This is a genomic window from Sphingomonas sp. NFX23, from assembly GCF_049887795.1.
GTDB lineage: Bacteria > Pseudomonadota > Alphaproteobacteria > Sphingomonadales > Sphingomonadaceae > Sphingomonas.
In genome coordinates, this window is record NZ_JAGEKH010000002.1 from 227,404 (window position 1) to 338,775 (window position 111,372).

The 111,372-nt window shown below is 64.8% G+C and carries 121 protein-coding genes and 3 tRNA genes (2 of these 124 cut by a window edge); 71 read left to right on the forward strand and 53 right to left on the reverse strand.

Annotated features, from left to right (window positions below; translation table 11 throughout):
* Positions 1–1,796 carry the 5' portion of a 1-deoxy-D-xylulose-5-phosphate synthase gene (gene dxs, locus J4O76_RS04900; RefSeq protein WP_426280605.1) on the reverse strand. It extends 127 nt beyond the left edge of the window, so only the first 1,796 of its 1,923 coding nucleotides appear in the window; its start codon is at positions 1,794–1,796; its stop codon lies beyond the left edge, outside the window.
* A 149-nt stretch (positions 1,797–1,945) separates the two neighbouring features.
* On the opposite strand from dxs, the gene J4O76_RS04905 reads away from it, so the two are divergent.
* Positions 1,946–2,419, forward strand: a complete 474-nt coding sequence (locus J4O76_RS04905) for a GNAT family N-acetyltransferase (protein WP_426280606.1) — start codon at positions 1,946–1,948, stop codon at positions 2,417–2,419.
* 144 nt (positions 2,420–2,563) lie between these two features.
* Here J4O76_RS04905 and J4O76_RS04910 read toward each other — a convergent pair whose 3' ends face one another.
* Positions 2,564–3,031, reverse strand: coding sequence for a Fur family transcriptional regulator (locus J4O76_RS04910; RefSeq protein WP_426280607.1), 468 nt, complete (start codon positions 3,029–3,031; stop codon positions 2,564–2,566).
* Between the two features lie 41 nt (positions 3,032–3,072).
* A complete protein-coding gene (locus J4O76_RS04915; RefSeq protein ID WP_056047781.1) occupies positions 3,073–3,456 on the reverse strand; it encodes a MerC domain-containing protein in 384 nt (127 codons plus the stop codon).
* Positions 3,457–3,756: 300 nt separating this feature from the next.
* On the opposite strand from J4O76_RS04915, the gene J4O76_RS04920 reads away from it, so the two are divergent.
* The 3 genes from J4O76_RS04920 to rpsI all read left to right on the forward strand — a co-directional run bounded on the left by J4O76_RS04920 (position 3,757) and on the right by rpsI (position 5,970).
* Positions 3,757–4,809, forward strand: coding sequence for a COX15/CtaA family protein (locus J4O76_RS04920; RefSeq protein WP_426280608.1), 1,053 nt, complete (start codon positions 3,757–3,759; stop codon positions 4,807–4,809).
* Positions 4,810–4,933: 124 nt separating this feature from the next.
* A complete protein-coding gene (gene rplM / locus J4O76_RS04925) occupies positions 4,934–5,413 on the forward strand; it encodes a 50S ribosomal protein L13 (RefSeq protein WP_060524218.1) in 480 nt (159 codons plus the stop codon).
* On the forward strand, positions 5,413–5,970 hold the full coding sequence (gene rpsI, locus J4O76_RS04930) for a 30S ribosomal protein S9 (protein WP_082441435.1): 558 nt from the start codon (positions 5,413–5,415) through the stop codon (positions 5,968–5,970). The genes rplM and rpsI overlap by 1 nt, the downstream gene beginning before the upstream one ends.
* A 330-nt stretch (positions 5,971–6,300) precedes the next feature.
* On the opposite strand, the gene J4O76_RS04935 is transcribed toward rpsI, so the two are convergent.
* Together J4O76_RS04935 and J4O76_RS04940 are read right to left on the reverse strand one after the other, a co-directional pair.
* Positions 6,301–7,284 (reverse strand): polysaccharide deacetylase family protein, encoded by a 984-nt coding sequence (locus J4O76_RS04935; protein ID WP_426280609.1) that lies wholly within the window; start codon positions 7,282–7,284, stop codon positions 6,301–6,303.
* Complete coding sequence (locus J4O76_RS04940; RefSeq protein ID WP_426280610.1) at positions 7,281–9,170, reverse strand: sensor histidine kinase; 1,890 nt, start codon at positions 9,168–9,170, stop codon at positions 7,281–7,283. The genes J4O76_RS04935 and J4O76_RS04940 overlap by 4 nt, the downstream gene beginning before the upstream one ends.
* Positions 9,171–9,337: 167 nt before the next feature.
* On the opposite strand from J4O76_RS04940, the gene J4O76_RS04945 reads away from it, so the two are divergent.
* Positions 9,338–9,805 (forward strand): Lrp/AsnC family transcriptional regulator, encoded by a 468-nt coding sequence (locus J4O76_RS04945; protein ID WP_055880606.1) that lies wholly within the window; start codon positions 9,338–9,340, stop codon positions 9,803–9,805.
* Positions 9,806–10,018: 213 nt separating this feature from the next.
* On the opposite strand, the gene J4O76_RS04950 is transcribed toward J4O76_RS04945, so the two are convergent.
* Complete coding sequence (locus J4O76_RS04950) at positions 10,019–11,311, reverse strand: hypothetical protein (RefSeq protein ID WP_426280611.1); 1,293 nt, start codon at positions 11,309–11,311, stop codon at positions 10,019–10,021.
* Positions 11,312–11,474: 163 nt separating this feature from the next.
* Here J4O76_RS04950 and yaaA point away from each other — a divergent pair, with 163 nt between their 5' ends.
* The 5 genes from yaaA (at position 11,475) to J4O76_RS04975 (ending at position 16,630) form a co-directional block, all read left to right on the forward strand.
* A complete protein-coding gene (yaaA, locus tag J4O76_RS04955; RefSeq protein WP_426280612.1) occupies positions 11,475–12,224 on the forward strand; it encodes a peroxide stress protein YaaA in 750 nt (249 codons plus the stop codon).
* On the forward strand, positions 12,221–12,907 hold the full coding sequence (locus tag J4O76_RS04960; RefSeq protein ID WP_426280613.1) for an SDR family NAD(P)-dependent oxidoreductase: 687 nt from the start codon (positions 12,221–12,223) through the stop codon (positions 12,905–12,907). The genes yaaA and J4O76_RS04960 overlap by 4 nt, the downstream gene beginning before the upstream one ends.
* A 207-nt stretch (positions 12,908–13,114) precedes the next feature.
* Complete coding sequence (locus J4O76_RS04965; RefSeq protein ID WP_426280615.1) at positions 13,115–13,396, forward strand: hypothetical protein; 282 nt, start codon at positions 13,115–13,117, stop codon at positions 13,394–13,396.
* 121 nt (positions 13,397–13,517) lie between these two features.
* Positions 13,518–16,283 carry a DNA gyrase subunit A gene (gyrA, locus tag J4O76_RS04970; protein WP_426280616.1) on the forward strand — a complete coding sequence of 922 codons (2,766 nt, stop codon included), beginning with the start codon at positions 13,518–13,520 and terminating at the stop codon, positions 16,281–16,283.
* A complete protein-coding gene (locus tag J4O76_RS04975) occupies positions 16,280–16,630 on the forward strand; it encodes a DUF952 domain-containing protein (RefSeq protein ID WP_426280617.1) in 351 nt (116 codons plus the stop codon). The genes gyrA and J4O76_RS04975 overlap by 4 nt, the downstream gene beginning before the upstream one ends.
* A gap of 323 nt (positions 16,631–16,953) precedes the next feature.
* On the opposite strand, the gene J4O76_RS04980 is transcribed toward J4O76_RS04975, so the two are convergent.
* Positions 16,954–17,907, reverse strand: a complete 954-nt coding sequence (locus tag J4O76_RS04980) for an alpha/beta fold hydrolase (RefSeq protein ID WP_426280618.1) — start codon at positions 17,905–17,907, stop codon at positions 16,954–16,956.
* A 72-nt stretch (positions 17,908–17,979) separates the two neighbouring features.
* Between J4O76_RS04980 and J4O76_RS04985 the strand changes: the two genes are divergently transcribed.
* The gene (locus tag J4O76_RS04985) at positions 17,980–18,948 is read left to right on the forward strand and encodes an alpha/beta hydrolase (protein ID WP_426280619.1); all 969 of its coding nucleotides are present in this window, start codon (positions 17,980–17,982) and stop codon (positions 18,946–18,948) included.
* Between the two features lie 9 nt (positions 18,949–18,957).
* Here J4O76_RS04985 and J4O76_RS04990 read toward each other — a convergent pair.
* Together J4O76_RS04990 and J4O76_RS04995 are read right to left on the reverse strand one after the other, a co-directional pair.
* Positions 18,958–19,034: transfer RNA gene (locus tag J4O76_RS04990), tRNA-Arg, on the reverse strand.
* 50 nt (positions 19,035–19,084) lie between these two features.
* Positions 19,085–19,161, reverse strand: a tRNA-Arg gene (locus J4O76_RS04995).
* A 94-nt stretch (positions 19,162–19,255) separates the two neighbouring features.
* Here J4O76_RS04995 and J4O76_RS05000 point away from each other — a divergent pair.
* On the forward strand, positions 19,256–19,765 hold the full coding sequence (locus J4O76_RS05000; protein WP_426280620.1) for a hypothetical protein: 510 nt from the start codon (positions 19,256–19,258) through the stop codon (positions 19,763–19,765).
* 40 nt (positions 19,766–19,805) lie between these two features.
* Here the strand turns inward: J4O76_RS05000 and J4O76_RS05005 are convergent, their stop codons facing one another.
* From J4O76_RS05005 to hemB, 3 genes are read right to left on the reverse strand one after another with little or no spacing between them, the layout of a single operon-like run.
* Positions 19,806–22,046, reverse strand: a complete 2,241-nt coding sequence (locus J4O76_RS05005) for a spermidine synthase (RefSeq protein ID WP_426280622.1) — start codon at positions 22,044–22,046, stop codon at positions 19,806–19,808.
* Positions 22,039–22,578: a GNAT family N-acetyltransferase gene (locus J4O76_RS05010; RefSeq protein ID WP_426280624.1), complete on the reverse strand. Its 540-nt coding sequence runs from the start codon at positions 22,576–22,578 to the stop codon at positions 22,039–22,041. Before J4O76_RS05010 ends, J4O76_RS05005 begins: the two co-directional genes overlap by 8 nt.
* On the reverse strand, positions 22,575–23,567 hold the full coding sequence (hemB, locus tag J4O76_RS05015) for a porphobilinogen synthase (RefSeq protein WP_426280625.1): 993 nt from the start codon (positions 23,565–23,567) through the stop codon (positions 22,575–22,577). The genes J4O76_RS05010 and hemB overlap by 4 nt, the downstream gene beginning before the upstream one ends.
* 92 nt (positions 23,568–23,659) lie before the next feature.
* Here hemB and J4O76_RS05020 point away from each other — a divergent pair, with 92 nt between their 5' ends.
* Positions 23,660–24,544, forward strand: coding sequence for a diacylglycerol/lipid kinase family protein (locus tag J4O76_RS05020; protein WP_056062698.1), 885 nt, complete (start codon positions 23,660–23,662; stop codon positions 24,542–24,544).
* Between the two features lie 263 nt (positions 24,545–24,807).
* On the opposite strand, the gene J4O76_RS05025 is transcribed toward J4O76_RS05020, so the two are convergent.
* Positions 24,808–25,428 (reverse strand): peptidylprolyl isomerase, encoded by a 621-nt coding sequence (locus J4O76_RS05025; RefSeq protein WP_426280626.1) that lies wholly within the window; start codon positions 25,426–25,428, stop codon positions 24,808–24,810.
* A 114-nt stretch (positions 25,429–25,542) separates the two neighbouring features.
* Between J4O76_RS05025 and J4O76_RS05030 the strand changes: the two genes are divergently transcribed.
* The 6 genes from J4O76_RS05030 to J4O76_RS05055 are packed head-to-tail and all read left to right on the forward strand — an operon-like array spanning position 25,543 to position 30,679.
* Complete coding sequence (locus J4O76_RS05030; protein ID WP_426280627.1) at positions 25,543–26,448, forward strand: ATP-grasp domain-containing protein; 906 nt, start codon at positions 25,543–25,545, stop codon at positions 26,446–26,448.
* On the forward strand, positions 26,448–27,464 hold the full coding sequence (locus J4O76_RS05035) for an LLM class flavin-dependent oxidoreductase (protein WP_426280628.1): 1,017 nt from the start codon (positions 26,448–26,450) through the stop codon (positions 27,462–27,464). The genes J4O76_RS05030 and J4O76_RS05035 overlap by 1 nt, the downstream gene beginning before the upstream one ends.
* Positions 27,461–28,195: a methionine ABC transporter ATP-binding protein gene (locus tag J4O76_RS05040; protein ID WP_426280629.1), complete on the forward strand. Its 735-nt coding sequence runs from the start codon at positions 27,461–27,463 to the stop codon at positions 28,193–28,195. Before J4O76_RS05035 ends, J4O76_RS05040 begins: the two co-directional genes overlap by 4 nt.
* A complete protein-coding gene (locus J4O76_RS05045; RefSeq protein ID WP_426280630.1) occupies positions 28,192–28,854 on the forward strand; it encodes a methionine ABC transporter permease in 663 nt (220 codons plus the stop codon). Before J4O76_RS05040 ends, J4O76_RS05045 begins: the two co-directional genes overlap by 4 nt.
* 22 nt (positions 28,855–28,876) lie before the next feature.
* A complete protein-coding gene (locus J4O76_RS05050) occupies positions 28,877–29,671 on the forward strand; it encodes a MetQ/NlpA family ABC transporter substrate-binding protein (RefSeq protein WP_426280631.1) in 795 nt (264 codons plus the stop codon).
* 39 nt (positions 29,672–29,710) lie between these two features.
* On the forward strand, positions 29,711–30,679 hold the full coding sequence (locus tag J4O76_RS05055; protein WP_426280632.1) for a magnesium and cobalt transport protein CorA: 969 nt from the start codon (positions 29,711–29,713) through the stop codon (positions 30,677–30,679).
* Positions 30,680–30,957: 278 nt separating this feature from the next.
* Here the strand turns inward: J4O76_RS05055 and J4O76_RS05060 are convergent, their stop codons facing one another.
* Complete coding sequence (locus tag J4O76_RS05060; protein WP_426280633.1) at positions 30,958–31,947, reverse strand: NADP-dependent oxidoreductase; 990 nt, start codon at positions 31,945–31,947, stop codon at positions 30,958–30,960.
* A gap of 141 nt (positions 31,948–32,088) precedes the next feature.
* On the reverse strand, positions 32,089–33,474 hold the full coding sequence (locus J4O76_RS05065; RefSeq protein ID WP_426280634.1) for a DUF2171 domain-containing protein: 1,386 nt from the start codon (positions 33,472–33,474) through the stop codon (positions 32,089–32,091).
* A 236-nt stretch (positions 33,475–33,710) separates the two neighbouring features.
* Here J4O76_RS05065 and J4O76_RS05070 point away from each other — a divergent pair.
* Positions 33,711–33,786, forward strand: a tRNA-Ala gene (locus J4O76_RS05070).
* A gap of 27 nt (positions 33,787–33,813) precedes the next feature.
* On the opposite strand, the gene J4O76_RS05075 is transcribed toward J4O76_RS05070, so the two are convergent.
* The 13 genes from J4O76_RS05075 to J4O76_RS05135 form a co-directional block, all read right to left on the reverse strand.
* The gene (locus J4O76_RS05075) at positions 33,814–35,211 is read right to left on the reverse strand and encodes a hypothetical protein (RefSeq protein WP_426280635.1); all 1,398 of its coding nucleotides are present in this window, start codon (positions 35,209–35,211) and stop codon (positions 33,814–33,816) included.
* 161 nt (positions 35,212–35,372) lie between these two features.
* Entirely contained in the window at positions 35,373–35,912 is a 540-nt protein-coding gene (locus J4O76_RS05080) for a hypothetical protein (protein WP_426280636.1), read from the reverse strand.
* Positions 35,909–36,274 (reverse strand): hypothetical protein, encoded by a 366-nt coding sequence (locus tag J4O76_RS05085; RefSeq protein ID WP_426280637.1) that lies wholly within the window; start codon positions 36,272–36,274, stop codon positions 35,909–35,911. Before J4O76_RS05085 ends, J4O76_RS05080 begins: the two co-directional genes overlap by 4 nt.
* The gene (locus J4O76_RS05090; RefSeq protein WP_426280638.1) at positions 36,274–36,801 is read right to left on the reverse strand and encodes a hypothetical protein; all 528 of its coding nucleotides are present in this window, start codon (positions 36,799–36,801) and stop codon (positions 36,274–36,276) included. The genes J4O76_RS05085 and J4O76_RS05090 overlap by 1 nt, the downstream gene beginning before the upstream one ends.
* Positions 36,801–37,079 carry a hypothetical protein gene (locus J4O76_RS05095; protein ID WP_426280639.1) on the reverse strand — a complete coding sequence of 93 codons (279 nt, stop codon included), beginning with the start codon at positions 37,077–37,079 and terminating at the stop codon, positions 36,801–36,803. The genes J4O76_RS05090 and J4O76_RS05095 overlap by 1 nt, the downstream gene beginning before the upstream one ends.
* On the reverse strand, positions 37,079–37,510 hold the full coding sequence (locus J4O76_RS05100; RefSeq protein ID WP_426280640.1) for an ASCH domain-containing protein: 432 nt from the start codon (positions 37,508–37,510) through the stop codon (positions 37,079–37,081). The genes J4O76_RS05095 and J4O76_RS05100 overlap by 1 nt, the downstream gene beginning before the upstream one ends.
* Positions 37,510–37,677 (reverse strand): hypothetical protein, encoded by a 168-nt coding sequence (locus J4O76_RS05105; protein WP_426280641.1) that lies wholly within the window; start codon positions 37,675–37,677, stop codon positions 37,510–37,512. Before J4O76_RS05105 ends, J4O76_RS05100 begins: the two co-directional genes overlap by 1 nt.
* Positions 37,674–38,144 carry a hypothetical protein gene (locus tag J4O76_RS05110; RefSeq protein WP_426280643.1) on the reverse strand — a complete coding sequence of 157 codons (471 nt, stop codon included), beginning with the start codon at positions 38,142–38,144 and terminating at the stop codon, positions 37,674–37,676. The genes J4O76_RS05105 and J4O76_RS05110 overlap by 4 nt, the downstream gene beginning before the upstream one ends.
* Before the next feature lie 38 nt (positions 38,145–38,182).
* Complete coding sequence (locus J4O76_RS05115) at positions 38,183–38,539, reverse strand: hypothetical protein (RefSeq protein ID WP_426280644.1); 357 nt, start codon at positions 38,537–38,539, stop codon at positions 38,183–38,185.
* On the reverse strand, positions 38,539–38,937 hold the full coding sequence (locus J4O76_RS05120; RefSeq protein ID WP_426280645.1) for a hypothetical protein: 399 nt from the start codon (positions 38,935–38,937) through the stop codon (positions 38,539–38,541). Before J4O76_RS05120 ends, J4O76_RS05115 begins: the two co-directional genes overlap by 1 nt.
* Positions 38,937–39,341: a hypothetical protein gene (locus J4O76_RS05125; RefSeq protein WP_426280647.1), complete on the reverse strand. Its 405-nt coding sequence runs from the start codon at positions 39,339–39,341 to the stop codon at positions 38,937–38,939. Before J4O76_RS05125 ends, J4O76_RS05120 begins: the two co-directional genes overlap by 1 nt.
* The gene (locus tag J4O76_RS05130) at positions 39,341–39,721 is read right to left on the reverse strand and encodes a hypothetical protein (protein ID WP_426280648.1); all 381 of its coding nucleotides are present in this window, start codon (positions 39,719–39,721) and stop codon (positions 39,341–39,343) included. Before J4O76_RS05130 ends, J4O76_RS05125 begins: the two co-directional genes overlap by 1 nt.
* A gap of 322 nt (positions 39,722–40,043) precedes the next feature.
* Positions 40,044–40,883: a LexA family protein gene (locus J4O76_RS05135; protein WP_426280650.1), complete on the reverse strand. Its 840-nt coding sequence runs from the start codon at positions 40,881–40,883 to the stop codon at positions 40,044–40,046.
* Between the two features lie 89 nt (positions 40,884–40,972).
* Between J4O76_RS05135 and J4O76_RS05140 the strand changes: the two genes are divergently transcribed.
* Complete coding sequence (locus J4O76_RS05140; protein WP_426280652.1) at positions 40,973–41,299, forward strand: hypothetical protein; 327 nt, start codon at positions 40,973–40,975, stop codon at positions 41,297–41,299.
* Here the strand turns inward: J4O76_RS05140 and J4O76_RS05145 are convergent.
* Positions 41,286–41,501 (reverse strand): hypothetical protein, encoded by a 216-nt coding sequence (locus J4O76_RS05145; RefSeq protein ID WP_426280653.1) that lies wholly within the window; start codon positions 41,499–41,501, stop codon positions 41,286–41,288. The two genes, J4O76_RS05140 and J4O76_RS05145, sit on opposite strands and share 14 nt — an antisense overlap.
* Positions 41,502–41,582: 81 nt before the next feature.
* Between J4O76_RS05145 and J4O76_RS05150 the strand changes: the two genes are divergently transcribed.
* From J4O76_RS05150 to J4O76_RS05305, 32 genes are all read left to right on the forward strand, one after another.
* Positions 41,583–42,053, forward strand: coding sequence for a phage regulatory CII family protein (locus tag J4O76_RS05150; protein WP_426280654.1), 471 nt, complete (start codon positions 41,583–41,585; stop codon positions 42,051–42,053).
* The gene (locus tag J4O76_RS05155; protein WP_426280655.1) at positions 42,050–42,352 is read left to right on the forward strand and encodes a hypothetical protein; all 303 of its coding nucleotides are present in this window, start codon (positions 42,050–42,052) and stop codon (positions 42,350–42,352) included. Before J4O76_RS05150 ends, J4O76_RS05155 begins: the two co-directional genes overlap by 4 nt.
* Positions 42,349–42,921 (forward strand): hypothetical protein, encoded by a 573-nt coding sequence (locus J4O76_RS05160; protein WP_426280657.1) that lies wholly within the window; start codon positions 42,349–42,351, stop codon positions 42,919–42,921. Before J4O76_RS05155 ends, J4O76_RS05160 begins: the two co-directional genes overlap by 4 nt.
* Positions 42,918–43,148, forward strand: coding sequence for a hypothetical protein (locus J4O76_RS05165; RefSeq protein WP_426280658.1), 231 nt, complete (start codon positions 42,918–42,920; stop codon positions 43,146–43,148). The genes J4O76_RS05160 and J4O76_RS05165 overlap by 4 nt, the downstream gene beginning before the upstream one ends.
* Positions 43,145–44,287, forward strand: a complete 1,143-nt coding sequence (dnaN, locus tag J4O76_RS05170; protein WP_426280660.1) for a DNA polymerase III subunit beta — start codon at positions 43,145–43,147, stop codon at positions 44,285–44,287. Before J4O76_RS05165 ends, dnaN begins: the two co-directional genes overlap by 4 nt.
* 4 nt (positions 44,288–44,291) lie before the next feature.
* Entirely contained in the window at positions 44,292–44,462 is a 171-nt protein-coding gene (locus J4O76_RS05175) for a hypothetical protein (protein ID WP_426280661.1), read from the forward strand.
* On the forward strand, positions 44,462–45,184 hold the full coding sequence (locus J4O76_RS05180) for a hypothetical protein (RefSeq protein ID WP_426280662.1): 723 nt from the start codon (positions 44,462–44,464) through the stop codon (positions 45,182–45,184). The genes J4O76_RS05175 and J4O76_RS05180 overlap by 1 nt, the downstream gene beginning before the upstream one ends.
* A gap of 41 nt (positions 45,185–45,225) precedes the next feature.
* Positions 45,226–48,039, forward strand: coding sequence for a phage/plasmid primase, P4 family (locus J4O76_RS05185; protein ID WP_426280663.1), 2,814 nt, complete (start codon positions 45,226–45,228; stop codon positions 48,037–48,039).
* Between the two features lie 280 nt (positions 48,040–48,319).
* Positions 48,320–48,757, forward strand: a complete 438-nt coding sequence (locus J4O76_RS05190; protein WP_426280664.1) for a DUF6362 family protein — start codon at positions 48,320–48,322, stop codon at positions 48,755–48,757.
* A 315-nt stretch (positions 48,758–49,072) separates the two neighbouring features.
* On the forward strand, positions 49,073–49,681 hold the full coding sequence (locus J4O76_RS05195) for a hypothetical protein (protein WP_426280665.1): 609 nt from the start codon (positions 49,073–49,075) through the stop codon (positions 49,679–49,681).
* Positions 49,681–51,810: a phage terminase large subunit family protein gene (locus J4O76_RS05200; RefSeq protein WP_426280666.1), complete on the forward strand. Its 2,130-nt coding sequence runs from the start codon at positions 49,681–49,683 to the stop codon at positions 51,808–51,810. Before J4O76_RS05195 ends, J4O76_RS05200 begins: the two co-directional genes overlap by 1 nt.
* Entirely contained in the window at positions 51,810–52,022 is a 213-nt protein-coding gene (locus J4O76_RS05205) for a phage head-tail joining protein (protein ID WP_426280667.1), read from the forward strand. Before J4O76_RS05200 ends, J4O76_RS05205 begins: the two co-directional genes overlap by 1 nt.
* Positions 52,023–52,027: 5 nt before the next feature.
* On the forward strand, positions 52,028–53,527 hold the full coding sequence (locus J4O76_RS05210) for a phage portal protein (RefSeq protein WP_426280668.1): 1,500 nt from the start codon (positions 52,028–52,030) through the stop codon (positions 53,525–53,527).
* Positions 53,528–53,534: 7 nt separating this feature from the next.
* A complete protein-coding gene (locus tag J4O76_RS05215) occupies positions 53,535–55,589 on the forward strand; it encodes a prohead protease/major capsid protein fusion protein (RefSeq protein ID WP_426280669.1) in 2,055 nt (684 codons plus the stop codon).
* Positions 55,590–55,663: 74 nt separating this feature from the next.
* Positions 55,664–55,996, forward strand: a complete 333-nt coding sequence (locus tag J4O76_RS05220) for a DUF2190 family protein (protein ID WP_426280670.1) — start codon at positions 55,664–55,666, stop codon at positions 55,994–55,996.
* A 1-nt stretch (position 55,997) separates the two neighbouring features.
* Positions 55,998–56,309 (forward strand): head-tail joining protein, encoded by a 312-nt coding sequence (locus tag J4O76_RS05225; protein WP_426280671.1) that lies wholly within the window; start codon positions 55,998–56,000, stop codon positions 56,307–56,309.
* The gene (locus J4O76_RS05230; RefSeq protein WP_426280672.1) at positions 56,306–56,725 is read left to right on the forward strand and encodes an HK97-gp10 family putative phage morphogenesis protein; all 420 of its coding nucleotides are present in this window, start codon (positions 56,306–56,308) and stop codon (positions 56,723–56,725) included. The genes J4O76_RS05225 and J4O76_RS05230 overlap by 4 nt, the downstream gene beginning before the upstream one ends.
* On the forward strand, positions 56,722–57,132 hold the full coding sequence (locus tag J4O76_RS05235; protein ID WP_426280673.1) for a hypothetical protein: 411 nt from the start codon (positions 56,722–56,724) through the stop codon (positions 57,130–57,132). The genes J4O76_RS05230 and J4O76_RS05235 overlap by 4 nt, the downstream gene beginning before the upstream one ends.
* Positions 57,133–57,142: 10 nt before the next feature.
* The gene (locus J4O76_RS05240) at positions 57,143–57,610 is read left to right on the forward strand and encodes a phage tail tube protein (protein WP_426280674.1); all 468 of its coding nucleotides are present in this window, start codon (positions 57,143–57,145) and stop codon (positions 57,608–57,610) included.
* On the forward strand, positions 57,610–58,071 hold the full coding sequence (locus tag J4O76_RS05245; RefSeq protein WP_426280675.1) for a hypothetical protein: 462 nt from the start codon (positions 57,610–57,612) through the stop codon (positions 58,069–58,071). The genes J4O76_RS05240 and J4O76_RS05245 overlap by 1 nt, the downstream gene beginning before the upstream one ends.
* Positions 58,072–58,443: 372 nt before the next feature.
* On the forward strand, positions 58,444–58,797 hold the full coding sequence (locus J4O76_RS05250; protein ID WP_426280677.1) for a hypothetical protein: 354 nt from the start codon (positions 58,444–58,446) through the stop codon (positions 58,795–58,797).
* Positions 58,798–58,879: 82 nt separating this feature from the next.
* Entirely contained in the window at positions 58,880–62,095 is a 3,216-nt protein-coding gene (locus tag J4O76_RS05255; protein ID WP_426280678.1) for a phage tail tape measure protein, read from the forward strand.
* Entirely contained in the window at positions 62,095–62,691 is a 597-nt protein-coding gene (locus tag J4O76_RS05260; RefSeq protein WP_426280679.1) for a hypothetical protein, read from the forward strand. Before J4O76_RS05255 ends, J4O76_RS05260 begins: the two co-directional genes overlap by 1 nt.
* Positions 62,691–63,260, forward strand: coding sequence for a hypothetical protein (locus J4O76_RS05265; RefSeq protein WP_426280681.1), 570 nt, complete (start codon positions 62,691–62,693; stop codon positions 63,258–63,260). The genes J4O76_RS05260 and J4O76_RS05265 overlap by 1 nt, the downstream gene beginning before the upstream one ends.
* Positions 63,253–63,675 carry a DUF6950 family protein gene (locus J4O76_RS05270; protein WP_426280683.1) on the forward strand — a complete coding sequence of 141 codons (423 nt, stop codon included), beginning with the start codon at positions 63,253–63,255 and terminating at the stop codon, positions 63,673–63,675. The genes J4O76_RS05265 and J4O76_RS05270 overlap by 8 nt, the downstream gene beginning before the upstream one ends.
* Positions 63,663–65,459: a hypothetical protein gene (locus tag J4O76_RS05275; RefSeq protein ID WP_426280684.1), complete on the forward strand. Its 1,797-nt coding sequence runs from the start codon at positions 63,663–63,665 to the stop codon at positions 65,457–65,459. The genes J4O76_RS05270 and J4O76_RS05275 overlap by 13 nt, the downstream gene beginning before the upstream one ends.
* Positions 65,460–65,490: 31 nt before the next feature.
* Complete coding sequence (locus J4O76_RS05280) at positions 65,491–67,860, forward strand: SGNH/GDSL hydrolase family protein (RefSeq protein ID WP_426280685.1); 2,370 nt, start codon at positions 65,491–65,493, stop codon at positions 67,858–67,860.
* Positions 67,857–69,554: a hypothetical protein gene (locus J4O76_RS05285; protein WP_426280687.1), complete on the forward strand. Its 1,698-nt coding sequence runs from the start codon at positions 67,857–67,859 to the stop codon at positions 69,552–69,554. Before J4O76_RS05280 ends, J4O76_RS05285 begins: the two co-directional genes overlap by 4 nt.
* The gene (locus tag J4O76_RS05290; protein ID WP_426280688.1) at positions 69,551–70,375 is read left to right on the forward strand and encodes a hypothetical protein; all 825 of its coding nucleotides are present in this window, start codon (positions 69,551–69,553) and stop codon (positions 70,373–70,375) included. The genes J4O76_RS05285 and J4O76_RS05290 overlap by 4 nt, the downstream gene beginning before the upstream one ends.
* Positions 70,376–70,706: 331 nt before the next feature.
* On the forward strand, positions 70,707–71,246 hold the full coding sequence (locus J4O76_RS05295; protein WP_426280689.1) for a hypothetical protein: 540 nt from the start codon (positions 70,707–70,709) through the stop codon (positions 71,244–71,246).
* Between the two features lie 86 nt (positions 71,247–71,332).
* Complete coding sequence (locus J4O76_RS05300; protein WP_426280690.1) at positions 71,333–71,656, forward strand: hypothetical protein; 324 nt, start codon at positions 71,333–71,335, stop codon at positions 71,654–71,656.
* A 529-nt stretch (positions 71,657–72,185) separates the two neighbouring features.
* Positions 72,186–72,806 carry a hypothetical protein gene (locus tag J4O76_RS05305; protein WP_426280691.1) on the forward strand — a complete coding sequence of 207 codons (621 nt, stop codon included), beginning with the start codon at positions 72,186–72,188 and terminating at the stop codon, positions 72,804–72,806.
* Here the strand turns inward: J4O76_RS05305 and J4O76_RS05310 are convergent.
* From J4O76_RS05310 to J4O76_RS05320, 3 genes are all read right to left on the reverse strand, one after another.
* Positions 72,803–73,039, reverse strand: coding sequence for a helix-turn-helix domain-containing protein (locus J4O76_RS05310; RefSeq protein WP_426280692.1), 237 nt, complete (start codon positions 73,037–73,039; stop codon positions 72,803–72,805). The genes J4O76_RS05305 and J4O76_RS05310 overlap by 4 nt on opposite strands.
* Before the next feature lie 85 nt (positions 73,040–73,124).
* Positions 73,125–73,304 (reverse strand): hypothetical protein, encoded by a 180-nt coding sequence (locus J4O76_RS05315; RefSeq protein WP_426280693.1) that lies wholly within the window; start codon positions 73,302–73,304, stop codon positions 73,125–73,127.
* Positions 73,305–73,586: 282 nt separating this feature from the next.
* The gene (locus tag J4O76_RS05320; protein WP_426280694.1) at positions 73,587–74,579 is read right to left on the reverse strand and encodes a DUF4238 domain-containing protein; all 993 of its coding nucleotides are present in this window, start codon (positions 74,577–74,579) and stop codon (positions 73,587–73,589) included.
* Positions 74,580–74,948: 369 nt separating this feature from the next.
* On the opposite strand from J4O76_RS05320, the gene J4O76_RS05325 reads away from it, so the two are divergent.
* A complete protein-coding gene (locus J4O76_RS05325) occupies positions 74,949–75,365 on the forward strand; it encodes an HIRAN domain-containing protein (RefSeq protein ID WP_426280695.1) in 417 nt (138 codons plus the stop codon).
* A 22-nt stretch (positions 75,366–75,387) separates the two neighbouring features.
* On the opposite strand, the gene J4O76_RS05330 is transcribed toward J4O76_RS05325, so the two are convergent.
* Positions 75,388–76,146 (reverse strand): competence/damage-inducible protein A, encoded by a 759-nt coding sequence (locus J4O76_RS05330; RefSeq protein ID WP_426280696.1) that lies wholly within the window; start codon positions 76,144–76,146, stop codon positions 75,388–75,390.
* Between the two features lie 51 nt (positions 76,147–76,197).
* Here J4O76_RS05330 and map point away from each other — a divergent pair, with 51 nt between their 5' ends.
* A complete protein-coding gene (gene map, locus J4O76_RS05335) occupies positions 76,198–77,025 on the forward strand; it encodes a type I methionyl aminopeptidase (protein WP_136189713.1) in 828 nt (275 codons plus the stop codon).
* A 2-nt stretch (positions 77,026–77,027) separates the two neighbouring features.
* Here map and J4O76_RS05340 read toward each other — a convergent pair whose 3' ends face one another.
* On the reverse strand, positions 77,028–77,426 hold the full coding sequence (locus J4O76_RS05340) for a DUF1842 domain-containing protein (protein ID WP_426280697.1): 399 nt from the start codon (positions 77,424–77,426) through the stop codon (positions 77,028–77,030).
* A gap of 200 nt (positions 77,427–77,626) precedes the next feature.
* On the opposite strand from J4O76_RS05340, the gene purL reads away from it, so the two are divergent.
* The 4 genes from purL (at position 77,627) to bfr (ending at position 82,945) form a co-directional block, all read left to right on the forward strand.
* Positions 77,627–79,855, forward strand: a complete 2,229-nt coding sequence (gene purL / locus J4O76_RS05345; RefSeq protein ID WP_426280699.1) for a phosphoribosylformylglycinamidine synthase subunit PurL — start codon at positions 77,627–77,629, stop codon at positions 79,853–79,855.
* Positions 79,856–80,823: 968 nt separating this feature from the next.
* Complete coding sequence (locus J4O76_RS05350) at positions 80,824–82,074, forward strand: DUF418 domain-containing protein (protein ID WP_426280700.1); 1,251 nt, start codon at positions 80,824–80,826, stop codon at positions 82,072–82,074.
* 81 nt (positions 82,075–82,155) lie between these two features.
* Positions 82,156–82,326, forward strand: coding sequence for a (2Fe-2S)-binding protein (locus J4O76_RS05355; RefSeq protein ID WP_426280701.1), 171 nt, complete (start codon positions 82,156–82,158; stop codon positions 82,324–82,326).
* A gap of 103 nt (positions 82,327–82,429) precedes the next feature.
* Positions 82,430–82,945, forward strand: coding sequence for a bacterioferritin (gene bfr / locus J4O76_RS05360; RefSeq protein ID WP_426280702.1), 516 nt, complete (start codon positions 82,430–82,432; stop codon positions 82,943–82,945).
* 69 nt (positions 82,946–83,014) lie between these two features.
* On the opposite strand, the gene J4O76_RS05365 is transcribed toward bfr, so the two are convergent.
* From J4O76_RS05365 to secG, 10 genes are all read right to left on the reverse strand, one after another.
* Positions 83,015–83,455, reverse strand: coding sequence for an Hpt domain-containing protein (locus J4O76_RS05365; protein WP_426280703.1), 441 nt, complete (start codon positions 83,453–83,455; stop codon positions 83,015–83,017).
* Positions 83,456–83,539: 84 nt separating this feature from the next.
* Positions 83,540–83,761: a sulfurtransferase TusA family protein gene (locus J4O76_RS05370; protein ID WP_426280704.1), complete on the reverse strand. Its 222-nt coding sequence runs from the start codon at positions 83,759–83,761 to the stop codon at positions 83,540–83,542.
* Between the two features lie 2 nt (positions 83,762–83,763).
* Positions 83,764–85,149, reverse strand: coding sequence for a ribosome biogenesis GTPase Der (gene der / locus J4O76_RS05375; RefSeq protein WP_426280705.1), 1,386 nt, complete (start codon positions 85,147–85,149; stop codon positions 83,764–83,766).
* A 194-nt stretch (positions 85,150–85,343) separates the two neighbouring features.
* The gene (locus J4O76_RS05380; RefSeq protein WP_426280706.1) at positions 85,344–86,669 is read right to left on the reverse strand and encodes a PQQ-binding-like beta-propeller repeat protein; all 1,326 of its coding nucleotides are present in this window, start codon (positions 86,667–86,669) and stop codon (positions 85,344–85,346) included.
* The gene (locus tag J4O76_RS05385; protein WP_426280708.1) at positions 86,666–87,406 is read right to left on the reverse strand and encodes a tetratricopeptide repeat protein; all 741 of its coding nucleotides are present in this window, start codon (positions 87,404–87,406) and stop codon (positions 86,666–86,668) included. Before J4O76_RS05385 ends, J4O76_RS05380 begins: the two co-directional genes overlap by 4 nt.
* A gap of 72 nt (positions 87,407–87,478) precedes the next feature.
* Positions 87,479–88,339: a 3-methyl-2-oxobutanoate hydroxymethyltransferase gene (gene panB, locus J4O76_RS05390; RefSeq protein WP_426280710.1), complete on the reverse strand. Its 861-nt coding sequence runs from the start codon at positions 88,337–88,339 to the stop codon at positions 87,479–87,481.
* 48 nt (positions 88,340–88,387) lie between these two features.
* Positions 88,388–88,822, reverse strand: coding sequence for a hypothetical protein (locus J4O76_RS05395; protein WP_426280711.1), 435 nt, complete (start codon positions 88,820–88,822; stop codon positions 88,388–88,390).
* Positions 88,823–89,021: 199 nt separating this feature from the next.
* Positions 89,022–91,463 (reverse strand): TonB-dependent receptor, encoded by a 2,442-nt coding sequence (locus J4O76_RS05400; protein ID WP_426280712.1) that lies wholly within the window; start codon positions 91,461–91,463, stop codon positions 89,022–89,024.
* A 122-nt stretch (positions 91,464–91,585) separates the two neighbouring features.
* A complete protein-coding gene (locus tag J4O76_RS05405; RefSeq protein ID WP_060526950.1) occupies positions 91,586–93,220 on the reverse strand; it encodes a CTP synthase in 1,635 nt (544 codons plus the stop codon).
* A gap of 85 nt (positions 93,221–93,305) precedes the next feature.
* Positions 93,306–93,701 carry a preprotein translocase subunit SecG gene (gene secG, locus J4O76_RS05410; RefSeq protein WP_056050855.1) on the reverse strand — a complete coding sequence of 132 codons (396 nt, stop codon included), beginning with the start codon at positions 93,699–93,701 and terminating at the stop codon, positions 93,306–93,308.
* Between the two features lie 246 nt (positions 93,702–93,947).
* Between secG and J4O76_RS05415 the strand changes: the two genes are divergently transcribed.
* The 8 genes from J4O76_RS05415 to eda all read left to right on the forward strand — a co-directional run bounded on the left by J4O76_RS05415 (position 93,948) and on the right by eda (position 101,316).
* Positions 93,948–94,280 (forward strand): MarR family transcriptional regulator, encoded by a 333-nt coding sequence (locus J4O76_RS05415; RefSeq protein ID WP_136191419.1) that lies wholly within the window; start codon positions 93,948–93,950, stop codon positions 94,278–94,280.
* On the forward strand, positions 94,255–94,626 hold the full coding sequence (locus J4O76_RS05420) for an SH3 domain-containing protein (protein ID WP_426280713.1): 372 nt from the start codon (positions 94,255–94,257) through the stop codon (positions 94,624–94,626). Before J4O76_RS05415 ends, J4O76_RS05420 begins: the two co-directional genes overlap by 26 nt.
* Positions 94,623–95,546, forward strand: a complete 924-nt coding sequence (gene argC, locus J4O76_RS05425) for an N-acetyl-gamma-glutamyl-phosphate reductase (RefSeq protein ID WP_426280714.1) — start codon at positions 94,623–94,625, stop codon at positions 95,544–95,546. Before J4O76_RS05420 ends, argC begins: the two co-directional genes overlap by 4 nt.
* Positions 95,547–95,591: 45 nt before the next feature.
* Complete coding sequence (gene zwf / locus J4O76_RS05430) at positions 95,592–97,055, forward strand: glucose-6-phosphate dehydrogenase (RefSeq protein WP_426280715.1); 1,464 nt, start codon at positions 95,592–95,594, stop codon at positions 97,053–97,055.
* 48 nt (positions 97,056–97,103) lie between these two features.
* Complete coding sequence (gene pgl / locus J4O76_RS05435) at positions 97,104–97,808, forward strand: 6-phosphogluconolactonase (RefSeq protein WP_426280716.1); 705 nt, start codon at positions 97,104–97,106, stop codon at positions 97,806–97,808.
* Between the two features lie 2 nt (positions 97,809–97,810).
* Entirely contained in the window at positions 97,811–99,625 is a 1,815-nt protein-coding gene (edd, locus tag J4O76_RS05440) for a phosphogluconate dehydratase (protein WP_426280718.1), read from the forward strand.
* A 117-nt stretch (positions 99,626–99,742) separates the two neighbouring features.
* Positions 99,743–100,711 (forward strand): glucokinase, encoded by a 969-nt coding sequence (gene glk, locus J4O76_RS05445; protein WP_056486103.1) that lies wholly within the window; start codon positions 99,743–99,745, stop codon positions 100,709–100,711.
* A complete protein-coding gene (eda, locus tag J4O76_RS05450) occupies positions 100,708–101,316 on the forward strand; it encodes a bifunctional 4-hydroxy-2-oxoglutarate aldolase/2-dehydro-3-deoxy-phosphogluconate aldolase (RefSeq protein ID WP_426280719.1) in 609 nt (202 codons plus the stop codon). The genes glk and eda overlap by 4 nt, the downstream gene beginning before the upstream one ends.
* Positions 101,317–101,475: 159 nt before the next feature.
* On the opposite strand, the gene mltG is transcribed toward eda, so the two are convergent.
* The 6 genes from mltG to fabD all read right to left on the reverse strand — a co-directional run bounded on the left by mltG (position 101,476) and on the right by fabD (position 106,376).
* Positions 101,476–102,444, reverse strand: coding sequence for an endolytic transglycosylase MltG (gene mltG / locus J4O76_RS05455; protein ID WP_426280720.1), 969 nt, complete (start codon positions 102,442–102,444; stop codon positions 101,476–101,478).
* Positions 102,445–102,515: 71 nt separating this feature from the next.
* Positions 102,516–103,778 carry a beta-ketoacyl-ACP synthase II gene (gene fabF, locus J4O76_RS05460; protein ID WP_333921841.1) on the reverse strand — a complete coding sequence of 421 codons (1,263 nt, stop codon included), beginning with the start codon at positions 103,776–103,778 and terminating at the stop codon, positions 102,516–102,518.
* A 121-nt stretch (positions 103,779–103,899) separates the two neighbouring features.
* Entirely contained in the window at positions 103,900–104,136 is a 237-nt protein-coding gene (locus J4O76_RS05465; RefSeq protein WP_031393971.1) for an acyl carrier protein, read from the reverse strand.
* A 77-nt stretch (positions 104,137–104,213) separates the two neighbouring features.
* Entirely contained in the window at positions 104,214–104,951 is a 738-nt protein-coding gene (gene fabG / locus J4O76_RS05470) for a 3-oxoacyl-[acyl-carrier-protein] reductase (RefSeq protein ID WP_426280721.1), read from the reverse strand.
* 3 nt (positions 104,952–104,954) lie between these two features.
* The gene (locus tag J4O76_RS05475; RefSeq protein WP_426280723.1) at positions 104,955–105,383 is read right to left on the reverse strand and encodes a GxxExxY protein; all 429 of its coding nucleotides are present in this window, start codon (positions 105,381–105,383) and stop codon (positions 104,955–104,957) included.
* 33 nt (positions 105,384–105,416) lie between these two features.
* A complete protein-coding gene (gene fabD, locus J4O76_RS05480) occupies positions 105,417–106,376 on the reverse strand; it encodes an ACP S-malonyltransferase (RefSeq protein ID WP_426280724.1) in 960 nt (319 codons plus the stop codon).
* 200 nt (positions 106,377–106,576) lie between these two features.
* On the opposite strand from fabD, the gene J4O76_RS05485 reads away from it, so the two are divergent.
* The 4 genes from J4O76_RS05485 to rplI all read left to right on the forward strand — a co-directional run bounded on the left by J4O76_RS05485 (position 106,577) and on the right by rplI (position 108,366).
* Positions 106,577–106,936: an RcnB family protein gene (locus J4O76_RS05485; RefSeq protein WP_426280725.1), complete on the forward strand. Its 360-nt coding sequence runs from the start codon at positions 106,577–106,579 to the stop codon at positions 106,934–106,936.
* Positions 106,937–107,096: 160 nt separating this feature from the next.
* Entirely contained in the window at positions 107,097–107,531 is a 435-nt protein-coding gene (gene rpsF, locus J4O76_RS05490; RefSeq protein ID WP_056050884.1) for a 30S ribosomal protein S6, read from the forward strand.
* Positions 107,532–107,533: 2 nt separating this feature from the next.
* On the forward strand, positions 107,534–107,758 hold the full coding sequence (gene rpsR / locus J4O76_RS05495) for a 30S ribosomal protein S18 (protein ID WP_031393978.1): 225 nt from the start codon (positions 107,534–107,536) through the stop codon (positions 107,756–107,758).
* Positions 107,759–107,769: 11 nt separating this feature from the next.
* The gene (rplI, locus tag J4O76_RS05500; protein WP_056050886.1) at positions 107,770–108,366 is read left to right on the forward strand and encodes a 50S ribosomal protein L9; all 597 of its coding nucleotides are present in this window, start codon (positions 107,770–107,772) and stop codon (positions 108,364–108,366) included.
* 397 nt (positions 108,367–108,763) lie between these two features.
* Here the strand turns inward: rplI and rmuC are convergent, their stop codons facing one another.
* The 3 genes from rmuC to recR form a co-directional block, all read right to left on the reverse strand.
* Complete coding sequence (gene rmuC / locus J4O76_RS05505) at positions 108,764–110,215, reverse strand: DNA recombination protein RmuC (RefSeq protein ID WP_107962929.1); 1,452 nt, start codon at positions 110,213–110,215, stop codon at positions 108,764–108,766.
* A gap of 449 nt (positions 110,216–110,664) precedes the next feature.
* Positions 110,665–111,189: a peptide deformylase gene (def, locus tag J4O76_RS05510; RefSeq protein ID WP_426280727.1), complete on the reverse strand. Its 525-nt coding sequence runs from the start codon at positions 111,187–111,189 to the stop codon at positions 110,665–110,667.
* A 46-nt stretch (positions 111,190–111,235) separates the two neighbouring features.
* Positions 111,236–111,372 carry the 3' end of a recombination mediator RecR gene (recR, locus tag J4O76_RS05515; RefSeq protein WP_056052820.1) on the reverse strand. It continues 460 nt past the right edge of the window, so 137 of the gene's 597 nt are visible here — the last part of the coding sequence; its start codon lies beyond the right edge, outside the window; it ends in the stop codon at positions 111,236–111,238.

Below are 111,372 nucleotides of genomic sequence, written 5' to 3' on the forward strand. Positions count from 1 at the left end.
ACGTCGGGCAGGCGCAGCGTGCGCAGCTTAAGCCCACCGTCGATCAGCCCCTCATCCGAAGCCATCGTCAGTACGTGCGCGCCGAAGCCACCGACCGAATTCTCCTCGATCGTCACCGCGACTTCGTGCGTCGTGAGCAGCTTGCGGATCAGGTCGACGTCGAGCGGCTTGGCGAAACGGAGATCCGCTACCGTCGTGCTCAGCCCCTTGGCTTCGAGAACCTCGGCAGCCTTGAGCGCTTCCTCGAGACGCGTGCCGAGCGACAGGATCGCGATCTTCTTGCCCTCGCGCACAACACGCCCCTTGCCGATCTCCAGCAGTTGCGGAGTCTCGGGCAGCGCGACGCCGGTGCCGTTGCCGCGCGGATAGCGCACAGCGATCGGGCCGGTGTCGTACTGCGCCGCGGTGTGCGTCATGTGGACGAGTTCAGCCTCGTCAGCCGCCGCCATCACGACGAAGTTCGGCAGCGTCGCGAGGTAGGTAACATCGAACGACCCAGCGTGAGTCGCCCCATCCGCACCGACCAGCCCAGCGCGGTCGATCGCGAAACGGACCGGCAGGTTCTGGATCGCGACGTCGTGCACGACCTGATCGTACGCACGCTGAAGGAACGTCGAGTAGATCGCGCAGAACGGGCGCATCCCCTGCGCGGCAAGGCCGGCGGCGAAAGTGACGCCGTGCTGCTCGGCGATACCGACGTCGAAGAACCGGTCGGGATACGCCTTGGCGAACGCGTCGAGCCCGGTGCCCGACGGCATCGCCGCGGTGATCGCGCAGATCCGCGGGTCGTTCGCAGCCTCGGCGACGAGCTGCGCGCCGAACACGTTCTGGTACTGCGGCGGGCCCGGTGGCGCCTTGGTCTGCACGCCCGAGATCACGTCGAATTTCTGGACGCCGTGATACTTGTCCGCGGCAGCCTCGGCGGGGCCGTAGCCCTTGCCCTTCTTGGTGACGACGTGGACGAGGATCGGGCCCTCCTCGGCATCGCGGACATTCTCGAGCACCGGGATCAAGTGTTCGAGATTGTGCCCGTCGATCGGGCCGACATAATAGAAGCCGAGTTCCTCGAACAGCGTCCCGCCCATCGTCATGCCGCGCGCGAATTCGTCGGTCTTGCGCATGCCGCTGGCGATCGGCCGTGGCAGACGCTTGGCGAGCTTCCGGGCAAGATCGCGGAAGCCAAGGAACTCGCGACTCGACACGATGCGGCTGAGATATGCCGACAATCCACCGACCGGCGGCGCGATCGACATGTCGTTGTCGTTGAGGATCACGACGAGGCGGTTGCCCGCCTGAGCGGCGTTGTTCATCGCCTCGTAAGCCATGCCCGCCGACATCGCGCCGTCGCCGATCACCGCGATGCCCTTGCCGGGCGTCCCCGCGATCTTGTTGGCGATCGCAAAGCCCAGCGCCGCCGAGATCGAGGTCGATGAATGCGCCGCGCCGAACGGGTCGTATTCGCTCTCGCTACGCTTGGTGAAGCCGCTGAGGCCGCCGCCCTGGCGCAGCGTGCGGATCCGATCGCGGCGTCCGGTGAGGATCTTGTGCGGATAACATTGGTGACCGACGTCCCAGACGAGGCGGTCGCGCGGGGTGTCGAAGACATAGTGGATCGCGGTCGTCAGCTCGACCACGCCGAGGCCCGAGCCGAGATGCCCGCCGGTGGTGCCGACCGCGGAAATCGTCTCGGTACGCAGTTCGTCGGCGAGTTGGCGGAGCTGGTCCGGGCGCAGCTTGCGGAGGTCGTCGGGCGTCGAAACGGTGTCGAGCAGCGGTGTCGAGGGAAGGTCGGCCATCGGACGGGCTTAATGCAGCGCGCGTATCGTGTCGATTGTTACCGTGTCTTGACGTAGCATTCGCGCTGGAATCGCTCGGAAAGTGCACAATTATGAACTTTACGCACCGTGTTGCCGTGGCTGCAGATATTCCGGCGATTTCCGCGCTGATGGCCCGCGCAATCGGCGCGTTGCAGGGGGACTTCCTCACGCCAGCACAAGTCGAGGCAAGCCGCGCGGTGATGGGGCTCGATACGCAGCTGATCGCGGACGGGACGTATCTGCTAGTCGAGGCGGGGGGTCGGCTGGCCGGATGTGGCGGCTGGAGTCGGCGCGCGACGCTCTATGGGGGCGATCACAGCACGGCGTTGCGCGATGCGGCGTTGCTCGATCCGGTGCGCGACGCGGCACGGATTCGCGCGATGTACACCGATCCGGATTTTACGCGGCGGGGTGTCGGGCGGCTGGTGTTATCGGTCTGCGAGGCGGCAGCGCGAGAGGCCGGGTTTGCGCGGGCGGAGATGATGGCGACGCTAGCGGGGGAACCGCTGTACCGGGCCTGCGGGTATCTACCGATCGAGCGGATCGAGACGCCGGGCGAGGTCCCGGTGCCGATGATCCGGATGGGGAAGGATTTGACCTAAATCCGATCCTCCCCCGCCAGGGGGAGGTGGCGCCGTAGGCGACGGAGGGGGAGGACACGGAACAGAGTTTGCCCTTCCCTCCCCCTCCGTCTGGCTAGCGCCAGCCACCTCCCCCTGACGGGGGAGGATCAAGCGGTGCCGAAGCTACTTCGCCTCGCACTCCGCGCAGCGCCCGCGGACTTCGATCACCGGGCGGACCGGGGAGAAGCCCGCTGCCTGCGCCGCGTTCCGCACACCCTTGGTGATCGTGTCGTTATCGAGATGCGTCGTCTGGCCGCACGAGTCGCAGACCAGGAAGATACAATCGTGCAGACAATCGGGATGCGCATTGGCGACATAGGCATTCGCGCTCTCTACCCGCCGAGCGAGGTTCGCGCCGACGAAAAGGTCGAGGATGCGGTACACGCTGTTCGCGGCGACCCGGCGACCTTCGGCTTTCGAGACCGCCTCGGCGATATCGTACGCCGACGCCGGCTTCTCGAAGCTGGCAAGTGCGGCAAACACGCTGGCACGCATCGTCGTCCATTGCTCGCCAGCCTTTTCGAGCGTCGTCTGTGCTGCGACGGTGAGATCGGCGCCCTGCGGTTCGGTGTGGGTGTGAGCGTGCGCCATGCTGGATGAAGTAGGATGCCGGAACAGTTCCAGCAACCCGCTCAGCTTTCCGCGCGACGGTTGAGATCGTGGCCGAATGCGAGCAGCCCGACGCCGACGATCGTCCACAACGTCTCGCCGCCACCGCTGTCGTGCGGCAACGTCATCGCGCCCGCCATGATGCCGAGCCCGAGCGCGCCCATCGCGGCGGGCATCATATAGCCGTGATTGAGCACGCCGCGGCCGAGCGCGAGTGCGCCGAGGCCGATCGCGATCGTCAAGCCGACCTCGTGGAAGATCGGGTCGAGCAGGAACCCGCCGGCCGTCGACATCAGCGCGACCAGCACAGAGGTCGCGAGGCAATGCACCATGCACAGGCCCGAGAGTCCGATCGCATAGCGATCGAGCCCGGCGAAGCGGTGGGTATGCGTGGCCGAGGGCGTCATCGTCAGTCGGATATAGATGGGCCGCTGAAAGGATACAACATTACATTGCAGATTTTCTTGGGTGATGGGGTGGTTTTTCGTCGCCGTGCCGCAAGACCCTGACCATGCAACGTCGCGCCATCCTCACTTGTTTCCCCGCGAAGGCGGGGACCCAGCCTGGGCTCCCGCCTTCGCGGGAGAACAATGAAGCAGAGCGCTGTGGCTACTGGGGTATTGGCCCTCGATCGCCCCCAGCAACATGAAGCAACGGCGCACCACGAACCGATGGCGCCCCGCCGCGCAAACCACTATCTCCTCATCATGCTTCAACCCAGCGTCGCCTTCCTCAGCAAAGCCCGTCCTCGTTCCGTCGCCCTGTGGCTGTTCACGGTCGCCGGTCTGATCGTCGCGATGGTCGTCATCGGCGGGATCACGCGGCTGACCGAGTCGGGGCTGTCGATCACGCAGTGGAAGCCGATCAGCGGAATCATCCCGCCACTCAACGACGCGCAGTGGCAGGCCGAGTTCGACGCCTACAAGCGCATCCCCGAATACGCCGCGTTCAACGCCGACATGACGGTCGGCGGGTTCAAGGCGATCTTCTTCTGGGAATACCTCCACCGGCTATGGGGCCGCGTGATCGGGCTCGTGTTCGCGGTGCCGCTGATCTGGTTCGCGGTGCGCAAGCGTATCCCGGTCGGCTATGGCTGGCGGCTGTCGGCGCTGCTGGCGCTCGGTGCGTTCCAGGGCGCGATCGGCTGGTGGATGGTCGCCTCAGGTCTGTCGGTGCGAACCGATGTGAGCCACATTCGACTTGCGGTCCACCTGTTGACCGCACTGACGATCCTCGCCGGGATCGTGTGGACGGCGCTCGACCTGATGGCGCTGCACCGCAATCCGCTCGCCGCCCCTGCACGCCTCGCGCCGGTAGCGATCCTCGCGCTGGCGCTGCTGTTCGTGCAATTGGTCTATGGCGCGTTCACCGCCGGGCTCGATGCGGGCTATGCGTTTGCGAGCTGGCCGCTGATGGGCGACGGGCTGTTCCCCGCCGACGTGCCGATGGTCAATCCCGCCTGGAGCAACGCGGTCGACAACCCGATCGTCGTGCAGTTCATCCACCGCTGGTTCGCGTTCGCCGCCGCCGCCGGGCTGATCTGGCTGGCGATCAAGGCGACCAAGACGGGCAGCAGCGCGGGGTTCTTCGTCGTCGGCCTCGTCACGCTCCAGATCATGCTCGGCATCGCCACGCTGATGACCGGCGTGCAGATCGATGTCGCGGTCGCGCACCAGGGCAACGCCGCGCTCCTCCTGATCGCCGCGATGTTCGCCGCCCACGCAGTCGGCACGGCACCTCGCGTAAAGCAGCGGGTATGATAATACCCGTCAGGAAACCGGCGGAAAGCTTGACTTGAAGCCCCCCTTTCAGCATTAGGCCGGCATTCGCGCTGTGGGGCCTCCCCTTGGTGCGCTTGCATTCAATCTGGAAGGTCTAACGCCCATGAAGGCGCTCATGAAGACCACCAAGTCGGCAAAGCCGGCTGAGGTGGAGAAGCAGTGGCATATCGTCGACGCGGAAGGTCTCGTTGTCGGCCGTGCCGCATCGATCATCGCCAACGTCCTGCGCGGCAAGCACAAGGTGTCGTTCACCCCGCATGTCGATTGCGGTGACAACGTCGTAGTGATCAACGCCGACAAGATCCGCTTCACCGGCAACAAGGCCGCGAAGAAGATCTATTACAAGCACACCGGTTACGCCGGCGGCATCAAGGGCATCACTGCCGCCAAGGTCCTCGACGGCCGCTTCCCGGAGCGCGTTCTCGAAAAGGCTGTCGAGCGCATGATCCCGCGCGGCCCGCTGGGTCGTGAGCAGATGCGCAACCTGCGTATCTTCAAGGGTACCGAGCATCCGCACGAGGCACAGAACCCTGCCGTGCTCGACATCGGCAGCATGAACCGCAAGAACAAGGTGGGCGCATAATGTCCGACAACCGCCAGTCGCTCGCCGATCTCGCGAGCCTGACCAACCAGCCCGCGCCGGCTGCCCCCGCCGAGCAGGCTCTGCCGACCAGCGAAGGCGATATCGCAGCGCCGGTCTCGAACGAGCCCGTCCGCGAGCCTATGCCGCTGCGCGAGCAGATCCTCGACAAGCAGGGCCGCGCCTACGCGACCGGCCGTCGCAAGGACGCCGTCGCACGCGTCTGGGTCAAGCCCGGCACTGGCAAGATCACGATCAACGGTCGTGACCAGGAAGTGTATTTCGCACGTCCGACGCTGCGTCTCGTCATCAACCAGGTGTTCGGCATCACCGAGCGCGAAGGTCAGTACGACGTCGTCTGCACCGTCAAGGGTGGTGGTCTTTCGGGCCAGGCCGGCGCGGTCAAGCACGGCATCAGCCAGGCGCTGACCCGTTTCGAGCCGGTGCTGCGCGCATCGGTGAAGGCAGCAGGCTTCCTGACCCGCGACAGCCGCGTCGTCGAGCGCAAGAAGTACGGCAAGGCGAAGGCTCGTCGTAGCTTCCAGTTCTCGAAGCGCTAATCTCGCTTTCAGTATCTGCGTATCAGAAGGGCGGTCCGGCAACGGGCCGCCCTTTCTGGTTTGGGGGTACAGCGTGATGACGCCAGGGTGAGAGCTGCAACGTAGCCCAAACCCCAACGATCTCCCCTCCCTTCCAGGGAGGGGAGCCTGTTGGAGTTGGCGCGCAGCGTGCCTATTGCAGATGCCACGGCGGTCGAACTTGTCGAACGTTGATGGTCCCGCCAGATACGAAAGCGCGCCAAAGCCGCAGCGGCGCGGCCGTTTCTTGTTCTCCCGCGAAGGCGGGAGCCCAGTCTGGGTCCCCGCCTTCGCGGGGAAACAATCGACGCCTTACCCCAACGCCGAAATGATCTCGTCAAGCGAGGCATTGTGAATCCCACGCCGCTCGAACTCGTCGAGCATCGCGGTCCACCAGTCGTGGAAACGCTTCAAATCCGCCGCGTCGCGAACATAAGGCGTGTGACCCGGGACCAAGGACGGCGAGTGGAAGGACAGGTTGAGCAACCGCAGCCCTTCGCCATCCGCCACCGCGACGGCCTCCAGAGCGTCAGCGATCGGCATGTCCTCGGGCGTCAGCGCGATCCGGGACAACAGGTGCGCGCGCGCGAAGAGGCCCCTGCCCTTCGGAATTCGCCCGAGCGCCCGGTACAGCTGCGCGCCGCCCCGTCGCGCACCGCCCGTGAAGACAGTGGTCAGCGGCAACGCGACGATGCCCTCCGCGCGATAGGCGCCGGCGTCGGCCATCGAGAAATCTGGACCTCCGTCAGCACTGTAATCATAGCCGGGACGAACCGAGCTATCGATCCGGTAACCGAGCCTAGCGAGCAGCGCGAAACTGTTTGGACCGATACCGTAGCGGCCGGCCCGATAGGCACGCGGGGCGCGGCCGAACGCATTCGTGATGGCCCGCGTCAGCGTTTCGAGCTTGGCGGCTTCCGATGCACGCGGCAGGTTGCCGGCGTAACTCGATCCCGGCGGCGCGCTGTCCGGGAACGGCGGATTGACCCAGGCATGAAGCTGCGTGCCGATCTCCGACCGTCCATCTTCGAGGACACGTCCGAGTATCGCGACGGCCACCGGATCGGTGGCGACTGGGTAATCGACCATGCAGGCCAGCGCGACGCCCCGTTCAGCGAACCGGCGATGCGCGTCAGGAAAGGCCACCATCGCGGTCGTCGCGCGGTTGCGGCGATTCAGCGGGGCGTTCCAGTCGAATTCCTCTTCGACGTCCGCGAAGACGGTGAAGCGCGTGCCGAATGCCTCGGGCCATACCACGCGTTGTGCGTCGGTCGGGCGCGGGGGGCGATACGTCACCGCTGTTCGTCGGCGGTCCGCTCCGCATCGACAGTATCAGCAGCCGGAAGCTGAAGGGTCAGGCGGTCGGCGCCGATCGTCAGCACGCCGCCCAGTTCGACCGCGAGGTTCTGCGCCAGCCGCAACGCGAAACCAGTCCCGAGCAAGGGCGCGCCATCGCCGTCGCTCTCATGTTCGGCATCGATGCTCAGCAGGACATCGGTGGCATGCGCGGCGAGCGCAGCGGGTCGGTCGAACTCGATCATCACGGTATCGGCGACCGGCCGCACGACCACGCCGAGCTGCTCGCCCTTCCGCCCCGCCGAAACCAGCGCGGCGAGCAACCGGCCGATCAGCCGCTCGACCGCACGATCGTCGCCGAGGATGTCACAGTCGCCCGCCAGCATCGCCACGACCAGGCTCGTACCACGCAGCGTCGCGAGCGGCTGAAGATCCCGCACGACCCGGTCGAGTAACGGACGAACCGGCACCGTCGTCGGGCGCAGGTCGAGCGCACGCCCTTCGATCCGTGCGGCAGTATCGAGATCGTCGATCGCCGCGAGCAGGTCGCCCGCCTGCGTGCGGATCGTGGTCGCACGGTCGCGGTAGGTCGGCGAGACCGGACCCAGCAACTGCGTCTCGATCAGCTCCGCGAACCCGGCGATCGCATTGGTGGGCGTGCGCAGTTCGTGAACAAGCTGGCGGAGCGAATCGGACACTGGCGACGAGACGCGAACCGGCTCGGCCGTCTCGTCGCGACGCGGGCGACGCCCCGTTCCGCGGAAACCGATAAATCGGCCCGACGCGTGCTCGAACGCCGGCACGCCCGAAAGCCGCCACGATCCGAACGCATCGGACAGGCCGCCTACTTCGAGCCGCGCATCGCTGAACCGCGAGCGGCGGCGGAACGCGCCCGCCGCGACTCCGTCGAGATGCGCCTCGCCCTGTTGCGCGGCATAGGCGAGCGACACGCCGACCAGTGCCGAGCGCGCGACGCCGTCGACCATCCGAATGATCCCTTGCGCATCGGTCTCGAAACGGAAGCCCTCGATCTCGGCCGCTACGGGCGCTGGCGTAGCAGCATCGACGGTGCGGTCGCGATTGAACGCTTCGATACGCGCGACGAGGTCGGAAATTTCGAACCGATCCGCCGGGGCTGCATCCTCGGGTGCCGGAACGGGCGGTTCGGTTTCGGCTAGCTTGGCGTGGCGAAACGCCTCGGCGACGAACGGCAGCCCGCGTGCGACCGCGCCGAGCGCCATGAACGGGGTTTCGCTGAGCGGCGCTGCGTAGAGGGACAGCTCGGGAATGTCGGCGGGAGCCGGTTCGGAAAGCTTCGCGATCTGTTCATCGCGGACTGGCGCCTTTTTGCTCAGCGCCGGCTCGAGGGCGATGGGCTCGGGCGCAACCGGTTCCGCCTCGGCCACCTCGATCTCGACTGGCGCTTCGGGTTGCGGCAACACGAAGTCGGTCGGACCGAAGCTCTGCAACCCACGCTGGACCTCGCCGGGCAGGTCACGACGATGGCGCAGCACGGATCGGCTCGGCGGGGTCAGTCGCGGAAGAAGCGCGAGCCAATCGTCCGGCTCCAGCGTCGCCGTCCGCAACACCGGCGCGGCGATCGCCAGCACGTCTTCCGCGAAGAACCCGACGAGCCGAGCATCGGGCTTGGCAAACGCCAGCGCCCGCGCACTCGCAGCCCGGACCTCGACCGGCACCGCCTGCCGCAACAGCCGCAACCGCGCGATCGCCGGCTCGTCGACGACCGCACGACCGCGTCCCATCAGGTCGACCAACTGCCGCCACGCCGATTGCGCACCGAAATCGGTGGCCATGTCGGCGGCAAGGATCGTCTTCAGGCTATCGTCGAACCGCACATCGTTCCCCGGCTTCAGCGGGCTTAGCACGCTCTCCGTACCGATTCCTTAACGCGCGCGGCGATGCGAAGGAACAACCCATTTCGGTAGGCAATGGCCTTCGTCGCATTGTGGGACAATTGCGTTTCGCCGCAACAATCTTATCGCTATGAGGAATGAATCGCTTGGTTTGCGATGCCCATCAGGAGTTGCGTGTAATGAGTTTTGACCGGATCGATCGGCAGATCCTGTCGCTGTTGCAGGCCGACGGTCGGATGACCAATGTCGATCTGGCCGACCAGGTGGGGCTCACCGCGCCGCCGTGCCTCCGCCGCGTCCGCGCACTTGAGGAAGCGGGTGCCATTCGTGGCTATCACGCCGATCTCGATGCCAGCCGCCTGGGCTTCCCGATCACCGTGTTCGCGATGGTGTCGCTACGCAGCCAGGCCGAGCACGACCTCGCCGCGTTCGAACATCACATCGCCGACATTCCCGAAATCCGCGAATGCCACATGCTCAACGGCGAGATCGACTTCATCCTGAAGATCGTCGCCGCCGACCTGAAGAGCTTCCAGGAAATCCTGACGACGCACCTGACGCCTGCGCCCAACGTGGCCAGCGTGAAGACGTCGCTGACGATCCGGACGGCGAAGGCGCTGTCGGGGATCCCGGTGGTGGTCGACTAGCATCTAGTCTTCGCCCCTCCCTGGAAGGGAGGGGTTGGGGGTGGGTCGGGCTCCGCTTGGTTCGGACCTTCGTAACACAAGCAGGCCAACCCACCCCCTGCCCCCCCCCTTTCAAGGAGGGGAGTTTGGACTTTGTGATGGGCCGGCCATACCCACAAACGAAAACGGGGTGGCATTGCTGCCACCCCGCTTCCTTGTTCAAGACGCCTTAGCTTAGGCAGCCGGTGCGCCGAGCCAGGTCGTCCACAGGCCAGCAACGTCCGCCTTCGGCGAAGCCTTGACCGCCGAGAACGCCGTCGCAGCACCCGCCTTGTCACCCGACCGCGCGAGCGCGATGCCCATATGCAGGTTGACGTCGTCGGCATCGACGCCGCCCTTGGTCAGCGCCAGGCGGTACAACTCGATCGACTTGGCGTAGTTGTTCTGGCCGAGATAGGCATCGGCCGTACCCGCGGCGAGCTTGCCGTTGGGCGCCGCCGCAGCGCGCTTCTCGAGGCCCGACAACGGACCATCGTTGGCGATGTTCTTGCTCGCATCCGCCAGCAGGCCCTTGGCCATCGTGTTCGACGCCGGGATCTTGCCCGACGCAAGACCTTCCTTGATCACCGCCTGCGCTTCGCTCGGCAAGCCGCGACGGTTTACGCTGTCGGCATACTGGAGATAGTCGGTCTGATCGGCGAGCGAATTGGTCGCACGCATCAGGCGGAACACGTCGACCTTCTGTGCCTCGTCGAGCGGGATCAGCGCGTTTGCCTGGATGCCAGACAGGATCAGCACGTCGCGCCAGTTCTTCGCCGACGGGTATGCCGTGATCCACTTCTTCAGCCACGCCATCGTATCGGCGTTGCGCTTGGCAGCGTAGGACTTGGCGATCGCGTACCGGTAATATTCCTCCGGCGCCTTCTGGCCCGATGCCGTCATCTGCGCGATGCTGGCCTCCAGATCGGCGGTCGCACCGGCGACGTCGCCGCTGTCCATCTTCGCCTTGATGACCTGCAGCGGCAGGTTCGGATCGGTGTAGCCGAGCTCCTTCGCCTTGGCGAAATACTGGAGCGCGATCGGGTACTGCTTGCCGTTGAACGCGAGTGCACCGCGGCGATAGGCATAGCGACCGCGGTCGGCGGCCGGCGTCGCCGGGTTGGCGATCAGCGCGTCGAGCGGCTTTGCCAGCGTCGTCTCGTTCATCGGCGCGTTCGGGTTGGCGGTCTGCGCGGCGACCAGCTTCTCGTTCTCGAGCTGATAGCGGAGCGCGGCGCCGATATACTTCTCGTAGTCGGTCTTGGCGGCGGCATCGACCTGGTCGATCGCGGTCTGCGCGCCGGCGTAATCCTTGGCGGTCAGCGCGGTCTGCGCGGCAATGCCGGGCTTCTGGACTTCGGGGCTCAGCTTCATGGCCGGTGCCTCTTCGGCCTTCTTGTCCTTGGCGAACGCAGGCGCCGACAGCGCGAGGCCGCTCGTGCCGGTGGCAAACGCCGCAATCAGTGCAAGCTTGGAAATGGTCTTCATGCGGAAACTCTCCCTCTGCGTCGGCCCGCTTACGTAAGTGGCGCGCGACGACGCTATATGATCCGCCATGCATACGTTCAAGCGAGCGGCTTGGATCCCGCGGATGTAAGATTGCGCGTGAACGTCGATTGAACGCGCCCCCGGCCGTCGCTAGATCGCGGCCATGATCGCTGTCCTATCGCCCGCCAAGACGCTCGATTACGAGAGCGCGCTGCCCAAGCTCGACCCGACCGCACCGCGCTTCGCCGATGAGGCGAAGACGCTGGCGCATGCCGCCGCGCATCTGACGCCGAAGAAGCTGTCGGAACTGATGCATATCTCACCCGCACTGGCGAAGCTGAACGCGGACCGATTCCGCGATTTCGACACGCTGCCCGAGCGGCCGGCGATGTTCGCGTTCGCGGGCGACGTCTATACCGGGCTGGAGGCGAAGACCCTCGACGAGGCGGCGGTGGACTACGCGCAGGACCACGTGCGCATGCTGTCTGGGCTGTACGGGTTGCTGCGGCCGCTCGACCTGATGCGACCCTACCGGTTGGAGATGGGCACGCGCTGGGCGCCCCGGAAGACGAAGCTGACCGACTGGTGGGGAGACAGGATCGCCAAGCTGCTCGCGGACGACGTCGAGGCGGAGGGATCGCAGACGATCCTCAACCTCGCGAGCCAGGAATATTGGGCGGCGGCGGATGGGAAATTACCTTCGTCCATACGCGTCGTAGCGATCGATTTCCGCGAAGGCGAGGCACAGAAGTTCGTCAGCTTCCATGCGAAGAAGGCGCGCGGCATGGTCGCGCGGTGGCTGGTCGAGCACCGCGTCGACACGGTCGAGGGGATCAAGGGGTTCGACAGCGACGGCTATGCGTATGACGCGGCGGGCAGCAGCGACGCGCAGTTCCGGTTCGTGCGCAAGTGAGCAGCGCGGTCGTCATCGGCGTGTCGGGTGGCATCGGCAAGGCGCTTGAGGAGGCGCTGATCGAGGAAGGGGCTTTCGATAAGGTCTACGGGTTCGCGCGATCGGATAGCGGCGATCGGCATCTCGATTTGGAAGACGAGGCTAGCATTGCGGCGGCGGCCTTGCGGGTCGGGTCCCCGACGCTGGTGATCGTCGCGACGGGCTTGCTGCACGACGGTGACAAGGGTCCCGAGAAGACGATGCGCGAGCTCGATCCGGTGTGGATGGCGCGCAACTTCGCGATCAACGCGATCGGCCCGGCGCTGGTGGCGAAGTACTTTTTGCCGACGATGCCCAAAGCGGGGCGGATCGTGTTCGCTGTGCTCTCGGCGCGCGTGGGGAGCATCGGCGATAACAAGCTCGGTGGCTGGTATGGCTATCGCGCGTCGAAGGCAGCGCTGAACCAACTGGTGAAGACGATCTCGATCGAGGACAAACGGCGAAACTCCAGCGGGATCGTCGTGGGTCTGCATCCGGGCACGGTCGACACCGGTCTGTCGAAGCCGTTCCAGGGCAACGTCACCCCCGGCAATTTGTTCAAGCCTGACCGCGCGGCGGTGCAGTTGCTCGACGTCATCGACGGCCTGCGCGCGCCGGACAGCGGCAAGCTGTTCGCCTGGGACGGCGCCGAGGTCACGCCTTAGTCGCTGTTCTCCTGCGCACGCAGGAGCCCAGGATACCAAACGATACCGCCCGTAACCCTGGGCTCCTGCTTGCGCAGGAGAACCGAATTCGCACCCCACCTCGCCCCGCTCATGACGCAGATTTCACCTATCTGCCACACTCCGTTCAGGTCCCTCGGCGCAGTCTCTCCGCATCGTCCACCAAGGCCGAAACGAGAGGATACCCGCATGAAGAAGTCTCTCCCCCTCGCGATCCTCGCCGCCGCTACGCTGCTGTCCGGCACCGCAGCCGTCGCCGCGACCCAGGCTCAGACCAGCGTCAAGCCGAAGACCGTCGCGACGCACACCACCACGACCAAGACGACCACGCCGATGGGCAACACCAAGGTCGCCAAGCACACCACGACCGTCGCCAAGGGCCGCATGGTCACCGCCAAACTCGCGAACGGCAAGACCGTCACGTACAATTGCTCGCTCGCCGGCAACAAGACCAAGACCGCGTGCAAATAAGCCTCAAATTAACGATGAAACCCTTCTCCCTCGCGTGCGTACGCGTGCGCGGGGGTAGTAAGGTGCCCCCCCCTCGGCTAAGGTGTGTCACAACACCGCAACAAGCCGAAAGCGTTCAGATTTGACCGACGAGACCATACTCGCCGAACCACAGGGCGGCGAGCCCGCCGGCATCGCCACGATCTCGATCGTCGACGAGATGAAGTCGAGCTATCTCGACTATGCGATGAGCGTCATCGTCGCGCGCGCGCTGCCCGACGTCCGCGACGGCCTGAAGCCCGTCCACCGCCGCATCCTGTACGGCGCGCACGAAAGCGGCTTCGTCGCCGGCAAGCCGTACCGCAAGTCCGCGCGCGTCGTCGGTGACGTGATGGGTAAATACCATCCGCACGGCGACAGCTCGATCTACGACGCCTTGGCCCGCATGACCCAGGACTGGTCGATGCGCGTGCCGCTGATCGACGGCCAGGGCAACTTCGGCTCGATGGATCCCGATCCGCCCGCGGCGATGCGCTACACCGAGGCACGCCTGGGCAAGGTCGCGAACGCGCTGCTCGGCGATCTTGACAAGGACACGGTCGACTTCACGCCCAACTATGACGGCTCGGAGCGCGAGCCTTCGGTGTTGCCGGCGCGCTTCCCGAACCTGCTGGTCAACGGCGCGGGCGGCATCGCGGTCGGCATGGCGACCAACATCCCGCCGCACAATCTCGGCGAAGTCATCGCCGCGTGCCTCGCGTACATGGACAATGGCGCGATCACGACCGAGGAACTGTTCGAGATCGTACCCGGTCCCGACTTCCCGACCGGCGCGATCATCCTCGGCCGCGCGGGCGCCAAGTCCGCCTACGAAACCGGCCGCGGCTCGATCATCGTCCGCTCGCGCCATATCGTCGAGGAGGGCAAGGGCGACCGTCGCTCCATCGTGCTCACCGAAATCCCGTTCCAGACCGGCAAGAACGGCCTGGTCGAGAAGATCGCCGAAGCCGCCAAGGACAAGCGGATCGAAGGCGTCAGCGACATCCGCGACGAATCGAGCCGCATGGGCGTCCGCATCGTCATCGACCTGAAGCGCGACGCGACCGTCGACGTGGTGCTCAACCAGCTCTGGCGCCACACGCCCGCGCAGTCGAGCTTCCCCGCCAACATGCTGGCGATCCGCGGCGGCCGTCCCGAACTGCTCAACCTGCGCGACATCATCGGCGCGTTCATCACGTTCCGCGAGCAGGTCATCACCCGCCGCTCGAAATTCGAACTGGCGAAGGCCCGCGAGCGCGCGCATCTGTTGCTCGGCCTCGTCATCGCGGTCACCAACCTCGACGAAGTCGTCAAGATCATCCGCGGCTCGTCGAGCCCCGCCGAAGCGCGCGGCAAGCTGCTCGCCCGCGAATGGCCGGTCGAGGAGATCGCGCCGTACATCGCGCTGGTCGAGGCGGTCGAGGACAAGCAGGCCGACGGCATCTACAAGCTGTCCGAGCCGCAGGTCCGCGCGATCCTCGATCTCCGCCTGCACCGCCTCACGCTGCTGGGCCGAGACGAGATCGGCGACGAGCTGAAGGCGCTGGCCGCGACGATCGGCGAGTTGCTCCACATCCTCGGCGACCGTGCGAAGCTGTACGAAGTGATGCGCGGCGAGCTGATCGCGATCCGCGACGAATTCGCCACGCCGCGCCGCTCCGAGATCGCCGCCGCCGCCAACGGCATCGACGACGAGGACCTGATCGAGCGCGAGGACATGGTCGTCACGGTGACCATGCAGGGCTATATCAAGCGCACCAGCCTCGACACGTTCCGCGCGCAGGCCCGCGGCGGCAAGGGTCGCGCGGGCATGTCGACGAAGGACGAGGACGTCGTCACCGAGCTGTTCGTCACCTCGACGCACACCCCGGTGCTGTTCTTCTCGAACCTCGGCAAGGTCTATCGCTACAAGGTCTGGCGCCTGCCCGAGGGTGGTCCCGCGACGCGTGGTCGGCCGATGATCAACCTGCTGCCGCTGGCGCCGGGCGAGACGATCTCGACCGTGCTCCCGCTGCCGGAGGATCTGAGCGAGTGGAGCCGTCTGCACGTGATGTTCGCGACGCAGCGCGGACTCGTGCGCCGCAACGCGATGGATGCGTTCACCAACGTGCCGTCGAACGGCAAGATCGCGATGCGCTTCGAAGAAGGGTCCGAGGACAAGCTGATCGGCGTCGCGCTGCTCAGCGAGCATGACGACGTGCTGCTCGCGACCAAGCTCGGCAAGGCGATCCGCTTTGCCGGCGACGACGTCCGCGAGTTCCAGAGCCGGACGTCGACCGGCGTACGCGGCGTCACGCTGAAGGGCGACGACGAGGTCATCTCGCTGTCGGTCCTCCACCGTGTCGGCGCGACGCCCGAGGAGCGCGAGACGTATCTCAAGTTCGCCCCGTGGAAGGGCGAACGCGAGGGCGATCACGGCATGGGCGCCGACCGTTACAACGACCTCAAGGACCGCGAGCAGTTCATCCTGACGGTCTGCGAGAACGGCTATGGCAAGCTGTCGAGCGCCTATGACTACCGCCGCACCGGCCGCGGTGGCCAGGGCATCACCAACATCGACAACATCGCGCGCAACGGCCCCGTCGTCGCGAGCTTCGCCGCGGCGAAGGGCCATCAGCTGATGCTGGTGACCAACCAGGCGAAACTGATCCGCACGACGCTCGCGTCGCTCCGCGTCATCAGCCGCAACTCGGCCGGCGTGAAGCTGTTCGACGTGGCGAAGGGCGAACACGTCGTCTCCGCCGCACGGATCGAGGAAACCGAGGAAGACGCCGAGATCAACCTGGCGGACGCCGTGCCCGAGGTCGCGCCTGATACCGGCGCGACGATCGGCGAGGACGACGCAGCAGGTCCGGAGGACGGCGAATGAGCCGCGATCCGATCGCGTACAAGGTGCTGACGGGGGAGCAGCTGGCGACCCTGGAAAGCGGGAGCTTTGCAGGCGCGCCGGTGGATGTAGCCGATGGCTATATCCACCTCTCGACCGCCGAGCAGCTGACGGAGACGGTGGACAAGCACTTCGCTGGCCAGTCGGACCTGCATGTGGCTGCGATCGATCTCGAAGCGCTCGACGACGACGTGAAGTGGGAAGAGTCGCGCGGCGGACAACTGTTCCCGCATATCTATGGCGGGCCGCTGCTGCTCGAGGTCGTACTGTCCTACGGTCCGTTGGAACGAGACGACAAGGGCAAGGTAAAACTCCCCGTCGCCGGCTGACCGGTACTCAAACGCAAGCTTGTTCTCCCGCGAAGGCGGGAGCCCAGACTGGGCTCCCGCCTTCGCGGGAGAACAAGAAGCGGGAGATGGCGTTCGTTGCCGTCTCTCGGACAGCTATCGGCATTGCATCAACACGAGCATCGGCAACTTCCAACGCCGCGAGTGCTTGTTGTCGAGAACGCGCTCCCTACCAAAGCACCACCCCGGCGAAGGCCGGGGCCCAATTGGGGAAGCTAGCTAACGGAGCGCAAACCTCAGTTACGTCGACCTTTCCAATTGGACCCCGGCCTGCGCCGGGGTGGACAAACTACTAGGGTAAACCCTCACCCAGCCGCAAACGCAGCCCTCACAAACCGCGCACAAGCCTCAGGCGCCGTAATCGGGATCATGTGCCCGCCCTCGATCGTGTCGATCTTCGCTCCCGGAATAACCGCAGCAGTCCGGTGACCATTCCAGGCCGGATCAAGAATAGCATCCTGCCGCCCGAACAAGATCCGCACCGGCAAACCGATCTCCGCATACCGCCCGACCATCGCCGTCACATCGTCGTTCGCCCCGGCAAGATCCGCCGCCGCCGCCGCGATCGCGATCGGCCGTGCCGACAGCGCACCACCGCCCCGCGTTATGAAATCCTCCGGCACAGCCTCGGGCGCAAACACGCCTTCCAGTGTCTTCTTCGCGGTCAACCGGCTGAGCGGCGTCCCCAACACCTGCGCGAACGCCAGACGCGCACCCGACGGAATCCGGGCGAGCCCGCGGAAGCTCTCGGGCACCTGCTCCAACGGCTGCGTCAGCGGCGCGATCAACGCCAGCGCGCGGACCAGATGCGGATGGTCGAGCCCGACCGCGAGGCTCAGCGCACCGCCCAACGAATGCCCGACCAGCAAAGGCCGATCGAGCCCGAGCTTCTGGATGAAGTCGGCGATGATCGCGCCCTGCCCGATGATCCCCGGCATCGCCCCCGTCGCGGTCGAATAGCCCGACCCCGGCCGATCGACGACGATCACGCGGTAGTCGTCCTTCAGCAGGTCGACGAGCGCATAGCTGAAGTTGCGCAACTGCCCGGCGAGCCCGTGGACCATGACGATCGTCGGCCCGCTGCCGACATCGATATAATGCAGCCGAGCACCCGCGACGTCGAGAAAACGCCCTTCCGCCGGCACCAAATCCTCGGCAAGCCGCGCGACGCGGCTCGAATAGAGCGACAGCCCGATCCCCGATACCGCCGCCAGCAGCGCCCCGCCGATCAATCGCTTGCCCGTCCGCTTCATAGCCATCTCCTCAAATCCTTAGTGCGCTGAACGCCCGGCCTTGTCCAAAGTCGCAGCTGCCCGCGCAGGGAACTCGTCGTGGCCACCAAACGTCCGACCCGCGAAGGAGATGCGCCGGTGGATCCACAGGCTCGAACGATACTCGACACGGTAAAGACACTCGCCCCGGGCGCCGATCCGCACGCCGACGATGCGCAGTGGCTCGCCGACTTCCGCTACCAGACGGCGCTGCTGAAGACCTTCTCCAGCGATCCGGAACCGGTCCATGCGATCACGCACCTCATGCTGCCGTCCGAGTCCGGCCCGCTGACCGTGCGGCTATATCGCCCGAAACCCGGTCCGTTGCCGCTGCTGCTGCACATCCACGGCGGCGGCGCGATCGCTGGGTCGATCGACGGCCATGATCCTGCATTGCGCGCGCTGGCGAACCGGACCGGCTGGCTGGTCGCCGCCCCCGCCTATCGCCTAGCGCCCGAACACCGCTTCCCCGCGCAACTCGACGATAGCTGGACGGCGCTGCAACGCCTCATCGCGCAAGCCGACGCGCTGGACATCGACCGATCGCGCATCGTCATATCCGGGGACAGCATAGGCGGTACGCTCGCGACCGCGCTCGCCTCCCGCGCAGCATCCGAAGGCGGACCAGCGCTACAGGGCCAGATCCTGCTCTACCCGAACACCGACCTGCGCCGCGACACCGCCTACCCATCGCGGCAAAGCGAAGACGGCAACATCATCGATGCGAAGTCGCTGGAGCGGCAGATCGACCTGTACCTAGCCTCGGACGCAGACCGCACCGACCCCCACGCGTCGCCCATCCTGGCAGATGACCTCGCCACCCTGCCCCAGACGCTGCTGATAACCTGCGAGAACGACCCGCTACGCGACGAAGGCGAAGCCTATGGCCAGCGCCTGCGCGACGCAGGCGTCACGGTCGACCACGACCGGTTCGACGGCATGATCCACGCCTTCCTGCAAATGGGCGGAAAGCTGGACGCGACCGACAGGCTGCTCGATCGCATCGCCCGCTGGCTCGACGCCCGATGATAGGAAAAATGGTGCACCCAGAGCGATTCGAACGCCCGACCCTCAGATTCGTAGTCTGATGCTCTATCCAGCTGAGCTATGGGTGCATCGCCGTCCGGTGACCGGTTCGACAAGCCCGCCGTGAAGCGGAAAATCCTGGTGCACCCAGAGCGATTCGAACGCCCGACCCTCAGATTCGTAGTCTGATGCTCTATCCAGCTGAGCTATGGGTGCACTGGAGGGGCGCTGATAGCAGGCATTTTCGGGGGCGCAAGGGTTTGCCGCGATAAAGTTGTGTCGGGAGGCGCGGACGCATAGAGCGGCGGGCATGAAACTCGCCGCTCCGCTCCGTTCGCTGTCGCTACTCGCCCTGCTCGCGGCGTCCGCGTGCAGCAAGGATACCACCGCCTATCCGTCGCTCGGCCTGCGCCCGGTCGAGAAGCTCGGATTCGCCGAGCCCGAGGTGAAGTCCGCGGTAGCCGCCCCCGATCCGGCGCTCGATGCGGATATCCAAACGATCTCGGCCAAGCTCGATGCGATCGCCACCGGCTTCACGCGCGATGCGGCCAAGACCGAGGCCCTCGCACGGACCGCACGCGGCGGCGCGGTTGGCAGCGACGCGTGGCTCGCCGCGCAGACCGCTCTCGCCGGACTCGACGACTGGCGCGCGCAATCGTCGGCGCTGGTGACCGACATAGAACAACGCGCCACCGACCGCGCCGCCAAGCTGCAGCCCGACTATCCGGCACTGGCCGCGATCCGCGACAAGGCACAGGCAGAGAACGATCGCCAGGGCGCCACGATCACCCGCATCCAGGCTAGCCTCCCCGCCGCCTGATCCGCTGCTGATCCTCGCCCGACAGGGGAGGATCAGACGGCTAGAACCCCTTCAGCAACGGCAGGATCGTCGAATAATCGTCCGTCCATGCCGTGAAGCCCTTGCGCGGCACCAGCGGTGCCCACTCCGGATCACCCGACTGCAACGCAGCGATCGCACGCGGATCGCGCGACAAAGCCACCCAGTCCGACGCCGACGCCCGATCGACCAGCACGCTCGACGGACGGTATTTCAGCTCGACCGCAGTCCACCCGCCCTCGCGCGCCGCCGCCGCGATCACCGGCTCCAGATCGATGAACCGGTTGGAAATATGCACCAGCAACAGGCCGCCCTGCGACAGCACCCGGCCATAGGTCGCGAACGCCTCGCGCGTCATCAGGTGCATCGGCACCGAATCCGAAGAGAACGCATCGAGCGCGAGCAGGTCGAGACTATCCGCCGCATCATGCGACAGCGCGATCCGCGCATCGCCCATCCGGATCTCGGACTTGGGCAGGCACCGGGACAGATAGGTGAACTGCCCGGTATCGCGCGCGATCCGCACCACCGCCGGGTCGATCTCGTAGAACCGCCAGCGCTGCCCCGGCCGCGCATAGCAGGAGAGCGTCCCCGTCCCCAGCCCGACCACACCGATCCGCGCCTGCGGGCCGTATAGCGCGGGCGCGGCTTGCATCGCCTGCCCGACGCCCGATCCTGCCGCGTAATAGGTCGTCGGCGTCCGCTCGCGCTCAGGGGAACCGCGCAACTGGATGCCATGCACCGTCGTCCCATGATCGAGCTCGCGCGTGCCGCCGTTCGGCCCCGGCTCATCTCGCACGGTATAGACGCCGAAATAACTCCGCACCCGCGCGCCCGGATCGAGCGAGAACTCGAGCGACCGATACCCGCCGAACAGCACCAGCGCCCCCGCCAGCACGACCATGTACGGCCGCCGCGCGCCGATCGCGACGAATCCGATCGCGGCTATCACCAGGAACACGAGGCCCTGGCGCCCCTCGCCGAACACGCCATCGGGATTGCCGATTCGCAATGCGGTAAGGATGACCAACGCGCAGACGATCGCGAGCAACGCGACGTGTTTCGCTGGCCCCTTGCCCATCCACAGCGCGCGGAACCGTCCGAACAGATAAATCTGCGGCACAAGCGCGCCCGCCGCAAGGATCAGCAGTGGATACTCATACGTCCAGTCGAACACCACGGGCGCCACCAGCGCAGCGAACACCCCGCCGAGCGCCCCGCCTGCCGACATCGCGAGATAGAATCCGGTCAATCGATCCGGCGCCGGCCGCTTGCGGTACAGCGTCGTGTGCAACGCAACCGAGATCATGAACAGCAACACCAGCGCGATCCCCGCGCTGAAGAACGGCCGCTCGTTGACCCCGCCCATGATGATCCCGCCGAACAACAAAATCGTGATCGGCGCGATCCGCGTCAGCAGGTCGGCAAGCCAGCGATCGTTTGCAAACGCCACGCTGAAACTCAGCAGGTACAGCCCGAGCGGGATCACCCACAGCAGCGGCATCGCGACGATATCGGTGGTAATATAGGTCGACGTCGCCAGCATCATCCCCGACGGCACGAGCGCCAGCGCAATCCAATGCGCGATCCGCCGCGCGCCCGGCGGCGCGCTGGTTGCGGCAACATGATCGACTGCTGCGGTCTTCGGCAGACGCGTGGCGCAGGCGAGCACCAGCACGATCAGCAGCAGATACCCGCCGCTCCACAACAGGCTCTGGCCGTGCACCGCCATCAGCGGCTCGACCAGCAACGGGTACGCGATCAGCCCCGCAAAACTGCCGAGATTGGACGCGGCATACAGCGCATAGGGATCGCCGCCGCCACTCGCCGCGCTGAACCAGCGCTGGATCAGCGGTGCCTGCGCGGATACCGCAAAGAACAACGGCCCGATCGACAGCCCGAGCAGCCACGGCACCCAAAGCGCAGGCAACGCGTCCGCCGGAAGGTCCATCGCGATCAACCCGATCGGCAACCACAACGCCGCGACGATCAGCACGCCCAAATGGATCGCCGCCTGCGCCCGCGGCCTCACCCGCCCAAGCCAATGCGCATACGCATAGCCCGCGAGCAGCAGCGCCTGGTACACGAGCATCGCCGAGTTCCACACCGCCGGCGCGCCACCCAGCCGCGGCAACGCCATCCGCGCGACCATCGGCTGGACGAGGAACAGCAGGAAAGATCCGGTCAGGATCGTCGCCACGAACATCGTCCGGCACCAGCGCGCCATCAGCGGCTGGTCTTCGATCGATACGGTCTCAGACATAAGCGGGGCGGTCGATCCGGTAGAGAATATGGCGGCGAAGCGGGTCGCCAGCGGTGAGCTTCGGATGATCGAAATCGCCATCGACCACGCGGGTCATTCCGAGCCGCTCCATGAGCGCGCGGCTGGCCGTGTTTGCCGGGACGGTGATCGCCCAGACCGTCGGCAAGTCCATCTCACGCCAACCCCAGGCGAGGGAAGCCTCCGCTGCCTCCCGTGCATAGCCCTGCCCCCATTCGCTCTGGACGAGACTCCAGCCAATCTCGGGTTTCCCCTCGATCGGCGTACCGACCGGGCCCGGCTTGATCCCGCACCAGCCGATGAACGCGCCGGTATCCCGTCGTTCGAGCGCCCAGAAGCACGCGCCATAGTCGGCGAACATCGCCTTCTGGCGTGCCACCACCGCGACGGAGTCGGCCAGCGTCGGCGCCGGCCCGAGATACGCCATCACCGCCGGGTCGGCGCACATTGCATGATGCAAGGCGGCATCGTCATCACGCCAGCCGCGCAAGATCAGCCGTTCGGTCTGGATCATCCGCCGAGCAATTTTGCCGCATGCGCCGCGTGATAGGTCAGCACGCCCGAGCAGCCTGCGCGCTTGAACGACATCAGCGTCTCCAGCACCATCACGTCGCGCTCCGCCGCACCCGCCGCGACGGCGTGCTCGATCATCGCGTATTCGCCCGACACCTGGTACGCGAACACCGGTACCTCGAACGCCTGTCGCACGCGGACGATGATGTCGAGATACGGCAGGCCGGGCTTGACCATCACCGTGTCGGCGCCCTCCGCCAGGTCCATCGCGACCTCTCGCAAGGCCTCTTCGGCGTTGGCGTTGTCCATCTGGTACGTCTTCTTGTCGCCCTTCAGCAGACCGCGCGAGCCGACCGCATCGCGGAATGGACCGTAGAACGCGCTGGCGTACTTGGCGGCGTAGGACATGATCTGGACGTTGTGGTGCGACTCCCCCTCCAGCGCGCTGCGGATCATGCCGATCCGGCCGTCCATCATGTCCGACGGCGCGATGATGTCCGCGCCCGCGTTCGCCTGGTTGAGCGCCTGCGCGACGAGCATCTCGGCAGTCGTGTCGTTGACGACATAGCCCGCCGCGTCGACCAGCCCGTCATGGCCGTGGCTGGTGTACGGATCGAGCGCGACGTCGGTCAGCACGCCGACCTCGGGCACCGCGTCCTTCAGCGCGCGGATCGCCTGGCACATCAGATTGTCGGGGTTGAGCGCTTCGCGACCGTCCTCGGTCCGGCGATCGACCTGCGTGTACGGGAACAGCGCGATGCACGGGATGCCGAGGTCGCGCGCCTCGCGGCCGCGCGCGACGATCCCGTCGACCGACCAGCGCGACACGCCCGGCAGGCTGGCGATCGGTTGCTCGACGCCGGCTCCTTCGGTGACGAACAGCGGCCAGATCAGGTCGGCGGGAGTCAACACGGTCTCGGCATGGAGGCGGCGGCTCCAGGCGGAGGCGCGGGTGCGACGGAGGCGAAGCGCGGGATAGCTTGCGGTCATGCGGCGGGCTTTGCGGGATGCGCGACGACGGATCAAGTTTTACGGGCAAAGCGTTACGGGTGCGAAACCGCATGCCGTGCGTTGGGGGCCTTATGTCGAACGATACGATCACGTCCGCCGCGCTCGTCGTCAACGCCAAGTCGCGCAAGGGCCAGAAGCTGTTCAAGCGCGCATGTGCGGCGATGTCGGGGCTGCCCTATGAGGTCGACGCGCATGCGGTCGAGGACCCCAAGGACCTCGAGGCGACGGTGCTAAGGGCGCTCGCGAAGAAGCCGGACTTGCTGATCCTCGGCGGCGGCGATGGCACGGTCAGCGGGCTGGTCGACCTGATGGTCGGGCACGACGTGATCCTGGGCGTCCTGCCGCTCGGCACCGCCAACAGCTTTGCGCGCACGCTTGGCATTCCGCTGAATATCGAGGGCGCGGTGGAGGTGATCCGGACCGGCAAGCCACGTCGCATCGATCTCGGCATGATCGACGGCGATTATTTCGCAAACTGCGCCGCGATGGGCATCAGCCCGAAGATCGCCGAGACGGTCCCGCACGGCCTCAAGAAGGTCTTCGGCAAGGTCGGCTATCTGGCGTGGGCGACGTATCAATACATGCGCTTCCGCCCGTTCACGCTGATCGTCGGCGAAGGCCCGACCGCGGTGAAGATCCGCGTGGTTGAGGTGCGGATCTCGAATGGGCCATATCATGGCGGCACCGAACTGGTCGACGCAGCCGCAGTCGATTCGGGCGAGATCGTGGTGCAGGCGGTGATGGGGCACGTGAAGCGGCGGCTGGTGCAGAACTGGTATGCCAGCGTGTTCCGGCTCGAGTCGCGCCACGAGAAGGTGCGGGACTTTCGGGGCAAGAGCCTGAAGATCAACACGATCCCCCCGCTGCCGATCTCGATCGACGGCGAAGTGCTGGCGAAGACCCCGGTGACGGCGAAAGTCGCGGCCGGAATCATCCGGGTTATGGCACCGGCCTGAAGGCGCGCACGACTAGCCGCACCGCCCGGTTACTTGTTCTCCCGCGAAGGCGGGAGCCCAGTCTGGGTCCCCGCCTTCGCGGGGAAACAACATTGGGTCGCGATAAGCCGCCTCACCAGCCACCACCCCGGCGAAGGCCGGGGCCCAGTTGGAAAGGTCGCAGTAACGACGCGCAGCGCTCAGTTGGCGACGTCCCCCAACTGGGCCCCGGCCTCCGCCGGGGTGGTCGATGAGAAGCGTGATTGCACTCTATCCGACGCCCGTTACTTCACCCGCCGCACGGTCAAAATCTTAACCGGCGCAGCGATCATCTGCCCCTTCATCACCCCCACCCCGGCAGTCGGCGAGGTCGGCGCAGCAAGAATCCGCTTCACAACGTCCATCCCCTCCACCACATGCCCGAACGCCGCAAACCCCGCCGTATCCCCACTCCCCGCCGGATTAGCATCGAGCGACAACACCGGCCCGACGGTAATGAAGAAGTCCGCCGTCGCACTCCCCGGCGCAAACCTTGCCATCGAGATCGTCGCGTCGACATGCGACAACCCGGTCTGGCTAGTCGGCTCGTGCTTCACCGGCGGCAACAGACGCTTCACCTCGCCCTGCGGCCCGCCCTGGATCAACCCGCCATCCGCCCCGAGCTTCATCGCGCGGTAGAACGTCACCCCGTCGAGCCGCTTCTGGTCGACATAGCGCAGGAAGTTCGCGGTCGTCAGCGGCGCGCGCTCCTTCTCCAGCGCCAGCGTGATCGGCCCCTCGCTCGTCGTCATCACGATCGAGACCGTCGCCGGGACGACAGGCGAAGGCGCCGGCGGAGCCTCCTGTGCCGAGACGGAAACGGCGCCGAGAACGGCAAGAGCGAGCGTGACGAATCTGGAGATCATCCGCCACGCTACCGCGTCCTCCCCTCGCTGTCAGCGGCCCCGCGACGCGATATTGCGCGCGGCAAAGTTTTGCTTGGGTTTGCACGCCCGCACGCAATGCGTATCCGGTGAGCGATGACCGATCTCGCCATTCTCTACGAGCACCCGCTCTGGTTCGAACCGCTGTTCGCCGCCCTCGACCGCCGGGGCGTCGCGTTCACCCGCGCGACACCCGACGGCTTCTGGAACCCCGCCGACCAGAGCGCCCCCGCCCCCGCCGTCTTCAACCGCATCGCGATGTCGAGCTTCCTGCGCAACGACGAGCATCCGATCTTCGACACGATGGCGATGCTCGATCACTGGCACCGCACGGGTGCGCGCGTGGTAAACGGCACCGACGTTCTCGCGATCGACGCCTCCAAGGCGCGGCAATTGTCGCTGATCGCCTCGCTCGGCCTCGCGATCCCCGAGACGCGCGTCGTCCACCGCGCCGCCGACGTCGTCCCCGCCGCGCAGACGCTCCGCTTCCCGCTGGTCGTGAAGGCGAACATCGGCGGATCGGGCGCGGGCATCATCCGCTTCGACAGCCTCGAAGAATTGCGCACCGCAGTCGCTGACAGCGGCCTCCCAAACAGCGTCGACGGCGTCCTGCTGGTCCAGGAATACGTCCCCGTCCGCGACGGTGCGATCACCCGGATCGAGACGCTAGACCGCAAGTTCCTCTACGCGATCGATGTCGCGGGCGGCGGCGCGTTCGATCTCTGCCCGGCGGATGCGTGCGTCGTCCCCGGCTCGGGCATCAGGATGGCCGCGGTCGAGCCCTCGCAGACCTTGAAGGACGCCGCCGAAGCGATCGCCCGCGCGGTCGATCTCGACGTCGGCGGAGTCGAGGTCATGATCGACGACCGCGACGGCGTGGCACGCTTCTACGACATAAACGCGCTGTCGAACTTCGTCGCCAAGCCCCTCGAAATGCTCGGCTGGGATCCGCACGACCGCCTCGTCGATTACCTGATCGAACAGATCGAGAAGGCCCGCTGATGCGCTATGGTTACTGGACTCCCGTCTTCGGCGGCTGGCTTCGCAACGTCCCCGACGAGGGGATGGAGGCGAGTTGGGCGTACACCAAGGCGCTCACGCAGAACGCCGAGCGCTGGGGCTATGACCTGACGCTGATCGCCGAGCTGAACCTCAACGATATCAAGGGCATCGAACAGCCCGCGCTCGATGCGTGGTCGACCGCGGCCGCGCTCGCGGCGGTGACCGACAGCATCGAGCTGATGGTCGCGGTCCGCCCGAACTTTCACCACCCCGCATTGTTCGCCAAGGCCGCGGCGAACATCGACCGGATTTCGGGCGGGCGGCTCGCGCTCAATGTCGTGTCGTCCTGGTGGGCGGACGAAGCGAAGCAATACGGCCTCCAGTTCGACCAGCACGACGATCGCTACGCGCGGACCGCCGAGTGGCTGACCGTCGTCGATGGGTTGTGGACGCAGGAGCGCTTCGACTTCGCGGGCCAGTTCTACACCACCGAACAGGCGATCTGCTCGCCCAAGCCCGTCAAGCGCCCAACCGTCTATGCCGGCGGCGAAAGCGAGAAGGCAAAGGCGATGATCGCCGCGCAGTGCGATGCGTACGTCATGCACGGCGACCCCGCCGACGCGATCGCGCCGAAGATCGCCGACATGGCGGCGCGACGCGAAGCCGCTGGCGGCGCGCCGATGCAGTACGGGATGGCCGCCTACGCAATCGTCCGCGACAGCGAGGCGGAGGCCAAGCGCGAGCTCGACCGCATCACCAGCGTCACCGAACTCCCCGCCGGCTATGCGAATTTCGACCAGTGGTTGTCGGGCACGCAGCTCGAACGCGAATTGAAGATCCAGGAATATTCCGTCTCCAACCGCGGCCTGCGCCCCAATCTGGTCGGCACGCCCGAGCAGTTGAAGGAGCGCGTCGCCGAGTATGAAGCGGCCGGTCTCGATCTGCTGCTGCTCCAGATGAGCCCGCAGGCCGAGGAAATGGAGCGGTTCGCCGCGCAGGTCATGGGCACCGCATGATCCGCCTAACTGACGTCGTTAAAACCTACCCGGCAAGCGACGCGGCTGCCCTCGACGGCGTGTCGATGGAGATCCCGGCGCGCGGCGTGTTCGGGGTCATCGGCCAGTCCGGCGCAGGCAAGTCGACGCTGATCCGCCTGATCAACGCGCTAGAACGCCCGACTTCGGGTCGGGTAGAGGTCGATGGCGTCGACGTAGCCGCGTTGTCCGCGGCGGACCTGCGCGCGCTGCGCCGCCGGATCGGCATGATCTTCCAGAACTTCGGCCTGCTGTCGTCGCGCACGGTCGCGGCAAACGTCGCGTTCCCGCTCGTGCTCGCGGGTGTATCCAAAGCTGAGCGCGAGACGAAAGTCGCCGCACTGCTCGACCGCGTAGGCCTCGCCGATCACGCCACCAAATACCCCGCCCAACTCTCCGGCGGCCAGAAACAGCGCGTCGGCATCGCCCGCGCGCTCGCCACCGACCCCGACATCCTGCTCTGCGACGAAGCCACCAGCGCGCTGGATCCCGAAACCACCCGCTCGGTCCTGACCCTCCTCCGCAACCTCAACCGAGACCTAGGCCTGACGATCGTCCTGATCACGCACGAAATGGACGTCGTTCGCTACGTCTGCGACCGCGTCGCCGTGCTCGAGCGCGGCCGCATCGTCGAGACCGGCGAGGTCACCGATATCTTCGCCAACGCCGCCCACCCGGCAACGCAGCGCATGCTGGCGGCGCTGGCGGCATGAGCTTCTTCGCGAACATCGACTGGTCCGACATCGGCCAGGCGTGCCTCGACACGCTGATCATGCTCGGCGGATCGCTGATCCTCACGATCGCATTCGGCCTGCCGCTCGGCGTCCTGCTCTACCTCACCGGGCAGGGCCGCCTGTCGCAGAACCGCGTCGCCAACGCTGTGCTCGGGATCATCGTCAACATCCTCCGCTCGGTGCCGTTCATCATTTTGCTGATCGTGATGATCCCGCTCACCGTGATGCTCGTCGGCACCTCGCTAGGCGTTGCCGGCGCGATCCCCCCGCTCGTCGTTGGTGCTGCGCCGTTCTACGCGCGCCTCGTCGAGGGATCGCTCAAGGAAGTCGACCGCACCACGATCGAGGCCGTGCAGGCGATGGGCGCCACCACCCGCCAGATCGTCACCGGCGCGCTGATCCCCGAGGCGCTCCCCGGACTGATCGCCGGCGCCACCGTGACCGCGGTCGCGCTCGTCTCGTTCACCGCGATGGCGGGCGTGGTTGGCGCAGGCGGGCTCGGCGATCTCGCGATCCGCTTCGGCTATCAGCGCTTCCAGACCGACGTCATGGTCGTCACCGTCGTGCTGCTGGTCGTGCTCGTCCAGATCATCCAATATGCCGGCGACGCGCTCGCCCGCCACTTCACCCGCCGCTGATCTAACGCCGCTAGGAACCGCCATGAACCGCCGCATTTTGCTCGCCTCGTTCTCGCTGCTCGCGCTCGCCGCCTGCGGTGGCACCAAGACCAACGACGGCAAGACGCTGACCGTCGCCGCGACGGCGGTCCCGCATGCCGAAATCCTGGAATCGATCAAGCCGACGCTCGCCAAGGAAGGCGTCGACCTCCAGATCCGCGTCTTCAACGACTACGTCCAGCCTAACCTCCAGGTCGAGCAGAAGCAGATCGACGTCAGCTATTTCGAGACCAAGCCGTATCTCGACGAGTTCAACGCCTCGCGCGGCACGCATCTGGTGACCTATGCTGGCGTCCACGTCGAACCGCTCGGCGCCTATTCGCGCAAGTGGAAGTCGATCGCGGAGATCCCCAACGGCGCTACCGTCGCGATCCCGAACGAGCCGAGCAACGGCGGCCGCGCGCTGCTGCTGCTGCAAAAGGCCGGGCTGATCACGCTCAAGAATCCGACCAACCCGCTTGCGAGCCTCAACGACATCGCCACCAACCCCAAGAACCTGCAGTTCAAGGAACTGGAGGGCGCCACCCTGCCGCGCACGCTCGGCGAGGTCGATCTTGCGCTGATCAACACCAACTACGCGCTCGACGCGAAGCTCAACCCGGTCCGCGATGCGCTCGCGATCGAGGACAAGAACAGCCCCTACGTCAATTTCGTCGTCGGCCTGCCCGGCGGCGAGAAGGATCCGCGCGTCGTGAAGCTGATCGCCGCGTTGCGCAGCCCGGCGACCAAGACCTTCATCGAGCAGCATTATCGGGGTGCGGTGCTCCCGGCGTTCTGATACCGGCGCGAGCCCAGTAAGCGTAATCCTCGAGGCTCCATGACGGTCGTCGCCGCGTATCTCTATCGCCATGGCAAGCGCGTCCGCGCGGTCTCGATCGACGAAAAGGTCGATTGTCCCGCGGATCGCTCCGAGTTCGTCTGGATCGGCATCTGCGACCCGACCGACGCCGAGATGCGGACGCTGAAGGAGCAGTATAACCTGCACCCACTGGCGGTGGAGGATGCGATCAAGGCGGACCAGTTGCCCAAAGTCGACGTCTATGGCGACCAGTTGTTCGTCGTCGCCCGCACCGCACAGCTGGAGCAGGACAAGATCGCATACGGCGAAACCGCGATCTTCGTCGGGCACAGCCACATCATCAGCGTCCGCCACGGCTCGGCACGCTCGCACAAGGCGTTGCGCGAACAGCTCGAAGCCGCGCCCACCTTGCTGATCAACGGCGTCGATTACGTCCTCCACGCGATCCTCGATTACGTCGTCGACGGCTATCTCCCGATCGTCGAGAGCATCGAGGACGAGGTGCTGGCGATGGAGCAACGCACGATCGACGCATTCCTGGGCCGCGACGAGATCGTCCGCATCTTCGGGCTCCGACGCGAGATGATCCGCTTCCAGCGTATCTTGGGGCCGATGGGCGAGGTCGCAGGCAAGATCGTCCGCCTCGACCTGCCGTGCATCGACGCCGAGGCGAAACCGTATTTCAGCGACGTGCTCGACCACGTCCGCCGCGTGCAGACGATGGTCGAGGGCCTGCGCGAAGTCCTGACGTCGGTGTTCGAATTCAGCAACCTGCTCGAACAGCAACGCACCGGCGCGATCACCCGCCAGCTCGCCGCCTGGGCCGCGATCCTCGCCGTGCCTACCGCGATCGCCGGGATCTACGGCATGAACTTCGAGAACATGCCCGAGTTGAAGACGGAGTACGGGTATTTCGTCGTGCTGGGCGTGATCGCGGTCGTCTGCGCCGCGCTGTACGTGAAGTTCAAGCAGGCCAAGTGGTTGTAGCGGAACCGATCACCCACTCCGTCATGCCGGGCTCGTTCCGGCATCCACCGATCCGCATACTCGCCAGCCGTCGATACGCGGCACGGTGGCCCCCCGGAACTAGTCCGGGGTGACGCGGGAATGCAGCCGTCCCTCTACTGCATCCTCCCCCGCCAGGGGGAGGTGGCTGGCCCTTGCCAGACGGAGGGGGAGGTAAGGGATAACTGTGGTTGCGCGTTCCTCCCCCTCCGTCACCTTCGGTGCCACCTCCCCCTGGCGGGGGAGGATCGAAGAGCAGCTCAAACCTTGACGAGCATCTTCCCCGTATTCCCACCCGAGAACAGCCCCAGGAACGCATCCGGCATCGTCTCGAGCCCCTCGTGCACCGTCTCCTGCCGCTTCAGCGTCCCCGCCGCCAGCATCCCGCCCATGTCCTTGTAGAACTCCTCGGCGCGATTCATGTAGTCGCTGACGATGAACCCGCGGATCTGCACGCGGTTACCGATCAGTCGCGCGAGGTACTTCAACTGCGTCGCCGCGCCGCTGTTGTACACGTCGATCATCCCGCAAACCGCGAACCGCGCATGCATCCGCGCATGCGCCAGCGCCGCGTCGAGATGCTCGCCGCCGACGTTGTCGAAATACACGTCGATACCCTTCGGAGCAGCCTCGCCGAGCGCCTTCACCACCGGCACGTCGCTCTTGTAGTCGATCACCGCATCCGCACCGAGCGACTTCACCCACGCGCATTTCTCCGCGCCGCCGGCCGAACCGATCACCGTCATGCCCTTGGCCTTGGCGACCTGCACCACGGTCGATCCGACCGCACCCGCCGCCGCCGATACGAACACCGTGTCGCCAGTCTTGGCTTCGGCAACCTGGAGTAGCCCGAAATACCCGGTCATCCCCGGCATACCGAGCTGACCCAGAAACGCCTGCGGAGGCACGTCGAGCGCGGGCAGCTTCTGCACCTGCGCGGCCGGCACCACCGCCTCGTCGCGCCAGCCCGCCATATGCAGCACCATGTCGCCGACCTTGATGCCGTCGTCGTTGCTCTCGACCACTTCGCCGACCGCACCGCCCTGCATCGCCTCGCCCAGCGCGAACGGCGGGACATAGCTCTTCACGTCGTTCATCCGCCCGCGCATGTACGGGTCGACCGACAGCCAGCGATTGGCGATCCGCACCTCGCCGGCGCCGAGCGTCGACTGGTCGAGATCGATCATGGCGAAGTCGGTATGCTTCGGCATGCCTTGCGGACGTGCCTTCAGGCTCCATGCACGGGCCATAAACTTGCTCCTGTCTTGATTATTCGTGTTGCGGGTATGGCGAAACGCACACCCAACGCAACCTGCAAAAAGGCCCGGACGTTTCCGCCCGGGCCCCTTTCCGGCTGACATCATGCGACGCCAGCCAACGCTTTCAACCAGTTAGTACGTGGTCGAACCCGACTTGCCGAGCGTGTCCGACGTCGTACCAGTGGTGGTGCCGCCGGTCGTCGTGCCCGTGGTCGATGCCGTGCCAGTACCCGATGCCGTGCCGGTCGCCGTGCTGCCCGTCTGCGAGCTCGAAGCATAACCGCTGGTGCCAGCATCCTTCTTGTCGCCGCCGGTGCGATCACCGTACTCGAACATCGCCGAGTTGCGCTCTTCTTCCTTCCACGCCGCCTTGGCTTCGTCGGCCGACTTCGACAGCGTCACCTTGCCGTCGACGGTCTTGATCCAGCGCGACGGGATCGAGTGGTGCACGCCGCCTGCATCGCGGTCGTTCTTGGTCAGCAGGATCCGGTCGCCCTTCACCTTGTCGACCGTGCCGACATGGCTGCCGTCAGACCCGACGACTTCCATATGCTCGGTGACCTGCGACAGCGAACTGCGCTGGCCCTGGCGCTCATTGCGCCACGACGAGAACTCGGTCTCGAACTTCGAGCGGTTCTCGTTCCGATACTCGTCATAGTCACGGTCGAGCGCCGCGATCTGCGAGCTCCGCCAGCCATGATAATGGTCGTCATGCGTGTTCGACGAGCGATTGCCGAACGCACGATTGTCCGAGTTGCCATAGGACCGCTCGTCATAGCGTGCATCGGCTTCGCGGCGACGCTCCGCCTCGTCGTCACCGAACCACGAGCGAACTTCGTCGCCTGCGCGCGCGATGAAACCGCGATCGTCATAATCATAGCCCTGTGGCTGACGACCATAGTCACGCCCCTCGTTCCGGCTGCCGCCACGCGAAGAGTTGCGGTTGTCGTCATCGGCATCGCGGTTGCGACCGACGTCCTCGAAGCGACGGCCATCCGATGCATAGCTGCCATGATATTCGGTATCGCCCGAACCCTGGCTGCGCTGGCCGTAGGACTGCTGGCCATAGCCCTGTCCAGACCGTTGCTGGCCGTAACCCTGCTGACCGTAACCCTGCTGGCCGTTACCCTGCTGGCCGTTACCCTGCTGGCCGTTACCCTGCTGGCCATAACCCTGCTGGCCATAACCCTGGCCCGATCCCTGGGCGTAGCGCGACTGGCCGTAGCGATCGCCGCCCGATGGCTGCGAGCGGTCATTGTGGCCGCCATAATAATCACGACCGCCCTGCTCGCGACCATATTGGTCGCCGCGTCCCTGGTCGTCACGCCCCTGATATCCCTGGCCGCGGCCGCTGCGGTTATCGTCGCGGTCATATTCGCCGGCGGCTTCATATTCGCGCGCGCTGGAACGACCATAGCCGCCACCGTCCGCGCGGAAATCGCGACCATAATCGTTCGAGTTCGGCCGACCGTAATAGTCGCCCGACTGGCGATCTCGGGTGTTGCGTTCGTAGACCATAGGAACCTCCTAATTGCTGTCCTGCGGTTGCCGGGTTCGTCGATAGCAAGCCCGTACATTCCGAAGTCTACAAGCGCCAAACTGGCGGAATGTTCCTGCGATCGCGGCGACTTGACGGCGACCCGACGCTCCGTTGCGACGACGCGCCGGAGGGAAGTTCGAGCCGTCTCACCAACCCGGTTGCAAGGCCCAAATCGAGCCGCTAGATCACCATCTTGGCCTATGGCCAACCGCGCGGGGCCGTAGCTCAGATGGGAGAGCGCTGCAATCGCACTGCAGAGGTCAGGGGTTCGATTCCCCTCGGCTCCACCACGCGCAAGCCGTTATAAACATTCGGTATTATGCAGTGCGCCGAACCCGCGCTCCGGTCAGTGCAACCACGTTGGTATCGCGCTGGTATCGCAAATGGGTATCGGTGAACTCGCCCACGGCTTGCCAGAACGCCTCGGTCGAGGCGGTAAATTCGCGCAGGTACTCGGGGCGCAGGTGGGTATAGCTCGCGCCTGTCCCCTGCTCGCTGTGGCCGGCGGCCGCATCGATCTGAGCTTCGGGCACGCCCTGGCGCTTATGCCATGTGTGGATCGTATGGCGCAGCGTGTTAGGCGTACCGATGCCGACCATCTTCGGCCGGCGCTTGGTCTCGCCCAGCTTCTTGCGCGGCTCCAGCCAAACCGGTTTGCCGTCGGAGTCGGTCGCTTGCTGCGCCAGTCCGAGATCCGGTCGCGCGGCGTGGGCGGCGAGTAGCACGCCCTCGAAACCATTCGCGATGTTCGCGGTTGGACGTTCGAACCAATCGGCCCCGCCCCCTGCCCGCGTCTTCGCGGACGTCGGCGTGCGATACCGGATGACCTTGCCGGTCACACCGTCGAGCCACGGCGCGAGCGTGGGGCAGATCGGCACGATCGCGCGACGCTTGCGGGTCTGCTCCTCGTCGGGACGCAGAAAGTAGATTAGGCCCTGGCGGATCTGCGTATCGGCATCCAGTTCGAGGATCGCCTCCGTCCGTCCGTGCGTCGACAGATTGATCATCGCGAACAGATGAATGTGGCGACGCTGCTCGTCCGCCGCGGCCGCGTCGAGGATCGCGGCGACCTGCTCCGGGCTCCATTCGAGCTCCTTCCGCTTCTTCCGGCCCTTGACCTCCTTGATGCGCGGCGCGGCCGTCAAATGGTTGTTTTTCATTCCCCAGTTGATCGGACCGCGAAGCGCCGCGATGTCGCGCGAAATTGTCGGCGCCGAGACGCCTTGCTCAGACCTCCACGCGATGAAGGCGTCGATCAAACCGTTGGTGATAGAAAGGACCGTCAGCGGATCGGGTAGAAGGCGCTTCGCGCGCATGTGCGCCCAGAACGTCTCAAGCACTTCGACGGAATCGAGATAACGGCTGGGCGCTTCAAGGTTGGCAACGTGTTGCTGAATCCACATCGCTGTCAGTTCGGCGATCAGGACGTCGCCGGGTGCCAGCGGACCGACTGGCTGGATCGTTTTCGCGTTCGCGCGCCATGCCGTCCAGTGATCGGCTAAGCTCTCTTTTGCATCTTCCGGCGGAGCTCCGCCGCCACCTCCGATACCCGTCGATGTGCGGCGGGTTGTACGTCCATCAAGCCAGCAGATGTTCCAGTCGTCCCGATCGGCCCGGTACCAGAGCCAGAAAGGCCCGAGTTCGAACCGGCCATCAGCTGCGGCGGTACCGCGCTTGGCTCGCTTTCCGGTGCGGGTAGCGGGACGGGACGGCATTGCAATCGGAACTCCTTGGCTTCGCGTGCGGACAGAACCGCATAGATATCGTCGTCTAGCAAGGCCGCGACGTGTTCCGGGTCTAGATGCAGCCGCGTGCCGTTCTTCGCCGCACGACGTAGGCGGCTCAGCATCTCACCAAATACCGGTTCCGCGCCCATCTACGCCACCTGCCGTTCGTGTGGGTAGTAACCCATCTGCCGCAGCTGGATGTTTGCGAAGGTGATCGCCCGGCGATTGCAGTCCGGCGCGCGTTGCTGCCACCAGAGCATCGCCTCCAGGGCGGCCATGTAGCTTTCCCAGTGCAGGTAAGGCCGGACGCGCGCCGTCGTCGGGTCGTGCGCGTCGACAAGCGCCCATAGCTGAGCCAGCGATCGGACGAAGAACCGTTCACCGTACTCGTTGACGATCGCCTGGCGGGCATGATCATGGCGCTTGATCGCACCCGTCAGCACTGCCTTCAGATCAGCGACCTTCTCCGCGTTGGTCGCGCCCTTGACCGGCGGAAGCTCGATACGCGCATAGTGCGCCCAGTCGACGGCGATGGCAGTTGAGATCCGCAGGCGGTTGGCGGCGTCCTCGGCGGACAGCTTCCCGGCTGCGACCAGCGGCGGATCACCTTGCTCGCGGTTCTTGCGAATGTCCTCGGCGACGAGCGCCATCTCGGCATCGGCGTAGAGGAAGCGGGGGCGCTCGATCATGCGGCCACCTTCGCCGCGATCTCGTCGGCATCGTCTAGTAGCGCGTCTACGAGGTCCTCATCGGCGAGCGTGGCCAGCAGCTGCCGCGCTAGGGCGGTGACCGTCACCTGTCTGCGGATGGCATGGGGCCGGAGCGCGCGCAGGACGTCGTTGTCGATCGCGACCGTGTTCCACGACGGAAGCTCGACCTCTCGACGTTGCGTTCGGCTCTGTCGATTGGCACTGGCCTCCAAGGCCGTGACGGTATTCGGCTCGATGCCGATCCGTGCGGCTATGATCGAAGTTGAGAGACCTTCCTGCCGCATCGCGAGAACGGCTGCCGTACGCGACGGATAGCCGAGACAAAACTTCGGGGCGCCCATTACACTTCCCCCCGCATCTCGGCACGTTGCGCGGCCGTTAGATTGCAGAGATCGAGACCGGCGCGGGCGAGCGCCTTAGCGTCTGCGGGCTTGGCAAGAATGGCCGTGAAGCAGGTTCGCGCGTAATCGATGCGCGCTGCCAGACTGTCGACATCGTCCTGCGCAGTATCCTCTGCTGAGAGCCAATGCGTCACGTACTGGAAGCCGCAACCCGCTTTTACGAACTCGCCGACGGCAAGGTCGAACTGCGCGACATCGTACGGACAGTAGCTGTTTGGATTGCTCCTCGTGAAAAACCACGTCCCGTCACGGGGCGCGGTCGCGATAGGCCGCCATCCCTGGGCATGCTCAATGCGATGGCGCGCAAGCATCTGGAGGGCCCCATCCGTGTCGGGCAAGCTGGCGACGTTTTCGGTGGCCATCGCCACGGACCAACCGCCCGTCGATAAAAGGCCCCGCCGCATCTGGTCGCGGTCGGCTTCGATAACCGCGACCGGTGCCTCTATGTTCGGCATGATAGGACGCATCAGGCCCATCCTTCTATGAAACGGCTGATGGCACCGAGCAGCTGCCCAAGTACCTCGCGGCGTTCCGGGTTGAGATCGTCGGCTTCGAGTTCGATGGAACAGACCGACTGGAGCGCGTCCGCCAAGTTCTCGGCGACCTCGCGGCCACCCAGATTTGTGGCGAGGTCCATCGTCCCACGGCTTGCCTCGACGAGATCGGTTACGGCCGCGCTGGCGGACGCCGCTGCTGCGATGATCAGGCCGGACGGCTCGGTTATGCCGGTAAGAAGTTCGCCCATTATGACAGCCCTCCCTTGCCGGCCTGCGCGAGCAGATCATCGGGTACGTCGAACAAGCCCTGCATGCCGCGGAACGGCACCGGCTCATCGAGCATGACGATGTCGTCGAGTATCCAGCCAAAGCGACCGGGCCCGTAGTTCCCGAACGCCTCTTCCATTTCGCCGATGCCGCGGCGGAGGATGTCCTCGCTCCGATCGCAGCGGACCAGGCGAGCCGTCGCGACGATCGCGCCGAGCGGCGGGGCCGCAAGCCGGAGATCGTAAAGGCCAGCGAACATCGCCGCGGTCTCGCGCTCGTCGCCGGTCCAACGCTTCGCAGCGTGGATCGCGAGCTTACCGGTGTAGTTGGTCGACCAGTGGCGCGTTTCGATGCGCTTCAGGCCCAGTGCTACGGCAGATGCCCATGGCTGCCAGAGGGATATGCAGCGCATCAGACTTTTCCTCCCGCCCGGACGCGCTGGTTCGCAAAGCCGGCCGCCTCGGCGACGCGAGTCTTCGCCTTCTTCGCGATACGGTCGGCAACGCGCTCGACGATTAATTCGGCCGTGCGCGTTGCAGCCCAGCCGATGATCTTCATGGTGGGTTCGGCGATCATCATTCGACGGTCGCAACATCGTTGCGCTCCAGCCACTGGTCACGGTTGTCGCCGAGACGGCGGTCCAGCTGTTCCTCGGTCTCCGGCCAAAGGTGCATATCGTGCACCAGGCGCTTGTACGTGCCCCACCAAAAGTGTCGGATGTCCAGATCGGGATGCTTGTAGCCAATGATTTCGACGGCATGGAGAAGGTGAAGTTGGAAGTGATGCGGGATGGCATCGAGTTCGCGGAGATAGGCGCCGACGATCTCTTCCATTGGCTCATGCCAGTCGCTGCCGAACAAGGCAGCGAAGCTGGGCCCGGTGAAGGACCCGCCGCCATGCTCGTAGGGCGTTGCCAGGACTGCCTGATCCATTGCCGACAGCAGGACGCAGCGACGATACCAACGCAGAAGCATTTTGGTCGGGCCGTACTTCGGAATACCATCGGGGCCGCGAACGGCGGTGAGCAGCACGGTCTGCTGCATCATGGTTAGATCGGTGACCCAAGATTGTAGGACGCTCGGCATCATGCCTCTCCCTGAAGTTTGGTTTGAGCATCGACGTCGGCCGCGAGGATGGCGTGTGCGAGCGCGACCCAATCGGACCACGGCCCTTCCGCGTTCTCGTTCTCGTTGCGGGGCGACCAGCCGACGTAGAAGCTGGGAAGCCATGCCGACCGCTGAATGCCGCAACGTTTCCCGCCCTGGACATGTTCGGGCAGGTGCGGTTCCAGGCGGTCGTCGCTTGTACGCTCCGCAGCAAGATGGGTAGCGGCGAGCGTATTCACGACGCTTAGAAGTACCGTGCGCTCGTCTGACGCATACGCCATCTTGGCGAGGAAGGCGCGCGCGTCGGCGATTAGCTGGGGAATGTCCTGCGCCATCAGCGGCACACCTCCGCCAACGTCAGGACCGGGCGAACCTCTTCGCCTTCGCCGAGGTCCAGCTGCCAGCCGTGCTGATAGCCATGCTCATTGGCCCACCGGGCAAACACGACGTTCAACCGACGCGAAAGATCTGCGCAGGCTGCCTCGTCCCAATGGAGCGGACCGCCTTCGCCATCCTCCCCAAAGTTGTGTTCGTTGATGCGATCGAAGCTGTCGACAACCGGGGCGGCGTCCGGCTCAAACACGTCGAGATCATTTCCGAAGGGCTTGCCCTGAGCCACCCAGAACCGGACCGGTCCATGGTGCGCCCTGCCCTTGACGATGGCGGCGTCGCGCGTATCGGACGGACCGAACCAGAACTCGGCGTCGACTGCGTTGGCGTGATACCAGGCCATCAGAACGGCACGTCGCTGTCGAGGTCGCCGGGGTTGAGCGCCGCACGCGCGTAGTCGACGCCGGCGCGGTCCACGAGATACTGGATCTCCTCGATCATCTTCACGTCGAGCGGACGCAGCATCTGCACAAGCCCGATCGCGCGCTCAGCGAGATCCATATCGTTGGCTCCGCACGTGCCGGTGTGGCAGCGACACATGCATTCGGGCGATGCAGTGGCGACGGAAGGTCGGCGCCACACCGTCCGCATTGGCTCTCCCAGTTTGGCGCCGACGACCCTGAACTTCTTGAAACCGTCCGCCATCAGCGAATGGGAAAGTCCCTTCACGCTCCCCTGCCATTTCAGCAGGTCCGACGCTTCCTGGGTGGTGAACGAATGCGGCAGGATGTCCGGAAAAATGCTCATCACAGCTTCCCCGCGATTGCCGCGGCAATGATGCCGCCGATGATCCAGCCTCCGAACGTACCGGCCGTCACCGCCAGTGCGAACTCCAGCCTGCGGCTGTCGGCCGTCTGATCGGGATGTGCGCGGAGCGGCAGATCGTCACGTCGCGCCCGATCGGTCGCGCGCCAGCGAGCGACGTGCGCGGACAGGTCGGCCGATGCCGGCTCTTCGGCGATCAGCACGGTGTTGAAGTCGCCGAACTGGCGCGAGCCGACGAGGGCGCGGATTGACTGCGGTGGTCCCCCAGCCAAGGCCGAAGCTGGCTGATGGCCGAGGGCGTGCATGAACGGGTCTAGCGAGCAAGGCCGCTCTACCGGCCGGGCTGTGGTGTTGGTGCGCATTCGCAACTCCCATCGGGCGGACTGCCCTGATGGTTCGCCGTGTGCGATATTCGCATAACGTCGTCAATGCTTAATCTGCGATATTAGCAGATATTGACAGGCGATCAGTAGCGTGTTCTTTTTATGTTCTCATATCGAGTCGGGAGTTTGTCGGTGCTTCACTATCGCGTGCTGGTTTTTGGAAAGCCTCAATCGCCTTGGCGGACCAGCAAGGAGCGTGCCGAGCGAGACGCCGAAACTCTCGGCGTCGGTAGTCGGGACGAGTGGGGCGACTTCTATTTGTCCGGGGAAGCCGACTTCGAAGAGGTCCACAGGTATGCGCTCATGCGCCTGGTCGAGGCCTCGCTCGAACCGTCCAAGACCACACCCGCCCCAGTATCTCAATCGGCTCGTCACCGAGCTTGATTACAGCGTGAGAAGGATTGTTCGACAAAGGGACCAGCCGCGCGGGGTTCGCGTGATACTCTTTAAACGTCGCTTCCCCATCTTGGGTGCGGATCACATATTGGGCGCCGTCCCAAAGGTCTCGATCGTCCGGGTCTACAGTGATTGTGGCGCCGTCAGGAACAAGCCTGTCCATGGAGTCGCCTTTAATGCGCAAGGCATAGGCGCGCGGCGGAGTGTCGGGATCGGTAACCGGATGCCACTTGCCGGAAATTTCGATAGCTTCTTGGGGTGATCCCGCGGGCACTTCCCCTAACAAAGGGATTTTCGGCAGCGGCATCGCGTCGAACTCCCCGCCATCAGTGCCCTCAATCTCCGCGCGCTTGGCTGCTAACGCACGCTCGATGGCAACCATCTCGTGATGCTGGATCTTACGGCCGGCTTTGCCAAACACCTTTGACAGGTAGTTTTCCGGCACCCCCGACAACTGAGCGAGGTCACGCACCTTAATACCTAATGCGTCGAGTTCGTCGCGAATTTCTTGCGGGGTCATCGTACCGGTGAAGCGATGATCTGCGATATTCGCAACTACCATTATCGCAGATTCTTCTTGCCGAAAGTCTGCGTTTATCGCATATCGCTGCCTATGCAGACGGTAGCTGATCAAATCATCGACGCACTCGGCGGAAGCACGGCGGTATCCCGCATGATGGATGCTCCCCTTTCCACAGTTCATAGCTGGAGGAAAAACGGTGTCCCCCGTTCCCGATTGGCTCATCTCCGCCTCCTGGCGTCGGTAGAGAAACCCGAGGTCGATATCGACTTGATCGTCTCGGGCGCTGATGTTGCTACAGAGCAGGTGTCCGCATGACCCGGCTGGACGCCATGCCCGATCTGTCCTCGCTGTCCGAAGAGCAGCGCACCGCCGTTGCCTACATGGCGCAGCGTGAAGCCGCGGCTCTTATCCACCGTGCGCTGGATGGCGCGAGCGACCGCATCGCTGCTGCAATCGCCAAGGGCGGCTTCGTGTCGGTTCCGATTTTCCATCTGGAGGACTTTGCCCGGATCGAGGCGAACTGGTCACCCGGAAAGGACGGGTATGTTTCCGGCGTGGATTTGATCCGCGAAATCGCACGCGAGGAAATCGACCTCGCCTTCCCGCCGATGTCGGAAGAGGAGGCTAGCCCGCTGTGAGGACAAAAGGAAACTCGACGCCGGGTTCGTTGCCCAGTGCGCGTCGGAAGAATGTCGCCCCCTTCTGGGTTGCCTTGGCCGCTTCAGGCCTCTCGTCCAGCGAAGCCGCTGCGATTTCGTCCATCTCGGCAACCATGGCGCGAACATCGTCCGCAGTGAATGCGCCCGTTCGCAGCAATTGCCGAGCCAGTGCGACGGCCATCGCCGTGCCGACGTCCGGGGCAGGTTTTGAATTAGCGCGACTTGGTCGTTTCGCCACGTGTTTCTCCTCTGGGTGCTTGTCATGACGCCTGAGAAGCTCGCACTCAAGCGCGCGACCCGCGAGATGATCAAGGGCGTCGGCGGACTCGAGGCTGCCGCGCCTTATTGCCGCGTCGGCAAGTCCGCCCTCGGCGAATACCAGTCCGACCATAAGTCCGATTGTTTCGTCACCCTTGACGTCATCGCCGACCTGGAACCGCTCGCGCGCGCGCGGGATGGCTGGCCTCATGTGACGCAGGCGCTCTGCGCTACGATGGGCGGCGTATTCGTCGCCGTTCCGGAGAGCGCCGCCAGTTCCGGCGACCTGCTGGACATGATGGCGACGCTCTCCGGAGAGTTCAACGACACCACGCGTGCCGTCTGCTCCGGGCTGGCGGACGGCAAGTTCTGTTCGATCGACGCCGAGAAGCTGGAGCGCGAACTCGACGACGTGATCCGCGTGGCTGTCGGCATGCGGGCGCTCGCTCGATCCATTCACGGAGGTGAACGATGAAGACCAAGCTACGTCTGCGCCTTGGTGTGCGCGTGCCGAACGAAGGCGCCCGACGCCTGGCGCATTGGGTCATGGCGCAGCCAGCGGGAACGCTGGCGAAGCTGATGGCGCGTACCGGGCTCGGGCATATCGCGTTGGATCGAATGATGTCGGAAGGCACCACGCCAGCCGACGCCATCGGCTATCAGATCTACGCCTTCACCGGCTGCGCGGTGTCCGCCGACGATTGGGAAACAGCGCCGCAGGGCGGTTGGTTCGACGCCGTCGAAGCGCGCGAACTCCTCCGGAGGGCGGCGTGATCCCTATGGCGACGATGCAGCTGCTCGCCGATCACGACGAAGCGCCGGGTGTAGTGCTCAGTCCTGCGCGCATCGACGCGTGGATGGAAGTCGCCAAGGCCGGCGACGTCTGCCTCTACGCGACCCGTGCGTGTCTTCCAGTCAACTCAGCCGGCGCAAAGCACATGCGGGAACTCGCTAATCGGAAGCTGGTATTGCTCACTCAGCCACGATCAAAGCTCGATCCGACCGTCTTCAACTACCGCGCGACCCGTACAGGGACACCAACGGCTATGACGCGTCCCGCCCGCCCGGTGCTGGTAGCGCCGTCCGCTACGCTGATCGACGACGAGGCCGCGATCGTCGATGCGCTGCTGCCCGTGCTGGAGCGGTTCGCGCAGAACAACCGTCCCTGCCCGACCGACAAGCAACTCGCCAGCCGGGCTGCGCTGACCGAAGTTGCGGTAAAGGCGGGGCTTGCAGCGATGGTTGCGGCGCACCTGATCAAGGTGTCTGGCTGCGCGGCGCCGACGTACCGGCGCGTTGTCATCGTCTCCACCGGCGCGATGACGGGGCTCGCCCGCGCGTGACGTTTGACCAGCTCATGACGCGCGATCGGCGCATCGCCGAGCTGGATCGTCTCGGCCGCGCGCGCACCCGTGCGCAGGATCATGAACTCGGCGCGCTGGTCTCGGCGCGCGATCAATACTGGCGGCGTCTGCCGCGCGCTCTCGAAGCCGCGCGCGCGAAGGCCGCTCAACTCGAAAACTATGCGCGGCAGCACCGGCTGTCGCTCGACGGGGAGATGACGGCGTGACCAAGAAGAAGGAAGTAGCGGGCGAGCCGGCGCGAGCGTTCGAGATCGACGCGCCGTTGCTACGTGCCGCGCTGAAGGATCTCGCCGACATCGTCGAGAAACGCAACACGATCCCGGTGCTGTCGAACGTGGTGCTGGCCGTGACGCCGTCCTCGCTTACGCTGACGGCGACCGACCTAGATGCCTGGGGCGAGCGGCATGTGTCGCTCGACGGTACGGCGGACACTTTCGTCATTACGGTCGAGGCGGCAATCCTCACCCGTATTGCCGACAAGCTGCCGAGCGACGCGCGGGTGCGGCTGTCCTACGCCGATGCCAAGCTGACCGTGTCCGCCGGGCGTTCGCGGTTCGCGTTGGCGACGCTCCCGGCGGACGACTTCCCGATGCTGCCGCGCAAGGAGTGGGACGCTGAGTTCGAGATGTCCGCGCTGGCACTGGACGCCGCGCTCTCCACCGTGAAGTTCGCAGTCTCGTCCGAAGAGACGCGCTACTATCTGAACGGCGTGGCGGTCCATGCACCGGAGGGCGCGGATCTGCGCTTCGCCGCGACCGACGGGCATCGCCTAGCACGTGGCGTGATGGCGCTGCCGGCCGGCGCCGCGTCGCTTCCCGACATCATCATCCCAACCAAGGTCGTGAAGGTGCTGACCACGCTGCTCGGCCGGTTCGAGGGGCAGGTCGACGTGCGGGTGTCTAGCACGAGCCTACGCGTCGAGATCGGCGCCACCGTCGTCCAGGCGAAGGTGATCGACGGCAAGTTCCCGGACTACACGCGGGTCGTACCGACACACCATGATGGCGTGCTCAAGGTCGACCGCGAGCAGCTGCTCGCCGCGATCGCGCGGGTCACCACGATCTCGTCGGACAAGACGCGCGCCGTGAAGCTAGCGATCGACCGCGACATGATCGTGCTGTCGGTGTCGAGTCCAGAGAACGGGACCGCGGTAGAGGAGATGGCCTGCGACTGGATGGGCTCGGCGCTGACCGTCGGCTTCAACTCACGGTATCTCGCCGATGTCCTGGGACACCTGACGGCTGATCAGGTCGAGGGATCGTTTACCGATGGGGCTGGTCCGACCCTATGGCGCGACCGCCTCGACGCTGCGGCCATATTCGTTCTCATGCCGATGAAGGTCTAGGCTCATGTCCATCGCATCTCGCATCCGCTGGCGGCGTCGACTGGCGTTCGTCACGCTGTCGGTGTCGTGGGGAGAATCCTCCTCGTCCGCCATTCCCGTGCAGCGGTACGTCATCATCGTCTGGCTCGGGTTCGTCGTGCAGGTCGCGGTCGCGCGGCCGAAGGGGATGTTCTGATGGCGCATGCCAAACTGAACCTGTCGCGCATGTACGACTGGATCGAACGCAATCGCAATCTCGACGTGGTGCAGCCGACCGACGCCGACATCATGCAGCTGTTCGGGTTCGATAGCCCGGAAAGCGCGCGCACTCTCCTCGCCGAGCTCGCCGACGCCGGCCGCATAACCATCAAGGGCTATGGGGAAAGCCGGACGATCGCACTTGGTCGGATCAAGTCCGAACTTACGCCCGCACCCCGGCCGATGCCGAGCGCGAAGAGGGCCGATCCCGTTGTCGACGCCGGTATCGCGAAGATCGCCGCGATCGTCGCGCGAGGGGGCAACGCCGGCACCGCTCGCGCGGTTCAGGCCGCTGCCGTCCTCAAGTCTGCGCAGCTGAAGCAAACCCCATCCACACCACGTCCGACGAAAGCGGTGACCACCCGCCCAGTCCCGGTCCCGCCGATCAAGGAACCTGTCAAAATGCCTGCCAAGCCCGCGCGTACTCCGGCTCCCGCCGCAACCCCCATCCCACCGTTCTCGCCCCCAGCTGCGGTCTTCGCTCTGGACACGCTCTTCGATATGATCCGCGAGCGGTTCGACGAACGTCCCGACCAGTCGGCCGAACTCGCCGCTGCGATCGAGCGGGCGGAGGCGACGGAGCGCCGGGCCAAGCAGGTCGAGGAGCGTGCCAAATCCGCCGAAGCGAAGCTCGCCCAGATGAAGGCGCTGTTCGCCTAATCCATTTCTCGCGCCTTCGGGCGCTTCGGGGGTAAACTATCGTGTCCGCTATTTCCACGTCGCCCATGTGTCAGGCGGCGCTTGCATTCGCGCGCCGGGGCTGGCCGGTCTTTCCGTGCAACGAGAAGAACGGACGGCCGCTCGTCGGTGGCGACCGCGACGCCGACGGCAATGTCATCCCGAACTCGGGTGGGCTGCACAAGGCAACCTGCGACGAGGAACAGATCCTCGCCTGGTGGCGCAAGTGGCCGCGTGCCCAGATCGGCCTACACTCCGGTGACGGTGGGTTGCTGCACCTCGATTTTGACCCGCGTACCGATCGCAACGTCACGGAGGAGGTCGACGAAAAAACCGGCGAGATTACCGAGGTCGTGCACGAGAAGGTCTGGACGGTCGACCTGCTGAAGGCGGCGCTGTTCGTCCAAATGGGCGCGCCGTTGCCGGAAACACTCACCTCACTCACCCCGTCAGGCGGCGAGCATAAGTGGTTTCTCATGCCCGAGGGCGAGCCCATCGGGAACCGCGGCAACCTTCCCTTGCATGTCGATGTGCGCGGTCAGGGCGGTTACGTCATCGTCCCGCCATCGGTCCGGTTGGGCGACCTCGACGGAGGCGGGAAGAAGGAACCGGGCGCCTACACCTGGCTGCACGGCGACTGGACCGATCCGACCGCGATCGCGCCGGCGCCGCCTGACCTCGTGCGTATTCTGCGCGAACGTAAGAAGGCGGAGCCTGCCGCTACGAAGCCGGCGGGGCAGCGCAAGCCCGGGTCGGCGGTGACGATCGTTGGCGATGTCGACGACGACGTGCGCAAGTATGCGCTTTCCGCCCTCGATGCCGAGTGCCGCGATGTCGCCCGGGCGGCATCCGGCGGGCGCAACGCCAAGTTGAACGAAAGTGCGTTCAAGATCGCCACGCTGGTTGCGGCCGGCGCGCTGACGGACGCCGTCGCGCGTAGCAGTCTCGAGTCCGCCGCACGATCGAACCCCGGTCACGACGACGAACGACAGCTGATCGCCACGCTCGACAGCGGATGGACAGCCGGCCTTCAGCAGCCGCGCGATCTCAGCGAGATCGCTGCATCAGCGCGCGGCCGTAGGGAGCGCGGGCCTCCGCGTCACTCGTCGGGAGGTTCGCCCCCTCCCCCCGGCCCTACTGACGATGGCAAGCCAAGCTCCCATTCGGGAGGTGCGCGTCGTTTGCATCAGGAAGGGGGGCGGGGCGAGGACCTGGCGCGAGAGTGTGCGCTGCTGCCTCAGACCGATCTCGGCAATCTGGAGCGCTTCCTCAAGCGGTTCGGCCGCAACTTCCTGTACGTGAAGCAATGGGGCTGGCTCGTCTGGGACGGTACGCGCTGGAATCGGAATATGGCGCTCAGTCGGCTTGGTCGCGCGGTGCAGGCTACATCTCGCCTCATACAGGAAGAGGCGGCGTTCATCCGTGCGAGCGGCATTCCCGACGACGCTCAACCCGGTTGGGATGCATCACAAATCGCAGCGCATGAAGAGCAGCAGAAGGGCAAGCTCGACCGCGTCGTGAAGGTCCTGCGCGACGGCACGATGATCCTATTGTCTGAAACGATCGGCAAATGGGGTCGGACGGCAGAAGGGTCGGGACACATTCGCAGTTTGCCAGCCATGCTCGAAGCACGCCTGACGGCTGACACCGGCGACTTCGACAAGGATCCGCTGCTCGTCAATATGGCGAACGGTACGCTGGTATTCGTCCGTCCCGAAGGCGGACGTCCTGCGAGCGTCGAGCTTATCGAGCCGCGGCGAGAAGACCTGATCACCAAGTGTGGGACAGCGATCTACGATCCCGATGCGTCCTGTCCGGCATATGACGCGTTCCTCGGGCGCGTGCAGCCAAAGGAAGAGATGTGCGCCTTCCTCGACGTGTGGGCTGGCTACAACATGCTGGGCGACGCGTCGGCGCAGAAGATGGCGATCTTCTATGGCGAGGGCGCGAACGGCAAGGGCGTGTGGGTCAACACCAAGCGCGCGATCCTCGGCGACTATGCCTGGGCGGCGTCGATCAACACCTTCGTCGAGGCCGATCGCGGGCGCAAAGGGTCCGAGGCCTCTCCCGATCTCGCTGCACTTGCCGGCAGACGCATGGTCACCGCCAACGAAGCGGAGGAGGGCTCTAAACTTTCCGACGGTCTCGTGAAGGAATTGACCAGTGACGAACCGAAGGGCGGCGTGCGCGAGAACTTTGGAGATCCGTTCGAGCTCCAGATCACCTTCAAGAACACGATCATCGCCAACAACAAACCTCGGATCGGAACGGATCACGGCATCCGTCGACGGATGCAGCTCGTCCCCTGGGACATCATCATCCCCGACGAAGAACAGGATCCGCAACTGAAGGCAAAGCTCGTCAAGGAGGCGAGCGGCATCCTCAACAGAATGGTCAGGGGTGCGCTTCAGTACCTGACCAGCGCACTGCCGATGCCGGAGACGATCAAGGAGGCCACCGAGGCGTACCTCGACGAGAACGATCTTCTCGGCCGCTTTCTCGCCGTCTGCATCGTGCGCGAGACAGGTGAGACTATGGGATCAACAGCGCTGCATGAACTGTTCGCGGCCTGGCAGACGTGGGCGCAAATGCTACCCGCGACAGGCAGACCGTGGTCGCCGAAGTATCTTGCTGCCCAGATGGAGCGCAAGGGCTTCCACAAGCGCAAATCGAGCTCCATGGTGTGGAAAGACGTGTGGCCGCTCTATTCGGCGACAGACTTCGTGCGCGACGGGAAACCGGTCGAGGACGATCTGCCAACCCCACGCCGAAAGTCGGACGACGCCCCCCGCACCCCCGTTTCCGATGTCGACGACGACTTGAATGGGCCGCTCTGATCCTCCCGGCCTCCCGCCGATGGGAGGATGCGGAAACTCTGGGAAGCGCGGTTTTCTGCGGGTTAGGGAGGGTGTGGGAGCTTGGGAGGCAAACTGGCAACCAACCGTCACATGAATTCCGCCGCACTTCTACCTGCGTTGTACCCCCACCTTGCCTCCCAACCTCCCGAAAGGACCCTAAGTGTCTGATCCTATTACATTCTATCCTCCCACCCATCCTCCCGTTTACGGGAGTGAGGATAAAAACCCTCCCATTAGAGTATTTCTGTCCTTCGACGACGTGCAGGACCGCTTGGTAGAGGCCATGCTGACCTGCTGGCGCTATCCCGACCGCGAGCGCGGGTGGCAGACGCTGCGGTGTGCATGGCCGGAGATCAGCCGCGACGTGTGGGCCGGCGACTATGACGCGCGCGGTGGTGACGGGACCAGTGGCGACGTCGCTCTCCGTCCTGCATCGCAGACGCGCGAGGACATCGCCGAGATGGAAGAGGCGTTCGGCTGGCTCGACGCCGTCGCGCCGGATGACCGCAAACTGATCGGGCTGGCCGTCACCGAGTTGGCACGGGGCAAGCGCGAGGTGCCATGGCGCTCGCTGATGCCGAAGTTGGGCGTGCAGCGCGGTGTGACTGGCGTACAGATGCGCTACTCGCGTATCATCACCGGCATCTGCAATGCTGTGAACCGCAGAAATCCTAGCCGCGACGTGTCAAGTGGATGAAAGTGCAGGCGCTTAACATTCTGTTGTGGTCCTATCGCACCAAAGCCGCCTATTTATTGACACGCTGGGTTGGGCCTTCGGGTTCGCAGCTTCTCTCCCCTTGATGACACCCTTCGACGGGCGGCGCGGCTTCGGTCTCGCCGCCCGTCGCCGTTTAGGGTTCGAACGGTGCCATACCCCCACCCCCAACGGGTCCCTTCCGGGGGTGTACGGGTCGGGCGGTGGGGCTGAGCGCGCAATCACGCTGTTCAACCCCGTTTTTGCATTATGAACTTCGTGAACTGAACTGTTCACGGACGTTGAACGAGGTGCTCCATGACGCTGATGACGAAGGGCGAGTTCGCCGTTCATCGCGGCGTCGGGAAATCGGCGGTCTCGAACTGGGTCAAGAAAGGTCTGCTGGTCATGGGCGAGTGCCCGACCAGTGGAGCGGTCAAGGTCGATGTCGAGCGGTCGGAAGCGCGGATCAATACGCGGGTCGATCCGATGCGGGGGCGGCCTAGTGCCGGTCTCCCGCTCGCCGCCCCCGCGGCAGTAGAGGAAGGGGGTGATCAGTCTGACGGTCGGCGGAGCGCGGCGCACGTGCGTGCCGATCTCGCCGAAGAGACGCTGGCCAGCATGCGCCGTAAGAACGCGCGCGAAGCCGGCGAGTTGGTTCCTGCTGTTGAGATGCACCGGCGTAGCGCCGAGCTTGGCCGCGTCTGCCGCGAGCGGATGCTCTCCATGTTCCGGGGCATCTCGGAACGGCTCGCAGTCGAGAAGGACACCCGTACGATCATGGCGATCGGCATCGCGGAGATAAACCGCGTGTTCGCGGAGCTCGCCGACCAAGTCGAGCAAGGCGTGCTTACCGCCGAGGACGACACGCCCGAAGATCCGGCAATCGAAAACGAGGTGGCGGCAGCCGAACTCACGGAGGCATAATGGCGTTCGACTATGACCGCTTCGGCGATGCTGCCGCAGCGGCCTTGCGAACGAACGCCAACGGCCTCGACAAGTCGATCGCGTCGGGCCTTCGCCCGCCGCCCGATATGTGGCTGTCGGAATGGACCACGAAATTTCGCCGCTTCGCAGACGACGATCCCATCCCCGGCCCCTGGCGTCATTCGACGGCGCCGGAACTAGTCGAGATCATGGACTCGATGTCGCCGCAGGATCCCTGTGAGGAAGCGGCCATCATCAAGTGCGCCCAGTCGGGCGGCTCGGCATCGGCGGAAAACTGGATCGGGTTCATCTCCGACCTGGCGCCGGGGCCGATGCTGTTCGTCCAGGCGACGCTGAAAGCCGCGCTCGACTGGGCGGCTGAGAAGTTCTGGCCGATGGTCGAGAACACGCCCCGCCTCAATCCGGAGCGGGGCGGCACGATCCGCGCGCAGGGTACGCCGGACGGCAACGGCTCGACGAAGAGCAAGATCAGGTTCTCGCGGTCCAATGGCTTCGTGCTGCTGGCCGGCGCGAACTCCGCCGCCTCGCTCCGCCAGCGCACCGTGCGATACGCGGTCGAGGACGATCTCGACCAGTTCCCCGAGGACCTGGACGGGCAAGGCTCGCCGGAAGTCATGGTCGACCAGCGCCTGAAGGTGTGGCGTCGACAGGGTCTGTCGAAGCGGCTGAAGATCTCGACGCCGACGATCAAGGGCACGAGCAAGATCGGGCGGGCGTATGCCGTGTCCGATCGCCGACGCTACCACCTGAAGTGCCCCGAATGCGGCAGCCGGTTCGTTCCCGAGTGGGGCGATATCCAGTGGCCGGACGGCAAGCACGAACAGGCTTACCTGATACCGCCCTGCTGCGGCTTCGATCACATCGAGCATTGGCAGAAGGCGGGAATGAAGCTGCCCGATGGGTGGCTGTCGGACGAGATCGACGGCGTGAAGACGCCTCGCATCCTGACCGAAGAGGAATTCCGGGCTGCCCGTGGGCGGATGCCGGCCAGTGTGAAGCGCGGCTTCCATCTGACCGGCATCATTTCATCGTTCCAGACATGGGCCGACATGGCCGTGTCGTTCCGCGATGCGCAGGGTGATCTGAACAAGCTGAAGACGTGGACCAATCTGGTTCATGGTTTCGAGTTCGAGTTGAAGGGCGGCACCCCGGACTACGAGAAGCTCCGCGAACTGCGCGAGCAAGGATGGGGTCCGCGCCAGATCGTCAACGTCCCCGTCGGGCCGTTGGTCACGACCCTAGGCGTCGACGTGCAGGGCGACGGTCTCTACCTCGAAAAGGTCGGATGGAGCGAGAACGCGGAAAGCTGGACGCTGGACGCTCGCTTCCTCCCCGGCCCTACCGACGTGAAGGGCGAAGGCGCGTGGGCCGATCTCGACACGTACGCCCGCCGCAAGATGGTCTTTCCCGGCGGGCGCACCTTCGGGATCGATCAGGTCTGCGTCGACGCCGGGTACAATACCGAGGCGGCTGAAGCGTTCTGCCGAGCACATCCGAACCGCCTCGCGGTATTCGGTCGCGCCGGCTGGAACCTGCCCATCCTCGGGCGGGGCGAAAACCTGCGGTACGAGCAGCAGGGTCGCAAGGCCGGACAGGCGTCGAAGAAGGCGGAGGACAAGGCGTTCATCGTCGGCACGTTCGGCGTGAAGCTTAGCTGGTACGGCTTCCTTCGCTCGACGCTTGCCGCAGCGGAGGCCGAAACGGTCGGTGCGATCTCCGCATCGCGCGGCCGCGCGCACTTCAACGTCGACCTGCCCGACGAGTATTTCGAACAGGTCACGGCGGAAACGATCATCACCGAGATGGTCGCCGGTCAGCCGCGCCGGGTCTGGAAGCCGCTTGCCGGTCGACCGAACCACTGGCTGGATTGCCGGGTCTACAACACCGCCGCGCACGAAAAGCTGATGCTCGACACCCTGACGCCCGCCGACTGGGCGCGTCTCAGGGCGGAGCGCCATGGCGGGAAGGACGGTCCGCAGCCCGGCTTGTTCGACGGCCCCATCATCGCGGCTCCGGCCGCGCCGGTGGAGGACGTCGAGCAGCCCGAACCTCAACCGGTGCCGCAGTCGCGCGACACCTATCTCGAACGAAACGAAGGATGGCTCTGATGCCTGCACCCGATTACGCAACCGAGATCGCCGCCCTGGAGCGGGGCCTCGGCACCGGCGAAGCCCGCCTCGAAAGCGACGGCGACAGCGTCACCTATCGCGGCGTCGAAGACATCATGAAGGCGCTGGGATACTTCCGGAGCCGTGCCGCTGCGGCATTCGCACCGCAAACGCGCTCGATGAACACGCTCGCGTCGTACGATCCGAACTGATCTCGATGGCATTCGGTGACCTGATCGACGGCGCAATCGAGCCGTTCGCCCCGTTGTGGGCGGCGCGTCGGCAGGCCGCGCGTGCCGGCCTCAATGCCGTTCGCCAGTACGATGCCGCTGGGCGTGGCCGTCGTACGAAGGGGTGGAAGCGTCCGGCCACGTCGGCGGATGCGGAGAATGCGAACGGCCTCGTGATGCTGCGTAACGGTGGGCAGGATCTCGTTCGCAATAATAAGTACGCCGCAGCGGGCGTGCGTCAGATCGTCGCCAACATGATCGGTGACGGCATCGCGCCCCAGTTCACCCACGCAGACCCGGCAGTCGCTCGCAAGGCGCAGGACGCCTGGGACAAGTGGGCGGAGGGTCGCGTCAGCGATCGTGGCGACTTTTACGAGCACCAAAAGGTTGGTGCTCGCGGCATGATCATCGGCGGTGAAACGCTGACGGTATGGCGCCCGAAGGGGAACGAGCCGAACGCCCTGATCGATGGCCTTGAAGGCGACTATCTCGATCTGACCCGCACCGGTCGCCTGACCGGTGGCAACACCGTCCGGCAGGGCGTCCAATACGACGAAGACCGCAACATCGGCGCTTACTGGTTGTTCGACGAGCATCCCGGCGACGTGCTGATGGGCGGCTCGTCCATCTCGGCACCGGTCGACGCTGAGCATGTCGACCACGTGTTCGAGCGCCTCCGCTTCGGGCAGTCGCGCGGCGTCTCGTGGCTGTCCTCGGTCGCGATGACGCTGCGCGATATCGGTGACATCGAGGACGCCGTTCGCATGCAGCAGAAGGTGCAGGCGTGCCTCGGTCTCGTCATCACGCCGCCCGAAGGCAGTGCCGGTTCGCCGCTGTCGGCGCCGCGCGAGGGTGACGAGCGGCCGGAACGCGGCGTGGAAGCCCTGTCGCCGGGCTTGATCTTTCGCGCGCGACCCGGCGAGACCGTCAACACGATCAACCCGACCCAATCGGGAGGAGCGGTCGAGTTCATCCGCCAGCAAATGGCGGCGGTCTCCGCCAACATGGCACCATACCACCTGATGACGGGCGACGTCAGTCAGGCGAACTACTCCAGCCTGCGCGCAGCGATGCTCGGTCACTGGGCGCTGCTCGATGACTGGCAGCAGAACGTGATCATCCCGCATCAGGTCGGACCTGCCGTCCAACGCCGGCTTCGTACGCTATCGCTTCAGACGGGCGACCGTCGCGTGCTCGATTGCAAGATCGCGTATGCGCTGCCGATCCGTCGCTTCGTCGACCCGATCAAGGATCTGATGGGCGAACTGATCGAGATCCGCGCAGGCCTGAAGCTGCTCAGCCGCTCGCTTGCCGAGCGCGGTATCAACGCCGACGACCATATGCGCGCGATCAAGCAGATGAACGATCTAATCGACGATCTCGGCCTCGCGCTCGACAGCGATCCACGACGCCTAACCGACTCCGGCGTGCTGCAGGCCGCTGCCGGATACATCGCGCCCAAGGGCGTGGACAACGCCGCCAAGTAAGGAAGACATGATGATCCGAACCGCTCTGGCGGCGCAGTGTTCTGCGCTCGCCCTTCTCTCCGCGTCCGCCGTCATGACGCGCAATGCGCCCGCTGGCATCGACCCGCAGGAACGTCGTCAGCCGCAAGTCGGCGGGCGTGGTCAGCGCGCCGCAGCGTTCGCGCCCGACAGCTACGATGCCGAGGCGCGTACCGTCGAGGCTGTTCTGTCGGCGGGCTCGCCTGTCCGGCGCTACTATTTCACCGAAGAGCTGGAGATCAGCGAGACCGCCGTCGATCTCGGTCGGGTCGAGCGTGGCCTCTGTTCGCTGCTCGACGCGCATAACCAGTATTCGGTCAGCGGCATCGGCGGGACTGTCACCAACGTCCGCATCGAGAATGCCGAACTGGTTGGCACCTTCACCTTCGCCGACACGGAATTCGGTCGCATGATCGAAGGCATGGTCGCGCGCGGCGAGCTTCGCGGCGTGTCGATCGGTTACCGCGTCACAAAGTGGGAAATCACCCGCACCGAAGATGACGGCCACGAGACCTGGCGGGCGACCGCCTGGGAATTGCTCGAGGCCAGTCTCGTCCCCGTTCCCGCAGATCCGAACGCCGGGGTTCGATCTGCATCAGGCACCGCCATCCCCGGCACCACGCAAGAGGAAGATGATATGCGACGCAACCTCCCTGGCGGCGCGGCTGCGACCGCCCTCGCCTCCACGTCCCTGACCCCGCCGGCTGCGGCTATCGACGCTTCGCGCGCCGCGCCCATCGCAGAACCCGTTGCGCCGGCTGGCGGCGTTACCGTCACCCGCTTTGGCGCAACCGACGCGGTCGACTTCATGGATCAGGCACGCAGCTTCGGCGTCGAGACCCGCGCCCGCGAACTGGTCGATCAGAACAGCCGCGGCGAGATCGGCACCGAGGCGGCACGGTCCGCCATCATGCAGGCGGCAGCCGAAGCCCAGCGCTCCGCTACGGGCGGCGTGCGCGCCACTCCCGGTTTCGGTGCGAACGGGCGGCAGGAAGAAGGCTCGCGCAACGCGATCGCCGACGCGCTGGTCGCCCGTACTCTGCGCGAGCAGCCGAACGATGCGGCGCGCGAATTCATGGGAATGCGTCTGCTGGAAATCGCCGCCAGCCGCGCCGGTCTCAGCCCGCGGGAGCGCGATCCCATCACCATCCTGCGCGCCGCGCATACCAGCTCGGATTTCCCCCTGCTGATGGAGGGTGCCGGCAACCGCGTATTGCTTGCGCGCTACAATGCTGCGGAGCCGACCTATCGCGATCTCGCCGCCCGCCGAGATCTGACCGACTTCAAGGCCACCAACCTTCTGCGCATCGGTGATTTCCCGACGCTCCTCCCGTATGAGGAAGACGGCGAGATCAAGGCCGGCACGATCGGCGAGGGCAAGGAAACCGTGATCCTCGGTTCCTATGGCCGTATCCTGCGCCTGTCGCGTCAGGCGATCGTCAACGACGACCTCGGCGCGTTCGATCAGGTGTTCGGCTCGATCGGCCGCATGATCGCGCGGTTCGAGAACAACACGTTCTACGCGATGAAGGCTCAGAATGGTGGCCTGGGTCCGAAGCTGTCGGATGGCAAGACGCTGTTCCACGCCGATCATGGCAATCTGCTGGCGGGTGCCAACGGTACCGAACTCGCCATCGACAGCCTCGGAACCGGTCGGGCATCGATCCGTCGGCAGAAGGACGCGGACGGCAACATCCTCAACGTCGCCCCGAGCCGGATCCTCGTCGGCGCCGAACTGGAAACGAAGGCGGAACAGCTTATCTCGCCGCTCCAGCCGCAGCAGGCAGGCAACGTCAATCCGTTTGCGGGTCGACTGACCCCGACCGTGGATGGCACCATTCAGGGGGCTTCTTGGGAGCTTTACGCGGACCCGGCGGATTTGCCGACGTTCGTGTACGGCTATCTTGCCGATGCGCCGGGACCGCGCGTGCTGTCCGAGGAATCCTTCAATGTCGACGGCATGGCCTGGCGCGTGACCGAGGATTTCTACACCGGCGCGGTCGACTACCGTGGCGCATACCGCAACACCGGCAAGGCCGCCTGAGCAGCCCTCCTCGTACTTCACCAACCATTGTGACCGGCAGGGCCTAGCGGCCCCGCCGGATGGAGTTTCACGCCATGAAGAACTTCGTTCAAGAGGGCCACGCCCTCGACTATGTCGCGCCCGCCGGTGGCGTGGTTTCCGGCCTCGCGTTGCTGATCGCGAGCATCCTCGTCATCCCGTCGACCACGAAGGCAGAGGGCCAGCCCTTCTCCGGCTGGATCGAGGGCGTCTACACCCTGCCCTGCGCGACTGGTACGGCATGGACGATGAACGTCCCGCTCTACTGGGACGACGCCAATGATCGGCTGACGACCAACGCCAATGGCACGGTCAAGGTCGGGATGGCCGCAGCGCCGAAGCCTGCAGGCGATGCGTTCGGCGCGATCAAGCTGCTGCCGACCGTTTGATATGGGCTTCTCCGAACGTCGCGAGGCGCTAACCGACATCGCCTTCGCGACGTTCGGAGATCCCGCCATCTGGGGCGACAAGCCCGTCACCATCCGCCCGAAGCAAGCCGAGGAGGACGACGGCTACGGCTCGGTCCGCGTCGTCAGCACCTCGACGATCATCCGTGTGCGCAAGTCCGAGATCGCCGAACCGAAAGTCGGCGATCTCGTCGTCGTGCCGGGCGGTCGTCTGGCGGGCAGCTACACCGTCCGCCGCGGAGCGATGCTCGACGACAAGGGCGTCTGGGACTGCCCAATGGATGCCACGCCATGATGTCGACCAAGACGACCGGCTTCCGCGAGTTAGATCGGCAGCTGGCGAAACTGGCGGCGGGCGTACCGGCGCAGCGCCAACAGCGAGCCCTTCATGCGGGAGGCGAGGTAATCGCGGTGGAGATGCGTCGCTTGGCGCCCTTCCTGACCGGCAACCTGCGCGACAGCATCATCGTCGCCGACGAGCGCGACGCGCGAATCTACGGCAAGGTCAACCTGCCCGGCATGAGCGTGTTCGTCGGCCCGGCCGGTTCGACCGAGGACGGCGACGTCTACTACGCCAAGTTTCAAGAATTCGGGTGGCTCGATAATCCGGGCAACCCGTTCATGCGCCCGGCGATCGCGACCAAGCGGGCGGACGCCGAGCGCGTCGTCATGTCGATGCTGGCGCGGGACGTCCTGGAGCTCGCGAGATGACGTTCGAGGAAGCGCTTACCGCGCGTATCGAGGGGGAAGCGAGCCTCGCTGCCATGCTGTCCGATGACGGTGGGTGGTCGGCTCGGCTCGCTGCGTTCCCCGGCATCACCTTTCAGGTCGTCGTCGATCCGCGCACCCAGCACATGAAGGGGTTTCAGCGCGTCCGGCAAACCACAGTCCAGGCCGACGCCTACGCGACCACGCGTACGGAAGCCGCAAGCATCCGCGATCGTCTGATAGCGCTGCTCGTGCCGACCGCCCTGGTCGAAGAGGTCCGGTTCCAGCGCACAATGATCAGCGCGGTCCGCGCCGGCCGCGAGCCCGAGCAATCCGGAGAACGCCAGCGCTATCGCGGCGAGCTCGCGCGCGAGTCGATTGATTTCATTTTCACGCACAACGCCAACTGAGGAGGCGAACATGGACGACAACGGCAATAGTGAAGCCCAGATTGCCTGGGGCGGCGAGTTCCATCTCGCCAACGCTGAGGGCGCGCTGATCGAGCTCGACGAAGTCACCGAGATCAATCCGCCCGAGGAGGCGGCGGAAGACGTCGTCGTCACGCACATGAAGTCGCCGAAGAAGCGCATCGAGCGCAAGCCCGGCATGATCGACCCAGGCTCCAGCACCGTCGTGCTCAACTACATCCCGAACAGCGACACCGACAAGGTCGTCGCAGGTGCGGTGCACAAGGTCCGCGCCTTCCGGCAGATCATTCCCGACGATGCCGGCGTACCTGCGATCCAGATCGACGGCTTCCTCTACATCAAGAGCCGTTCGCGGCCGATGCAGGTCGGGCAGCTGATGCAGACGACGTTGAACGTTCAGTTCACCGGCGCCGCTGACGAAGGCGCGCCCGACGTGCCTGCGCCCGGAGGTGGCGGCTGATGCGCGGCGATGTCGTGTTCGACGCGCTGGGGCGGAGTTGGACACTCCGCCTCGGCAACGCTGCGCAGTGTTTGGTCGAGGAGCATTACGATCGCGGTTTCTTCGCGGTCGTGGCTGACGGCATGCCGGACGTCGATCCCCAGACGGCAATGGCGGTCGCCGCCTCGATGTCGACTGGCAGCGAGATGGCGCCCGAGGTCGCCGCCAAAGCGGCAGCGGCTCTGCGCAACGTCAAGGTGTCCGTGTTGCGCGAGCTCGCGTTCCACGGTTTGCGACGGGACCATCCCGAGATCACCCGCGACGTCGTCAGCGACATGGTCGATGATCTTGGCGACGAGTTCGGCGCGATCATCGGTCGGGCGATCCGCGGCGCGCAGAATGACGGGAGGTCGGGCGACGACGCCGCCAAGGGAAAGCCCCAGGCAAAGCGCGTGACCCGGAAAAGAAAACCGACTGGGTAACGCTCGAAGAACAATGGGCGGAATTCGGTTTCGCGCCGCTTGAGTTCTGGGATCACACGCCGGGCACTTATGCTACCGCCATCCGGGGCGCGATCGCGCGGCGTCGGGCCGATTACGAACTTGCTCTGTATGGGGCATGGAACGGCGAGCGGTTCCATCGTGAAGACCGTCTCCGCGCGTACGGCCATTACGCTAGGCACGCACGTAAGGCATCCGAGGCGCCGCAAAAGCAGCAGACGGCACAAGAGCGTTTAGCCGTGTTCACCGCGATGGCGGGCAGCGGCGTGGGTTTGAAGATCATGAAGCTAACCACCTTGCCCTAGCGTTGGAAAGCCAAGGTGCTATCAAGCCTGCGCGATCGGGGAGAGCGGCATGAAGTGGGGTTTTATCATGTGCGCGCTACTAGCGACAGGTTGTGAGCCGGACATGACGACGCCATGGGCGCGGTCAGTAATACTCCGCGAGGCGGTTAAGAAAACCATACTGAGTGCCGCCAATGATCCGGAGAGCGTCGAGTTTAGAAACTGGCGCTTTGATCCTGATCGCGGGGTTTCGTGCGGCGAATTCAATGGGCGAAACGGCTTTGGTGGTAAAGCCGGGTTTACCGGCTTCATCTTTACGACGTCCGGCTACGCCTTAGAACAGGAAGATAGCGCCAAGTATCTCAGCATGTTGCCGACGTGCGGCACCGCTTTGCCTCAAGGTCAGTTATCGGGCGCGCCCTGAGCCCGGACTAGCCACGGAAAGAATCGCCTTCAATGGGCCGTCGGAGCGATCCGGCGGTCTTTTTTTATTGGGACCTGATCACATGCAGGGAATGCTGGCGTCGCTCGTCTTCTCGATGAGCGTGAAGGATGACACGTTCCGCGCGGCGATGGCGACGAACCGGAGCGAGGTCCGCAAAACGGAACAGGACTTCGACAAATCCGGCCGCGGCATGGTCGCTGCGATGCAGGATACTGCTCGTGGAATCAACGATGCCGCGATCCGGGTCGTCGACCGCATTGGCCGCATGGGCGCCGAGGTGAAGCGCAACGGCATGATCATGACCGTTGGCCTCAGCCTGCCGCTTGGCCTCCTCGCTAAGACGGCCAAGGATACCGCGGCCGATTTCGAAACGTCCATGAACGGCGTGAACGCCGCGATGATCGGTGTGAAATCCGAGCAGCTGGACAAGCTACGTGACGCCGCAATGCGGCTTGGTCCCGCATACGGGAAGAGTGCGATCGAGGCAGCCGACGCGATCGCCGATCTCGCGCGCAACGGCATGAGTGCGGCGGACATTCTCGGCGGTGGCCTGTCCGCCGCGCTCAAGCTGTCCGTCGTCGGCCAGACGGAAACCGGCAAGGCCGCGGATCTGACCACTGACATCATGGCACAGTTCAACATGACCGCCAGTCAGACGCCGGCGATCGTCGACAAGATTTCGGGCGCGCTCGACGCGTCGAAGCTGGGCATGGACGACTATGCGCTTGCTGCCGGGAACGCAGGCGGCGTCGTCGGCGCGCTCGGCTATTCGTTTGACGACTTCAACACGGGCCTCGCCGCGACCGCTCCGCTGTTTGAATCGGGTGCGCAGGCCGGCACCTCGTATCGCGCCTTTCTCACGTCGCTCGCGGGCAAAAGTGATGACGCTAAGGCCGCGATGAAGCAACTCGGTCTCGAGTTCTACAACGCGGACGGCTCGGCCAAGTCGCTCGCGCAAATCGCCGATCAGCTTCAGAAGAAGATGGGCAATCTTAGCGATGAATCGAAAACCGTCTTCCTGAACAAGATGTTTGGTGACGACGGCGCGCAGACCGCAGTCAAGCTGATCCAGATCGGCATGGACGGCATCCTGAAGGCGCAGAAGGAAATCGGGCAGGTCACCGCCGACCAGAAGATCGCCATCCTGCTCGATGGCGAGGCAGCTGCCGCGCAGCGGGTATCCAGCGCGTGGGAAAAGCTGAAGATCGTCGTCGGCGAGGCCGGCATCATTCAGTTCTTCACGCTCGTCAATGAGGCGGTCGCAGGCACGCTAACCGCGCTCGGCAGTGCACCGCCATGGTTCTATAAGCTCGCCGTCGTGGCGGGGCTGGCAGCGGCATCCTTGGGGCCGTTGACGATCGCCGCGGTCACACTGGCGAAGTTCGCTCTTCCGCTGCTCGCATTGCGCTTGGGGCCGGTCGCACTCGGCATGGCCGCGATCATCAACCCTGCCGGTGTGCTGATCCGCCTTCTCGGCGAACTCGCCATGAAGGCGGGCGGTGCCGCGCTGATCGGCAGGTTCGGTGCCGCGATGGTTGGCGCAGCGGGCGGGGTTGGACTGCTCGTCACCGCCCTCTCAATCATAGTTCCCCTGTATATGCAGGGGGCGAAGGCATCGGATACGGCAACGACGGCACTGGAAAAGTCGAAGGATGCGCACGAAGCGAGCGTCGCGATCGCGCAGCAGCTGGCGACGGCAACAGGAGAGGCAAAGAACCAAATTCTCCTGAAAGCAAAGGCGGATCGGATCGGGGCCATTGAAGCCATCCAGAGCGCCAAGGCCACCCTCGCCGCTGCTCGCGCGGAGAGTGAACGCGCCCGGATGCAGGCCAACAAGCCCAGCATTGCGCAACGCGCGTACAACGTGCTGTCGGCAGGTAGTTCTCCTTGGGAGAAGTCGATCGATCGCAAGGTCGGTTCGTATCTCGGGCTCGATATCGCGCCCGACCGTATGGGCGCGGCACTTGACTATCAGGCGGCAGCGCAGGCGCAGAAGGAAAACATCGACCGGTTCAACGTCATCGACAAAGCGATCCGCGATGCCGAAGCGCCGTCCACTGCCAAGAACAATCTCGCCTTCGACGACGGCAAGGGGAACAAGAAAACCCGGACGCCGAAGGGGCGAAACACGTCCGCCGATGACGAGGATTTCGCCGCGAAGCTCGCGGAGGTTCGCAACGCACAGCTTCAGGCGAACGCGGACCTCACCGGCAGCTATGAGGCGCGATACCGCGCCGACATGGACAGCCTCGACGCCGATCGTGCGTCCTATGCCAAGCAACTCGCCACGGACGAGCGCCTGACCGAGGCAAAGCGCGCAACTCTGCTCGCCGAGAAAGACAAGGAAATCGAGATACGCCATGGCGTTGTCGAACAGGTGCGCTCGCGCGCTATAGCCCAACAAAGCTATGATCTCGCTGAGGCGCAGAACAGCGCTGAGCAAGATGTTGTGCGGGCTCAGATCGACTTGGCCGACAGCGTTGAAGCGCGGCTTGCCGGAGAGCGCCGACTACTCGCACTGCAACGTGATATCGAGGAAAAGAACCTCGAACGTATCCTTGCAACTGCGGATACTAGCTCGGCCGACTGGCAAAAAGCGTACGACCGCAAAGGGCAGCTAGATAAAATCTACGCTCGTCTGGGCGATGCAATCACCCGGCAGAACGAAGGTCCTGCGGACAGTTACCTGCGGGTCCTCAACCGATCGACAAGCGCCATCAATGAAGACGTCCAGTCCGGTGCAGTCGATGCGCTGAAGGGTCTGAATACCGGCCTGACCGATGCCCTCATGGGCACCGCGAAACTTGGGGATGCATTCGAGAACATGGGAAAGCGGATCATCGCCTCGCTGATCGACATCGCCATTCAGCAGGCCATCATCAAGCCGATCGCGAACAGCCTGTTCGGCGTCGCCGACGCGGCGGGCAACCGTTCGGGTGGCACGTTGTCAGGAATCACCGGCTTGCTGTCGCGGACGTTCGGCGGGGGCAAGGCGACGGGCGGTCCTATCGACCCGTCCAACTGGTATGTCGTCGGTGAAAAGGGTCCGGAGCTCTTCGCGCCGGGCGTTAGTGGAACGGTGATCCCGAACGGCGGGCGGGGATCTCGACCCACTGGCGGCGGGATCGCGCAGATTGTCCCATCCCCGTACTTCAACGCCGTCGTCGACGGCCGCGTCGTGTCGGGCTCGATGCCGATCGCGCAGGCCACGATGGCGACAGGCATGTCTGAGGCGGGTCGGGCAAACGCCTGGCGTGCTCGGCAGACGCTCGACTGATGGCGGTCATCGATCTGCCGCCATGGGCGGTTCCGAACGGCGCATCGCCATCATTCCTCGATTTCGGCGGTGTGCTTCGCCCCTCCACCGGCGCCGGCCTGCTGAGGGTCGACCGCCTTGGCTCGCGCTACAAAGCCAAGCTGAGCTTCCCGCCCTTCACCGATCAGGCACAGGGGCGGATCATCGTCTCGCGCCTGATCCGCGCGAAACGGATGGGGCTGCGCACCGAGTACCCGCTCGTCTGCCCGCAGCCCCTTCAGGATGGTGTGGTCGACGGCGCTGGGCAGGCTGGGACGACGTTGCGCATCAGAGGACTAGATCGAGGCACCCTCGTCCGCGAAGGGTTCTGGATCAGCGTCGTACGGGCTTCCGGACAGCATTATCTGCATAACGTTGCGGGCGAGGTCGAGGCCGATGCGGACGGTCGTCTCGATCTCCCGTTGTCAGAGATGCTGCGCTGGCCGTTCGCCGATGGCGACCAAGTCAAACTCGTTCGGCCGATGATCGAAGGCATCGTCGACGGCGATGAGCAGGCGTGGAGTCTGTCGATCGAACATTTCGTGGGTATCGAATTCACTGTTGAGGAGGCAGGCTGATGGACCGCATATTGCTGGCCGGCCTGATGAAGGCCGAACTACCCGGCCATACGATCCTGTTGTGCGATGGCGGCTTCGTGCCGTGGAACGACGAGATTTATCTCGGGATCGACGAGACCTTCGGCACCGTCGACAAGTTCACGCCGCCAGAGGAAGGTATCGGCGACGTCATCCCCGCCGGCACGCTGACGATGCTGCCCAATGGTGATGCATCGGCGATCGCACTGTCGCAGCCTGCGTTTCAGGGCTCGCGCATCCGGTTCTGGATTGCCGAAATCAACGAGGTGACGGGGCAGGTTATCGGCGATCCGGACCTTCAGGCGGACTGGCAGCTGGACCGCACAACGATGCGGTCGAAGAAGGGCAGCCGCACCCTCGACATCGACATGGTGAGCATGGCGCAGCGCTTGCTCGCCAAGGTCGAGGGCATCGTGTTGTCGAGCGCGTCTCACTCCTCGATCTTTCCCGGCGAGAAGGGTTTCGACAATGCGACCGGCCTTGGACTGAATTTCGCCTGGGGCGTGGCTTCTCCGCCGCGCGGCGTCGTTGCGAGCAACACCGGTGCTTAACGCGGTCGAACGCACCGCAGCGACCGAAAAGGTCATCGCTAGATTTCGCAACCGGCCGTTTGGCTGGGACACCCGTCGCACGTGCATTCACCTCGCCCGCGCGCAGGCGCGAGCGATGGGGCATCGCCCGCCGAGCATCCCCGACTTCCGGTCACCGCGCGCCGCAAGGGCCGCGCTCAAGACACAGGGTCATGAAACGTTGGCGCAGCTGCTCGACAGCCTCTTCCCGCGCATCCCGCCGCTCGCGGCTTGGGTCGGCGATCTCGTCATCATGGGGGGCGGCGACGACTTCGACGGCATCGGCATCGCGGTCGGTGGCAAGATCGTAGGCTATCATGAGGATCATCTTGCGGAAGGCGTCGTTAACGTCGTGCCGACCGGTCCGGATCCGTATATCGGAGCATGGCGCCTGTGAGCGGCTTCGCGCGCAAGGTCGCGATCGTCGCCGGCGTCGTCGCGCTCGCTGCCACGGGCGCCGGTCTGGCGGTCGGCGCCGTCGGTTTCGGAGCTGGCCTCGGCATCGCCGGCATCGGCAGCTTCACGGCGATCGCGAGCACCGCGTCCGTGGTGGGCGGCATCGCGAGCCTCGCATCGGGGGCGCTCGCCAAGACGCCTCCCGCCCGCGGTTCCGTCAACTCCATCACGATCGGCACCGACCAGCCGATGCCGTACCTGATCGGAGAGACCTACTATGGCGGCGCTCGTGTTCAACAGGTCGGGTACGGCCCCAAGATCGACAAGGTCGAGAACCCGTACGCCCTGATCGTCGACATCTATTCAGGCGCCGGTCCGATCCAGGGCTTGGTCGATTGCCAAGCGGAGTTCGAAAGTCTCGGCATCGGTATCGGCGGTGGGGGCGCGTCTGGTTACGCTGCGGGCTTCCTGTGGGCGGCTCGCCAGCTGGGCGAGGTTCCCGAGAACGCCGTGCTATCGACGCATTGGGCGGGCGCTCCCGGCTGGGGCGCTGGTTATCACCTGTCGGGGTATGCGGCTATCGCGTGGTCGCTGATGTTCGATCGCAAGGCGAAGGTCTTTGCCAGCGGTCCGCCGCAGCTAGGCGCGATCTGGCGCGGCCAAAAGGCATGGGATCCCCGGTACGATTCGACGATGCCGGGTGGGAACGGTGAAGATCGCTGGGCACCACCGCGCGATACGGCCGCGCACGATGCCGCGCGGGCGACCTGGGCGTATAATGAATCGCCGGGACTTCAGGCGCTTCGCTATGTGTTGGGCGTATGGCACCGCGATCCTCGTGTTGCAGGGTCTCGGTACCAGAAGGTCGCTGGCATCGGTCTTCCGATCGAGGGCGTCATTGTCGAGGACTTCATCCGTCTCGCGAACGTCTGCGATCAGAACGGCTGGAAGGTGGGCGGCGTCATCTTCGAACCGGCGACGGGTTCGACGTCGACGCGCTGGCAAAACCTAAAAGATATCCTCGCTGCGGGCGGCGCCGAGCCGTGCTTCCGTGGCGGGCGCCTCGGGCTTCGGATCAGCGCTCCGCGTATCGCGCTCGACACGATCAGCCGCGTGGATCTCGCGGATGATGAAATCGTCGCATGTTCCGGGGTCGGCTGGGAAGAGCGACTCAATACGCTCATTCCGAAGTACCGGTCGGCCGCGCACAAGTGGGAATATATCGCCAGCACCAAGCCGGTCACGATCGCGGCGCAGTTGGCGATCGACGGCGAAGTCAAGCGCGCCGAACGGCAGCACAACCTTGTCCAGTGGGGCGATCAGTCTGCCCAACTATGCGCATACGAGTTGTTCGATCGGCGCGAGATTGGTGAAATCGAAGTGACGGTAAAGCCGCGGCTGCGGAAGTACGGTCCTGGCGACCTACTTATAGTCGATCTGCCCGAAGATGGCCTCGACATGCAGCCGTGCGTCATTCTCAAGCGGCTTCCAATGCCTGACCGGATGGCTTGGAAATTCACGCTGCGCAGTGAGACACCGGAAAAGCATGCGTTCGCCTTGGGGCAGACGACGATCGCGCCGCCTATCCCGGCGTTGCGGTCGACGGCCGCACTGGACGCGATCGCGATGCCGAACGACCCGGCCGTCGACGAGGTCGCGGCGACGGTCGCTACTCAGGCGGAAACGATCGCCCGGCAGGAACAGACCATCGGCGAGCAGCAAACGACACTCGACGCGGTCGATCGCCGACTGAAGTCCTTGGAAGCCAACGAACAGCAGGCCTGATCCCTTCGCGGATCGCACCGGAGCACAATCCATGAAATCGCAGCCGATGACGGCGCGCCACGATCTCACGGTCTGGCGCAACGACGACTATTATGAGTACCTGATCAGGGTCATCGGCCTCGATCTCACGAACACCGCGCTTGCGATGGAAGTTCGTCGTGGCGGCGACGTTGCTGGCGCGCCGCTGATCCCGTTGGCGAAGGTCAAGGAGGGCGTGAACGGGGCAACGTATGAGACGCAAGGCATTCATGTCCGCAGTGTGAAAGTGATCAACGGGGTTCAGGAAACTCTCGTCGCTTTCCGCATTGATCGAGGCACGCTCCAAGCGCTTCCCTATTTGGGCGAGCGAGGGAGTGCCTCGGATTTTGAATATGCCTTCGTCATTGGCGGGCAGACACGTCTTCGCGGCTTGTTCACGCTGCCGGCGCATGCCTACCGCTCTGATGCTGCGCCGGCAAACCGACAGCCGGTTTACGATAGCAGATACGTGCGGCAGGAACGCGCACCAGATCCCGGACTAACGCTGACGATCTCGCTGCAAAGTGGGGTGACATTGGTGATCGACGGCGCGGGGCTAGTGTCGGCTTCTGCCGGTCAGGCGGACGCCGCGGCCGAGCGCGCAGCGGAAGCTCTCTCCCAGCTCGAGGCAATAACAACCAAGATCCCGCGCGCAGTCGATAGCTATGCCGAGCGCGAGGCAATTCCGCTCGCCATGCGTGGCAACGGCCTGCGTGTGTACGTGAAGGGCGAACGCGACTTCGAATGGAGCGACCTTCTGTTCGGTCCGGGAAGTTGGACGGGTCGCCTCACGGAAGAAGAGCTGACCCGCCGCGCGCTCCAGCACGGCACGCAAGGGCAGGACACGATCGACGGCTTGCCCGCCACGCTCGCGGCGCAGGCTGGCGCGATCGCCGACCTGCAAGCGCGCTTGTCGTTCTCCACCTTACGTGTCGAAAGCTTCACCGTCACCCCATCGCAGGCGGAGTTGGGGTCGAGCGTGGCATCGCTCGCGATGGCGTGGTCGTACACCGGAACGCCGAGCGGACAGTTGATTGAGCGCAGTGACGGACAGCGCGTGACGGGTATCGCCCCGTTCGAACGTGCCGCAGTCGCTGAGAAATTGCCCGTGCCTGCCGGCGTGCTGATCATCGGCGACAGTCAGGCTTGGGAGTGGGCGCCAGAGTATGCCGCGGCGCTCGGCCTGCCACTCGCCCTCTCGGCCCGTCCTGCGCAAACGATCTTCAAGCAGGCGATCATTGTTGGGGCGGATCCGCTGACGGTGACCCTCGTGAACGGGATGCTGCCTGCGGCAGGCACGAAGGCAACCGTAACGCTGGTCAATGGCGGTGTGACGACAGCCGCGAACCCTGCCGCGATCCTGCATTCGGCTCTAACAGGCGTCGATACGATTCAGATCGATCTGGCTGTCGCGGGCGGAACGCGGCGCTGCACGCTGTCGCACGACATCACGAACGCGCTCGATACCTACAAAATCGAGCAGGCGGCGGGCGGTGCGGCCGTGGCGGTGGCGGACGGCGCGCTCGCGGTGCCGACGTTCAAGGCGATGGCGGCGACCACGCACCGCGTCGTGATCATGGCCGGGCATAACGACATGCGCCGAGACGATCCGGCAGGGAGCTTCATCGGCATACGGGCTCGCACCGATTCGATCATGGCCCTCTGCGCCGACAATCTGAACCCGGTGCAGCTGAACGACTTCTGGCCCGCAGCGAACGCCGAAGAGATCGCGCTGATCCCGTACATTCAGGCGCATAGCCAGTGGCTGCGAGACAAGTTCCCCGGCGCTATCGCGATCGACAATGCAGGTCGCACGCTATGGGAGCGGCTAAGGCAGTCCGACAAGACGATCCCGGCGAGCCTGCGGAAGTCCGGCGATAGCCTGCACCTCAACGCGGACGGCCGCACGGCGTGGACCGCGCATCAGCAGGAAGACAACGCCGCTCACCGCGCCGCAGTCGCTCCCGCCTCGACTACCGCCACCTTCACGCTCCGCGCTCGAGCCGCGATCCCCGGCCTTCCTGTAGTCGAAAGCACTGCAACAGCGACGGTGCGCTTCTCGAATAAGGGGCATGCGGGCTTTATCGATAAGGCGTCGGGGATCACGTCAGCCGACGCCAACGGCATGGCGCTATCGTGGTGGGCCGAAAGTGTCGCCCGCACCCTGACGACCACCGCGGCGGCTGCCGGATACCTCTGGTATTCGCAGCCCTCGTCGCAGGCCGATCCCTCCGCATTCAAGGTCAACGGCTTCGCTGTCACCCCGGCCAAGACGCTGCGCAACCACACCACCGCGACCGGGCAAGTCGTCCAGTACGCGGACTTCCTCTTGAGCAATCGCCTCTCCGCCGGAGCGGTCATGTCTATGGAGATATTCGCATGACGGTCACGACTCCCGACACGATCACGTCTGGCGGCGCATACCCGGTCGCGATGGCGGCCGACATCGGAGACTCCGGTGGCAAGGTTATGATGCTTGCATCGGAACGGACCATGCTTGCGACGGTAACGCGGCTCGATCCCGTCAAGTACGCCCGGTCTGGCTGGATCGAGGCTCGTGTCGGCGTGGGGGGCAAAGTCATCGCAGGCACCAAAAGGAACCCCCTCGCAGTGATCGCTTCGCAAATCGATGCCGGGGGCCAGCCGGTCGTCTTCCTCGACGCTAACAAGTATGGGCGTTCCGGCTGGCTTGATGCACGTGTGGGGGTCGGCGGGAAGATCAAGTCGGGCACGCGACGAGTTCCATTGCCCGCGCCGGCAGTTGTGGCGTCCGCTCTTAACGCTGGCGGGCAGTCGGTCGTTTTCCTGGACGCTACCAAGTACGCCCGATCTGGCTGGCTCGATGCGCGGGTCGGTGTTGGTAACAAGATCAAATCTGGAACGCGCCGCGTCGCGGCTGTCGTAGCCGTTCCGGTCACGGCAATCGACACTCTATATGAGGTTGCAGAGCTTACGGATGGTGCGGGAAAGCAGCAGACCTACCTAACGCAGCGGGCAACTGGGAAGCTGACGCAGCTGTCGCCGGCAGGTTCTAACAACGTGCCGCGTGGCGCGATACGATCCGACGGATGGGCTGTGTACAAGTCGGACCGCGCCAATCCCGCACCCGGCGGGCTCTATGCTCGCAAGGTAACCGGGGAGATTGCCGCTCCCGAGGCGCAGGTATTTGCAAGCCGAGAACTGATCGCGATCGGCAACAGCCTGACCTATCTTGGGTTCGGCGGAACGACGTTCTGGGAGGCCGCGGCCGCTGCGCTTGGGTGGCCTGCCCGTGGGTACGGCATCAGCGGGCAGACCAGTGCGCAGATCGCGCAGCGCCTGGGCGGTAAGGCTCTAAACGTAACGCTCACGGCCGACACCCTACCGGCGACCGGATCGGTCATTGTAACTGCGATCAACGGCAACCCGCTAACCGGTCAGGTGCACATAAAGCTGCATGGAAGGCTGGGGCTGTCGGGTCCCTATGCTACGCTGGCACGGGACGGGAACGAGGACGCATCGTCCAACTACATCCTTACCCAAGATGCCGGTGGCGCGAATGCCACCATCGCGCCGGGGACACGCTTCTATCCTGACGGCGCAAATCTGAACCAGAACAGTTCGACGAACCAGCCGTACAATCGAAGCGCGGTCCATGTCCTGTGGATGGGCCGCAACGGAATCACACTGTTCGACGATAACATCGCGAACACGCGGTCTGTCATCGAGCTTCAGGCAACGATGGTGAAGCGCTTTGTCGTCATCGCAGAATTGCCGTTCAACGCGGTCAATGATCCCATAGCGGCGAATGCCTACGCCGAGGGGGCCGGCACGTCGGGGCGCTCAGTCTTGGACGCGTACAACGCCCGCCTGATCGCCCTGTGGCCCGACAATGTCTTCGACCCGCTTCCTGCGCTGCTGGCTGCCGGAGACGGAAGCGCAGGCGACAACGCCGACATCGCCAACCGCATGACGCCCCGATCACTGCGCCGGAACGACGACGGGACATACGACTACGGCCACCCGAACGCAGCGGGGAGGGCCGTCATCGGCGCCGCCCTCGCAACCTTCATCGATCAAAAAGGATGGAAACTATGAGCGGACCTTACGAGTACTCGGTCGGGCAGATCGTCCCGAACCCGATCGGCACGCTGTACGCTGACGAACTGCTGGACATCGTACCTGGCGCCATCGCTCTGTACGACTTCGGCGACCCGTGGGGATATCTGGCGCAGGCATCGCCGATCCCCGCTGGCACTGCTATCCGCTCCTATCTGGACGCGGGAAACACCGCGATCGTTTCTGGCGCTCCGGGTTGGTCCGGGAACATGATGCGGCTGACGTCGGTAGCGCAGTCTGTCGCGCTCCCCGCGGAATGGAAGCTTCCTACATCGACGACCCGGTTCGCGGTTGGCGGTTATATGACGATCCCGCGTTCGGGATACGCCATCAACGGAACCGGTACGGGCTTCAGCAGCCTGTTTGGCTGGTCGCAGACGAACGGCTCCAACACGCAATACGCGCTGCGCGTGAACTATGATCGAGCAACCGGTCTCAGCAGCCTGATCTACTTCTACGCTAACGGATACGCCGCGGACATTACTGCTGCGATCCCTACCGACGGGGCCGTGCATCACTACGCCTTCGAAATGTCGGTGCTGACTTCCACCACGTTCGTCGTGAAAGTTTATGTGGACGGCGTGCTGGCCTTCACTTCAGCAGCGCAGACGTGGACGGGTTCGCTCGTTGTCCCGGTCGGTGGCACTGGACCTATGCTGGGCGCGTATTATCCAAACGCTACGGACATCAAGGGCGCGATCGGCCGCATCTGGCTGTGGGACCTGACCGCTACCGGCGTCAAAACCATCGCGGATCTCAACGCGGCTGACATCGCCGGCAGCGTAGGGCGCTTTAGCTAACCCACCAGCCCCATGACGATTTATACGGTCGCGGGGAGACTACAAGCCTCGAACGGTCCAGCCACGCGGGGTGCTCTTCATCGGCGTCCCGCAGTGGCGGCATACGCTCGTATCGCTACCGTCCCCTCGAAACACCGTTCGTCCGCGCGATCTCCGATGTATCCCGACCACGCATTTAGCGCGCCCAACGAGCTGCTTCCACATTTTGACCTCCAATGGGATCGAGCGTGGCCCGCATCGCGCAGGCGGACGAGTGAATTCGGCGTCACGAAGTCTTGAAATCGAACACCACAACCATCGCGACTGATACGGTCGCGGGAAGGGATGACGCATGACCGCGACAGCCACGAGCAACTACATCGGAGAGGCAATGCGGGCGACGTCCGCGCTGGCTCCCCCGTCCCTTGCGGATAATCCTGGGCTATTGGCCTGGAACCTGTTCGTCATGACCGCGGCGTTTTGCCTTGGGCTGATGATGGCGGGTCGGCAGGCTCGCCGGCTGTGGCGGACACGGGATATCGACCATCCGAAGGACCCGGTCTCGATTTACCGGATCATCGTCTTCCTCGCTGGATGCGCGATCGCCAGCCGGGGCGGTGCCGAAGCGGTCAGCTTGTGGTCGTGGAGCTCGGGAGATGTCGCGACGATCGAGCGCATCGCCGAACTGAAGCGCTGGCTTGATCCGCTGTCGATCGCCTGCGGGTTCACCTGGATGGGACTGCATATGCTCGCTGAGCCGATGATCGAGCACCAGCTCCGCAAGGCCCCGCTCCCCGTCGATATGTGGTCGAGGTGGCCCCAGCTACGCCGACCAGTCCTAGTCCTTGTCGTGAGCTTGCTGATGGCGACCGCTGCTGTCGGACTGCGGTAATGCGAGAGGGGGCTATCGCTGCGGTACCGAGCGTAACGGTACCGGTCATCTGGTCTGTCCTTGGCTACTCTTTCCCGGCTGGGTCCATGATCGTCGGGCTGCTCGCCTGCTTCATGGTTCGGCTGTTCATCACCCTCGACGCACCTGGTCCTAAGCGCTGGATCCTCGACGGTATCGTCACCGGGCTCGCAATGCTCATCACCGCTGTCTGGATCGTCGAGCACCAAGTCGATTTGTTCGCGGCCCTCGGTACGGGAGGCGGTGCTGGCGCGGTTGGCGCGGGCATCATCACGTTCTTCAAACGACGCGGTCAAAGCGCAATCGACGCTCTTGATGCGGCATTGCCCGGCAAGCCCGCGGTGCCGGCAGATATGACTGCCACCCTGCGAGAGCTCAACAAGCTGCCGTAACGGCCCGCACCAGCAGGGGTGGTGTGGCGCGGGCCGACCGCAACCCCTGAAAGGTCCCGATGCGGACCAATTGCCGAATTGGCTAGGTTTCGCAATAGGTAACGACCTGCCTCAAGCGGCACGAACGCGAGGCAGGCCGACCAAGCCATCCCCCCGAATGGTGGCGCCGTGCTGATAGCGAACAGTTCGCAACGTGCAACGGGTAACGGCCCGCCCCCAGGGTCAGCCAAGAGCGAGCCGGCCAGTCACTTTCCGGGCATCTGGCTGGACGAAAACGCAAAAGCACCCGTGAGGTTCAATGCTAACGGCCCGCCCCGGCGAAATCCGGGGACGGGCCGACCAGCGCGTGTTGGGGTTACACCGGCCAGCTAGTTACGAGCACACCATCGTTACGGTTTCACGACGGTAACGGCCCGCCTCGATAGCCAAGAGAGAACACGAGGCGGGCCGACCGGGACACGTTGGAGAGACCCCCGGCAAGGGGGTGAACGCCCGCAGGCCAAATCAGGTCACATCGAAAGGAATATATATGGCGACGGCATCAAAGCCGGCGACCGCCCCTGCGCGCCCTGCGCACGGGCTGGCGTCTCCGGACAAATTCTTCGCGTCGATACGCCCGCTGTTCGGGACGATGACGAAGGCGCAGGTCGAGGGCATTCAGGCGAAGCTGGCCGCGTTCGCTGCGATCGGCGCGCCGCTGGCGTACGTCGCGTATGGGCTCGCCACCTCGTTCCATGAAACCGCCCAGCGCATGCAGCCGATCCCAGAGATCGGACGCGGCCGAAACTATCCATATGGCAAGCCGGGAAAGCATGGCGGTCAGGTCGCTTATGGGCGCGGTGATGTCCAGCTAACCTGGGACTACAACTACGCCAAAGCCGACGAAGAGCTCGGGCTCAAGGGCGAACTGATCGCCAACTACGATCGCGCGCTCGAGACCGATATCTCCGCGCAGATCATGGTACTCGGCATGACGGAAGGCTGGTTCACCGGGAAGCGGTTTGCCAGCTACCTCCCCGCGAAGGGGCCAGCGACGACGGTGCAGTTCACCTCCGCGCGTCGCATCATCAACGGGATCGACCGCGCCGAGAAGGTTGCCGGGTACGCTATGTCGTTCCAAGTCGCGCTGATCGCTGGCGGTTGGGCTTAGCCGTCCTTCCTCAGCGCATGCATGACCGTAGTATGATGGCGTCCAACGGCGCGAGCGATCGAGCTAGTGCTGAAGCCTTCGTCAAAGAGGCGTTTCCACATGGCCCACCTAGCCTGGACGATCGCGACGGTTCGAGCCGATCCCATGACGTCATCGGGCTCGACATCGTGGGCGGCAGCTACCTCCGCGGCATAACGCTCGATCCGGGAGGCGGATGGTGCGGGGCTGATCATAACGAATCCATGAAACTATGTTCTCGTTGCGTTCCATAGAAGGGCGGAACGAAGAACGCGAGTCCGGCTCGCTATGGCGGTTAGCCTATTGAGGTGTCGCGTCGCTGATCGCGTCGACCGCTGCCGCTATCCGGCGCCAGTCCTCGACCGCCACGTGATCGCCTAGAACGTCGCCCAGCTGCTCGATGATATAGTCTGAGGTCAGGGCACCATGCTCGGCGAGGATAGCGCCTGCCTTCATCATCACGTCGCGGTCGCTCATCATATGTCGAGGTTGCGCCGTTTGATCTCGGCGAGGATTGCGTTGGCGACCATGTCGTTCGAGCGGCCGGTCGTTTGCTCGTACGCCTCCAACAGTTCGGCGTCTGCCATCTCACTTGGCTTCGGTGTCGGATCTTCCATCCGCTCAAACTATGCGCGATGCCCCTGCTCGTACAACGACCATCTTCGTGCTTTGACTCGGAAAACGTCGGTCCGATAGCGACCAATTCCTGTTCCCCGCGCAAACCCGTCCCCGCTGCCTAAAATGACGATCGCGGGCAGCGTTTCATCTGTCGATGTTCACGACCGGGCGCTTTCCTGGATAACCAACAGTCACACCAGCTCGGTCCTCACGATGCTTTAACGCTACCCCCTCCAAAAAAGCGTTTCGTTCGGGGGAGTAGATATATCGATCAGCGGCAGCTGCGCGCATCATATTGAGCTCGGTTACGAAATGCGAAGGAAGTCTCAAGTGCGGCCCAACCAGTGACGCCTTTTCATCTTGGCCGTGCATCAGCAGCATATACTTGGGCGAAAGTGGAATGCTTATTTCGGCTTTCGCATTCTTGAAACCACCGTCCCCATAAAAGCGGGACGTGTGTTCAGGTGCTACGAACCTGAACACCGGGTGGTCCGACGTTATAAAATACCCGTCAACCGCTTCAGCGATATACCAAGAACGATAGTATAATAATGGCGCTAATTCTTCGGCGCTCGAAAGGACGCTCAACCCCCGCTTTTGCGAGATACCTAAGCTGTAACGCTCGGGATCACTCACGAAATCCAACAGCTTCTGACGGTCTCCGATGTCTCCCTCGCCCCCTTCCTTCATTCGGCGCGACAAGCTTTCGAAGGCCTTTTCAGATTGGAGCGTGTGCGCCAACTGAATCTGCATAAGTTCGGCCGAGAGCCGTGCAGCAGCGTTCACCATCGCTGGAGTTCGAAGATACAACGTCGCGACAAACATTGAAAACGCTGCACGGCGATCACCGGTAGGAATTCTTCCTTTGAGAAGTTCATCATAAGCCGGGGTTGCAGCAGTCTCGATTTCGCTCAGAGCGATCTCAAGGTCGTCATTGAAATTACCGTCACCATCCTCTGCTGAATAAAAATTACTCTGCATCGCTGTTTTTTCGACGATCGAATTCCGCCAAGCTTCTCGTACGGTATCGTAGGTCCAGATCATGTTCTTCGGACTTACGCCAACGAAATGCTTTAGGTGCATTCTTGGCACAAAGTGCTGACGTTTCGGCCGAGGCGATTTCTGTTTATTAGCCATGCCCAACCTATCGCGGTCGACTTTCGCGTTTGCAAGCTACGCGATCGCCAGCGCGGAGTGCTACCCGGCCGCCTCGCATGATGTTCCACTCCGTACCACGCGATCTGGTATCGCGCTGGTATCGCAAACCGCCCAAACCGACCGCTGCAAACCACGCCATTGCTGCACACTCCCCTCGTAACAGCGCCAAAAGTGCAGCATCGGGAGCAATCGCACTGCAGAGGTCCGGGGTTCGATTCCCCGTGGCTCCACCACGCGGCATAGCAACAGTAAGTCGACGAGCATCCAACACGTCGCGGGCGTAAGCTTCACGCCGCGTCTGCCATGCGTGCGCCTTTCATGCGCGCAGTTGCCACGCTATCGTGGGGCATGGACGAATTGACGTGCAACGTGGTCGGCATCGACTTCCCCAACGCGGACAAGAGCAAGAGCAACCGCCGCATGGAATTGATGCTCTGCGCTCCCGGCGAACCCGTCGACGTGCGTCGCGAACCGAAGAACCCGCATGATACGAATGCGGTGGCGGTGTTCAGTGGGCGCGGCGTGCAGATGGGCTATCTGTCCGCCGAACGTGCGCCGCTGATCGGACGACGGATGCAGGAGGAGGAGCATGTCGCCATATTCCAGGCTCTGGTCGGCAGCTACGGCTATGTCCGCATCCGCTTCGGCGGCGGCGCACCGAGACTGCCGGATCCCGAAGCGCCCACGCCGTCACAGCCCCGCCCGACGTCGTTCGATCCCGACGCGTTCTACCCCGACCCCGAGGGTCCCGAATGGGGCGCGTGACGCATCCCTCCAATGAGATTAACTAGATACCCTGTGCGGTGACCACGCGACCCGTCGCTTCCAGATCACGCGTCAGGTCCGCGAGGCAGCGATCGACCAGCGCCTCGTCCGAACTCCGCACCACGAAGTTCGCGCCCGTCTTGCCATCGCGAAAGAACGGGTAACTCCCGATCGCGACGCCTTCATGCGTCTTCTCCGCATCGCGCAGGATGTCCGCGACCTCGCTCTCCGCGACCCAGCACCCGATCGTCTTCGACACCACCGGCCGCCCCCCCTCCAGCGTCCCCGTCAGCGCATCGAGCATCCCCGCGGTAATATGCGGCACACCCGCCATGATGAAGATGTTGCCGATCTTGATCCCCGGCGCACCGGACACCTTGTTGTCGATCAGATCCGCCCCGACCGGCACCCGCGCCATCCGCGCCCGCGCTTCGGTCAGCCCGCCACGCGTCGCATAATACGCCTCCAGCACCGCCATCGCCCGCGGATGATGCTCGACCGCGACGCCCAGCGCCTCGGCGATCGCGTCCACCGTGATGTCGTCGTGAGTCGGCCCGATCCCGCCGGTCGTGAACAGGTAATCGTTGCGCATCCGCAAGATGTTGACCGCCTCGACGATCGCCTCGGTCTTGTCGGCGACCACGCGCACCTCGGCGAGGCGGATGCCCTGCACGTTGAGCCAGGCCGCGATCTGCGCGACGTTCTTGTCCTGCGTGCGGCCCGACAGGATCTCGTCGCCGATGATCGTCAGCGCGGCCGTCCAGATGCGTTCCTCTACCATGCCCCTCGCATAGCCTCGCAAAACCGCGCCCGCCACGCTATATCGCGTTGCATGACCGAATATGTAACCGTCACCTCGGACCAGCCCGACGCGCGCACCGGCGCCATCAAGCTGCACGGCCCCGCCGCGTTCGCCGGCATGATGAAGGCGGGCAGACTCGCCGCCGAGACGCTCGACATGATCGTGCCGCACATGGTGCCGGGCGTGACCACCGCCGAGATCGACCGGCTGATCTACGACTTCATCGTCGCCGGCGGCGGCGTCCCAGCGACGCTCGGCTATCGCGGTTACACGCACAGCGTCTGCATCTCGATCAACCACGTCGTCTGCCACGGCATCCCAAGCGAGAAGACGCTGAAATCGGGCGATATCGTCAACGTCGACGTCACGCCTTTGTTGGACGGCTGGCACGGCGACACGAGCCGAATGTACCTGATCGGCGACGTGCCGATCAAGGCGCGCCGCCTCGTCGAAGTCACCTACGAGTGCCTGATGATCGGCATCGAGCACGCCAAGCCCGGCAACCGCATGGGCGACGTCGCCAACGCGATCCAGCGCCACGCCGAAAAGCACCGCTACGGCGTGGTCCGCGATTTCTGCGGCCACGGCGTCGGCCGCCTGTTCCACGACGCCCCCGAAGTCGTCCATGTCGGCAAGCCCGGTACCGGCCCCGAGCTTCGCCCCGGCATGATCTTCACGATCGAGCCCATGATCAACATCGGCCGCCCCGACGTGAAGCTGCTCGACGACGGCTGGACGGCGGTCACGCGCGATCGCTCGCTGTCCGCGCAGTTCGAACATTCGATCGGCATTACGGAAGACGGCTGCGAGATCTTCACGCTCAGCCCCAAGGGCTACACGCAGCCGCCTTACGTATAGCGTCAGCCTGCGGACACGTTCTTCACCGTACAGTCGGTGATGACGTGGCCGCTATATTCGAACGAACCCTTGCCGTTCCAATCCTTGGCCACGGCCAGCGCGGCGCTGAAGTGGGCGAGATACGATCCGATTCCGGGTGGTGGTACCGAAACAACATATTGGCCGGCGACGTGCACGAGCAAGGTGTCGTGCCCGAACCCGGTATGCAGGATCGCACCCGTGACATGGGGAATGACGGTCGTGCCGTAAGGTGGCGGCAATGCTTGCGTGATTTGCGCCGATCCGGAGATTTGTCCGGTCGGGGCATTCACGCCGAGATCGAGATGAAGCGTCGGCGCGCCTGCAAATCCGCCATGCTTGACGTCCAGCTTTACTTGGTAATATCCAACCGGCTCGGTCATGAGTATTTCCTCCTCCGGATCCATCCTGATCCGTTACTGGAGTTCCTCACGGGACGACTGTCGAGTCCAGCGGGATTGGGTCCGAAACGAACCGGTCGAGACGTGTATGGACTGACCCCGAAACCTTTTACGCGGCTCCGCCACAGGAATCTGACGTACAAAGGGTGACGCGGACCGCCGTCACCGCTATCTGCCGCCCCATGACCGAGATCACACCGCAGATCGTCGCCGACCACGGCCTGTCCCCCGAAGAATATGAGCGCGTCCTGCGCGCCATCGGCCGCGAGCCGAACATGGTCGAGCTCGGCATCTTCTCGGTCATGTGGTCCGAGCATTGCAGCTACAAATCCAGCAAGATCCACCTGATGAAGCTGCCCACCAAGGGCCCCCGCGTCATCTGCGGCCCAGGCGAGAATGCCGGCGTCGTCGATATCGGCGACAACCAGGCGGCGATCTTCAAGATGGAGAGCCACAACCACCCGTCCTACATCGAGCCCTATCAGGGCGCAGCAACCGGCGTCGGCGGCATCCTGCGCGACGTCTTCACGATGGGCGCGCGGCCGATCGCCAACCTCAACGCACTCCGCTTCGGCCGCCCCGATCACCCCAAGATGCGCCACCTGATTTCGGGCGTGGTCCACGGCATCGGCGGCTACGGCAATTGCGTCGGCGTTCCGACCGTCGGCGGTGAAGTGAACTTCCACTCGGCATACGACGGCAACATCCTGGTCAACGCGATGACCGTCGGGATCGCCGACCAGGACAAGATCTTCTATTCGGCAGCTTCGGGCATCGGCAATCCGATCGTCTATGTCGGCAGCAAGACCGGCCGCGACGGTATCCACGGCGCGACGATGGCGAGCGCGGACTTCGGCGAGGATTCGGACGCCAAGCGCCCGACCGTGCAGGTCGGCGATCCGTTCACCGAGAAGCTGCTGATCGAAGCGTGTCTCGAACTCATGGCCACCGACGTGATCGTCGCGATCCAGGACATGGGCGCCGCCGGCCTTACCTCGTCCGCGGTCGAGATGGCGTCGAAGGGCGGCGTCGGCATCGAGCTGACGATGGACGACGTGCCGCAGCGCGAGACCGGCATGACGCCGTACGAGATGATGCTCTCGGAATCGCAGGAGCGCATGCTGATGGTCCTCAAGCCCGGCCGCGAAGCCGAGGCCGAGGCGATCTTCAAGAAGTGGGAGCTCGATTTCGCGGTGATCGGCCGAGTCACCGACACCGGCCGCATGGTGCTGAATTTCAAGGGCGAGACCGTCTGCGACATCCCGCTCGGGCCGCTCGCCGACGAGGCGCCGCTGTACGACCGCCCGCACGTCCCGACGCCCAAGCCCGCGCCGCTCGCCAACGCGCCGCACAGCAGCGACATCGCCGCCGACCTGCTCACGTTGATGGGCTCGCCCGATATCGCCTCACGCCGCTGGATCTGGGAGCAGTACGATCACATGGTCGGCGCCGACACGGTGCAGCGCCCGGGTGGCGACGCCGCGGTCGTCCGCGTCCACGGTACGCAGAAGGCGCTGGCGATGACCACCGACTGCACGCCGCGCTACTGTTTCGCCGACCCGGTCGAGGGCGGCAAGCAGGCGGTCGCCGAAGCCTGGCGCAACCTGACCGCGGTCGGCGCGCTGCCGCTCGCCGTCACCAACTGCCTGAACTTCGCCAACCCGCAGCGCCCCGAGATCATGGGCCAGATCGTAGGCTGCCTCGAAGGCATGAGCGACGCCTGCATCGCGCTCGATTTCCCGATCGTCTCGGGCAACGTCTCGCTCTACAATGAATCGAAGGCCACGGGCGGCGGCTCGGCGATCTTGCCGACCCCGGCGATCGGCGCGATCGGGTTGCTCGCCGACTGGCAGAAGAATGCGACGATCGCGTTCAAGGGCTCGGGCGACATCATCCTCGCGGTCGGCACGCGCGGTGGCCATCTCGGCCAGTCGCTGTGGCTGCGCGAGTGCCACGGCCGCGAACAGCTCGACGCCGGCCCGCCGCCGCCGGTCGATCTCGCTGCCGAGCGCCGCGTCGGCGACCTGATCCGCGAAGCGATCGCGTTGGGCCAGCTGACCGCGGTCCACGACGTGTCCGACGGCGGCATCGCGGTGACGCTCGCCGAGATGGCGCTGGCCGGCGGAATCGGCGCGATGATCGACCGGAAGCAGCCATTCGACTGCGCGCGCTCGTTCTTCGCGGAGGACCAGGGCGTCTACATCGTCACCGTCGACGATCATTCGCTGCTCGACTTCCTCGGCGCGGCCCATGCAGCGGACGTCGAGGCCGAACCCCTGGGTCGCACCGGCGGCAAGCGCCTGATCTTCGAACGCCCCGACCGCGACGACGTCATCGCGTTGGATGCGCTGCGGACTGCGCACGAGGGGTTCTTCCCGAAGCTTATGGGGGTCGACGCAGCACTGGCGTGATGGGTTCGGCCGCGGTGGCCTACCGTTCCTAGATCGCCCCCGCCCCGCTCCGCCCCAACGCAAAGCAAAGCAAAGCAAAGCAACCACCCCGGCGGAGGCCGGGGCCCAATTGGGATGGCCGCAGTAACGAAGCGATGCCCGCAGCCATGATCGTCCCCCAATTGGGCCCCGGCCTTCGCCGGGGTGGTCGCCCTTCTGGATGAGGCACGAATACGAACCACAGTATGTTTCCCCGCAAAGGCGGGGACCCAGTCTGGGCTCCGCCTTCGCGGGAGGACAAGGAGCGGAGAGATGTCGTTCGATCAAGCTCAAGTAGGACGCGGCGACCCCCCCCCTCCGTCATCCCAGCGAAAGCTGGGATCTCCCGCACCGGGCTGCAGCGGCAGCAAACGGGGATACCCCAGCGTTCGTTGGGGTGCCGGGGCGGATCGGCTTCAGGGGCGACACCCGAGGAGGACAACAAGCGAGGTATTGCGCAGGGACGACAGGTCAAGCAGATGTCCTACCGGCTGGCCCACGCACCAAGCCGCGAGGCTTCTGACGCCGAGATGCCCCTCAAAGCGGACTGTCCTACACCACCCCGATATGCCAGCGTCGAACCATGACCGAAGCATTCCAAACCTACAGCGCTACCAAGACGCGTCGACCCGGTCCAAGCGTCGATCGAGCACTACCTGTATCGGGCCGGCCCGGCCGAGGCAGCCACGCTTGCAACGCCGCCGAGCGCGATCATGCCGTCTTCCAGCGTGTACGACGGCCTCACGAAAATGCTGCGCGAGCGTCTACACTTCCTATACTTCACTTTTCCCGCAGCCCCCCGCCCCCGCCAGAACCGCCACGCTCGACCTCATCCGTGGCGTCGCCGTCACCAGCAAGCCCGCCGTTAGGATTGCCTCAACCCAAGCGATACGACGCTCTCACGAAACGCCGCGCGAGCGCCTGTACTTCCTATACTTCACTCTGCCCGCATGACCCCCGCGCCCACCAGAATCGCCACGCTCGACCTCATCCGTGGCGTCGCCGTCATGGGCATCCTCGCCTCAAACATCGCCGCATTCGGCTTCCCCGAATTCGCCTACATGACCCCCGCCTCGATGGGCGCGCCGAGCACGCCCGACCTGATCGCCTGGACCACGACCTTCATCGTCATCGACGGCAAGATGCGCGGGTTGTTCTCGTTCCTGTTCGGCGCGTCTATGCTGCTGGTCATCGACCGGGCCGAGGCGAGCGGCGAAGACCCGGCGACCGTCCACCTGCGCCGCATGGCGTGGCTGTTCGTGTTCGGCATCGCACACCTGTACCTGCTGTGGTGGGGCGACATCCTCGCGCACTACGCGCTGGTCGGCGCGCTCGCGTACATGTTCGCGCGGTTGCCGGTCCGCTGGCTGATCGGCGTCGGGCTCGCCTGCATCGCGCTCCAGACGGTCGAGCTGACGACGCTCGTCGCCTACACGTTCGACCTTCACGCCGCCGCGCACCGGCCGGGCGCAACGGCGCGGGTCTTCACGAACTGGCAGCTGTTGGCGGATCAATTCGGCCAGCCCTCCCCCGCCTCCGTCACCCGCGAACTTGCCATCGGACGTGGCGGATGGCGCGATCTGGTCGCGTGGCGTTGGACGCACGGCGCTGGGCCGATCACGTCCCTCACCGCCACTGGTCCGGAGACGCTAGGCTTCATGCTGTTCGGCATGGCGGGGCTGCGATCGGGGTTCCTGACGGGGGAATGGTCGCGGCGACGCTACACCGTGATTGCGGTCGTCGGAATCGGACTCGGCTGGATCTGCTATGCGGCCATCGCGGCGTTCGACATCGCCCACGGGTTCGACGCGCGCTATGTGGCGCTGTCGTGGCTCGCGCTCGCAACCCCGCTTCGGCCACTGACGATCATGGGGTACGCCGCGGCAATCATCCTGCTCGCACGGCCCGGCGGCTGGTTGACGGCCCGAGTCTCGGCGGCAGGTCGAATGGCATTCTCCAACTATCTCGGCACGACCGTCCTCTGCACCACCCTGTTCTACGGGTACGGCTTCGGGCTGTACGGCACATTGTCGCGAGCCCAGCTCTATCTGGTCGTCGTACCGGTTTGCCTGCTGATGCTTCTATGGTCGAAGCCGTGGCTCGACCGGTTCCGCTACGGTCCGCTCGAATGGCTATGGCGCAGCCTCTCCCGCTTCGCGTGGCAGCCGATGCGCGGTTCGGCATTCACGGCCAGCCGATGACGCTATTTGCGAATAAGACGCAAAAGGGCTTGCGAGTGGTTCGCATTATCCGTATCCCGTGCTTACAGCTAGGGAGTTCCCATGGTCGTCTGCGTTTGCAATGCCATACGAGAATCCGACGTTCGCAACTGCGCACGCGGCGGTTGCACTACACCGTGCCAGGCCTTCCGCTCGATGGGTCGGAAACCCAAATGCGGCCAGTGCACGTCGATAGCGCGAGCGATTATCGACGACGAACGCGCCGCTGCATAAGCGTCGCAACAGCTAGAAAAGCCCGGAAAACTGCCATTTTTTGGGGTTGTGCTAATCTGTGTCAGCCCGCTACATGTCTGTCAGAGGTGACGGAGATATGGCCATGCGCGGCGACCCCCAAGTAATCGAATTCCTGAACGAGGCGCTCAAGAACGAGCTGACCGCGGTCAATCAATATTGGCTCCATTACCGGATGCTCGAGCATTGGGGCGTTTACAAGCTCGCCCAGTACGAGCGGATGGAATCGATCGACGAGATGAAGCACGCCGACTGGCTGTCGGAGCGCATCCTGTTCCTCGACGGCCTGCCGAACTTCCAGCTGCTCGGCCGCCTTCGCATCGGCGAGACCGTCGAGGAAGTGCTGAAGTCGGATCTGGCGCTCGAAGTCGAGGCCACCGTCCAGCTCAAGGGCGCGATCTCCTACTGCGAAGAGGTCAAGGACTATATCAGCCGCGACCTGTTCGCCCGCATCCTCGCCAGCGAGGAAGAGCATGTCGATACGCTCGAGCGCCAGTTCGAGATGATCGCGCGGATGGGTATCCACAACTACATCCAGCTCAACTCGATCTCGGAACATGATTCGCCCAAGGCGGGCGCGGCGCCGCATCTGAAGGGCTGATTCACCCCCCTGTCATCTCGCTGAAAGGTGAGATGACAGGGCTGCATTATCCGTCAGTCTGGCGACGAATTATTCCCCTCCGAACCCAGTCGGTACGGCACGACGCCCAAACCCACCGCCCGCAACGGGCTTGCGCACTGCGACCGGGTTGGCCTCGCGCTCCAGCAGCGTCAGCGTCTCGACGAAAAGCGGCCGTAACCGGACGATATGCTCCAGCGCCTCGTCGGGCGTGTCCTGCATTTCCAGGCAATCGCGCGCAATCGTCTCGATTGCCTCCGCCAGATCGGCAAGCGGCTCCGCCCCGAACTGCCGCGCTTCACCCTTCAGCGTATGCGCGGGTATCACCATGGCTGCAGCATTGAGCGTACGCATCGCCGCCTCGATCGCAGCAACCGACTTCACGCCGTCCTCACGAAAATATCCGAGGATGCGGCCAAATCCCGCGCCGAGTTCGTTGCGCGCCTGCACGAACGCGGGCCAATTGATCAGGGTGCTTCCCTCGAACGCCACTGTCGCCTTCTCCCGTTAAGCAAATAGCGCCATGAAGGTCAGAGCCGTATCATACATAACCAAGGTAAACACAGTGTTGAAAAACTAACGACAAGTTACGACAAAGACTGAAATAGATACATCCAAAACGATTTCTATTGTTGCATTGGCGGACGCCGCGACCGCCGCGAGTTCGGTCGGGGCTTGAGGGTCATCCGCTGTCACCTCGACGCGGGTCGCACCATTCCGTAACGCGCGGGCGAGCCGCATCGCAGGCCAAGGACAACGCATGCCCCTGGCGTCGATACGGACCACGCCCGACACCACGCCTAGTGGCCGCCGCCGCCCTTGCCGTCGTCGTACGGATTCTTCGGCGCGCGGAACATCAGGCGCACCGGCACCGCGCCGAAGCCGAGATCCTTGCGCATCGAATTGACCAGATACCGCTCGTAGCTTGCCGGCAGCTGATCGACGCGCGTGCCGAAGATGACGAAGCTGGGCGGTCGCGTCTTGACCTGCGTGACGTAGCGCATCTTGATCCGCTTGCCACCGGGAGCGGGCGGCGGGGTCGCTTCGATCGCGCGCTCGAACCAGCGATTGAGTTCGCCGGTGCCGACACGCTTCGACCACGCGTCGCGCGTGTCGAAGCAGGCCTGGAGCAACTGGTCGATGCCCTTGCCGGTCGCGCCGGACACGGTCATCACGGTAACGCCCTTGACCTGGCTTAAGCCGTCTTCGAGAGCGCGCTTGACGCCGTTGAACAGCGACGATGCGCTCTCGGCGATGTCCCATTTGTTGAGCGCGATGACGAGTGCGCGGCCCTCCTGCAGCACCCTGTCGGCGATGCGGAGATCCTGCGCCTCGAGACCCAGCGTCGCGTCGAGCAGCAGCACCACGACCTCGGCGAAGTCGACCGCATGCAGCGCGTCCTCGACCGACATCTTCTCGAGCTTGTCCTGCACCTTGGCGCGCTTGCGCATGCCCGCGGTGTCGATCAGGCGCACTTTCCGCGCCTCGCCACCGGTCGGATGCCAGTCGTAGTCGACGCTGATCGAATCTCGCGTGATGCCGGCTTCGGGGCCGGTGATCATGCGATCTTCACCGAGAATGCGGTTGACGAGCGTCGACTTGCCCGCGTTCGGGCGGCCGACGATCGCGAGCTTCAGCGGGCCCTCATATTCATTGTCGGGCTGTTCCTCGGGCGGCTCTTCCTTGCCTTCGAGTAGCGGGAGCAGGCCTTCGAACAGGTCGCCCATGCCTTCGCCGTGCTCGGCCGACAGCTGGACCGGGTCGCCGAAGCCTAGCGCGAGCGATTCGAGGATACCGTCTTCGCCCGCGCGACCTTCGGCCTTGTTGGCGACGAGGATCACGGGGACGTCAGCGGTGCGCAGCCAGCGCGCGATCTCTTCGTCGAGCGGCACGATGCCAGCGCGCGCATCGAACAGGAACAGCGCGACATCGGCTTGTTCGACGGCGGCTTCGGTCTGCTGGCGCATCCGGCCGGGCAACGTCTGTGCGTCGTGGTCTTCATAGCCGGCGGTGTCGATGATGCGGAATTCAAGACCGATCAGCGACGCATCGCCTTCACGGCGATCGCGCGTGACGCCAGGCCGGTCGTCGACCAGCGCGAGCTTCTTGCCGACGAGGCGGTTGAAAAGAGTCGACTTGCCGACATTTGGGCGGCCGACGATCGCGACCACGGGGAGTTTGGACATGGCGTGCCCTTAGCGCGTGTCGCGCGAAAGGTCACCTAGTCCCTCGCCCTCCGGGGAGAGGGAGGGAGGAGCCTTAGGCGACGGAAGGGTGAGGGGTAGTTGGGGCAGGTGATCCTAGCCTCACTCCCCTCACCCTTCCCACCGCAAGTGCGGCGGGCCCCTTCCCTCTCCCCGGCGGGGAAAGGGGGTTTCGGTTACCTGTACGCGGTGACCTTGCCCTTCTGGTCGAGCGTGTAGAGCGTCGAGTTCGCGACGATCGGCGGCAGCGAGAACGGGGTCTTCGTCTCAATCGTCGAGCTTACCGTGCCGTCCGTCGGCGAGACGAAATTGATCTCGCCGCGCGAGTTGGTCAGGACGAGGCGGTTGCCAGCCAGGATCGGGCCGAACCAAGTGACGGCGTTGCTACGCTTCTTCTCGTTCTGAAACCGCTTCAACTGGGCGATCCAGCGAGCCTTGCCGTTCGAACGAGACAAGCAGACCAGCTTGGCATCGTCGGTCACCACGAACAGCCACTCGCCCGCGATCCAGGGGGTCGAGATGCCGGCGAAGTTCTGCTCCCACAGACGCTGTCCGGTCGACAGTTCGAGTGCGACCATGCGGCCGCCTTGCCCAACGGCATAGACGCGGCCGCCATCGATGACCGGTGCGGCGTCGATGTCCGACAGGCTCGACACCGACGTCGTGATCGAGGTGCGCGACAGCGCGTCCTGCCACAGGATACGGCCGTTCTCGTAGCGATACGCGCTGAGTTCGCCGCTGGAGAAGCCGGCGACCACGGTGCCCTGGCTCACGGCGGGTGCCGCGACGCCGAACACGCCCTGCGTCTCGAGCGTGCCCGACTGGACCCACTGAACCTTGCCGTCGGCCTGGTTGAGCGAGAAGACCTGATTGTCCTGCGTAAGGACATAGACCGCGCCATTGGCAACCGTCGGCGAGCCGCGGAGCGGCGCGCCGGGCTTGGCGCGCCAGAGAATCTTGCCGTCCGCCGCGCTCATCGCGACGACGTCGCCGACACCGTCGGTGGCGTAAAGCTTGCCGTCGTCATAACTGACGCCGCCGCCGAAGCGTGCCGCCTTGTTGAGCTTGCCCTCGGTGATCCCCGCGCTCCACAGCGCGGCGCCGGTGTCGGCGGTGAAGGCATGGATCGTCGCGGTGACGTCGGTGACGAACAACTTGCCGTCGGCAACGACCGGGGCTGCGCCGAGACGTTCGCGGTTCGAGCCACCGTCGATACCGGCCTGCCAGAGACGCTTGGGCTGGTCGCCGAGCGCGAGCTGACCCATCGACTTGGCGGGGTTGCCGCCGGGCTGGGCCCAGGCGTCGTTGACCGCAGGCGCCGGCAACAGGACCTGGACGTCGGCGATCGTCTTGTCGGTCTCGACCTCGTTCTCCGACACCAGGATCGACACGCGGTCGCCGAGCGTCGGCGTCTTCTTGTTGCCGCCGCCCTTGAAAATCCCGCAACCGCTGAGCGCCACCAGCGCGGCAACGGCCACCGTCACCCGATATGTCTTCATCATTGCGCCTTGGTATCCTCGTTTGATGCAGCCGGAGTGATAACCCTGGCAGTAGCGCCCGTGCTGGCAACAGCGTCCACACCCAGTACGCCAGCCATCTGAACAGCGCGTTGACGGATCGTCTCGGGCACGCCGGTATCGCGCGCGATCTGGCCGAACATAGTCCCCGCCTGCTGGCGCTGGTTCATGCGGAGATAGGAGATCGCAACCATCTCACCCGCGCTACCGAGCCACGGACCGCCGGGCACCGCCAGCGGACGAAGCCGCTCGACGACGACCTGCGGCTTCAGCGTATCGAACTCGGCCGACGTCTGGCGAACCAGCGCGAGATCGCGGAACGGCTTTGCCAGCGACGTATCCGCAGCGATCGAACCGAGCTTGGCAGCAGCCCCCTTCAGGTCATCCTTCTGAAGAAGGACATCGGCCTGCGTGAACAGCGCGAGTGCGCGGTAGCCGTCGCGGTTCGACTTGGCGAGTTCGGCCAGCGGCTTCGACGCAGCCGCGGCGTTGTTCGCACCGAGCGAATCGTAAGCGGCCTGAAGCTGCTCGCCCTCGACACCAGCGGCCTCGCTGTTGTGATGCTGCCAGTACAGGAAGCCAGCGAGTGCGGCGAGTGCGGCGACGACGCCAACCACGACCCATTTGCCCCAGTTCGTCCAGAACCCGGCGAGCTGGTCGCGTCGGAGTTCTTCGTCGACCTCACGCAGGAATGCTTGATCGGTTTTCGGCGGGAGGGCCAAGGAATGCTCCGGAAATAGTGAGGGGGTGGGCGGCGCGGACCTTAGCCGCGCCGGAACCGAAACGGAAGCGGATCAATCCTTGGGCGCGTAGACCTGCTCGGCGCCCGGAAACGCGCGGCTTCGCACATCGTCGGCATAGGTCTGCGTCGCGGACGAGATCGTATCGGCGATATCGGCGAACCGCTTCACGAACTTCGCGGTACGCTCGAACATGCCCAGCATGTCCTCGGTCACCAGCACCTGGCCGTCGCACTGCGCGGATGCACCGATGCCGATCGTCGGGCAGGCGATGGTGTTGGTGATCTCGATCGCGATCGGCTCGACCACGCCCTCGATCACGAGCGAGAATGCGCCCGCCTCGGCGATGCCCTGCGCGTCGGCGACGATCTTGGCGGCTTCCTCGGGCGTTCGACCGCGCGCGCCGTAGCCCCCGAGCACGTTGACCGCCTGCGGGGTGAGGCCGACATGGCCCATCACCGGAATGCCGCGCTCGGTCAGGAACTTGACGGTAGGCGCCATCGCGATACCGCCTTCGAGCTTCACCGCCGCTGCGCCCGTCTGCTTGAGCAGATACGCCGCGCTCTCGAACGCCTTTTCGGGCGAAGCTTCGTAGCTGCCGAACGGCATGTCGATCACCACCACCGCGTGATAGCTGCCGCGTACCACCGCAGCGCCGTGCGCCGCCATCATGTCCAGCTTTACGGGCACGGTCGATGGCAGGCCGTAGATCACCTGCCCCAGGCTGTCGCCGACCAGCAGCATGTCGCAGTGCGGGTCGAGCAACTGCGCTGTCCGCACGGTGTAGGCGGTGAGCATGACGAGCGGCGTCTTGCCCTTCTGGCGGCGGATCGCGGGGATCGTCAGGCGCTTGAGCGGCGCGGGCGTCGGGTTGGCGCGACTCGTCGCGGTGTCGAGGGTGTAGGTCGTGGACATAGCGGCGCTAATAGCGTGCGGCGTCGCGCTCGCCCAGTGTCGTGCGCGTCATACTGCCCAGCCCTTCAGCCGCGCATGGCCGACGAGCCAGAGCGTGAACGCCGCGACCGCGATGATGACGAAGGGCAAGCCCAGCGTCTCACTCGCGCCCTTGTGCGCGACGATGTCGGTCGAGGCGAACAGCCAGCCGAACTGCGCGATCGTCGCCACCAGCGACGCGATCAGGAACGGACGCGCACTGGCGCGGCGCATGAACAGCAACACCGCGCCGACGAGCCCCGTTAGCACCGCGACCGCGAACAGTGGGTCGTACCAGTTGGGCAACGCTGCATAGAGCGCGCGGTCATAAGCGCTCGCCTGCCCCATCGCATCCGCGCCGAGCCTGAGCTGTTGCAGGCACATGAAACATCCGACGAGTCCCCAAAGAACGAGCACGCCTGTCGTCATGCGAAACCACAAGGGCCCCTGTCGTACGAAGAACATGTCGCCGCCCCTGCCTGTTACTGGTCGACAGACTGCGCTCCGCAGAGGCCGTGCGCAAGAGGTCGCCGATACGCGGCAAGATGCCGTAGATCCGGAACCGGAGGGACATCGGGAGCTTCCGACTGCGACGTCCCTCCGGGCCGTATTCGAGAGGTATCGCGCTCAACCTGAACGCGTCGTGACGACAGACGCGCGGCGATCAGAAAGATCGCGACACGGTCAGGCCATAGGTGCGCGGATCCCCGGGCTGTCCCACGACCAGGCCTGTGCTGCCGGACTGGAGCGCGAGCACTTCGTAATAATTATGGTCGAACGCGTTACGCACCCAGCCGAAAACGTTCCAACTGTCCTTCGCCTTGAATCCCAAGCGGAAGTTGCTGAGCGCATAGCCCTTGATGTCGGTGTACAGCGATCGCGACGGGTTGGACGAGAAGGTCGACCGATAGCTGCCGTCATAGCCGAGATACAGCTGGCCATCGACGCCGCCAATCGTGGCTGGCAGATCGTATTCGGCGCCGTAAGAGAAGGCCCATTTCGACACGCCGGGCAGGCGCTGACCGGAGATGTCGCAATTGGCCGGGCTGACCGTCCCCGTCCCTGCCGGACCAGGCAGGCTGGTCGCGGTAGGGGCAGAGCCTCCCGACAGCTCAGGCGGGCACGGCGCATCGACGAACTTCACGTATTTCGCGTCGGTATAGGCTCCGTTGGCGTAGACGCTGAACCGGTCGGTGGGGCGGAAGGCCGAATCGAACTCCAGACCGCGAGTCCGCACCTTGCCGGCATTGGCGAGATAGCCGCGCAACACGCCGAGCTGGCCGTTGGTGACGGTCGCTTGGTAATCGCTGATCTCGGTCCAAAAGCCGGCGAGGTTGAGCGTCAGTCGGCGATCGAGGAACTGCGTCTTCAGGCCCAGCTCGTAGTGATTGACCTTCTCGGGTTTCACCGTGGCGGCCGATAGGATCGGATTGTTGCTGCCGTCGAGCGGCAGGCCGGACAGGTTGATCCCGCCGGATTTGTAGCTCCGCGCATAGGTCGCATAGGCGTGGATGTCGGAAGTCACGGTGTAGGCCGCCGTAATGTCGCCCGAGAGGTTCCAATTGTCGAAATCGGGCTGATAGCTCTGCGGCGCGAGCACACCGCGCTGGTCGTTGAATCTTGCATCGCTGGTGACGAGTTCGCCGGCACCGGTCGTCACGACCGAGACGTAATCACCCTTCTTCTTGTCGTAGTTGAGCCGCAGGCCCGGCGTGATCTGGAACCGGTCGCTAACGTTCCAGGTCAGCTTGCCGAACAGCGCCGCGCTGGTGTTCTTGAAGCCGATCGTGTTGCGCGCGGTCAGGCCGTTCAGCGTCGCCGGATTCTTCCCGCCCGTGCTGGTCGGGTTGAGCAGGAAAGCGCTGGCCGCCGGCCCCTGGACCTGAAGCCCTTGCGTATCGATCGTCTGGTAGAAGTAGAATGCGCCGAGCACGTAATCGAGCGTGTGCTTGCCGTTCGAGGCGATCCGCAACTCCTGGCTGTACTGCGTCTGCTGCGACGGATTGGCAGACACGGTGGTGATCGGCAGGCCGATAAAGTCGCGATCGTTCGACGGATCCCAATGCCAGAACCGCCATGCGCTAACCGACGTGATCGTGGCCGCGCCCAAATCCAGATTGCCGAGCAACGAGACGCCACCCAGTTCCTGCTTTGCACGCAAGGGCGTATCGACATCGGTCACCCGGTCGAACGCGTTGGTCGATGGTACGACATAGCCCTGCGCGGCAGCGAGCGCGGCATATTGCCGGATCAGCGGCCGCTGAGTCGCGCCGGTGCGAACGTAATATTGCACGCAGCAATCGGGGTTCTGCTGGCCGTAATCACCCGACAGGGCGAAATCGAGCGTCTCGGTCGGCTTCCAGTAGAGCTGTCCGCGGACGCTCTTATTGTCCTGCGCGTTGAGGTTCTTGCCGGTCACGACGTTGTGGATCGTGCCGTCGCGCTCGGTCACCGAGGCGGACAACCGGATCGCGAGCTTGTCGGGGATCAGCGGGCCAGACACCGACGCCTTGGCCTGGATGAACTGATAATTGCCGGTCGTGAGCTCGATCCGCGCCTCGGGCGTGAAGCTGGGTTTCCGCGTCGTGATGTTGATCGCGCCAGCGGTGGTGTTCTTGCCGTAGAGCGTGCCCTGCGGCCCGCGAAGGACCTCGATCCGCTCGGTATCGGTAAAGTCGAACGTCGCCGAGGCGATCCGGCTGTAATAGACCTGGTCGACATAGATGCCGACGCCCTGCTCGATCCCGTCGTTGGTCAGGCCGAACGGTGCGCCAAGGCCGCGAATGTTGGCGGCGGAATTGCGCGGGTTCGTGGAGTAGAATTGCAGCGTCGGCTGAAGCTGCGTCAGGCGGCTGACATTGTACGCGCCGGTCTCGGCGAGCGCGGTGCCACCGATGACGGACATCGCGATCGGCACGGTCTGGATCGTTTCGGCGCGACGGCGCGCGGTAACGACGACGTCCCCGCCCCCGCCCTGCTGCTGATTGCCGAGGCGACCGTTGGCCTGTGCGTCAGCCTGCTCGCCGGCGGGCGTCTGCGGCGGAACGGCCGGCGTTGATACGGTAGCGGCCTGACCGGCAAGCAACAGAGCAAGCGTTAGCGACATGAATGTTTCCCCTAAACCTTGCCGCGCAAAGTCTAGTAATTCAGGGGATATTCAATGCGAGCATGTCTTGGGAGGCGGAAAGCGTGACTTGTCCCCCTCCCTCGCCGGGAAAGGAGCGGTGTTCAGACCAACCGGCTCTGCTTGACCGCGGCCTCGATGAAGCTCGCGAACAGGGGATGCGGGTCGAACGGCTTGGACTTCAATTCCGGATGGAACTGAACGCCGACGAACCAGGGATGGTCGGGACGTTCGACGATCTCGGGAAGCGTGCCGTCGGGGGACATGCCCGAGAAGACGAGGCCGCCCTGTTCGAGCGCTTCCTTATAGCCGGTGTTGACCTCGTAGCGGTGACGGTGACGCTCCGAAATTTCGGTGCCGCCGTAGATCGACGCGACGACGCTGTTGCCGTCGAGCTTCGCGTCATACGCGCCGAGCCGCATCGTGCCGCCCATGTCGCCTTCGGCCGCACGGGTTTCGAGGCCTTCGCGGCCCATCCATTCGGTGATCATGCCGACCACGGGTTCGTCGGTCGGGCCGAACTCGGTCGACGACGCATTCGGGATGCCGGCAAGATCGCGGGCACCTTCGACGCAGGCCATCTGCATCCCGAAGCAGATCCCGAAATACGGGATCTTCCGCTCGCGGGCGAACTTCACGGACGCGATCTTGCCTTCCGCGCCGCGTTCGCCGAACGCGCCGGGGACGAGGATCGCGTCGCAGGGCTCGAGCTGGCCGGCGATGTCGCTTTCGGCGTTCTCGAACAGCTCGGCGTCGATCCAGCGGACGTTGACCTTCACGCGATTCGCGATGCCGCCATGGACCAGCGCCTCGTTGAGCGACTTGTACGCATCCTGGAGCCCGACATATTTGCCGACCACGCCGATCGTGACTTCGCCTTGCGGATTGGTCAGGCGGTCCATGATCTCGGTCCAGCGCGACAGGTCGGGCGCCTCGGCGGGCTCGATCCCGAACGCACGGAGCACTTCGATGTCGAGGCCTTCGCCGTGATACTGGAGCGGCACCGCGTAGATGCTCTTCGCGTCCAACGCGGGGATGACCGCGCTGGCGGGGACGTTGCAGAACAGCGCGATCTTGGCGCGTTCCGACGGCGGCAGCGGATGCTCGCAACGGCATACGAGTACGTCGGGCTGAACACCCAGCGCCGCGAGCTCGCGGACCGAATGCTGCGTCGGCTTGGTCTTCAGCTCGCCGGCGGCGGCGATGTACGGGACCAAAGTCACGTGGATGCTGATCGCGTTGCCGCGGCCCTCCTCGTTCTTGAGCTGGCGAATCGCTTCGATGAACGGCAGCGATTCGATATCGCCGACGGTGCCACCGATCTCGCAGAGGATGAAATCTATGCCGTCGGTCTCGGCGCGGGCGAACGCCTTGATCGCGTCGGTGACGTGCGGGATGACCTGCACGGTCGCACCGAGATAATCGCCGCGACGCTCGCGCGTGATGATCTGCTGATAGATTCGACCCGAGGTCACATTGTCCGACTGGCGCGAGGGAACGCCGGTAAAGCGCTCGTAATGACCAAGGTCGAGATCAGTCTCGGCGCCGTCGTCGGTGACGTAGACCTCGCCGTGCTGATACGGCGACATCGTGCCGGGATCGACGTTCAGATACGGATCGAACTTCCGAATCCTGACGGTATACCCGCGTGCCTGGAGGAGAGCGGCAAGCGATGCCGCCATGAGACCTTTACCGAGCGACGAAACCACGCCCCCGGTGATGAAAATGTACCGAGCCATGGGAAGAGTCTCGTAGCGTGTGTTGGGGACGAACGACAAGAGCCCCGCGGATCACGCAGGGGCCTTTTATCGGCGAATGGAGTGTTTAGTTGGCTAGCGGGACCGCGCCGTTGTCGGCCGGCTTGGTCGTGCCGGCTGGTACACCGGCATTCTCGGCGCCACCGGCGAACGGTGCCGCGTCGCCCTTGGGCTGCGCGGTCGGAACGGCCGTTGCCGCCGCCGGGGTGCGGGCGAGCGACGTGTCGATCGTGGTGGTGCGGTGATTCGCCGCGAGGACCGCGAGCAGGATCGAGAACAGCACGAACATCGTCGCGAGAACGCCGGTCGCGCGGGTCAGGAAATCGGCTGCGCCGCGTGCCGACATCAGGCCCGACGGACTGCCGCCCATGCCCAGACCGCCGCCTTCCGAGCGCTGCATGAGGATCACCGTGACGAGGGCGGCCGCGATGATCGCGTGGATGACGAGCAGAAAGGCGAACATTGCGCGGAAAACCCCGGAACTTTTGCGAAGGCGCGCACATAGGCGACGTCGCGGTTTCGATCAACCGGGTGATCGACCGCGGCGCCGGCTCCGCATATCGCAAACCAATCGCAAAGCTACGGAAACATGACGTCCGGGCGGCGTTGAGACCCCGTAATGACGCTCATGACTGGGTATCGTGCACATAAATTCAGATGGCGGATCAACGCTGTGGCATCAATGGCAGCCAATACCTTATCGACCTGGATGACCGCTCTGGTGGATTATGTCCGCTCGGGCGAACCCGATCTGACCAATCGTCAGATGGCGCTTCTTCTGCTCGTATATCTCAAACCGGGGCCGCATACGGTGCGCGGCCTGGCCCGTGCTCTGAACGTATCGAAGCCAGTCGTCACGCGCGCCTTGAACAGATTGGGTGCCCTCGGCTATCTGCGCCGTCAACGCGACGATAGCGACAAGCGCAACATCTTCGTCGCGCGCACGACCGAAGGGGCAGATTTTCTTGAAGAGTTCGGGCAATTCATCGGCGACGGCCCCGCCCCAGCCAGCTCCAATGGGCGCGCAGCCGCTCACGCTTGAGCCGTTCGACGACCAGGCCCGCACGAGCTTTTCGCTGACGGGCCGCTCGGTCGACCTCGACCCGCGCACCCATGCGGTTCGCCGCGATATCGCCGACATTCGTCTCGCCGAATACGTATTCGCTCCACACTATGCCGTGCCGATGATACGGCCCGTCACGCGCACAGCTTTGTTGCGCAGCGGACGAGACGAAGCGAGCGATACGATGGTCGACCTCAACCCTGGCGACAGTTTCGAAGTGCTGGAGATTGCTGGCGTTTCTGCCTGGGGCGTTGCCCGTCCTAGCGGGCTGGTCGGCTATGTCGCAGCCGAAGCGCTCGATCTTTCGGCGACGGACGCGGCATGACCACGGTCTTCATCGATGGCGCGGTCGGCACCACCGGGCTCGAGATCCGCGAGCGGCTTGCCGGGCGGACCGACATCACGCTGGCGCTGCTGCCTGAGGATCGTCGGAAGGATCCGGCGGCACGGCGCGAGGCGCTGAACGATGCCGATTTCGTCATCCTCTGCCTGCCGGACGAGGCGTCGCGCGAAGCCGTCACGCTGATCGACAATGCGCGCACCCGCGTGATCGACGCATCGAGCGCACACCGCGTCGCTGCCGGCTGGACCTACGGCTTCCCCGAACTGCCTGGTCAGGCCGAGAAGGTAGCGACCGCGATGCGCGTGTCGAACCCCGGCTGCTACCCCACCGGTTTCCTCGCGCTCGTCGCGCCTCTGGTCGCGGCCGGTCTCATCCCCGCCGACCTCCCGCTGAGCGTCAACGCGACCTCGGGTTACTCGGGCGGTGGCAAGGCAATGATCGCGGCGTTCGAGAATGGCGAGCCGGCGACGGCCTTTCGCGCCTACGCGCTAGGCCTCGCGCACAAGCATATCGCGGAGATGACGCAGCATGCGGGTCTCGAGCACGCGCCGATCTTCGCGCCCGCTGTCGCCAACACCTACCGCGGCATGGTGGTCGAAGTGCCGTTGCACCTCCACGCCCTGCCCGGCCGGCCTACGCTCGCGGCGATCGAAGACGTACTGCGCGCCGCATTCGATGGCTCGAAGCTCGTCTCGGTTGCCCCCGGCGATAGCGGCTCGGTCGATATCGAGGAGAATGCAGGGACCGATCGACTGACGCTGCGGGTCTGCGGCAACGATGCCGTCGGCCATGCGCGGCTGGTCGCGACGCTCGACAATCTGGGCAAGGGCGCCGGCGGTGCTGCGGTCCAGAACCTCAACATCATGGCCGGGGTCGATCCCGTAGCCGGCCTCGTTTTCTAGGACCGGCGTTTTCCGCCCGGTCCATCGCCAAATCCAGGAGCTTCCATGCACCGTAATCCCGTAGCCAAGCTGCTCCTGTTCGGCGCGACCGGCGATCTCGCGCAGCGCATGCTGCTGCCGTCGCTCTATGGCCTGCACGCCGACGGGTTGCTGCCCGAGGAACTGACGATCACCGGCGCCGCGCGTCACGAGCATGACGACAAGGATTACCGCAAGTTCGCCAAGAAGGCGCTCGACGAGTTCCTGCCCGAGGATCGCAAGGACGAAGGCGCGATCGGGACGTTCCTCGACCGGATCTTCTATCAGCCGACCGACCTATCGGACCCGGCGAGTTTCCAGCCGCTGGCGGACAAGATCGGCGATATCTCGGGCGGTCTCGCGATCTATCTGTCGACCGCGCCCTCGCTGTTCGAAGCGGCAATCGAGGGACTGCACAAGGTTGGGCTTGCTGGCGAGACCGTCCGCGTCGGGCTCGAGAAGCCGCTTGGCTACGACCTGGAGACGAGCCGCGAGATCAACGACTCGGTGGCGAAGGCTTTTCCGGAGGACCGGACCTATCGGATCGATCATTATCTCGGCAAGGAGACCGTCCAGAACATCCTCGCGCTGCGCTTCGGCAATTCGTTCTTCGAGCCCGTCTGGAACGCGCAAGGGATCGACAACGTCCAGATCACGATCTCGGAGACCGTCGGGCTGGAAGAGCGTGCGGGCTATTACGAAACCGCGGGTGCACTGCGCGACATGGTCGCCAACCACATGCTGCAGCTGCTCGCGCTGATCGCGATGGAGCCGCCCGCGCGCTTCGAGGGTACGGACGTCCGCGACGAGAAGTCGAAGGTGTTTCGCTCGCTGCGCATGATCAAGCCCGAGGAAGTTCCGCACGTCACGGTCACCGGCCAGTATGGCGAAGGCGCGGTGAAGGGGAAGTTCGTCAAGAGTTACTCGGACGAACTCGGCCAACCGTCGACCACCGAGACGTTCGTCGCGATCAAGGCGCATGTCGACAACTGGCGCTGGCAGGGCGTGCCGTTCTATCTGCGCACCGGCAAGCGCATGGCGACGCGCCGCAGCGAGATCGCGATCCAGTTCAAGGCGGTGCCGCATTCGATGTTCGCGGGGCGTGGCGGGCTGTTGCAGCCCAACATGCTGATCATCCGCCTGCAGCCGGAGGAATATATCCAGCTGCTGGTGATGGCGAAGGAGCCGGGGCTCGATCGTGAGGGCGTCCGCCTGCGCGAAGTGCCGCTGAACCTCAGCATGGATGCCGAGTTTGCAGGATCGCGTCGGCGGATCGCGTATGAGCGTCTGCTGCTCGACCTGATCGAAGGCGACCAGACTCTGTTCGTGCGGCGTGACGAGGTCGAGGCGCAATGGACCTGGATCGACGCGATCCGCGATGGCTGGAAGGCCAACGCGATGAAGCCCAAGAGCTACGCGTCGGGCAGCTGGGGTCCGTCCGCCGCGATCGCGCTGACCGAACGCGACGGCGTGACCTGGCAGGACGACTGAGTTTTCGGGGAGGGAACACCCCTCCCAAAGGTTTCAAGGAAAGATCGAATGACCGAAATCGAATGGTGGGAATATGACGACGCGGGCGAGCTCGCCAACGCGGTCGCAGGCGATATCCAGTTCGTCATCGAGAGTGCGCTCGACGCGCGCGGCTCGGCGGTGATCGCGCTGGCGGGCGGCAAGACGCCGTTCGTCGCATATGAGAAGCTTGCGCAGGCGAAGCTCGACTGGAAAAAGGTCACGATCATCCCCGGCGACGAGCGGATCGTGAAGCTTGGCGATCCATTGTCGAACGTGACAGCGCTGGCGAAAATCTTCCTCCCCAAGGGCGCGCGCGTGAAGCCGATCGTTCCCGAGGCGATGTCGGACTACAAGGCGGCCGGTCGTTCGGCGGATGCGCTGATGCAGGACCTGCACTGGCCGCTCGACTTCTGCCTGCTCGGCATGGGCGGCGACGGGCACACCGCGTCGATCTTCCCCGGCCCCGATTACGATGAAGCGCTGAGTGGTCCGAAGGAACGTCGCGCGCTTGGCGTGATGCCCGATCCGCTGCCGCCAGAGGCTCCGCTGGCGCGCGTAACGTTGTCGGCGGCGGCGATCGCATCGTCGAAGGCACTGATGATCATGATCACCGGCGACGCGAAAAAGAAGGTCCTCGAAGTGGCGATCGAACAGGGCCCGTCGTCGTCCTACCCGATCGGCCGCGTGCTGGCCGAAGTCGAACTGCCGGTCGACGTGCACTGGGCGCCGTGACGATGCTGAACGCCGTCGTCTCCACGGTTACCGACCGGATCATCGAACGGTCTCGCGACAGCCGTGCCGCCTACCTCGCGCTGATCGAGCGCGAGGCGGCGGCGCAGGTCCGGCGTCCGGGCCTGGGCTGCGCGAACCTCGCGCATGCCTATGCCGGGACCGAGGAAGACCGCGATGCGATGAAGGCCGATGCCGGCATGAACATCGGCATCGTCACCGCGTATAACGACATGCTGTCGGCCCACGCGGTCTATTATCGCTACCCGGAGCTGATGAAGATCTGGGCGCGCGAAGCGGGTGCGACGGCGCAGGTCGCGGGCGGCGTACCGGCGATGTGCGACGGCGTGACGCAGGGCTATCCGGGCATGGAGCTGTCGCTGTTCAGCCGCGATACGATCGCGCTGAGCACGGCAATTGCGCTGTCTCACGGCACGTTCGAAGGCGCTGCGCTGCTCGGCATCTGCGACAAGATCGTGCCGGGTCTGCTGATGGGGGCGCTGCGCTTCGGGCATCTGCCGATGGTGCTGATCCCCGGCGGGCCGATGCCGACCGGCTTGCCCAACAAGGCGAAGGCCGCGGTTCGCGAGAAGTTCGCGGAAGGGTTGGTCGGGCGCGACGAGCTGCTCGAGGCCGAGATCGGCGCGTATCATTCTAAGGGCACGTGCACCTTTTACGGCACCGCAAACACCAACCAGATGATGATGGAGGTCATGGGCCTCCATATGCCGGGCGCGGCGTTCGTCAATCCAGGTACCAAACTGCGGCAGGAACTGACGCGGGCGGCGGTGCACCGGCTGGCGAAGATCGGCGCGCGCGGCGATTCGTATCGACCGCTCGGGCACTGCGTCGACGAGAAGGCGATCGTGAACGCCGCGGTCGGCCTGCTCGCGACGGGGGGCTCGACCAACCATTTGCTCCACGTGCCGGCGATCGCTCGCGCGGCGGGGATCATCATCGACTGGGAGGATTTCGATCGCCTTTCCTGCGCGGTCCCGCTGATCGCTCGGGTCTATCCCAACGGCTCGGCGGACGTGAACGCGTTCGAGGCTGCCGGGGGCATGCCCTATGTGATCCGCGAACTGCTCGGCGAAGGGCTGTTGCACGGCGACATCATGACGATCGGTGGCGAAGACCTGTCGGCCTATGCGAAGACCGCGGTCGTCGAGGGCGACACGCTCGGCTGGCGCGATACGCCGGACAGCGGCGACGAGACGATCCTCCGTCCCGCGACGGCACCGTTCTCGCCGGATGGTGGCATGCGGATTCTCGCGGGCAATATCGGCCGTGCGTGCATCAAGGTGTCCGCGGTCGAGCGCGAGCGGTGGATCGTCGAGGCGCCCGCGATGGTGTTCGACGACCAGCTCGACGTGATCGAGGCGTTCAAGCGCGGCGAGTTGGAGAAGGACGTCGTCGTCGTCGTCCGGTTCCAGGGGCCGCGCGCAAACGGCATGCCGGAGCTGCACAAGCTGACGCCGCCGCTGGGGGTGTTGCAGAATCGTGGATTCAAGGTGGCGCTGGTCACCGATGGCCGAATGTCGGGTGCGAGCGGGAAAGTGCCGTGCGCGATCCATTGCTCGCCCGAGGCGCTGCTCGATGGCGCGATCGGGTTGATCCGTGATGGCGACATGATCCGGGTGGATGCGGTCAACGGTACGCTTGAAGCGCTGGTCGACGCGGACGAGTGGGCGACGCGCCGGATGGTCGCGATACCGCCGCCGGTGAGCGGTATGGGCCGCGAGCTGTTCGGCATGTTCCGTGGGCTTGCCGACGAGGCTGAAAAGGGCGCGTCGGCAATGCTGGCGGGGGCGGGGCTTTAGGATCCTTACCGACCGTTCGTCCTGAGCGAAGTCGAAGGACCGCCCGCTTGGGGCCATGTCCTTCGACTGCGCTCAGGACGAACGGATACTAAGATATCGAGGATCGGGAGAGATGACATGGAAATCGTAGCGGCAGATATCGGCGGGACGCACGCCCGCTTCGCGATTGCCGAGGTCGAGAACGGCCGCGTCGTGTCGCTCGGCGAGCCGGCGACGCTGAAGACCGCGGACCACGCATCGCTCCAGACCGCGTACCAGGCGTTCGAGGCGGGGCTCGGACGCCCCCTCCCCCGCGCGCTCGCGATCGCGGTCGCGTCGCCGGTCGCGAACGACGTCATCCGGCTGACCAACAACCCGTGGATCATCCGCAAGTCGCTGATCACCGAGCGCTTGAAAGCGGACCAATGGGTGGTCGTCAACGATTTCGGCGCGGTCGGCCACGCCGTCGCGCAGGTGCCCAGCAGCGACTTCATCCACCTGTGCGGACCCGATACGCCGCTGCCGTCCGAGGGCATCACGACGATCTGCGGCCCCGGTACCGGGCTCGGCGTCGCGCAATTGCTACGACGCAAGGACGGGTATCAGGTTCTCGAAACCGAGGGCGGTCACATGGACTTCGCCCCGCTCGACGGGATCGAGGATGCGTTGCTCAAGCGGCTGCGCAAGACCTTCACGCGCGTATCCGCCGAGCGCGTCGTCGCCGGGCCAGGCATCGTCGCGATCTACGAGACGCTTGCCGCGCTGGAGGGCCGCGCGGTCCCCAGCCATGACGACAAGACGATCTGGACCGAAGCGATCGACGGCACCGATTCGATCGCGCTCGCCGCGCTCGACCGGTTCTGCCTCGCGCTCGGCGCGGTTGCGGGCGATCTGGCGCTCGCACAGGGCGCCAAGGCGGTCGTGATCGCAGGCGGGCTCGGCTTCCGGATCAAGGATCGCCTGATCCGCTCGGGCTTCGACCAGCGCTTCGTCGCCAAGGGTCGCTTCCAGGGCATGATGGCGGCGATGCCCGTCAAGCTCATCACCCATCCCCAGCCCGGCCTGTTCGGCGCCGCGGCCGCCTTCGCACAGGAACATACCCAATGACCGCAACTATCGCAGACATCATGCAGACCAGCGCCGTCATCCCGGTGCTGGTGATCGAGGACGCGGCGCTTGCTCGCCCGCTCGCGGAAGCGCTGGTCGCCGGCGGCCTGCGCGTGCTCGAAGTGACGTTGCGCACCGGCGCCGCGCTGGAGGCAATCGCCGAGATGAAAAAGGTACCGGGCGCGATCGTCGGTGCCGGTACCGTCGTCAACACGCAGCAGTTCGCGCAGGTCCGCGATGCGGGTGCGGAATTCATCGTGTCGCCGGGGCTAACCGAACGCCTCGCCACGCCGATCATCGAGAGCGGCATTCCGTTCCTGCCGGGAATCGCCAACGCGGCGGATATCATGACCGGGCTCGACCTGGGTCTGTTGCACTTCAAGTTCTTCCCGGCCGAGGCGAATGGCGGGTTGAAGGCGCTCAAGGCTCTGGCCGCGCCGTTCTATCAGTGCAGCTTCTGCCCGACCGGCGGGATCACCGAAGCGAGCGCGCCCGAGTGGCTGGCGTTCAAGCCTGTGCTCTGCGTCGGGGGTAGCTGGGTGACCGGCGGGACGATGGCCGAGATCGAGATCAAGGCGCGGGCGGCTAACGCTTTGCGGGGGTAAATCCTCCCCGGCACGGGGAGGGGGACCGCGACGCGTAGCGGCGGGGTGGAGGGGGAGTGCCACGAGCGTACCGCCAGCCGTAGTCGCCACTCCTGGTACGCTCGCGGTGAGCCCCCTCCACCATCCTGCGGATGGTCCCCCTCCCCGTTCCGGGGAGGATTACATCTCGCCGCGGGCTTTGCGGATGGCGTACCACTTCTTCACGTTGGCGTTGTGTTCGGCCAGCGTGTTCGCGAACACGTGGCCGCCGGTGCCATCCGCGACGAAATACAGCGCCTGGGTCTGCGCCGGGTCCAGCACCGCGTCGATCGAGGCGCGGCCGGGGTTGGCGATCGGGCCGACCGGCAGGCCGGCTTCGGCATAGGTGTTGTAGCCGTTCTTCGCGTGCAGCTCCGAGCGCAGGATGCGGCGACCTAGCGGGCGGCCCTTGGTGATCGGGTAGATCACGGTGGGGTCCGCCTGAAGCGGCATGCCGTTGCGCAGGCGATTGCCGTAGACCGCGGCGACGGTGCGGCGTTCGGATGGCTTGCCGGTTTCCTTCTCGACGATCGAGGCTAGGATGATCACCTGTTCGGGCGTCGTCACCGCTATGCCGGGCTTGCGCGCGGCCCAGGCGGTGGCGAGGTAAGTCTTCATCGCCGTCTGCATCCGCGTGACGACCGACGCGCGGGTGTCGCCGGCCTGGAAGGCGTAGCTGTCGGGGAGTATCGAGCCCTCCGCCGGAACGGGCACCGAGCCGGTCAGACCGTCGGCCTTCCCCAGCGCATCGTGGACGAGGACCGAAGGATAGCCTTCGGGGACGACGACGAGGCGCTGGACGACCTTGCCGCCCTGCATCAGCTTGAGGATGTCGGACTGGCTGGCGTGCGGTGCAATGCGGTATTCGCCCGCCTTGATCGGATCGCCCGAGCCGAAGGCCCGCGCATACAAGCGGAAGCGGCGGGCCGAGGGGATCGCACCGGCCTTTTCGAGTTCGGTGGCAGCGCCGGCCAGCGTGCTGCCTTCGCCGATCTGCACGGTCAGCGTGCGCGGGGCCGGGCCTGCCCCGCCCCAGCCTTGTACGACCAGGAACAGCGCTACGACTGCCGCCAGGCCTAAGACGAGTCCGAAACAGCCGACCTTGCGCATTGGTACTCCTTGGATCCCCGCGAAGGCGGGGACCCAGACTGGGCCCCCGCCTTCGCGGGGGAACAAGGTTTTTAGCGGACCTTCGTCATGACCAGCGACGCATTCGTGCCGCCGAAGCCGAACGAGTTGTTCAGCACCGCGCGGACTTCACGCTTCTTGGCCACGTGCGGGACTAGGTCGACCCCCACGCAGCTGTCGCTCGGATTGTCGAGGTTCAGCGTCGGCGGGACGATCTGGTCGCGCAGCGCGAGGATGCAGAAGATGCTCTCGACCGCGCCGGCACCGCCAAGCAGATGCCCGATCGCGGACTTGGTCGACGACATCGACAGACCCGAGATCGCATCACCGAACAGGCGGCGGACCGCGCCGAGTTCGAGCTCGTCACCCAAAGGCGTCGAGGTACCGTGTGCGTTGATGTAGTCGATGTCCTCGAGCTTGAGGCCCGACTTCTTGATCGCCATCTGCATCGACCGGAACGCGCCATCGCCCTCCGGATGCGGCGCGGTCACATGGTATGCGTCGCCCGACAGACCGTAGCCGATCACCTCGGCATACATCTTCGCGCCACGTGCCTTGGCGTGTTCGTACTCCTCGAGCACCAGCACACCCGCGCCCTCGCCCATCACGAAGCCGTCGCGGTCCTTGTCATAGGGACGCGAAGCCTTTTCGGGCGAGTCGTTGAAGTTGGTCGACAGCGCGCGGGCCTGTGCGAAGCCAGCGATGCCGAGCGGGCAGACCGTGCCCTCCGCGCCGCCCGCGAGCATCACGTCGGCGTCGTCCATCGCGATCATCCGCGCTGCATCGCCAATGGCGTGCGCGCCGGTCGAGCAGGCGGTGACGACCGCGTGATTCGGACCGCGCAGGCCGTATTTGATCGAGACCTGACCGGAGATCAGGTTGATCAGACGACCATGAACGAAGTGCGGCGAGACGCGACGCGGGCCCTTGGTGTGGAGCACGATCGATTCGCTCTCGATGCCCGGCAGTCCGCCGATGCCCGAGCCGATCGAGACGCCAGCACGCCAGCTCTCTTCGAGCGTCATCTCGGTCAGCCCGGCGTCCTCGAGAGCCTGGCCGGCAGCGTCGATGCCGTAGATGATGAACGGATCGACCTGGCGCTGGACCTTGTGATCGACGCGCTTGGCCGGATCGAAGCCATACTCGTGGTCGGCCGGTTTCACCTCGCAGGCGATGCGGCACACCTGGTCCGACGCGTCGAAGCGCGTGATCGGGCCCGCTCCCGACTTGCCGGCGAGAATATTCGCCCAGGCCGTTTCAACATCCGCCCCCAGAGGGGTGACCAGGCCTAGCCCGGTTACGACGACACGCCGCATGGCTTCAAACTCCGTCTGCTCTCAAAACGAAACGGCTCCCCGCCCTCTTTGCCCAAGGACGGGGAGCCGCTCAAATCACACCCTTCAGGGCAGGTCCAAAGGTTTGAACCCTAGACCCTGATCAGGCCTTGTGCTCATCGATGTAGGTGATCGCGTCCTTGACGGTCGCAATCTTCTCGGCGGCATCATCCGGGATCTCGACACCGAACTCTTCCTCGAACGCCATGACGAGTTCGACGATGTCGAGGCTGTCTGCGCCCAGGTCGTCGATGAAGCTCGCGTCCTCGGTCACCTTGTCGGCTTCGACGCCGAGATGCTCGACGACGATCTTCTTCACGCGGTCAGCTGTCTCGCTCATGGTAGTTCCCTCTTCAAATCTGGGGGTTTTCGGTATTTCCTGAACGCACCTAGAACGCGGTAGTTCAGCGCGCAAGTTCAGATCATCGCCATCCCGCCGTTCACGTGCACGGTTTGTCCCGTGACGTACCCGGCTTCGCGGCTAGCGAGGTACACGATCGCCGCGCCGATGTCTGCGCCTTCGCCGAGGCGGCCGGCCGGAATCTTTGCGGTGAGCGCGGTCTTCTGCGCGTCGGGCAGCGCGTCGGTCATCGGCGAGGTGATGAAACCGGGCGCGACGCAGTTGACGGTGATGGCGCGGCTGGCGAGCTCCTGCGCCATCGATTTCGACATGCCGATCAGGCCGGCCTTCGATGCGGCGTAGTTCGCCTGGCCGGGGTTGCCGGTGACGCCGACGATCGAGGTGACCGAGATCATCCGGCCGAAGCGTGCCTTCATCATCGGCTTGGCGGCGGCGCGCATGAGGCGGAACGCGGCTTCGAGATTGACGCGGATGACGCTGTCCCACTCGTCGTCCTTCATCCGCATCGCGAGATTATCGCGGGTGACGCCGGCGTTGTTGACGAGGATGTCGAGCTTGCCGAGCTTCTCCACCGCCTGGGGGACGAGCGCGTCGACGGCAGCGGCGTCGGAGAGGTTGCAGGGGAGCACGACGTGGTCGCCGTTCAGGGTGGCGCGGAAGGCTTCGAGCTTGTCGGCGTTGGAGCCGGATACGGCCAGGCGCGCGCCTTGGGCGGCCAGGGCTCTGGCGATCTCGGATCCGATCCCGCCGGATGCCCCGGTGACGAGGGCGGTCATGCCTGTGAGGTCGAACATTGGTCAGTCTCCAAGAAGGTTGTTCACGCGGAGACGCGGAGCCGCGGAGGGGCGATGATCATTTACGATCCGTCGCACGCCTTCTTTTAGCGTTGCGCCACCGAAGTTGATCAGCAGCCCTACGGGCTGCCTGGTAAGGCGGAGATATGTCAGCAATTGTTTGCCGTGGACTGCGTTCAACTGCTCTACCGATTTGATTTCAACGAGAAGGCGTTCATCGACCAGCAGATCGATCCTGAAGGCAGCTTCGAACCGCATGCCATCGAATTCGATGTCTACCGGTCGCTGCCGCGCCACGTGGTAACCCAGACTGGCAAGCTTACTTGCCAAGACCAACTCGTAGACGCTTTCGAGGAGACCCGGACCCAGCTCGCGGTGGATGCGAAGGGAGAGATCGAGCACATCGCCGCTGATCTGATCGATCTCTCTCAAATTTTCTCTCCGCGGCTCCGCGTCTCCGCGTGATCACATCTTCTTCACGAGTTCCTCGATGTCGTCCATCGTGATGACGCTTGTCGTCTCGACGTCGGGGGTGATGCGCTTGATCATCGGGTTAAGCACCTTTCCGCCGAATTCGACGAAGTGCTCGACGCCCACCGCGTGCATCGCCAACACCGATTCGCGCCAGCGGACCATGCCGGTGACCTGCTGGACCAACAGGTGACGGATCGCACCAGGGTCGGCGACGGCAGTTGCGTCCACGTTGGCGAAAACCGGGACCAGGGGCGCGCGGAGGTCGGCATCCAGGAGGGCTGCTTCCATGGCTTCGGCGGCTGGCTGCATCAGGGGGCAGTGAAAGGGGGCGGAGACGGGGAGCAATACCGCGCGCTTGGCACCAAGGTCCTTGGCCAGCGCGATCGCCTTTTCGATGGCGAGGCGGTGGCCGGAGATGACGACCTGCGACGGGTCGTTGTCGTTGGCGACGGTGCAGATCAGTTCGGGGCCGCCTTCCGCGAGGATAGCGTCGACCGCGGCGCCGGCAATGATCTGCGCCTTTTCGAGGTCGGTGCCGAGCAATGCGGCCATGGCGCCCTCCCCTACCGGGACTGCGGCCTGCATCGCCCGGCCGCGAAGTTTCAGGAGACGCGCGGTGGTCGAGAGGTCGAGCGCACCGGCGGCGCACAACGCGGTATATTCGCCGAGGCTGTGGCCGGCGACATAGTCGGCTTTGTCGGCGAGGCGGAGGCCGCCTTCCTTCTCGGCGACGCGCAGGGTGGCGATCGCGTTCGCCATGATCGCGGGCTGCGCGTTCTCGGTGAGGAGCAGGTCGTCCGCGGGCCCTTCGCTCATCAGGCGGAACAGGTGCTGGCCGAGCGCCTCGTCGACTTCGGCGAACACCTCGCGGGCGGTGGCACTGGCGTCGGCGAGCGCCTTGCCCATGCCGACAGACTGGCTCCCCTGGCCGGGGAAGATGAACGCGCGCATGGCCTCTCCTCTGTGTTGGGTCTTCGTTCGAGCGCGGGGCCTATAAAGGTGCGCGTCGAGTTGCAACCTGAACGAACCCTGCGAGCTTGCGACAATATGCGACCATTTCCCTGGCCTTGCGACAATCGCCTGCGACAATCGGCTCCCAAATTATGGAGGACGCCGCAGCAACGGCGCCGTGTTTCAAACGGGAGATTATCATGAAGAAGTTCATCCTCAGCGCGCTTGCCGCTACGCTCGTCGCCAGCCCGCTGGTCGCCGCAGCCCCTGCCGAAGCGCAGCAGCAGCGTCGCGAAGTGACCACCGTGCGCCACAACGACAATGGCCGCACCGTCGTCACCAAGCGCACCGTCGTCCGCACGCCGCAGTATCGCAACTGGCGCGCCGGCCAGCGCTTCGATCGTCGCCAGGCGCAGAACTACCGGGTGATCACGACGTACCGCAACTATCGTCTCGCACCCCCGCCCCGCGCGCATCAGTGGGTCCGCTCGGGTCGTGACGCGATCCTGATCGACGGTCGCGGCAACGTGGTCCAGGTTCGCGGCGGCGCGTTCCGGTAATACCTACCATTACCTTGCCTTTCCCCGATAAACGGGTAAGGCCCTCTGCAACCGGGGTGAGAGATTCGCGTCTCTCGCCCCTGTTTGCATTCTAGACGACAGCCGGAGGGGTGCACGCATGGGGCGTGTATCAGCGATCGGCCAAGACGAAGGACAAGACATGGCTCTTTACGAGCACGTGTTCCTTGCGCGCCAGGATCTGGCACAAGCGCAGGTGGACGCACTGGCGGAAATCGCCACCAAGATCGTGAACGACAACGAAGGTCGGGTCGTAAAGACCGAGAACTGGGGCCTGCGTTCGCTGGCGTACAAGATCGCCAAGAACCGCAAAGCGCACTATGTCATGCTTGAGATCGATGCCCCGGGCAGCGTGATCGCAGAGCTGGAGCGCCAGACCCAGATCAACGAAGACATCATCCGTTACATGACGGTCAAGGTCGACACCCTCGAAGAGGGCCCGACCGTGATGATGCGCAAGCAGGATCGTGACCGCGAGCGTCGTGGCGACCGTGAAGGTGGCCGTGAGGGCCGTCCCGATCGTGGCGATCGTCCGGACCGTGGTCCCCGTCGTGACCGCGAAGAGGGAGCTGAATAATAATGGCACGTCCATTCTTCCGCCGCCGCAAGAGCTGCCCGTTCTCCGCCAAAGACGCTCCCCGGATCGACTATAAGGACGTCCGGTTGCTGCAGGGCTTCGTGTCCGAGCGTGGCAAGATCGTCCCGTCGCGTATCACTTCGGTGGCCGCAAAGAAGCAGCGCGAACTGGCTCAAGCCATCAAGCGTGCGCGTCATCTGGGCTTGCTGCCCTACATCGTTAAGTAAGGAGCGCCCACATGGACGTCATTCTGCTTGAGCGCGTCGAAAAGCTTGGTGCTATCGGCGACGTGGTGAAGGTCAAGGACGGTTACGCGCGTAACTTCCTGCTTCCCAACAAGAAGGCGCTTCGTTCGAACGAAGCCAACCGCAAGGTGTTCGAGTCGAACCGTGCGAAGATCGAATCGGACAACGCATCGCGTCGCAGCGATGCCGAGACCGAAGCGAAGACCTTCAACGACGCGACCGTGACCCTGATCCGTCAGGCGTCGAACACCGGTCAGCTCTACGGTTCGGTCGCGGTTCGCGATCTGGTCGATGCGCTGGTGGCCGACGGTCACAAGGTCGGCAAGTCGGCGATCGTGCTCGACAAGCCGATCAAGGCGATCGGTGTCTACACCGTCAAGGTATCGCTGCACCCCGAGGTGTCGGTGGCCGTCAAGGTCAACGTCGCCCGTTCGCCTGAAGAGGCCGAGATGCAGGCTTCGGGCGTCGACGTGATGTCGTCGATGTTCGAGCGCGACGAGGCTGGCTTCGTCGAGGATTACGATCCGAACGCAGAGCCCGGCGCGACCGCCGAAGCACCGCGCGATCAGGAGGAAGAAGCGCAGGGTTGATCCCTTCGCTTCCCTTTTAGCCGATACAGAAAGGCCCGCCCGGAGTGATCCGGGCGGGCCTTTTCTTTTGTGCTTTTGCGGTGCGTGTCAGGGGCAGGTTACGCAGGCGCCGATCATTGCCGCGAAGGGGATGAGGGCGCAGAGGATGGGGACTAGGTGTTTCATGACCGGGTGACTCTTGGGGGTGTTATCCGGTTAATGCGCAGGATGTGGAAAGGTTGCCGGGAGGTGAACGAATTTTGTACCGATCGGTTTTCGGTGCGGGAGAACACCAATCCCTACCACCCCGGCGGAGGCCGGGGCCCAGTTGGGAAAGCTAGAGTAACGGATCGCAGCGCCCATCATCCGCGTCCTCCAATTGGGCCCCGGCCTTCGCCGGGGTGGTGGTAGTGGAAGGTCAGCTTTCGACGTTTTCCGGCTTCTCGATCAGGGCAGGCCCCTCGCCTAACGCCAGCGCATCGACCGACGACACATCTTCCAAGTCCCGCGCGCCAGTCTCGATGTTCAGGTCGCGGAACTTGCGCCCCGTCACCATCAGGCGGCCGTTGAACGAGTTGGTGAAGCCGTTGAAGTTCTTCACCGCGCTGTTGAGACCTACGCCGACCTTGCGCAGATCGTCCGCCACCTTTGCGAGGCGATCGTGCATTTCCTTGCCGAGTTCGCCGATCTTTCGTGCTTCGTTGGCGAGCTTTTCCTGGCGCCAGACCGCCGCTACCGTCCGGGCGATCGCGATCAGGTTGGTCGGCGTTGCCAGCAACACGCGCTTTTCGAAGGCGAAGTCCCAGAGCGTCGGGTCGTGTTCGAGCGCGGCGGAGAGGAAGTGTTCGCCGGGGACGAACATGATGACGTAGTCGGGCGTGTCGGCGAACTGGCTCCAATAGGCCTTGTTGCCGAGGCCATTGACGTGCGCGCGCATCGAGGCCGCGTGGGCGGCTAGGCCGATCAGGCGCTCGGCGTCGTCGACCGCGCCGAATGCGTCCTGGTACGCGTTAAGCGAGACCTTTGCGTCGATCACCAACGCGCGGCCGCCGGGGACGCGGATGATCGCGTCTGGACGCAACCTTGCGCCGTCGTCGCCGACCGCGACTGAGACTTCCGTCTGGAAATCCGTATGCTCGCTCAGGCCACAGGTTTCGAGGACGTTCTTGAGCTGCTGCTCGCCCCAGCGGCCGCGCGACTTTGGGGCGTTGCGGAGGGAATTGACGAGCTTGGCGGCTTCGGTCGAGACCTTTTCCTGGCCGAGGCGCATCTGTTCGATCTGGCCCTTGAGATCGCCGAACGCGTCGCGGCGCTCGGCCTCGACCTTTGCGACGCCCTCTTCGTAGCGTTGCAGGCGGTCGCTGACGGGTTGGAGCATCGACTTGAGGTTGAGGCCGGCTGACTCCTCGGACTGGCGGAAGCGGGCGTCGGCGCGTTCGAGGAAGGTCTTCTGCGCGTCGCTCAGCAGCTTGTTGGCGACGTCGCCGAACTGCGCGGCCATGACGTCCTTCGCCTCGCGGAGTTCGAGCAGGCGCGCTTCGAATGCCTCGCCTTGGGCTTTGAGCGTCGCGATTTCGGTGCGGGCGGCGTCTCGGTCGGCGCGGATCGTGGCGAGGTCGAGGCGCAGGCGATCGGTGTCGGTGGCACGTTCGGCGTTCTGCGCGCGGAGCGTGGCGAGGTCCTGCATCGCGGCGTTGCGTTCGCGTTCGACCGCATCGCGCGCGGTGCGGATGAGGTCGGCGTCGGCGACCTTGGTCTGCGCGACGGCGAGTTCGCTGGCTAGGGTGGCGGCTCGGCGGGAGGCCAGGAGCCAGCCGAGGAGGATGCCGGCGGCTAGCGCGAGGACGGCGATTATGGCGAACTCAGCCATTTTGCACCGGCGAATTTAGCTGGAAGTGCACAAAGTGCAGACGCTGGCGCAGCAATTTCTCAGGGGAGAATGTGCGCATCGGCGAGCGGGTTTGGGAAGGATATGGAGCCGTCATGCGTGGAACATACGTCGAACGGCTGATGTAGGACAATCGGAATATGTTGTTCTCCCGCGGAGGCGGGAGTCCAGGGTTACGGGCGGTGGCGCTCGTGGTCCTGGGCCCCCGCCTTCGCGGGGGAACTAGAGGGCGGGCGACACCTTCTCCACCAGCGCCACCCCGGCGGAGGCCGGGGCCCAGTTGGGAGACGTCGCTAACTGAGCGCGGCCCGTAGTTACTGCGAACTTTCCAACTGGGCCCCGGCCTTCGCCGGGGTGGTCGCGTGTTGGGCGAACGAGCCGCACTTTCAGGCGCCCACTCTCGGCACACACAGCGCCGACACCCACGCCCCTCACCCCAGCTTGCGCTGCTTCGCCAGCTTCTTCATGACCATGTCGCGCTTCAGGCGGCTGATGTGGTCGATGAACAGCACGCCGTCGAGATGGTCGATCTCGTGCTGCATGCAGGTCGACAGCAGGCCGTCGAAATCCTCCTCATGCGCCGCGCCGGTCTCGTCGAGCCACTTCACGCGGCACCGCGCCGGGCGCGCCACCTCGGCATATTGCTCCGGGATCGAGAGGCAGCCTTCGTTGTAGGTGGAGACCTCGTCGCTGACCGACAGGATCTCGGCGTTGATGTACGCCTTGGGGTTCTTGATCGGCTTGTCGTCCTCGTCCTTCTCCTCTTGGAGATCGATGACGAGAACTCGCTTCTGCACGCCGACCTGGGTCGCGGCGAGGCCGATGCCGTTGAAGTCGTACATCGTCTCGATCATGTCGGCGACGAGCGTGCGGGTGGAGTCGTCGACCGTCTCCACCGGCTCGGCGACGAGGCGCAGGCGGGGATCGGGGACTTCGAGAACGGTCATGACGGTCATAGCGCGTCCGCTAAGGTACACGTGCCGGGTGCGTCAAGCACCTGGCTCAAGCCATCGGACGTCGTGCGCGCAATGCCTGCGCCAGCGTGCCCTCATCGAGATAGTCGAGTTCGCCCCCTACTGGGAGGCCGTGCGCGAGTTGCGTGACGCGGACCGGGAAGCGTTCGATGCGCTCGGCGATGT

Coding starts and splice junctions, on each gene's coding strand:
- J4O76_RS05125 (WP_426280647.1), bottom strand. CDS start 39,341: ATGAGCATTTTTCCGGACATCCTGCCGCATTCGTTCACCACCCAGGAA.
- J4O76_RS05180 (WP_426280662.1), top strand. CDS start 44,462: ATGGCGCATGCCAAACTGAACCTGTCGCGCATGTACGACTGGATCGAA.
- J4O76_RS05215 (WP_426280669.1), top strand. CDS start 53,535: ATGATGATCCGAACCGCTCTGGCGGCGCAGTGTTCTGCGCTCGCCCTT.
- J4O76_RS05395 (WP_426280711.1), bottom strand. CDS start 88,822: ATGTTCTTCGTACGACAGGGGCCCTTGTGGTTTCGCATGACGACAGGC.
- J4O76_RS05005 (WP_426280622.1), bottom strand. CDS start 22,046: ATGTCTGAGACCGTATCGATCGAAGACCAGCCGCTGATGGCGCGCTGG.
- J4O76_RS05340 (WP_426280697.1), bottom strand. CDS start 77,426: ATGACCGAGCCGGTTGGATATTACCAAGTAAAGCTGGACGTCAAGCAT.
- J4O76_RS05140 (WP_426280652.1), top strand. CDS start 40,973: ATGACCCGGCTGGACGCCATGCCCGATCTGTCCTCGCTGTCCGAAGAG.
- J4O76_RS05250 (WP_426280677.1), top strand. CDS start 58,444: ATGAAGTGGGGTTTTATCATGTGCGCGCTACTAGCGACAGGTTGTGAG.
- J4O76_RS05240 (WP_426280674.1), top strand. CDS start 57,143: ATGGACGACAACGGCAATAGTGAAGCCCAGATTGCCTGGGGCGGCGAG.
- hemB (WP_426280625.1), bottom strand. CDS start 23,567: ATGACCGCAAGCTATCCCGCGCTTCGCCTCCGTCGCACCCGCGCCTCC.
- J4O76_RS05285 (WP_426280687.1), top strand. CDS start 67,857: ATGACGGTCACGACTCCCGACACGATCACGTCTGGCGGCGCATACCCG.
- eda (WP_426280719.1), top strand. CDS start 100,708: ATGACCGCAACTATCGCAGACATCATGCAGACCAGCGCCGTCATCCCG.
- edd (WP_426280718.1), top strand. CDS start 97,811: ATGCTGAACGCCGTCGTCTCCACGGTTACCGACCGGATCATCGAACGG.
- J4O76_RS05030 (WP_426280627.1), top strand. CDS start 25,543: ATGACCGATCTCGCCATTCTCTACGAGCACCCGCTCTGGTTCGAACCG.
- J4O76_RS05400 (WP_426280712.1), bottom strand. CDS start 91,463: ATGTCGCTAACGCTTGCTCTGTTGCTTGCCGGTCAGGCCGCTACCGTA.
- J4O76_RS05330 (WP_426280696.1), bottom strand. CDS start 76,146: ATGGTAGAGGAACGCATCTGGACGGCCGCGCTGACGATCATCGGCGAC.
- yaaA (WP_426280612.1), top strand. CDS start 11,475: ATGATCGCTGTCCTATCGCCCGCCAAGACGCTCGATTACGAGAGCGCG.
- rpsI (WP_082441435.1), top strand. CDS start 5,413: ATGTCCGACAACCGCCAGTCGCTCGCCGATCTCGCGAGCCTGACCAAC.
- der (WP_426280705.1), bottom strand. CDS start 85,149: ATGTCCAAACTCCCCGTGGTCGCGATCGTCGGCCGCCCAAATGTCGGC.
- J4O76_RS05310 (WP_426280692.1), bottom strand. CDS start 73,039: ATGATCAGCCCCGCACCATCCGCCTCCCGGATCGAGCGTTATGCCGCG.
- rplI (WP_056050886.1), top strand. CDS start 107,770: ATGGACGTCATTCTGCTTGAGCGCGTCGAAAAGCTTGGTGCTATCGGC.
- J4O76_RS05380 (WP_426280706.1), bottom strand. CDS start 86,669: ATGATGAAGACATATCGGGTGACGGTGGCCGTTGCCGCGCTGGTGGCG.
- J4O76_RS05225 (WP_426280671.1), top strand. CDS start 55,998: ATGGGCTTCTCCGAACGTCGCGAGGCGCTAACCGACATCGCCTTCGCG.
- J4O76_RS05220 (WP_426280670.1), top strand. CDS start 55,664: ATGAAGAACTTCGTTCAAGAGGGCCACGCCCTCGACTATGTCGCGCCC.
- J4O76_RS05150 (WP_426280654.1), top strand. CDS start 41,583: ATGACGCCTGAGAAGCTCGCACTCAAGCGCGCGACCCGCGAGATGATC.
- J4O76_RS05415 (WP_136191419.1), top strand. CDS start 93,948: ATGACCGCTCTGGTGGATTATGTCCGCTCGGGCGAACCCGATCTGACC.
- J4O76_RS05290 (WP_426280688.1), top strand. CDS start 69,551: ATGAGCGGACCTTACGAGTACTCGGTCGGGCAGATCGTCCCGAACCCG.
- J4O76_RS05000 (WP_426280620.1), top strand. CDS start 19,256: ATGAAACTCGCCGCTCCGCTCCGTTCGCTGTCGCTACTCGCCCTGCTC.
- J4O76_RS05065 (WP_426280634.1), bottom strand. CDS start 33,474: ATGGTCTACGAACGCAACACCCGAGATCGCCAGTCGGGCGACTATTAC.
- J4O76_RS05260 (WP_426280679.1), top strand. CDS start 62,095: ATGGCGGTCATCGATCTGCCGCCATGGGCGGTTCCGAACGGCGCATCG.
- J4O76_RS05045 (WP_426280630.1), top strand. CDS start 28,192: ATGAGCTTCTTCGCGAACATCGACTGGTCCGACATCGGCCAGGCGTGC.
- J4O76_RS05010 (WP_426280624.1), bottom strand. CDS start 22,578: ATGATCCAGACCGAACGGCTGATCTTGCGCGGCTGGCGTGATGACGAT.
- J4O76_RS05025 (WP_426280626.1), bottom strand. CDS start 25,428: ATGATCTCCAGATTCGTCACGCTCGCTCTTGCCGTTCTCGGCGCCGTT.
- J4O76_RS05465 (WP_031393971.1), bottom strand. CDS start 104,136: ATGAGCGAGACAGCTGACCGCGTGAAGAAGATCGTCGTCGAGCATCTC.
- J4O76_RS05315 (WP_426280693.1), bottom strand. CDS start 73,304: ATGATGAGCGACCGCGACGTGATGATGAAGGCAGGCGCTATCCTCGCC.
- zwf (WP_426280715.1), top strand. CDS start 95,592: ATGCACCGTAATCCCGTAGCCAAGCTGCTCCTGTTCGGCGCGACCGGC.
- J4O76_RS05090 (WP_426280638.1), bottom strand. CDS start 36,801: ATGCGTCCTATCATGCCGAACATAGAGGCACCGGTCGCGGTTATCGAA.
- J4O76_RS05085 (WP_426280637.1), bottom strand. CDS start 36,274: ATGGGCGCCCCGAAGTTTTGTCTCGGCTATCCGTCGCGTACGGCAGCC.
- J4O76_RS05120 (WP_426280645.1), bottom strand. CDS start 38,937: ATGGCCTGGTATCACGCCAACGCAGTCGACGCCGAGTTCTGGTTCGGT.
- J4O76_RS04965 (WP_426280615.1), top strand. CDS start 13,115: ATGAAGAAGTCTCTCCCCCTCGCGATCCTCGCCGCCGCTACGCTGCTG.
- J4O76_RS05040 (WP_426280629.1), top strand. CDS start 27,461: ATGATCCGCCTAACTGACGTCGTTAAAACCTACCCGGCAAGCGACGCG.
- J4O76_RS05060 (WP_426280633.1), bottom strand. CDS start 31,947: ATGGCCCGTGCATGGAGCCTGAAGGCACGTCCGCAAGGCATGCCGAAG.
- J4O76_RS05195 (WP_426280665.1), top strand. CDS start 49,073: ATGACGCTGATGACGAAGGGCGAGTTCGCCGTTCATCGCGGCGTCGGG.
- bfr (WP_426280702.1), top strand. CDS start 82,430: ATGCGCGGCGACCCCCAAGTAATCGAATTCCTGAACGAGGCGCTCAAG.
- J4O76_RS04950 (WP_426280611.1), bottom strand. CDS start 11,311: ATGAAGACCATTTCCAAGCTTGCACTGATTGCGGCGTTTGCCACCGGC.
- glk (WP_056486103.1), top strand. CDS start 99,743: ATGGAAATCGTAGCGGCAGATATCGGCGGGACGCACGCCCGCTTCGCG.
- rplM (WP_060524218.1), top strand. CDS start 4,934: ATGAAGGCGCTCATGAAGACCACCAAGTCGGCAAAGCCGGCTGAGGTG.
- J4O76_RS05095 (WP_426280639.1), bottom strand. CDS start 37,079: ATGGGCGAACTTCTTACCGGCATAACCGAGCCGTCCGGCCTGATCATC.
- fabD (WP_426280724.1), bottom strand. CDS start 106,376: ATGCGCGCGTTCATCTTCCCCGGCCAGGGGAGCCAGTCTGTCGGCATG.
- J4O76_RS05485 (WP_426280725.1), top strand. CDS start 106,577: ATGAAGAAGTTCATCCTCAGCGCGCTTGCCGCTACGCTCGTCGCCAGC.
- J4O76_RS05020 (WP_056062698.1), top strand. CDS start 23,660: ATGTCGAACGATACGATCACGTCCGCCGCGCTCGTCGTCAACGCCAAG.
- J4O76_RS05115 (WP_426280644.1), bottom strand. CDS start 38,539: ATGGCGCAGGACATTCCCCAGCTAATCGCCGACGCGCGCGCCTTCCTC.
- J4O76_RS04920 (WP_426280608.1), top strand. CDS start 3,757: ATGCTTCAACCCAGCGTCGCCTTCCTCAGCAAAGCCCGTCCTCGTTCC.
- J4O76_RS05305 (WP_426280691.1), top strand. CDS start 72,186: ATGGCGACGGCATCAAAGCCGGCGACCGCCCCTGCGCGCCCTGCGCAC.
- J4O76_RS05135 (WP_426280650.1), bottom strand. CDS start 40,883: ATGAGCCAATCGGGAACGGGGGACACCGTTTTTCCTCCAGCTATGAAC.
- def (WP_426280727.1), bottom strand. CDS start 111,189: ATGACCGTCATGACCGTTCTCGAAGTCCCCGATCCCCGCCTGCGCCTC.
- J4O76_RS05420 (WP_426280713.1), top strand. CDS start 94,255: ATGGGCGCGCAGCCGCTCACGCTTGAGCCGTTCGACGACCAGGCCCGC.
- J4O76_RS05075 (WP_426280635.1), bottom strand. CDS start 35,211: ATGCCGTCCCGTCCCGCTACCCGCACCGGAAAGCGAGCCAAGCGCGGT.
- J4O76_RS05350 (WP_426280700.1), top strand. CDS start 80,824: ATGACCCCCGCGCCCACCAGAATCGCCACGCTCGACCTCATCCGTGGC.
- J4O76_RS05105 (WP_426280641.1), bottom strand. CDS start 37,677: ATGATGATCGCCGAACCCACCATGAAGATCATCGGCTGGGCTGCAACG.
- purL (WP_426280699.1), top strand. CDS start 77,627: ATGACCGAGATCACACCGCAGATCGTCGCCGACCACGGCCTGTCCCCC.
- J4O76_RS05230 (WP_426280672.1), top strand. CDS start 56,306: ATGATGTCGACCAAGACGACCGGCTTCCGCGAGTTAGATCGGCAGCTG.
- fabG (WP_426280721.1), bottom strand. CDS start 104,951: ATGTTCGACCTCACAGGCATGACCGCCCTCGTCACCGGGGCATCCGGC.
- J4O76_RS04980 (WP_426280618.1), bottom strand. CDS start 17,907: ATGGCTATGAAGCGGACGGGCAAGCGATTGATCGGCGGGGCGCTGCTG.
- J4O76_RS04905 (WP_426280606.1), top strand. CDS start 1,946: ATGGCCCGCGCAATCGGCGCGTTGCAGGGGGACTTCCTCACGCCAGCA.
- J4O76_RS05320 (WP_426280694.1), bottom strand. CDS start 74,579: ATGGCTAATAAACAGAAATCGCCTCGGCCGAAACGTCAGCACTTTGTG.
- rmuC (WP_107962929.1), bottom strand. CDS start 110,215: ATGGCTGAGTTCGCCATAATCGCCGTCCTCGCGCTAGCCGCCGGCATC.
- J4O76_RS05275 (WP_426280684.1), top strand. CDS start 63,663: ATGGCGCCTGTGAGCGGCTTCGCGCGCAAGGTCGCGATCGTCGCCGGC.
- J4O76_RS05245 (WP_426280675.1), top strand. CDS start 57,610: ATGCGCGGCGATGTCGTGTTCGACGCGCTGGGGCGGAGTTGGACACTC.
- map (WP_136189713.1), top strand. CDS start 76,198: ATGACCGAATATGTAACCGTCACCTCGGACCAGCCCGACGCGCGCACC.
- J4O76_RS05100 (WP_426280640.1), bottom strand. CDS start 37,510: ATGCGCTGCATATCCCTCTGGCAGCCATGGGCATCTGCCGTAGCACTG.
- J4O76_RS05405 (WP_060526950.1), bottom strand. CDS start 93,220: ATGGCTCGGTACATTTTCATCACCGGGGGCGTGGTTTCGTCGCTCGGT.
- fabF (WP_333921841.1), bottom strand. CDS start 103,778: ATGCGGCGTGTCGTCGTAACCGGGCTAGGCCTGGTCACCCCTCTGGGG.
- panB (WP_426280710.1), bottom strand. CDS start 88,339: ATGTCCACGACCTACACCCTCGACACCGCGACGAGTCGCGCCAACCCG.
- J4O76_RS05145 (WP_426280653.1), bottom strand. CDS start 41,501: ATGGCCGTCGCACTGGCTCGGCAATTGCTGCGAACGGGCGCATTCACT.
- J4O76_RS05295 (WP_426280689.1), top strand. CDS start 70,707: ATGACCGCGACAGCCACGAGCAACTACATCGGAGAGGCAATGCGGGCG.
- J4O76_RS05205 (WP_426280667.1), top strand. CDS start 51,810: ATGCCTGCACCCGATTACGCAACCGAGATCGCCGCCCTGGAGCGGGGC.
- J4O76_RS05055 (WP_426280632.1), top strand. CDS start 29,711: ATGACGGTCGTCGCCGCGTATCTCTATCGCCATGGCAAGCGCGTCCGC.
- J4O76_RS04975 (WP_426280617.1), top strand. CDS start 16,280: ATGAGCCGCGATCCGATCGCGTACAAGGTGCTGACGGGGGAGCAGCTG.
- J4O76_RS05175 (WP_426280661.1), top strand. CDS start 44,292: ATGTCCATCGCATCTCGCATCCGCTGGCGGCGTCGACTGGCGTTCGTC.
- rpsR (WP_031393978.1), top strand. CDS start 107,534: ATGGCACGTCCATTCTTCCGCCGCCGCAAGAGCTGCCCGTTCTCCGCC.
- J4O76_RS05300 (WP_426280690.1), top strand. CDS start 71,333: ATGATCGTCGGGCTGCTCGCCTGCTTCATGGTTCGGCTGTTCATCACC.
- J4O76_RS05210 (WP_426280668.1), top strand. CDS start 52,028: ATGGCATTCGGTGACCTGATCGACGGCGCAATCGAGCCGTTCGCCCCG.
- argC (WP_426280714.1), top strand. CDS start 94,623: ATGACCACGGTCTTCATCGATGGCGCGGTCGGCACCACCGGGCTCGAG.
- J4O76_RS05255 (WP_426280678.1), top strand. CDS start 58,880: ATGCAGGGAATGCTGGCGTCGCTCGTCTTCTCGATGAGCGTGAAGGAT.
- J4O76_RS05325 (WP_426280695.1), top strand. CDS start 74,949: ATGGACGAATTGACGTGCAACGTGGTCGGCATCGACTTCCCCAACGCG.
- J4O76_RS05235 (WP_426280673.1), top strand. CDS start 56,722: ATGACGTTCGAGGAAGCGCTTACCGCGCGTATCGAGGGGGAAGCGAGC.
- mltG (WP_426280720.1), bottom strand. CDS start 102,444: ATGCGCAAGGTCGGCTGTTTCGGACTCGTCTTAGGCCTGGCGGCAGTC.
- pgl (WP_426280716.1), top strand. CDS start 97,104: ATGACCGAAATCGAATGGTGGGAATATGACGACGCGGGCGAGCTCGCC.
- rpsF (WP_056050884.1), top strand. CDS start 107,097: ATGGCTCTTTACGAGCACGTGTTCCTTGCGCGCCAGGATCTGGCACAA.
- J4O76_RS05130 (WP_426280648.1), bottom strand. CDS start 39,721: ATGCGCACCAACACCACAGCCCGGCCGGTAGAGCGGCCTTGCTCGCTA.
- J4O76_RS05265 (WP_426280681.1), top strand. CDS start 62,691: ATGGACCGCATATTGCTGGCCGGCCTGATGAAGGCCGAACTACCCGGC.
- J4O76_RS05355 (WP_426280701.1), top strand. CDS start 82,156: ATGGTCGTCTGCGTTTGCAATGCCATACGAGAATCCGACGTTCGCAAC.
- J4O76_RS05080 (WP_426280636.1), bottom strand. CDS start 35,912: ATGATCGAGCGCCCCCGCTTCCTCTACGCCGATGCCGAGATGGCGCTC.
- J4O76_RS05050 (WP_426280631.1), top strand. CDS start 28,877: ATGAACCGCCGCATTTTGCTCGCCTCGTTCTCGCTGCTCGCGCTCGCC.
- J4O76_RS05110 (WP_426280643.1), bottom strand. CDS start 38,144: ATGATGCAGCAGACCGTGCTGCTCACCGCCGTTCGCGGCCCCGATGGT.
- J4O76_RS05035 (WP_426280628.1), top strand. CDS start 26,448: ATGCGCTATGGTTACTGGACTCCCGTCTTCGGCGGCTGGCTTCGCAAC.
- J4O76_RS04945 (WP_055880606.1), top strand. CDS start 9,338: ATGAGTTTTGACCGGATCGATCGGCAGATCCTGTCGCTGTTGCAGGCC.
- J4O76_RS05155 (WP_426280655.1), top strand. CDS start 42,050: ATGAAGACCAAGCTACGTCTGCGCCTTGGTGTGCGCGTGCCGAACGAA.
- J4O76_RS04910 (WP_426280607.1), bottom strand. CDS start 3,031: ATGGCGCACGCTCACACCCACACCGAACCGCAGGGCGCCGATCTCACC.
- secG (WP_056050855.1), bottom strand. CDS start 93,701: ATGTTCGCCTTTCTGCTCGTCATCCACGCGATCATCGCGGCCGCCCTC.
- J4O76_RS05200 (WP_426280666.1), top strand. CDS start 49,681: ATGGCGTTCGACTATGACCGCTTCGGCGATGCTGCCGCAGCGGCCTTG.
- J4O76_RS04915 (WP_056047781.1), bottom strand. CDS start 3,456: ATGACGCCCTCGGCCACGCATACCCACCGCTTCGCCGGGCTCGATCGC.
- J4O76_RS05280 (WP_426280685.1), top strand. CDS start 65,491: ATGAAATCGCAGCCGATGACGGCGCGCCACGATCTCACGGTCTGGCGC.